At 59.8% G+C, this 115,343-nt stretch carries 100 protein-coding genes, 2 pseudogenes and 1 riboswitch (1 of these 103 running past the window's edge); of the genes and pseudogenes, 51 read left to right on the forward strand and 51 right to left on the reverse strand.

All coding sequences use genetic code 11. The features are described from left to right. From O8B93_RS19550 to O8B93_RS19570, 5 genes and pseudogenes are all read left to right on the forward strand, one after another. A pseudogene (locus tag O8B93_RS19550) lies at nt 1–248 on the forward strand (UxaA family hydrolase); the annotation flags it as partial. 129 nt (nt 249–377) lie between these two features. Further along, nucleotides 378–1,877, forward strand: a complete 1,500-nt coding sequence (locus O8B93_RS19555) for a sugar ABC transporter ATP-binding protein (protein ID WP_269711564.1) — start codon at nt 378–380, stop codon at nt 1,875–1,877. Then, a complete protein-coding gene (locus O8B93_RS19560; protein ID WP_269711565.1) occupies nt 1,874–2,872 on the forward strand; it encodes an ABC transporter permease in 999 nt (332 codons plus the stop codon). Before O8B93_RS19555 ends, O8B93_RS19560 begins: the two co-directional genes overlap by 4 nt. Continuing rightward, entirely contained in the window at nt 2,869–3,834 is a 966-nt protein-coding gene (locus O8B93_RS19565; protein ID WP_269711566.1) for an ABC transporter permease, read from the forward strand. The genes O8B93_RS19560 and O8B93_RS19565 overlap by 4 nt, the downstream gene beginning before the upstream one ends. 33 nt (nt 3,835–3,867) lie before the next feature. Next, nucleotides 3,868–4,797, forward strand: coding sequence for a sugar ABC transporter substrate-binding protein (locus O8B93_RS19570; RefSeq protein ID WP_269711567.1), 930 nt, complete (start codon nt 3,868–3,870; stop codon nt 4,795–4,797). Nucleotides 4,798–4,914: 117 nt separating this feature from the next. Here the strand turns inward: O8B93_RS19570 and O8B93_RS19575 are convergent, their stop codons facing one another. The 3 genes from O8B93_RS19575 to O8B93_RS19585 all read right to left on the reverse strand — a co-directional run bounded on the left by O8B93_RS19575 (nt 4,915) and on the right by O8B93_RS19585 (nt 7,471). Further along, complete coding sequence (locus O8B93_RS19575) at nt 4,915–5,277, reverse strand: hypothetical protein (RefSeq protein WP_269711688.1); 363 nt, start codon at nt 5,275–5,277, stop codon at nt 4,915–4,917. Between the two features lie 156 nt (nt 5,278–5,433). After that, nucleotides 5,434–6,462, reverse strand: coding sequence for a methionine synthase (locus O8B93_RS19580; protein WP_269711568.1), 1,029 nt, complete (start codon nt 6,460–6,462; stop codon nt 5,434–5,436). Nucleotides 6,463–6,487: 25 nt separating this feature from the next. Continuing rightward, nucleotides 6,488–7,471 carry a DUF1852 domain-containing protein gene (locus O8B93_RS19585; protein ID WP_269711569.1) on the reverse strand — a complete coding sequence of 328 codons (984 nt, stop codon included), beginning with the start codon at nt 7,469–7,471 and terminating at the stop codon, nt 6,488–6,490. A 295-nt stretch (nt 7,472–7,766) separates the two neighbouring features. Continuing rightward, nucleotides 7,767–7,975: riboswitch (cobalamin riboswitch) on the forward strand. Nucleotides 7,976–8,073: 98 nt separating this feature from the next. Between O8B93_RS19585 and O8B93_RS19590 the strand changes: the two genes are divergently transcribed. From O8B93_RS19590 to O8B93_RS19600, 3 genes are read left to right on the forward strand one after another with little or no spacing between them, the layout of a single operon-like run. Then, nucleotides 8,074–8,904 (forward strand): acyl-CoA thioesterase, encoded by an 831-nt coding sequence (locus tag O8B93_RS19590; RefSeq protein ID WP_269711570.1) that lies wholly within the window; start codon nt 8,074–8,076, stop codon nt 8,902–8,904. Nucleotides 8,905–8,906: 2 nt separating this feature from the next. After that, complete coding sequence (locus O8B93_RS19595) at nt 8,907–9,794, forward strand: LysR family transcriptional regulator (RefSeq protein WP_269711571.1); 888 nt, start codon at nt 8,907–8,909, stop codon at nt 9,792–9,794. A gap of 48 nt (nt 9,795–9,842) precedes the next feature. Continuing rightward, the gene (locus tag O8B93_RS19600) at nt 9,843–10,421 is read left to right on the forward strand and encodes a GNAT family N-acetyltransferase (protein ID WP_269711572.1); all 579 of its coding nucleotides are present in this window, start codon (nt 9,843–9,845) and stop codon (nt 10,419–10,421) included. Between the two features lie 65 nt (nt 10,422–10,486). On the opposite strand, the gene O8B93_RS19605 is transcribed toward O8B93_RS19600, so the two are convergent. Next, the gene (locus O8B93_RS19605; protein ID WP_269711573.1) at nt 10,487–11,329 is read right to left on the reverse strand and encodes a LysR family transcriptional regulator; all 843 of its coding nucleotides are present in this window, start codon (nt 11,327–11,329) and stop codon (nt 10,487–10,489) included. A 97-nt stretch (nt 11,330–11,426) separates the two neighbouring features. Between O8B93_RS19605 and O8B93_RS19610 the strand changes: the two genes are divergently transcribed. Continuing rightward, complete coding sequence (locus O8B93_RS19610) at nt 11,427–12,683, forward strand: MFS transporter (protein ID WP_269711574.1); 1,257 nt, start codon at nt 11,427–11,429, stop codon at nt 12,681–12,683. Nucleotides 12,684–12,849: 166 nt separating this feature from the next. On the opposite strand, the gene O8B93_RS19615 is transcribed toward O8B93_RS19610, so the two are convergent. Then, nucleotides 12,850–13,692: a LysR family transcriptional regulator gene (locus O8B93_RS19615; RefSeq protein ID WP_269711575.1), complete on the reverse strand. Its 843-nt coding sequence runs from the start codon at nt 13,690–13,692 to the stop codon at nt 12,850–12,852. 91 nt (nt 13,693–13,783) lie between these two features. On the opposite strand from O8B93_RS19615, the gene O8B93_RS19620 reads away from it, so the two are divergent. Then, on the forward strand, nt 13,784–14,185 hold the full coding sequence (locus tag O8B93_RS19620) for a tautomerase family protein (protein ID WP_269711576.1): 402 nt from the start codon (nt 13,784–13,786) through the stop codon (nt 14,183–14,185). A 43-nt stretch (nt 14,186–14,228) separates the two neighbouring features. Further along, entirely contained in the window at nt 14,229–15,122 is an 894-nt protein-coding gene (locus O8B93_RS19625) for a DMT family transporter (RefSeq protein WP_269711577.1), read from the forward strand. A gap of 36 nt (nt 15,123–15,158) precedes the next feature. Here O8B93_RS19625 and O8B93_RS19630 read toward each other — a convergent pair whose 3' ends face one another. From O8B93_RS19630 to bioB, 5 genes are read right to left on the reverse strand one after another with little or no spacing between them, the layout of a single operon-like run. Further along, nucleotides 15,159–16,145 (reverse strand): beta-ketoacyl-ACP synthase III, encoded by a 987-nt coding sequence (locus O8B93_RS19630; protein ID WP_269711578.1) that lies wholly within the window; start codon nt 16,143–16,145, stop codon nt 15,159–15,161. Between the two features lie 37 nt (nt 16,146–16,182). After that, nucleotides 16,183–17,475, reverse strand: a complete 1,293-nt coding sequence (locus O8B93_RS19635; protein WP_269711579.1) for an adenosylmethionine--8-amino-7-oxononanoate transaminase — start codon at nt 17,473–17,475, stop codon at nt 16,183–16,185. Next, nucleotides 17,472–18,110: a dethiobiotin synthase gene (gene bioD / locus O8B93_RS19640; RefSeq protein WP_269711580.1), complete on the reverse strand. Its 639-nt coding sequence runs from the start codon at nt 18,108–18,110 to the stop codon at nt 17,472–17,474. Before bioD ends, O8B93_RS19635 begins: the two co-directional genes overlap by 4 nt. Continuing rightward, a complete protein-coding gene (locus O8B93_RS19645) occupies nt 18,107–19,252 on the reverse strand; it encodes an 8-amino-7-oxononanoate synthase (RefSeq protein ID WP_269711581.1) in 1,146 nt (381 codons plus the stop codon). The genes bioD and O8B93_RS19645 overlap by 4 nt, the downstream gene beginning before the upstream one ends. Next, entirely contained in the window at nt 19,249–20,268 is a 1,020-nt protein-coding gene (gene bioB, locus O8B93_RS19650) for a biotin synthase BioB (protein WP_269711582.1), read from the reverse strand. Before bioB ends, O8B93_RS19645 begins: the two co-directional genes overlap by 4 nt. 234 nt (nt 20,269–20,502) lie before the next feature. Here bioB and O8B93_RS19655 point away from each other — a divergent pair, with 234 nt between their 5' ends. From O8B93_RS19655 to O8B93_RS19695, 9 genes are all read left to right on the forward strand, one after another. Then, a complete protein-coding gene (locus O8B93_RS19655; RefSeq protein WP_269711583.1) occupies nt 20,503–20,949 on the forward strand; it encodes an acetyltransferase in 447 nt (148 codons plus the stop codon). A 99-nt stretch (nt 20,950–21,048) separates the two neighbouring features. Further along, a complete protein-coding gene (locus O8B93_RS19660) occupies nt 21,049–21,948 on the forward strand; it encodes a helix-turn-helix transcriptional regulator (protein WP_269711584.1) in 900 nt (299 codons plus the stop codon). Between the two features lie 84 nt (nt 21,949–22,032). Continuing rightward, nucleotides 22,033–22,962, forward strand: a complete 930-nt coding sequence (locus O8B93_RS19665) for a hypothetical protein (RefSeq protein WP_269711585.1) — start codon at nt 22,033–22,035, stop codon at nt 22,960–22,962. A gap of 96 nt (nt 22,963–23,058) precedes the next feature. Further along, nucleotides 23,059–23,469 (forward strand): hypothetical protein, encoded by a 411-nt coding sequence (locus O8B93_RS19670; protein ID WP_269711586.1) that lies wholly within the window; start codon nt 23,059–23,061, stop codon nt 23,467–23,469. Nucleotides 23,470–23,556: 87 nt separating this feature from the next. Further along, nucleotides 23,557–23,787 (forward strand): hypothetical protein, encoded by a 231-nt coding sequence (locus O8B93_RS19675; RefSeq protein ID WP_269711587.1) that lies wholly within the window; start codon nt 23,557–23,559, stop codon nt 23,785–23,787. Next, a complete protein-coding gene (locus O8B93_RS19680) occupies nt 23,784–25,262 on the forward strand; it encodes a TolC family protein (RefSeq protein ID WP_269711588.1) in 1,479 nt (492 codons plus the stop codon). The genes O8B93_RS19675 and O8B93_RS19680 overlap by 4 nt, the downstream gene beginning before the upstream one ends. A gap of 14 nt (nt 25,263–25,276) precedes the next feature. Beyond that, entirely contained in the window at nt 25,277–26,626 is a 1,350-nt protein-coding gene (locus tag O8B93_RS19685; protein ID WP_269711589.1) for a multicopper oxidase family protein, read from the forward strand. 54 nt (nt 26,627–26,680) lie between these two features. Continuing rightward, nucleotides 26,681–27,157: a cupredoxin domain-containing protein gene (locus tag O8B93_RS19690; protein ID WP_269711590.1), complete on the forward strand. Its 477-nt coding sequence runs from the start codon at nt 26,681–26,683 to the stop codon at nt 27,155–27,157. Nucleotides 27,158–27,180: 23 nt separating this feature from the next. Beyond that, the gene (locus tag O8B93_RS19695) at nt 27,181–27,465 is read left to right on the forward strand and encodes a copper-binding protein (protein WP_269711591.1); all 285 of its coding nucleotides are present in this window, start codon (nt 27,181–27,183) and stop codon (nt 27,463–27,465) included. 137 nt (nt 27,466–27,602) lie between these two features. On the opposite strand, the gene O8B93_RS19700 is transcribed toward O8B93_RS19695, so the two are convergent. After that, entirely contained in the window at nt 27,603–29,123 is a 1,521-nt protein-coding gene (locus O8B93_RS19700; RefSeq protein WP_269711592.1) for an MFS transporter, read from the reverse strand. 132 nt (nt 29,124–29,255) lie between these two features. On the opposite strand from O8B93_RS19700, the gene O8B93_RS19705 reads away from it, so the two are divergent. Further along, complete coding sequence (locus O8B93_RS19705) at nt 29,256–30,128, forward strand: LysR family transcriptional regulator (protein WP_269711593.1); 873 nt, start codon at nt 29,256–29,258, stop codon at nt 30,126–30,128. Here O8B93_RS19705 and O8B93_RS19710 read toward each other — a convergent pair. Beyond that, nucleotides 30,125–30,742 (reverse strand): 3'-5' exonuclease, encoded by a 618-nt coding sequence (locus O8B93_RS19710; protein ID WP_269711594.1) that lies wholly within the window; start codon nt 30,740–30,742, stop codon nt 30,125–30,127. The two genes, O8B93_RS19705 and O8B93_RS19710, sit on opposite strands and share 4 nt — an antisense overlap. A 218-nt stretch (nt 30,743–30,960) precedes the next feature. Between O8B93_RS19710 and O8B93_RS19715 the strand changes: the two genes are divergently transcribed. Further along, a complete protein-coding gene (locus O8B93_RS19715; RefSeq protein WP_269711595.1) occupies nt 30,961–31,743 on the forward strand; it encodes a pyrroline-5-carboxylate reductase in 783 nt (260 codons plus the stop codon). A 55-nt stretch (nt 31,744–31,798) separates the two neighbouring features. Here the strand turns inward: O8B93_RS19715 and O8B93_RS19720 are convergent, their stop codons facing one another. The 6 genes from O8B93_RS19720 to O8B93_RS19745 all read right to left on the reverse strand — a co-directional run bounded on the left by O8B93_RS19720 (nt 31,799) and on the right by O8B93_RS19745 (nt 38,131). Beyond that, on the reverse strand, nt 31,799–33,397 hold the full coding sequence (locus tag O8B93_RS19720; protein ID WP_269711596.1) for an MFS transporter: 1,599 nt from the start codon (nt 33,395–33,397) through the stop codon (nt 31,799–31,801). Further along, the gene (locus O8B93_RS19725) at nt 33,394–33,834 is read right to left on the reverse strand and encodes a DoxX family protein (protein ID WP_269711597.1); all 441 of its coding nucleotides are present in this window, start codon (nt 33,832–33,834) and stop codon (nt 33,394–33,396) included. The genes O8B93_RS19720 and O8B93_RS19725 overlap by 4 nt, the downstream gene beginning before the upstream one ends. 190 nt (nt 33,835–34,024) lie before the next feature. Beyond that, nucleotides 34,025–36,007 carry an amidohydrolase gene (locus tag O8B93_RS19730; RefSeq protein WP_269711598.1) on the reverse strand — a complete coding sequence of 661 codons (1,983 nt, stop codon included), beginning with the start codon at nt 36,005–36,007 and terminating at the stop codon, nt 34,025–34,027. Continuing rightward, on the reverse strand, nt 36,007–36,297 hold the full coding sequence (locus O8B93_RS19735) for a XapX domain-containing protein (protein ID WP_269711599.1): 291 nt from the start codon (nt 36,295–36,297) through the stop codon (nt 36,007–36,009). The genes O8B93_RS19730 and O8B93_RS19735 overlap by 1 nt, the downstream gene beginning before the upstream one ends. A gap of 73 nt (nt 36,298–36,370) precedes the next feature. Beyond that, the gene (locus tag O8B93_RS19740) at nt 36,371–37,060 is read right to left on the reverse strand and encodes a hydrolase (RefSeq protein ID WP_269711600.1); all 690 of its coding nucleotides are present in this window, start codon (nt 37,058–37,060) and stop codon (nt 36,371–36,373) included. A 138-nt stretch (nt 37,061–37,198) separates the two neighbouring features. Continuing rightward, on the reverse strand, nt 37,199–38,131 hold the full coding sequence (locus tag O8B93_RS19745) for a VOC family protein (protein ID WP_269711689.1): 933 nt from the start codon (nt 38,129–38,131) through the stop codon (nt 37,199–37,201). A 118-nt stretch (nt 38,132–38,249) separates the two neighbouring features. Here O8B93_RS19745 and O8B93_RS19750 point away from each other — a divergent pair, with 118 nt between their 5' ends. The 5 genes from O8B93_RS19750 to O8B93_RS19770 all read left to right on the forward strand — a co-directional run bounded on the left by O8B93_RS19750 (nt 38,250) and on the right by O8B93_RS19770 (nt 52,073). Beyond that, entirely contained in the window at nt 38,250–39,149 is a 900-nt protein-coding gene (locus O8B93_RS19750; protein WP_269711601.1) for a LysR family transcriptional regulator, read from the forward strand. Nucleotides 39,150–39,905: 756 nt separating this feature from the next. Beyond that, a complete protein-coding gene (locus tag O8B93_RS19755; RefSeq protein WP_269711602.1) occupies nt 39,906–42,875 on the forward strand; it encodes an ice nucleation-like protein in 2,970 nt (989 codons plus the stop codon). 534 nt (nt 42,876–43,409) lie between these two features. Then, nucleotides 43,410–45,455, forward strand: a complete 2,046-nt coding sequence (locus tag O8B93_RS19760) for an O-linked N-acetylglucosamine transferase, SPINDLY family protein (protein WP_269711603.1) — start codon at nt 43,410–43,412, stop codon at nt 45,453–45,455. Nucleotides 45,456–45,556: 101 nt separating this feature from the next. Continuing rightward, on the forward strand, nt 45,557–46,714 hold the full coding sequence (glf, locus tag O8B93_RS19765; RefSeq protein WP_269711604.1) for a UDP-galactopyranose mutase: 1,158 nt from the start codon (nt 45,557–45,559) through the stop codon (nt 46,712–46,714). A gap of 166 nt (nt 46,715–46,880) precedes the next feature. Then, a complete protein-coding gene (locus O8B93_RS19770) occupies nt 46,881–52,073 on the forward strand; it encodes a beta strand repeat-containing protein (protein ID WP_269711605.1) in 5,193 nt (1,730 codons plus the stop codon). A 111-nt stretch (nt 52,074–52,184) separates the two neighbouring features. Here the strand turns inward: O8B93_RS19770 and O8B93_RS19775 are convergent, their stop codons facing one another. The 10 genes from O8B93_RS19775 to O8B93_RS19820 are packed head-to-tail and all read right to left on the reverse strand — an operon-like array spanning nt 52,185 to nt 63,085. Then, nucleotides 52,185–52,895 (reverse strand): ribonuclease activity regulator RraA, encoded by a 711-nt coding sequence (locus O8B93_RS19775; RefSeq protein WP_269711606.1) that lies wholly within the window; start codon nt 52,893–52,895, stop codon nt 52,185–52,187. Nucleotides 52,896–52,926: 31 nt separating this feature from the next. Continuing rightward, nucleotides 52,927–53,724, reverse strand: a complete 798-nt coding sequence (locus tag O8B93_RS19780) for an NAD-dependent epimerase/dehydratase family protein (protein WP_269711607.1) — start codon at nt 53,722–53,724, stop codon at nt 52,927–52,929. Nucleotides 53,725–53,733: 9 nt separating this feature from the next. After that, nucleotides 53,734–55,458: an L-arabinonate dehydratase gene (araD, locus tag O8B93_RS19785; protein ID WP_269711608.1), complete on the reverse strand. Its 1,725-nt coding sequence runs from the start codon at nt 55,456–55,458 to the stop codon at nt 53,734–53,736. A 37-nt stretch (nt 55,459–55,495) separates the two neighbouring features. Next, nucleotides 55,496–56,575, reverse strand: coding sequence for an ABC transporter ATP-binding protein (locus O8B93_RS19790; protein ID WP_269711609.1), 1,080 nt, complete (start codon nt 56,573–56,575; stop codon nt 55,496–55,498). 22 nt (nt 56,576–56,597) lie between these two features. Then, nucleotides 56,598–57,641: a carbohydrate ABC transporter permease gene (locus O8B93_RS19795; protein ID WP_174010922.1), complete on the reverse strand. Its 1,044-nt coding sequence runs from the start codon at nt 57,639–57,641 to the stop codon at nt 56,598–56,600. Beyond that, nucleotides 57,634–58,602: a carbohydrate ABC transporter permease gene (locus O8B93_RS19800; protein ID WP_006313660.1), complete on the reverse strand. Its 969-nt coding sequence runs from the start codon at nt 58,600–58,602 to the stop codon at nt 57,634–57,636. Before O8B93_RS19800 ends, O8B93_RS19795 begins: the two co-directional genes overlap by 8 nt. Nucleotides 58,603–58,659: 57 nt before the next feature. Then, the gene (locus tag O8B93_RS19805) at nt 58,660–59,931 is read right to left on the reverse strand and encodes an ABC transporter substrate-binding protein (RefSeq protein WP_269711610.1); all 1,272 of its coding nucleotides are present in this window, start codon (nt 59,929–59,931) and stop codon (nt 58,660–58,662) included. A 22-nt stretch (nt 59,932–59,953) separates the two neighbouring features. Continuing rightward, entirely contained in the window at nt 59,954–61,027 is a 1,074-nt protein-coding gene (locus O8B93_RS19810; protein WP_269711611.1) for a Gfo/Idh/MocA family protein, read from the reverse strand. Further along, nucleotides 61,024–62,040 carry a Gfo/Idh/MocA family protein gene (locus tag O8B93_RS19815; protein WP_269711612.1) on the reverse strand — a complete coding sequence of 339 codons (1,017 nt, stop codon included), beginning with the start codon at nt 62,038–62,040 and terminating at the stop codon, nt 61,024–61,026. The genes O8B93_RS19810 and O8B93_RS19815 overlap by 4 nt, the downstream gene beginning before the upstream one ends. After that, nucleotides 62,033–63,085: a Gfo/Idh/MocA family protein gene (locus tag O8B93_RS19820; protein ID WP_269711613.1), complete on the reverse strand. Its 1,053-nt coding sequence runs from the start codon at nt 63,083–63,085 to the stop codon at nt 62,033–62,035. The genes O8B93_RS19815 and O8B93_RS19820 overlap by 8 nt, the downstream gene beginning before the upstream one ends. A 103-nt stretch (nt 63,086–63,188) precedes the next feature. Here O8B93_RS19820 and O8B93_RS19825 point away from each other — a divergent pair, with 103 nt between their 5' ends. Both O8B93_RS19825 and O8B93_RS19830 read left to right on the forward strand, forming a co-directional pair. Continuing rightward, nucleotides 63,189–63,902: a GntR family transcriptional regulator gene (locus O8B93_RS19825; protein WP_269711614.1), complete on the forward strand. Its 714-nt coding sequence runs from the start codon at nt 63,189–63,191 to the stop codon at nt 63,900–63,902. Between the two features lie 31 nt (nt 63,903–63,933). Beyond that, on the forward strand, nt 63,934–64,854 hold the full coding sequence (locus O8B93_RS19830; RefSeq protein WP_269711615.1) for an SMP-30/gluconolactonase/LRE family protein: 921 nt from the start codon (nt 63,934–63,936) through the stop codon (nt 64,852–64,854). A gap of 37 nt (nt 64,855–64,891) precedes the next feature. Here O8B93_RS19830 and O8B93_RS19835 read toward each other — a convergent pair whose 3' ends face one another. The 11 genes from O8B93_RS19835 to O8B93_RS19885 form a co-directional block, all read right to left on the reverse strand. Next, a complete protein-coding gene (locus O8B93_RS19835) occupies nt 64,892–65,590 on the reverse strand; it encodes an HpcH/HpaI aldolase family protein (protein WP_269711616.1) in 699 nt (232 codons plus the stop codon). Nucleotides 65,591–65,603: 13 nt separating this feature from the next. Then, nucleotides 65,604–66,410, reverse strand: coding sequence for an SDR family oxidoreductase (locus O8B93_RS19840; RefSeq protein ID WP_269711617.1), 807 nt, complete (start codon nt 66,408–66,410; stop codon nt 65,604–65,606). Between the two features lie 8 nt (nt 66,411–66,418). Continuing rightward, the gene (locus O8B93_RS19845) at nt 66,419–68,095 is read right to left on the reverse strand and encodes a hydantoinase B/oxoprolinase family protein (RefSeq protein WP_269711618.1); all 1,677 of its coding nucleotides are present in this window, start codon (nt 68,093–68,095) and stop codon (nt 66,419–66,421) included. A gap of 11 nt (nt 68,096–68,106) precedes the next feature. Beyond that, nucleotides 68,107–70,170 (reverse strand): hydantoinase/oxoprolinase family protein, encoded by a 2,064-nt coding sequence (locus tag O8B93_RS19850; RefSeq protein WP_269711619.1) that lies wholly within the window; start codon nt 70,168–70,170, stop codon nt 68,107–68,109. A gap of 143 nt (nt 70,171–70,313) precedes the next feature. After that, nucleotides 70,314–71,252 carry a nitrogen assimilation transcriptional regulator NAC gene (gene nac, locus O8B93_RS19855; protein WP_269711620.1) on the reverse strand — a complete coding sequence of 313 codons (939 nt, stop codon included), beginning with the start codon at nt 71,250–71,252 and terminating at the stop codon, nt 70,314–70,316. Nucleotides 71,253–71,619: 367 nt separating this feature from the next. Further along, entirely contained in the window at nt 71,620–72,828 is a 1,209-nt protein-coding gene (locus O8B93_RS19860; protein ID WP_269711621.1) for an aspartate transaminase, read from the reverse strand. Nucleotides 72,829–72,865: 37 nt separating this feature from the next. After that, complete coding sequence (locus tag O8B93_RS19865; protein WP_269711622.1) at nt 72,866–73,609, reverse strand: branched-chain amino acid ABC transporter ATP-binding protein; 744 nt, start codon at nt 73,607–73,609, stop codon at nt 72,866–72,868. Then, the gene (locus O8B93_RS19870) at nt 73,599–74,372 is read right to left on the reverse strand and encodes an ABC transporter ATP-binding protein (RefSeq protein WP_269711623.1); all 774 of its coding nucleotides are present in this window, start codon (nt 74,370–74,372) and stop codon (nt 73,599–73,601) included. The genes O8B93_RS19865 and O8B93_RS19870 overlap by 11 nt, the downstream gene beginning before the upstream one ends. Beyond that, nucleotides 74,369–75,355, reverse strand: coding sequence for a branched-chain amino acid ABC transporter permease (locus tag O8B93_RS19875; RefSeq protein WP_269711624.1), 987 nt, complete (start codon nt 75,353–75,355; stop codon nt 74,369–74,371). Before O8B93_RS19875 ends, O8B93_RS19870 begins: the two co-directional genes overlap by 4 nt. A gap of 42 nt (nt 75,356–75,397) precedes the next feature. After that, complete coding sequence (locus tag O8B93_RS19880; RefSeq protein ID WP_269711625.1) at nt 75,398–76,270, reverse strand: branched-chain amino acid ABC transporter permease; 873 nt, start codon at nt 76,268–76,270, stop codon at nt 75,398–75,400. 21 nt (nt 76,271–76,291) lie between these two features. Further along, a complete protein-coding gene (locus O8B93_RS19885; RefSeq protein ID WP_269711626.1) occupies nt 76,292–77,482 on the reverse strand; it encodes an ABC transporter substrate-binding protein in 1,191 nt (396 codons plus the stop codon). 538 nt (nt 77,483–78,020) lie between these two features. Between O8B93_RS19885 and O8B93_RS19890 the strand changes: the two genes are divergently transcribed. The 9 genes from O8B93_RS19890 (at nt 78,021) to O8B93_RS19930 (ending at nt 87,336) form a co-directional block, all read left to right on the forward strand. Then, nucleotides 78,021–78,731, forward strand: a complete 711-nt coding sequence (locus O8B93_RS19890) for a GntR family transcriptional regulator (RefSeq protein WP_269711627.1) — start codon at nt 78,021–78,023, stop codon at nt 78,729–78,731. Continuing rightward, complete coding sequence (locus tag O8B93_RS19895; RefSeq protein WP_269711628.1) at nt 78,728–79,639, forward strand: dihydrodipicolinate synthase family protein; 912 nt, start codon at nt 78,728–78,730, stop codon at nt 79,637–79,639. Before O8B93_RS19890 ends, O8B93_RS19895 begins: the two co-directional genes overlap by 4 nt. Continuing rightward, nucleotides 79,632–81,149, forward strand: coding sequence for an aldehyde dehydrogenase (locus O8B93_RS19900; RefSeq protein WP_269711629.1), 1,518 nt, complete (start codon nt 79,632–79,634; stop codon nt 81,147–81,149). Before O8B93_RS19895 ends, O8B93_RS19900 begins: the two co-directional genes overlap by 8 nt. Next, nucleotides 81,146–82,492, forward strand: coding sequence for an NAD(P)/FAD-dependent oxidoreductase (locus O8B93_RS19905; protein WP_269711630.1), 1,347 nt, complete (start codon nt 81,146–81,148; stop codon nt 82,490–82,492). The genes O8B93_RS19900 and O8B93_RS19905 overlap by 4 nt, the downstream gene beginning before the upstream one ends. Before the next feature lie 78 nt (nt 82,493–82,570). Continuing rightward, a complete protein-coding gene (locus tag O8B93_RS19910; RefSeq protein ID WP_269711631.1) occupies nt 82,571–83,422 on the forward strand; it encodes a glycine betaine ABC transporter substrate-binding protein in 852 nt (283 codons plus the stop codon). A gap of 87 nt (nt 83,423–83,509) precedes the next feature. Then, complete coding sequence (locus O8B93_RS19915) at nt 83,510–84,601, forward strand: quaternary amine ABC transporter ATP-binding protein (RefSeq protein ID WP_269711632.1); 1,092 nt, start codon at nt 83,510–83,512, stop codon at nt 84,599–84,601. A gap of 13 nt (nt 84,602–84,614) precedes the next feature. Then, nucleotides 84,615–85,463 (forward strand): ABC transporter permease, encoded by an 849-nt coding sequence (locus O8B93_RS19920; protein ID WP_269711633.1) that lies wholly within the window; start codon nt 84,615–84,617, stop codon nt 85,461–85,463. Next, nucleotides 85,460–86,323 carry an ABC transporter permease gene (locus tag O8B93_RS19925; protein WP_269711634.1) on the forward strand — a complete coding sequence of 288 codons (864 nt, stop codon included), beginning with the start codon at nt 85,460–85,462 and terminating at the stop codon, nt 86,321–86,323. Before O8B93_RS19920 ends, O8B93_RS19925 begins: the two co-directional genes overlap by 4 nt. Nucleotides 86,324–86,337: 14 nt before the next feature. Continuing rightward, entirely contained in the window at nt 86,338–87,336 is a 999-nt protein-coding gene (locus O8B93_RS19930; protein WP_269711635.1) for a 4-hydroxyproline epimerase, read from the forward strand. Nucleotides 87,337–87,379: 43 nt separating this feature from the next. Here O8B93_RS19930 and O8B93_RS19935 read toward each other — a convergent pair whose 3' ends face one another. The 5 genes from O8B93_RS19935 to O8B93_RS19955 form a co-directional block, all read right to left on the reverse strand. Continuing rightward, complete coding sequence (locus O8B93_RS19935) at nt 87,380–88,138, reverse strand: amino acid ABC transporter ATP-binding protein (RefSeq protein WP_269711636.1); 759 nt, start codon at nt 88,136–88,138, stop codon at nt 87,380–87,382. A 25-nt stretch (nt 88,139–88,163) separates the two neighbouring features. Beyond that, nucleotides 88,164–89,294, reverse strand: a complete 1,131-nt coding sequence (locus tag O8B93_RS19940; protein WP_269711637.1) for an amino acid ABC transporter permease — start codon at nt 89,292–89,294, stop codon at nt 88,164–88,166. Beyond that, a complete protein-coding gene (locus O8B93_RS19945) occupies nt 89,291–90,496 on the reverse strand; it encodes an ABC transporter permease subunit (RefSeq protein WP_269711638.1) in 1,206 nt (401 codons plus the stop codon). The genes O8B93_RS19940 and O8B93_RS19945 overlap by 4 nt, the downstream gene beginning before the upstream one ends. Before the next feature lie 68 nt (nt 90,497–90,564). Then, nucleotides 90,565–91,596, reverse strand: a complete 1,032-nt coding sequence (locus O8B93_RS19950) for a transporter substrate-binding domain-containing protein (protein WP_269711639.1) — start codon at nt 91,594–91,596, stop codon at nt 90,565–90,567. 285 nt (nt 91,597–91,881) lie between these two features. Further along, nucleotides 91,882–92,814 (reverse strand): LysR family transcriptional regulator, encoded by a 933-nt coding sequence (locus O8B93_RS19955; RefSeq protein WP_269711640.1) that lies wholly within the window; start codon nt 92,812–92,814, stop codon nt 91,882–91,884. Nucleotides 92,815–92,941: 127 nt separating this feature from the next. Between O8B93_RS19955 and O8B93_RS19960 the strand changes: the two genes are divergently transcribed. From O8B93_RS19960 to O8B93_RS19975, 4 genes are all read left to right on the forward strand, one after another. Further along, entirely contained in the window at nt 92,942–94,219 is a 1,278-nt protein-coding gene (locus O8B93_RS19960) for a serine hydroxymethyltransferase (protein WP_269711641.1), read from the forward strand. Between the two features lie 89 nt (nt 94,220–94,308). Further along, nucleotides 94,309–95,202 carry a bifunctional methylenetetrahydrofolate dehydrogenase/methenyltetrahydrofolate cyclohydrolase FolD gene (folD, locus tag O8B93_RS19965; RefSeq protein WP_269711642.1) on the forward strand — a complete coding sequence of 298 codons (894 nt, stop codon included), beginning with the start codon at nt 94,309–94,311 and terminating at the stop codon, nt 95,200–95,202. A gap of 20 nt (nt 95,203–95,222) precedes the next feature. Then, on the forward strand, nt 95,223–96,119 hold the full coding sequence (gene purU, locus O8B93_RS19970; protein ID WP_269711643.1) for a formyltetrahydrofolate deformylase: 897 nt from the start codon (nt 95,223–95,225) through the stop codon (nt 96,117–96,119). 71 nt (nt 96,120–96,190) lie between these two features. Next, on the forward strand, nt 96,191–97,513 hold the full coding sequence (locus O8B93_RS19975; protein WP_269711644.1) for a D-serine ammonia-lyase: 1,323 nt from the start codon (nt 96,191–96,193) through the stop codon (nt 97,511–97,513). A 451-nt stretch (nt 97,514–97,964) separates the two neighbouring features. Here O8B93_RS19975 and O8B93_RS19980 read toward each other — a convergent pair whose 3' ends face one another. Genes O8B93_RS19980 through O8B93_RS19995 form a run of 4 tightly spaced genes read right to left on the reverse strand, consistent with a single transcriptional unit; the run spans nt 97,965 to nt 102,569 of the window. Next, nucleotides 97,965–99,095, reverse strand: a complete 1,131-nt coding sequence (locus O8B93_RS19980) for an NAD(P)/FAD-dependent oxidoreductase (RefSeq protein ID WP_269711645.1) — start codon at nt 99,093–99,095, stop codon at nt 97,965–97,967. Nucleotides 99,096–99,139: 44 nt separating this feature from the next. Further along, the gene (locus O8B93_RS19985; RefSeq protein ID WP_269711646.1) at nt 99,140–100,147 is read right to left on the reverse strand and encodes a Gfo/Idh/MocA family protein; all 1,008 of its coding nucleotides are present in this window, start codon (nt 100,145–100,147) and stop codon (nt 99,140–99,142) included. A 19-nt stretch (nt 100,148–100,166) separates the two neighbouring features. Continuing rightward, nucleotides 100,167–101,675, reverse strand: a complete 1,509-nt coding sequence (locus O8B93_RS19990; protein WP_174033827.1) for an amino acid ABC transporter permease/ATP-binding protein — start codon at nt 101,673–101,675, stop codon at nt 100,167–100,169. A 60-nt stretch (nt 101,676–101,735) separates the two neighbouring features. Then, entirely contained in the window at nt 101,736–102,569 is an 834-nt protein-coding gene (locus O8B93_RS19995) for an ABC transporter substrate-binding protein (RefSeq protein WP_269711647.1), read from the reverse strand. 227 nt (nt 102,570–102,796) lie between these two features. Here O8B93_RS19995 and O8B93_RS20000 point away from each other — a divergent pair, with 227 nt between their 5' ends. After that, a complete protein-coding gene (locus tag O8B93_RS20000; RefSeq protein ID WP_269711648.1) occupies nt 102,797–103,864 on the forward strand; it encodes a LacI family DNA-binding transcriptional regulator in 1,068 nt (355 codons plus the stop codon). Between the two features lie 121 nt (nt 103,865–103,985). On the opposite strand, the gene O8B93_RS20005 is transcribed toward O8B93_RS20000, so the two are convergent. Together O8B93_RS20005 and O8B93_RS20010 are read right to left on the reverse strand one after the other, a co-directional pair. Continuing rightward, the gene (locus O8B93_RS20005; protein WP_269711649.1) at nt 103,986–105,371 is read right to left on the reverse strand and encodes an MFS transporter; all 1,386 of its coding nucleotides are present in this window, start codon (nt 105,369–105,371) and stop codon (nt 103,986–103,988) included. Nucleotides 105,372–105,530: 159 nt separating this feature from the next. Beyond that, on the reverse strand, nt 105,531–106,478 hold the full coding sequence (locus O8B93_RS20010) for a dihydrodipicolinate synthase family protein (RefSeq protein ID WP_269711650.1): 948 nt from the start codon (nt 106,476–106,478) through the stop codon (nt 105,531–105,533). 164 nt (nt 106,479–106,642) lie between these two features. Between O8B93_RS20010 and O8B93_RS20015 the strand changes: the two genes are divergently transcribed. Continuing rightward, a complete protein-coding gene (locus O8B93_RS20015; protein WP_269711651.1) occupies nt 106,643–107,668 on the forward strand; it encodes a LacI family DNA-binding transcriptional regulator in 1,026 nt (341 codons plus the stop codon). A 286-nt stretch (nt 107,669–107,954) separates the two neighbouring features. Here O8B93_RS20015 and O8B93_RS20020 read toward each other — a convergent pair whose 3' ends face one another. Beyond that, nucleotides 107,955–108,503 (reverse strand): hypothetical protein, encoded by a 549-nt coding sequence (locus O8B93_RS20020; RefSeq protein ID WP_269711652.1) that lies wholly within the window; start codon nt 108,501–108,503, stop codon nt 107,955–107,957. A gap of 134 nt (nt 108,504–108,637) precedes the next feature. On the opposite strand from O8B93_RS20020, the gene O8B93_RS20025 reads away from it, so the two are divergent. The 7 genes and pseudogenes from O8B93_RS20025 to O8B93_RS20055 all read left to right on the forward strand — a co-directional run. Next, nucleotides 108,638–109,300 (forward strand): response regulator transcription factor, encoded by a 663-nt coding sequence (locus O8B93_RS20025; RefSeq protein WP_269711653.1) that lies wholly within the window; start codon nt 108,638–108,640, stop codon nt 109,298–109,300. 56 nt (nt 109,301–109,356) lie between these two features. After that, on the forward strand, nt 109,357–110,655 hold the full coding sequence (locus O8B93_RS20030) for a sensor histidine kinase (protein WP_269711654.1): 1,299 nt from the start codon (nt 109,357–109,359) through the stop codon (nt 110,653–110,655). Nucleotides 110,656–111,061: 406 nt separating this feature from the next. Then, nucleotides 111,062–111,535: pseudogene (locus tag O8B93_RS20035) on the forward strand (helix-turn-helix domain-containing protein); the annotation flags it as partial. 138 nt (nt 111,536–111,673) lie between these two features. Next, nucleotides 111,674–112,702 carry a LacI family DNA-binding transcriptional regulator gene (locus O8B93_RS20040; RefSeq protein WP_269711655.1) on the forward strand — a complete coding sequence of 343 codons (1,029 nt, stop codon included), beginning with the start codon at nt 111,674–111,676 and terminating at the stop codon, nt 112,700–112,702. A gap of 32 nt (nt 112,703–112,734) precedes the next feature. Further along, a complete protein-coding gene (locus O8B93_RS20045; protein WP_269711656.1) occupies nt 112,735–113,688 on the forward strand; it encodes an ABC transporter substrate-binding protein in 954 nt (317 codons plus the stop codon). Continuing rightward, the gene (locus tag O8B93_RS20050) at nt 113,685–114,488 is read left to right on the forward strand and encodes an ATP-binding cassette domain-containing protein (protein ID WP_269711657.1); all 804 of its coding nucleotides are present in this window, start codon (nt 113,685–113,687) and stop codon (nt 114,486–114,488) included. The genes O8B93_RS20045 and O8B93_RS20050 overlap by 4 nt, the downstream gene beginning before the upstream one ends. Next, nucleotides 114,485–115,343, forward strand: the 5' portion of a protein-coding gene (locus O8B93_RS20055; protein WP_137454894.1) for an ABC transporter permease. 146 nt of this gene lie beyond the right edge of the window; 859 of the gene's 1,005 nt are visible here — the first part of the coding sequence; its start codon is at nt 114,485–114,487; its stop codon lies off the right edge, out of view. Before O8B93_RS20050 ends, O8B93_RS20055 begins: the two co-directional genes overlap by 4 nt.

Raw genomic sequence — 115,343 nt, forward strand, 5'->3', positions numbered from 1 at the left:
CCTCTGCTTTCGGCTGCAAGCCCACCCCTTCGATCAAGCTCGCTTCCAATTCCTACATCTTCGAAAAGATGGGGGAAGATATGGACATCAATTGTGGTGACGTGCTGGACGGTACGACGTTGCAGCAGAAGGGCGAGGAAATCTTCACCAGAATCCTCGCCGTCGCCTCCGGCGAGCGCACCAAATCGGAGCTTCTGGGTTATGGCGACAATGAATTCGTCCCATGGTCCATCGGCGCGACAATGTAAGCGAGCGGCCCGGAGGTTTCAGGAAACGCCTCGCAAGTGCGCGACGACTATGAAAGATGCAAGGGGCATTTGCTTGCCCCAAATTATTATATTAATGTATCAAAATTTAAAATGCTCAGGGAGGAGAACATGGCGGAAACGGCGAATGCGCTGCGGATGCGGGGGATCAGCAAGATTTTTCCCGGCGTAAAAGCGCTGTCCAACGTCAATTTCACGGTCGAATATGGCCGTATTCACGCCGTCGTCGGTGAAAACGGCGCTGGTAAATCGACGCTGATGAAAATCCTGAGCGGCAGCTATGTCCCAACAACCGGCACGACGGAAATCGCCGGCGTGGAGGTGCAGATGCGCCGGCCGGCCGACGCCCAGAAACTCGGCATCCGCATGGTGCATCAGGAGTTGAACCTCGTTCCGGACCTTACCGTTGCGGAGAACATCTATCTCGGCCGCATGCCGCGCCGCCGCTTTCTGGTCGACAGGCAGGCCATGCTGCACAAGGCGACCGCGGTTCTGAAGGAGCTGGAGGCGGCAATCGACCCGAAGGCACGGCTCGGTGATCTGACGATCAGCCAGCAGCAGCTCGTCGAGATCGCCAAATCCTATTCCGCCGATCCGCGTATCATCGTCCTTGACGAGCCGACGTCCAGCCTGAGCGAGCATGAGACCGCGGCGCTGTTTTCCATTCTGCGCAAGATGAAAAGCCAGGGCATCGCCATCATCTATATCAGCCATCGGCTGAAAGAAGTGCTTGATATCGCTGATGACGTGACCATCCTGCGCGATGGCAGCATGATCGACACCCGACCGGCCGCCGGCATCACCGCCGCCGAAATGATCCGCCTCATGGTCGGCCGCGAAGTTGCCAATGTCTTTCCCAAAACGCCATCGAAGATCGGCCCGGTGGCGTTCAAGGTCACAGGACTGCGCGACGGCGAAAAATTCCACGACGTCGGTTTCGATGTGCGGTCAGGCGAAATTCTCGGGCTGACCGGCCTGGTGGGCGCCGGCCGCACCGAAGTCGCCCAGGCGATTTTCGGCCTTGCGCCGCTGGCCACGGGCAGGATCGAGATAAACGGCAAGGCCGTTAGGATTGGTTCATCGGCAGCGGCCGTCAAGGCGGGCATCGCCTATGTTCCCGAAGACCGAAAAGGCGATGGCATCGTACCGTCCATGAGCGTGCGCGAAAACATCAGCCTGCCGGTGCTGCGGCGTCTCAGCCGTTTCGGGCGCATCGGCATGAGTAGGGATCGGGGACTGGCGGCGAAATATACGCGCGATTTTTCCATCGTCCCGCCCGATCCGGAGCGGCGCATCAACCTGCTTTCGGGCGGCAACCAGCAGAAGGCGATTATTTCGCGCTGGCTGGCGGCGGGGCCGAAGGTGCTGATCCTTGACGAACCGACACGCGGCGTCGATGTCGGCGCAAAGGCGGAAATCCACCGCATCATCGGCGAACTCGTGGCCGGCGGCATGGCGGTGGTGATGATCTCGTCGGAACTGCCTGAGGTAATGGGGGTCTGCGACCGGGTGGTGGTGATGCGCGACGGACGCGCCTCCGCCCCGATTGCACGCGGAGACTTGACGGAAGAGCGCATCATGGCGCTTGCAACAGGGGAAGAACCAGCGTGAGCGACATCACCGCGATCACCGAAAAGCAAAATGTCGCCCCGCGTTTTCATCGCGGCGGGCGGCTGGCGGGCCTGTTCACCAAAGGCGGCCTCCTGCTGGCCATTCTTCTCGTGACCCTATATGGCTCGTTTTCAAGCCCGGTCTTCTTCACGACGGGCAATTTCATCAATATCCTGACATCCATGGCCATCGTCGGCATCGTGGTCGTCGGCATGACTTTCGTCCTCGTCTCCGGCGGGCTCGCGGATCTCTCCGTGCCGGCGACCATCGCCTGTGGCGCGATCCTGTCTCTGGCGTTGCAGCCGGAGATCGGCGCCGTTCCGGCCTTCCTGGTGGCCATCGCACTTGCCGGTGCCTGCGGTCTCATCAACGGATTGCTGATCGGTTATATCGGCGTCAATCCCATCATCGCCACCCTCGGCCTCGGCACCATCATTCTCGGCATCGTGCAGGCGGCGGTCGGCGGCGTCATCGTTTATGGAACCGATCCGGCCATCGCCGCCTTCGTCAAAAGCCGCATTCTCGGCATTCCGCTTGTTGTGCTGGTGTTTCTCGCCGTCGCGATAGCAGGCCATTTCGTCCTGTCGAGCACCATCTGGGGCCGGTGGACACTCGCAACCGGCGGCAATTACCGGGCGGCGCGGGCCAGCACCGTGCCGGTCCGGGCGGTCAAGGCCGGGGCTTTCGTCATCACCGGGCTTGCGTCCGGCCTCAGTGGTGGCCTGCTCGGCCTTACCCTGCAAAGTGCGCGTCCGCTGGTCGGAACGGGTTATGAATTCAGCGCCATTACGGCCGTCGTGGTTGGTGGCATCTCGATCATGGGCGGCTTCGGCTCTGTCCCGCGCGCCATAGCCGGCCTCGTCCTCGTCCAGCTCTTGACCAATGTCATGGTGCTGCAGGGGGTTCCGACCCCGATCCAGGGTTTCGTCCTCGGGCTGCTCATCGCCTTTGCGGTGGCCCTCGACGTCGCGCTTCGCCGGAGGGCCGTGGCATGAACGAATTATTGTCTGCACTGTCCCGATATCGGGTAACGATCATATTGGGCGCAACGCTGGTCATTGCCGCGCTCACCGTGCCCGGCTTTGTCAGCCTCACCACGGCAAGCCTCGGTCTCGATCGCGGAGCGTCGATCGGCATCGTCGCCATCGGCCTGACGGTGCTGCTGATCGCCGGCCAGATCGATCTTTCCGTCGGCGCGGTCTTTGCGCTCTCCGGCATCGTGGCGATTTCGCTGCAGGCGGAACTCGGCATATGGCCAGCGGCAGCGCTCGGGGTGCTGACCGGCATCGCCGCGGGTGTCTTCAACGGCATTCTTACCGTCGGTCTGAAGATCAATGCGCTTGTAGCGACGCTCGCAAGCATGCTGATTCTCCGCTCGCTCGCCCATTGGGTCACCGGCAGCCAGCCGGTCTCGGGCACCGATATCGTCTTCGCCGTCACACTGTCGCAGGTCTATGCGGAGTTCTTCACGGCCCGCAGCGCCCTGTTTCTCACCGGCATCGTATTGCTCGATTTCTGGCTGAGGCGCACCGTTTCAGGCCGCAACCTGTTTGCGGTCGGATCGAACCCCGCTGCCGCCGAGGCAAGCGGCATATCATCCGGCAGGACGCTGTTCCTGAGCTTCGTTTTCGCCGGCGCGCTCGCCGGTTTGGCGGGCGTTTTCGAAAGCCTGACGACCAATACGGGCTCGCCGGTCTTCGGTGCGGAAATCACCGTCGTCATCATTGCCGCCGTGGTGGTGGGAGGCACCCGGCTGGAAGGCGGCCGCGGTTCGGCACTCGGCACGCTCGGTGGCGTCCTGACGATTGCGGCACTGACCACGGCGATGGAGTTCCAGTCCGTGCCGGCTTACGTCCAGCAGATCGTCAACGGCCTGATCCTTATCCTGCTGGTCGTGCTCGACCGCACCGTGCGCGCAAGGCCGCGTCCGGCGATGCCGATACTGAAATCCCTTTAACCAGACATGTCACTTAAGGAGGAGTTTGTGATCATGAATAAAAAGACCCTGTTTACCGGTGTGGCGGCGCTTATCGCCTCGGCCGGCTTCGCCGAGGCCAAGACGGTTTGCTACGTCACGGCCGCCGATTCCCACGCCTATGTCACGCCGGCCAACAAGGCCATCGATGCGCGGGCCAAGGAACTCGGCGTTGAGGTTCTCAGCCTCAGCCAGAATTTCGACGTCCAGACCGGCGTGCAGCAGATCAACACCTGCATTGCCCGCAAGGCGGCCGGCATCATCTTATGGCCGCTCGATCCGCAGGCCTATATTCCCGGGCTTGCAAAAGCCAAGGCGGCCGGCATTCCCGTCAATCTCATCAATTCGCCGATGAATGACGCGGCCAAACCCTTCATCACCTCCTTCACCGGCCCGGATGTCTATTCCGAAGGTGAAATGGCGGCCGAGGCGCTTCAAAAGGCATTGGACGGCAAGGGCGCCATCGTCATCATCGCCGGCCAGGCCGGTAACGGTACCACCATCGGCCGCGTCGACGGCTTCAACGCGAAGCTGAAGGCGCTCGGCAGCAAGATCGAGGTTCTCGATACCGTCAATGCGGATTTCGACCAGCAGAAGGCGCTCGTCGCCAGCCGCGACCTGATCACCCGTTTCGGTGACAAGATCGCCGGCGTTTATGCCAATGACGACACCATGGCGCGCGGCTTCATCGACGCGTGGAAAGAAGCAAAATCTGGCAAGGCGACACCGCCGATCGTCGGCATCAACGGCCAGAAAGACGCCTTCGAATCGATCAGGAACGGTGAGATGTACGCCACTATCGTGCAATCTCCGATCGAGGATGGCCTGCTGGCAATCAACGCCATGGCAGATGTCTTGAACGGCAAGACGATCGACGCTCGTCTGCCCATTCCGCTGACGGTTGTGACGAAGGCGAATGTGGACAAGGAAAAGCCCGCCTTCTGAACGATGCAGCATCGGACATAAGCGAGCGTCACACGCCAGCATGTAAAGAAGGCCGCGCAACTATCTCGGTTGCGCGGCTTATTCCATCGTCATCGCCAAGAAACCGCTCCGCGGACTTCAGGCTTCAGCATGTTCGCGAACATCATCCAGAAGAAAGTGCACGATCACATAGGGCGTCGTGTGTTTCTGGCCGCTATCGGAGACGCTCTCCACGCTGCCACCATCGGAGGGGTGCCATTTCTGGTAATGAGGGTTGTTGGCGATCAGTGTAATCGCTTTACCCGTAAGTGTTCCGTTCAACCGATAGCGAACCTCCGCGAGAGGCCAGATTTTCTCAAAATCCTGCTGGCTGATACGGGCTTTCAGGGCCCTTCTGGATATCGCTTTTCCGGGCGAACCATCGTCATGTGCTACCGGTGGAATATGAAGGTCAACCTCTTCCGCATCATCGAGCAGAAAGGCAAATTCGTCTGGCCACATCCGTCTCACGTGTCGCTCCTCCCAAAGCTTACCATCTTACAGCGTGATCATGATAGCGCCTCTGCCGTGAGAGGCAATGGCGGATGTGACCCCGCACTCGCCGGCATTACCCCAGTCCTCCCCCTTAAGGGGTGAACCGGCATGCATCATCCAGCACTAGGCGGAAAGCTCCTTTCGGATGATTTCCGCCCCTGCACCCAGAGCATTCAGCTTGCCTCTTGCGACCTGACGCGAGAGGGGCGCCATGCCGCAATTGGTGCAGGGATAGAGCTTGTCGGCATCTACAAACTGAAGCGCTTTTCGCAGGGTATCCGCGACTTCCTCGGGGGTCTCGATGGTACTGGTTGCAACGTCAATGGCGCCAACCATCACTTTTTTACCGCGAATGAGCTCGATGAGATCCATCGGAACACGGGAGTTGTGGCATTCCAGCGAGATCAGATCGATATTGGACTTCTGCAGTTTGGGGAAAGCTTCCTCATATTGCCGCCACTCCGACCCCAGGGTCTTTTTCCAGTCCGTATTGGCCTTGATGCCGTAACCATAACAAATATGCACGGCGGTTTCGCACTTGAGCCCTTCGATTGCCTTCTCCAGGGTGGCAACGCCCCAGTCATTCACCTCGTCAAAGAATACATTGAATGCGGGCTCGTCGAACTGGATGATGTCGATGCCGGCAGCCTCCAGTTCCCTGGCTTCCTGATTGAGAATCTTGGCAAATTCCCAGGCCAGCTTTTCGCGACTTTTATAGTGACTGTCATAGAGCGTATCGATCATGGTCATGGGACCTGGCAGAGCCCATTTGATGGGCTGCCTCGTCTGCTGACGCAAGAATTTGGCGTCCTCAACAAAAACCGGCTTTTCGCGCGACACGGCACCAACGACCGTCGGCACGCTGGCATCGTAGCGATTACGAATTCTGACGGTCTCACGTTTTTCAAAGTCAACGCCGCTGAGGTGCTCGATAAACGTCGTGACAAAATGTTGACGCGTCTGCTCGCCGTCACTGACGATATCGATGCCGGCCTGTTGTTGGTCGTTCAGGGACAATCGCAGGGCATCTCGTTTGCCCTCAATCAATTCCTCATCCTGCAATTTCCAGGGTGACCAGAGTTTTTCAGGTTGTGCAAGCCAAGAGGGTTTTGGCAAACTGCCGGCGGTTGACGTGGGCAACAGCGTTTTCATGATAGGTTACCTTATGTTTTGTTCGTCAACGGGCGCAATCGGCAGACCATTGCTCGAGAATGGTCCTGTACGGTCTGATGAAATGTTGCTCAGCAAACCTGCCTTGCTCGATAGCTAGCCGGCTACGTTCTTCCCGATCATAGACAATTCGAGTGAGTGAATAATCCTGGTGCTTCAGGTCCGGCTGATAGCGTGCGCCCGCCGCAGAATTGGCGTTATAAATCTCGGGTCGGTAGATCTTCTGAAAGGTCTCCATCGTGCTGACGGTGCCGATGAGCTCGAGATTGGTGTAATCCCCAAGCAGGTCACTGACAAAATAAAAAGCCAATGGCGCAACGCTATTCGGAGGCATGAAGTAACGGACCTGCAACCCCATTTTTTTGAAGTATTGGTCGGTCGAAGAGAACTCATTTTGCCGGTATTCGACACCCAGTACGGGATGCTGATTGTCAGTCCGATGATAGGTTTTGCTGCTTGATGCACTCAAGCATATGACTGGCGGCTTGTTGAAATTCTCTTTGTAAGCAGCCGAGTTCAGGAAACACTTGAACAGGTTTCCGTGCAGATCGCCAAATTTGTCTGGCGCGCTGAATTGGGGACGATCCCTGTTATGCTCCGGCAGCAATACGCTGAAGTCGTAATCCCGGACATAGGAGGAAAAATTATTGCCGACAATGCCATCAATGCGCTCATTGGTTTTTCGATCAATGATGTTCGTTTTCAGGATTTCAATCAGCGGGAAGGCATCATTCCTGCCTTCAGCACCAATATTCATTTCGACGGATATGATTTCGAGTTCTACAGAATAGCGATCGCCTTCAGGGTTATCCCAATGCGCCAGGGTGTTGAAACGATTGTCAATCATCCTCAGGGCGTTGCGCAGGTTCTCCTGACGGTTCTCTCCTCTAGCCAGATTGGCGAAGTTGGTCGTCATACGCGTGTTTTCTGAAGGATGATAATCCTCATCAAAAGAAATTCTCTTGATATCAAAATTAAAATCTTTGCTCATCGCAATCCGACATCCTATCTCCCGATATAAACATGAAATTTTTGAATTATATTTCAGTGTATACGGAACATTATTTTCGAATATCTCCAGTTTACAACATTGCTGCTGACCATACTTGAGACTGTGGGTGATATATGCCTGAGACGTTGATCGAGTAAAAATGGTTTTATCTCATTGAAGCATGAGCCATGTTCATGATTTGGCGTAGCGCCGGACTGAAGATCACCTGCTTCGAACCCCCGGCGCTTCCATTACATTCCAGTGACAGATGCCTTGACCACTTCAACGACATGCGACATTGGTTGGTCATCGTGGTTCTGCGGACGAAGGTCCGGAGCTAAGAGGGAATTCGGTGAGGGCCTTAATCACAGCCTGAATCCGAAGCTGCCCCCGCAACTGTAAGCGACGAGCGAAAGTCCATCATGTCACTGAGGCCTGCCTCGGGAAGACGGACCAAAGCAATGACCCGCAAGCCAGGAGACCTGCCGCGATAGATAACGTCCACGGGCGGGGTGTCCCGGAGTGCCGCTTTCGCGACAGGCATTTCCGTGCCTTTGCCTCTGCGTCATGTCCCGCCCTGTCGCAACCTGATGGCAGCGCCGATGACAGAGACCGCAACGATAGAAAAGCCTGCCCAGCGCGGCGCGATAACCCGTCTCATCGATATCGTCTTTCCCGGAGATACCAACCATCACGGCACTCTCTTCGGGGGGACCGGTCTTGCCCTTATGGATCGCGTCGCCTTCATTGCGGCGACCCGCTTCGGACGGACGCCCTTCGTGACTGCCTCCTGCGAACGTATCGATTTCAGACAACCCGCACGCATCGGGCACATCGTCGAATTCACGGCGAGACCAGTGAAGGCCGGACGCCGTTCCCTCACGGTCGAGGTCGAAATGGTGGCGGAAACCATTATCGGTCGCCAGCGGCATACCTGTACGCGGGGCATCTTCCATATGGTGGCCATGCCGGAAGGCGAGGACGCCGCGCGCCGTGCCTTGCCAGAACTCCTTCCTGAAGAGACGCCGGATCCGAGCGATGCCGTTGCCATGGTCGAGATCGTCTTTCCGGATCAGGCAAACAGCGCCGGCCGGATGTTCGGGGGCGAAGCAATCGCCTATATGACCAAAGCCGCTTTCGTTGCAGCCTCGCGCTACTGCGGCAAGCTAGTGGTGCTGGCGTCATCCGAGCGCATCGATTTTGCACGAGCAATCGAGATCGGCGAAATTGTCGAGGCGGCGGCACATGTCGAACGCGTGGGCCGCAGTTCCATGTCGATCCAGACAAAACTCTGGTCCGAAAATCTTCTGACGGGCAAGAGACACATCACGGCCACCGGACACTTCACCATGGTGGCGGTCGACAAGGACCACCGGCCAGCTCCCATTCGCGACCCGGCCGAAGTCGTTTCCCTTGATAAGGGAAGGGAATAGCCATGCTGGACAGGCAACATCTTTCGATCCTGCGTGAAATCGACCGCATGGGCAGCCTCACGGCCGCGGCCGAGCGGCTGAATGTCTCCCAGTCTGCTCTCAGCCACACAATCCGCAAGCTGGAAGATCGATACGGCGTGGCGATGTGGGAAAAGGATGGCCGCAACCTTCGTCTCACCGACGCCGGCCGCTACATCCTGACGCTGGCGCAGCGCGTTCTGCCCCAGATCGAGAGGGCTGAGAATGTTCTGTCGGATTATCGACACGGACAGCGGGGCTCGCTCAAGATCGGCATGGAATGCCATCCATGTCACCAGTGGCTGATGAGTGTCACAAAACCGTACCTCATGGAATGGCCGGATGTGGGCCTGGAACTGACGACCTCGTTTGCTTTCGGCGGCGTGGCAGCGCTGGCTGGATATGAAATCGATATCCTGATCACACCCGATCCGATCGAGATGCCCGGAATTCACTATTTGCCGGTGTTCGACTACGAGCTGGTGCTGGCGGTGCCAGTCGATCATCCGCTGGCGCTGAAACGCCATGCCGAACCTGCGGATCTGCTGGATGAGACGTTGTTCACCTATCCGGTGCCGCCGGAGCGGCTGGATGTGTTCACGCAATTTCTGGTGCCTGCCAATTGCCGCCCGCGCCATCACCGCAATATCGAAACAACGGAAATGATGCTCCAGCTCGTGGCGGCAGGCCGCGGGGTCAGCGCCATTCCCGATTGGCTGGTGCGACGGGAGGCGGCCGCACTCGGTGTCCGCGCCGTCCGCATCGGTCAGAGCGGTATCCAGAAAAGCATCCATCTCGGTTTAAGAAATGGTGACGATACTGTCGTTTTCATCGCCGGGTTTCTCGAGACGTCGCGTCAAACATTAGCCTGACGTGCCGATTTCGATCGGTTCGCAGCCCCAGCAAGAGGAAGCACCTGCATGCATGTTGAGAACTCATTGTCGGCATGGCTGACAGATGACGCCGCGAGTGAGGTAAAAGCAGAGGCGCGAACATTCTGTCTACGGATGATCAATGAATTCTACGGGATCGGTTACACGCCAGCCTGGCACTCCGATCTGGATTCACTGTTGAAAGCCCCGCCCGAAAACTGGTTTTCGAATGGGGAGCGCGGAGGTTTTCTTCTCGTCCGGGACGACGGAGGACGCATCATCGCCTCCGGAGGCCTCTACGGTCTGGAAAAAAAGCCATCCACGAGAGAGCGCTTGCGCGATCGCTACCGCGACGCGGACACGGTGTGTCAGATCGCCCGGGTTTATCTGGAACCGGGTGCTCGGCGGAAAGGACTGGGGTCGTCGGTCGTGGCAGTTCTGGAGAACAAGGCACGCGAACTGGGCTACATCACGTCCTATCTTCATGCAGATGCAGAAACACCTGACACACTTTGCTTCTGGAGGAGCCAAGGGTACAGCGAGTTCGGCCTGTTCTCCTATCCGTCAACGAGAGGAACGGATAGCAGTGTCGACTTCGAGAAGTCTCTGCATGAGGATGTTCAATAAGCACAAAGATGACTTTGTGTTTTATTCGAAGCCGCTTCACCTCGGGCGGCAAAACGCCCATCGATTCAGGAGGGACGAAATGCCACTGTGATCCGTCGAAGCACCGCATTCGCGTGGTCGCCGGTGACGGTGGAAATCATCACGACATCCAGTTTCGGAAGTTCCGGGAGCGAGCGGCTCCTGACTTGCCGCACACCGGCGGGAGCAGCACTTTGTGCCAGAAGCCCGATACCAATTCCGGCTTCGACAGCCGCTCCCACCGCCGTTGCCCCGGTCCCGACGAATACCTCGCGCCACGCAATATCCGCGCTCTCCAGCGTCCGAAGAGCCATGGCTCGCAAATTGCAAGGTTCCGGCTGAAGCACCAATGGCACGGGGACGTCTGAACGCAGATCAAAATCCGCACTGCAGTACCAGCCAAAGCTTTCCTGAAACAGCGGTTCTCCATCCCGACGGATATCATCGTGTCGCAACACGACGATCGCATCGAGTTCTCCGGCATCATAGAGTTCAAGCAGGGTTCTGGTGCCGGCGGTGCGAAGATGAAGCGTAACGCTCGTCACGCGCTCGCTGACCACCCGAAGTATCCGCGGCAGGTCTGCCCCGATCAGATGATGCGTGACACCGATCGCCAGCCGCGTCGGCTCCTGACCAAAGACATCAAGCGCGCGACGACCGGCAGAGACATAGGCGCGCGCGGGTTCCAGAAAGCGTTCGCCTGCGGCCGTCAACCGCATGCGGCGCGGCGTCCGTTCGACCAGACGATGTCCCAGCATGTCTTCGAGCCGGCGTAGACGCAGTGATATTGCCGCCTGCGAGGTATTCATCACGCCAGCAACCTGCGTGAAAGACTGTAGTTCGGCAACGAGGAGAAAAGCCTCGACGGCCTCAGGATCCAATGAGCGCATGCATTCATAACAAACTGTTATCGCTGAAACTTGCAAGCCCCTAATTCTATCGACCCTTCAGGACGGCTATTGCACGACATCTTGATAGGAGTTTTTCGTGTCGTCACAGATTTCTTCGTCCTCGTCTGCCCCTGCCCCTGCCGCCGATCCCCGTATATGGGCAGTGCTTGCCGTGGCGGTCGGAACGCAAACCGCGGGCTCGTTCGTATCGCAGGGAATTTACATTCTCGTGCCCTTCTGGCGGGAAGCATTTGGCGTTTCGCTCGCATCCGCGTCACTCGCCGTCACCGTCATGAACGGTGTCCAGATCGCGACGATGTTCACGCTCGGCCGTGCCATAGACATTCACGGCGAGCGTCGTATCGTCGGCATCGCCATGCTAGGCATGGCGATCGCCATGGCCTGCGCGGCAACATTCGCAAACAGTCTGCCCGCGCTGCTGGTTTGCATCGCATTTCTGGGCGGCACCTATGCTGCTGTCCAACCGGGCGGCACGCGGGCGATCATGCGCTGGTTCCCGCCCGCCAAGCGCGGAATAGCTACAGGGTTTCGGCAGGCCGCGGTTCCCTTCGGAACGATGATCGCAGCGGCCCTCCTGCCATTCATGGCAGTTCGTTACGGGTGGCATGCCGCGGCATGGCTGTGCGCGGGAGTTTCCATCGTCGGCGCTGTGCTTTTCTGGGGGCTGTATCGCGAGGGAGGAGATATTGCGGCCAAAACAGAGCGTCCGCTCCCCCTGGCAAAACTCGCCCGCATCGTCGGGCAGGATCGCAGTTTCTGGCCTGTATTACGGCTTGGTATTGCGATGTCGGCGTTTCAATTCACCCTGACCGCACACGTCATCGGCTTCATGGCGGACGGACTGGGACTTGGTCTCTTTGTCGCCTCCTCAATGTTTGCCGCAACACAGCTTGCGGGCATTCCCGGCCGCATTCTCCTGCCCTGGCTCAGCGATCGTTTCCGGCCCGGTCTTCGCGGCCAATCGTTTGGACTGGTATCAGTCATTGCTGCGGGTGCCGCAGCGCTCCTCGCGCTTCTTCCCGTCGGCACGCCGCCGCCTGTGATCCTCCTGGTGCTTGTCCTATTGGGGGTATTCGGGATCGGCTGGTTTCCGCTTTACCTTCTGCAGATCGCTGAGAGCGCACCAAAAGGCTCGATAGCCTCGACAATCGCCTTCGCATCCACGATCTGTCTGGCTGTCATGGCAATTGGCCCCTACCTGTTCGGGCTCCTGGTCGACAGTTTTGGCTATGGGGTGGCATGGTCAGCGCTAATCGTGCCGGTAGTCGTGACCGCATTGCCTCTGGCCATCTCGTCACCACGCCTGCCGAAAGCTCAAACCGGTTCGCCGTGAGATAGGATTTTGAGGTTTATAGCCACGCACGGAAGAAAGCGGCCGTATGCCGCGCCTGGCGCTGCTGCAATGCCGGTGACCGCCGCCTTCGGAGGTTCCCCAGCCAGCCCCCTCTAAAAATACTGTTAAATCCTCGATTTCCCCTCTTGCCGGATATCATTCTGCATTACTCGCCCACGCCCGATACCGCAGCGACAAGAGCCCTGATGGCCGATGCGTGAGAGGGTGTCCGTGCACGGGACAGAAGAACGATGTCCGAGGGTGGCAACGGTGGCAGGCCGAGTTCGACGCCGCGGTCAGGCAGGCCTCGGGCACTGATGTCGCCGAGGGCGGCGACGCCTGCACCGGCAAGCACGCCTTCAAGCAGCGCCGAGCAGCTTCCGGCGGTGAATGCGTCACGCCAGGCCACACCGGCCTTTCCAAGCTCGGATATTGCAATATCCCGGACGCCACATCCCGGCCCAAGAGACACAAGCGGAACGGCGCCGTTGGCGCGCGGTCGCCAGTCCGGGGCCACACGCCATCCCAGCCTGTCGGTGCGCAGCACTTCGCCGTCGGACCCGCCGCCATTGCGACGGATGATGGCGGCATCCGCCAGTCCGGATGCGAAGCTTTCCTTCACCTGGCGGGAAAAACCCATGGTCACGTCGATGACAGCATTGGCCGGCAGCGATGCGCGCATGGCTCTTATCGCTGCCGAAAGGCGGCCCCCGATCGCGTGATCACTGGCCGCCAGCGCAAAATGCAGCGGCGGCTCGTCACTGAAGTTCAGCGCGTCCTCATGTTTGGCCAGCAGCTCGCGCGCCTTGGGCAGGAACACCTGCCCGTCCTCCGTCAGCCGAAGGTGGCGCGGCGAGCGGTCTATCAAGCGTCTGCCGAGGCGCTGCTCCAGCATCTTCAGCTTCTGGCTGACGACGGGCTGCACGGTTCCCGCAGCCTCGGCCGCCCTCGTCAGGCTACCCAGTTCGACGGAGAGAATGAAGAGGCGGACACTTTCAAGGTCAATCATATAAAATCACTATGAATGAGATAATAATCATTATCTTCTCATTATGATGAAATCTGCGCAAGGTGGTTTTCGGCAACAAGGAGACAACACCATGCCCATGATCAAAGCCCGCTACACCAGACCGCAGAACGCAGCCGATCCGAAACTGGACATCGCAGCGCTGTTGTCCCGGTTGACTGCTGAAATTCTGCACAAGGACCCGGCGGTTACCGCCGTTCTCGTCGAAAGTGCCGATCCCGCTAACTGGATCATTGCCGGATCGAGCGTCGCCGAACAGAAGGTCGCAACATTTTATGTCGAGGTCTCGATTACCGATCATACCAACATAAAGGACGAGACGACCGAATGGGTGCGCCGCGTTTATGAAGAGATGAACAGGCTGCTTGGCCCGGTGCACGAAGCAAGCTATGTGCTGGTCCACGCCGTGGATGGCGACGCCTATGGTTATGGCGGGCAAACGCAGAACCAGCGATGGGCGCGCAAGCACGCATGATGGGGCGAGGCGATGAGGCAGACCCGCGGAGCAGTGGAACGAGATGGTAATCTATGAACTGGCCGCCGTGGGCGCAGCAACCTGCTGGGCGATGACGGGACTTATTTCCGCCCGCCCGGCGGGACATCTCGGCGCGCTCGCCTTCAACAGGACAAGGCAGCTTTCTGTCGCCTCGGTACTGGGTCTTTACGTCCTCGCATCGGGAACCTGGCGGGATTTGCAGCCGGATGCGCTGTGGGCGCTGCTGCTGTCCGGCTTCATCGGCATCTTCGTTGGCGATACGCTGCTTTTCACCTGCCTGAACCGGCTGGGGCCGCGCCGCTCGGGAATCCTGTTTGCGCTCAATGCCCCCATCGCCGCCGTGCTTGGCTGGGCTATTCTCGGCGAACAACTTTCCGCAACGGCCGTGACCGGCATCGGACTCACCCTTGCGGGCGTTCTGCTCGCCATCCTCTTTGGCAAGCGCAAGTCGCAGCTGCACGCGTGGGAAAGCGTGAAGGGGCCGCTCTGGCTAGGCGTGCTCTTCGGCCTTCTCGCAGCGCTCAGCCAGGCGGTCGGTTCCCTGATTGCAAGACCGGTCATGGCCTCGGGGGTCGATCCCATTGCCGCATCCATGCTGCGCGTCGGCGTCGCCGCCATCTGCCTTACCGCCTTGACGATGCTCCCCATCAAGGCCGTCAAACCCAACGGGTCGTTGACGGTCAGCATTTTTCTGCGGACGGTGCTGACCGGCAGCATCGGGCTTGGTTTCGGCATGACACTGCTGCTTTTTGCGCTGTCCGGCGGCAAGGTCGGCATTGTCTCGACGCTCTCGGCCACGACACCCGTCATCATCCTGCCATTGCTCTGGCTGCGAACGGGCGAACGGCCGGCATCCGGCGCATGGGTGGGAGCCGCGCTCGTCGTTATCGGCATGGCACTGGTGTTCTGGCGCTGAAACGCGCCGCATCACCTCATTGCAGCGGCCACAAGGCTAGACGCGATAAACCACCGCCCCGCCCGTCATGCCTGCACCGGCCGCCGTCAGAAGCAGGGTTTCGCCGCTCGCAAAGGGCCGCTCGGCATTGGTGATGGACAGCGACAGCGGAATGGTTGCGGCGGAAGAATTGCCGAAGCTTTCTATGGTGCGGACCGTCTTTTCCCGCTCGATACCGAGATTGCCACAGACGGCATCGAACATCCGGGCATTGGCCTGATGCGGCACGAAACGGCCGATATCGGCCGCAGTCAGCTCCGCCTCATGCAGCACGCGCTGAGAAGTCTCTGTCATCAGCGCTACGGCGCGGGAGAAAACCTCCCGGCCGTCGCGCATCGTCATCAGGGCATCTTCGGCAGGCATACCGGCGGAAAAGGGATGGCTGCTGCCGCCTGCCGCGATCTGGATGAGATCGTAACCGCTGCCATCGGCAACGAGATCGGCCGACAACAGCCCTCGTTTCACCTCCGGGCAAGGGGTCAGCACCACGGCGCCGGCGGCATCGGCAAACAGGACGGCACTCGCCCTTTCCGCCGGGTTGATGCGGCGGCTCAAAATATTGGCTGCGACGACAAGGACGGCGCGGCCGTGGGTGCGGACAAAACTATCCGCGAGGGTGAGCGCATAAAGAAACCCGGAACAGGCCCCGGCAAGATCGATCGCACCTGAACGTGTCAAACCCAGCCTATGCGCCAGCAGTGGCGCGGAAGGCGGCAGAAGATGATCAGGCGTAGAGGTGGCAAGCAGCGTCAGCGCGATGTCATCGCCATTGATCTTCGCATCCTCCAGCGCCATCCGGCCAGCCCTTTCGGCAAGGCCGCTCAACGTGTCGTCCGCCTCCGCCCAATAACGGGAGCGAATGCCGGTCCGCCGTTCGATCCAGCCGGCTTCCAGCCCCAGACTGGCCTCTATGTCGACATTGCCGACACAACGGGCCGGAACGGCATGGCCAAAACCGGCCATGCGGGAAGAGCGTGTCTGCATTGTCAGGACTTTCGCAAAGGTCTGAACATCGCCATTTTCATTTGCCGACGCCGTAAGATTTTGCCGATGCCACGTCGGTAACGATCCCGGCAACCTCATCGATAACGTCGAAAGCGCGCGTCAGATCGTCAGCCGTCGAGCAATAGGGCGGCATCAGGTAAAGCACGTTGCCAAGCGGGCGGATGAGAAAGCCGCGCTCGCGGAACAGCTGCCGCATGCGTGGGCCTGCCTCGGAAAGATAACCACCGGCCGGCACCACGAGATCGAGCGCAGCGATGGTGCCCGCCTGCCGGATGTTGGCGAAACGGCCATCATCGGCAAAGCGCCTGATATGATCGCCGAGCGTCTGTTGTATTTGCCCGATGCGCTGGAGGACTGGTTCATCCCGCCAGACCTGAAGATTGGCGACGGCGGCGGCGCAGGCGATCGGATTGGCTGTGTAAGAACTTGAGTGAAAAAAGGTCTTGCGGCGGTCGGTCGAAAAATGCGCATCGAAAATCTGCGCACTGCACAACGTTGCCGCCAGCGGCAGCGAACCGCCGGTCAGCCCCTTGGAGGTGCAGAGAATATCCGGTGAAATTGCCGTCTGCTCGCAAGCAAAGACCGTCCCGATCCTGCCCCAGCCGGTCATCACCTCATCGGCGATGACGAGACAGCCATGGCGTTCTGCAATCTGTTTCAGCCCGGCCAGAACATTAGCGGCGTAGACTTTCATACCGCCGGCCCCAAGCACCAGTGGCTCGATCAGCAGGGCGGCGACACGGCCCGAACGGCAGAAGGCCTCGAACATGTCCAATGTGCGCTGTGCGCTGCCCGCTTCCGGAAAGGCCAACCGGTCGACACCGAACAGCAGCGGTTCATAGGCGGCGTTGAACACGCCGCGCTCGCCTGTCGACATGGTGCCGATCGTATCGCCGTGATAGCCATGTTCCATCACCACGATGCGATCGCGCTTTTCACCGCAATTGTGGAAATAACCGAGCGCCATTTTGAGCGCCACCTCTACCGCCGTCGAGCCGCTATCGGAATAAAACACATGGCTTAATCCACTAGGAGCAAGCTCGATCAGCCCACGGGCGAGCGTCTCTGCCGGTTCATGGGAAAATTCGGCGAAAATGACCTGATCCAGGGTCTCGGTCGCGGCGTGGATGGCCGCCATGATTGCCGGATGCCGGTGCCCATGGGTAATGACCCACCAGGATGAAATGGCGTCGAACAGCCGATTGCCATCCTCATCCATCAGAAACGCCCCTTCCGCTGAAACCACACGTTTCATCGGCGGTTCCAGCCCATGCTGGGTAAAAGGATGCCAGACGGGGGAACGGCTCATGCCGGCACCTCCAGAAAATCAGCGAGATTGAAGTGTTGGGCGAAGGCCTGATGCAGCGCGCCTCCGGTCAGATCAGGCAGGCGCGGCAAACGGCCGAGCCGGCGAACAGCGCCGATATCGGTTATGACGCGCTCGTTTTCCCCGTCTTCATCGCCGATGAAAACCACGCCATGCACCGGAATGGCCCGATTTCGCAGCGCCTCGAGCGACAGCAGCGTGTGGTTGATGGTGCCAAGCGCGGTTCTGGCGCACAGGATGAGCGGAATTTGCCAGCGGGCGAAGATATCGGCGAAGAGCACCCTGTCCGTCAGCGGCACCAGAAGCCCACCCGCCCCTTCGATGACAAGCGGTCCGTCCAGTTGCGGCGGCTGTAAAAGCGCGGGATCAATCGTGACATTGTCGAGACGCGCCGAAAGATGCGGCGAGGCAGGCGTCTTTAGCCGATAGGCTTCCGGCAGGATGCGCGAGTGCGGCACGCCGGCGAGCCTTGCCACCGTCTCGCTGTCGGTTTCTTCCTCAAGTCCTGACTGCACCGGCTTCCAGTAATGGGCCTGAAGGGCGTGGGTGAGCGCCGCCGCAAAAACCGTCTTGCCGATGCCGGTATCCGCGCCGGAAATCACGAAACGCAGGCTCATGCCGCTTCCTCCCGCATCGAAACGGCGAGCAGCCCGACCATGGCGGCAATCTGGCTTTCATCCACATTGAGCGTGATGGCGATGCGCAGCCGCGCCGTACCTTCCGGCACCGTTGGCGGGCGGATCGCCCGAACATCGAAACCGCCTTGCCGCAGACGTGCAGCAATCTTCAGTGAGCGGGCATTGTCGCCAATCATCACCGGCAGGATCTGCGAACCGCTGGGTGTCACACCCAGCCGGCGGTGCAATTCTTCGCCGGCAAAGCTTACCAACTCGGCCAGTCGCGACCGCCGTGAGGGTTCGTCCGCGACGATGCGCAAGGCCTCCCGCACCGCCGCCGCCATCAGCGGCGAAGGTGCGGTGGAATAGATGAAACCGCGGGCGCGGTTGACGAGATAATTGGCAAGAACCGCAGGCAGGCTCAAAAGTGCGCCGGAGGCACCAAGCGCCTTGCCGCAGGTGTGAAGCGCCACCACATTGCCCTGGCCTTCCAGTTGCGCGGCAAGACCACGCCCACCGGGGCCGAAGACGCCGGTGGCATGGGCTTCATCGACGACGAGAAGACCGCCATGCCGTTCGGCAAGATCGGCCAGGGCAGAAAGCGGCGCACAATCGCCATCCATGGAATAAAGGCTCTCAACCGCAATCCAGGGCCGACCGCTACCGCCCGCCTGCCGCCAGCGGATTATTTCCCGCTCGAAAACCTCGACCTCATTATGCGGCACGGCCAACGCCTTCGCCTTGCCCGCCGCAATGCCGCCATGCACGCTGGCATGGATCAGGGCATCATGGAGCACAAGATCGTCCCGCAACGGCAGGGTGGAAAAAAGCGCGACATTGGCGGCAAAACCGCTGTCGAAATATATCGCTTTTTCGGCCCCGAAAAACGCCGCCGCTTCCGCTTCCAGCGCTTCGTGCTCGGGGTGGTTGCCGCGCAACAGCCGTGAGCCGCCGGAACCCACCGGCACGCCTTTGCCAAGTGCGTCAGCGATCGCCGCCTTCAGGCGCGGCGCCTCGGCAAGCCCGAGATAATCATTGGAGGTGAAGTCGATCCCCTCCCGGGGCGCAAGCGCACGCAGGCGCGATTTGCGGCTAAGGCCGGCAAGCTTCGCCTCATAGGGAGAGAGCGCCGCAACAGTCACCGGCACCCTCCCACCTCAACAGGCTGCAACTCCATCGGTTTCAGCCCGAGCCGCCGGAAGAGCGCCGTATCATGGTCTTCACCCGGATTATCCGCAGTCAGCAACGTTTCGCCAATGAAGATGGAATTGGCACCGGCCAGGAAACAGAGCGCCTGCGTCTCGTCGCTCATCTCCGTGCGTCCGGCCGAAAGCCGCACATGCGAACGCGGCATCAGAATGCGGGCGAGCGCGATGGTGCGGACAAAATCGATCGGATCGACGGGGTCGGCATTGGCAAGTTTCGAGCCCGGGATCGGGATCAGCATGTTGATCGGCACGCTTTCCGGCGGAACCGGCAGGTTGGCGAGCGTCACCAGCATCGAAATCCGGTCTTCGACCGTTTCCCCCATGCCAAGAATGCCGCCGGCACAGACCTTGATGCCGGCATCGCGGACATTGGCGAGCGTCTCAAGTCGGTCCTCGAAGGTGCGGGTGGTGATGATCTCGGAATAGAACCGCTCTGATGTGTCGACGTTGTGATTGTAATAATCCAGCCCGGCATCGGCCAGCCGTTCCGATTGTTCGGGCGTCAGCATGCCGAGCGTCATGCAGGTTTCCATGCCGAGCGCCTTTACGCCCTCGACCATGGCGACCACGGCCTCCATGTCGCGCTCCTTTGGATTACGCCAGGCCGCACCCATGCAATAACGCGTCGCCCCGCCCTCCTTCGCCTTGCGCGCCTCGGCCAGCACCCGCTCCACTTCCATGAGCTTGGAGGCCTTCAGACCGGTGGGATTGCGGGCGGACTGGCTGCAATAGCTGCAATCTTCAGGGCAGCCGCCTGTCTTGATCGATAAAAGCCGGCTCATCTGGATGGCATTGGGATCGAAATGACAGCGATGCACCTGTTGGGCACGGAACAGGAGATCGTTAAATGGTAAATTATAGATAATTTTCGCCTCCTCAAGGGAAGAGTTCGTTTCAATTGCCGGAATCAGGGCCGGTTTTCCGTCAATCTGCGTCGCAAGCTGGTCCATATCTCGACCTCTTTCCCAAAATAAATAGATAGAAGTTATTTTTATCTATTTTTTTCGGATGGCATTTTGCAAGCACTTTTTTCGAGAGAGTCTTCCGTCACCAAAGACAGACAGGATCAAGCGCGGTCGGACACACCACGTTTTTCCGTAGAAATTCATTGAGTACGCACATGCTCACGAAAAGATCGCGCCGGCCCATGGCGCGAAAAGATCGCAATTGCTAAGGGTTGGAGCATGATGACACTTCGTGCCTCCACCAGCCGCGACGCGACCCGTATCCTCGACATATGGAGCAGGGCTGTCGATGCGACCCATAGCTTCCTGCTTCCGGCAGATCGCGCCGCAATTGGTGAAGAAGTCAGGGCTTTCCTACCGCAGGCGCCGCTGATGCTCGCCGTCGATGATTCGAACCATGCCCTCGGCTTCATGTTTCTGCATGAAGGGCATATGGAGGCGCTTTTCATCGATCCGGACCACCACGGCAAAGGCATCGGCAAGGCTCTGGTGCAGAGCGCGCTCGCGCTTCATCCCGCGCTGACCACCGATGTCAACGAGCAGAACGGCGAAGCGCTGGGCTTTTATCGCCGGCTGGGTTTCGAGCCGACGGGACGCTCCGACCTCGACGGACAGGGGCGACCCTATCCGCTCGTACATCTTCGATTTCGCGCAACGGAAAAATAGACCGCCGGCATCGTCGGGGAGGACAAGGCCACGAACACCATCATCCGTTTCGCAACCGATGATTTTCTGCCCGAGCACCGCTTCGACCAATGGCGGGAGGTGCGCGGCAAAAGCCTGTTCGGCGTGACCATCGAACTGGCACGGGATCTCCGCCACAGCTTCAAGGGTTCGTTTCAGGCGCGGGCGCTGGCCGGCGCGGTCGTAACCGAAATGCATGCCTCCTCTTACCGGGTGAACCGCACGGAAGCCGATATTGCCCGCATTGCCGGCGACAGCCTCTGCATCGGCCTGCAGGTGAGGGGTTCGGGGCTTTTACATGCCGGCCGGGACCGGGTTCACAACGTTAGCGGCGGCGATATCACCATCAACTATTCCGACCTGCCCTACGACGCGATACCGGGCGACGAGGCGGATTTTCACTACAAGATGCTGAAGATTCCCGTGGACTACGAGGTCATGCTCGGCCAGCCGGCCGACGACCTGTTTGCCACACGTTATGCGGAAAATACCGCCGTTTCCCGCCCCTTCCGGGCGCTTTTTGATGCGTTGAACGCCGATCATGGCAGGCTCATCGATCCCGCCCGCGACGTGGCGCATATCGCCCGGCTGGCCATGGCGGTGCGGGGGCGGCTATCGCCCGCCATGCCGGAGGTGCGCGCAGCACTCAGGACAGGGCTTTGTTATGCGGCCCAGGAAATCATGATGCGGAAAAAGGCGCGGCAGGAGCTTTCGCCAGCTGCGGTGGCGAGGGAACTCGGCATTTCGCTGCGGCAATTGCATGTCGTCTTCGAAGGCGCGGAACTGTCTTTTTCCCGCACACTTTCTTCAATGCGGGTCGAGGAGGCGAAGCGATTGCTGCTGGAATTTCCCGCCTTGCCGGTCACGCAGATCGCCTATGGTTGCGGCTTCGACAGCCTCGCCACCTTTTACCGGGTCTTCGCCAGCACCTACGGCATGACACCGCGTGAAGCCCGCCTCTGGAATATATCGCCGGCTTAAAATTTTACCTCTGCGCGCAATGAGAAGACGCGCCATTTCAGCTCCTGTAAGGCCCGTAGACCATCCCATTCCGGAGCGCAGCCCATGACCAATTTTTTCGACTTTGCGATTTCCCAGTTGCCGGTCGCGACAGCCGATCGCCGTGGGCCAGCACCCTGCGAGATAGAGGCGATGCTGCAGAAGGAACCATTCGCAGCCGCATTGCGCCTGCTGGCGGGAAGTTTCATCACCCTCTACGAAGGCTCGCCCGCAATGACCGCGCTTTTTGCGACGCGCCAGAACCGGCTTCTTTGCCACGCGCTTCTGGCGCTCTATTTTCAGAAATGCGGCGCCTGTGAAACCAGAGAGGGAGAGGCCGCCCTGACACGTGAAGATTTCGGCCATCTGGCGCTCCGGCATGGGCTCGCCAGTCATGGTGTGGCTTATGCCTTCTTCAAAGAGGCGCTGAAACGCGGGCTGACACAGCCGGCAGATGCCACCGAAGAGCAAACCGCAGGCGTCGTTCCTTCACCGCCGGCCCTCGCCATGCTCGCCCAATGGTACGACGTGCATTTTCAGGCGCTGGACCTGCTCGATGAGGGCTTCAGGGCATCACGTTTCATCAAGCGGTCGCAGGCCATGCTTCCACATATCCACCCCCGCGTATCACAGGCGTTTCTATCCCATCCGGAAGTACGCTGCCCCGGCCCGCTTTCCATCATCTTCAACTGGTTCGATGCGGGCGGACTGCTGATGGACCGCCTTATCGCCGGCATCGACTGGGAGAGGCCGCCCGAACAGGGCAGACGTCTGACCGACGTGGAAACCGTGACCCAACTGGCCACATCCCTCTCCCTGTCCCGTATCCATGTCGGTCGCAAGCTTGCGGCAGCCGAACTGATCGGCGGCATTGGCTGGACCGGACGGCGTGGCCGCTCCGCATTGTGGATTTCGCAGAGTTTTTACGAGGAATATGCCCGCACACAGGCCCGCAAGCTGCTCATCCTCGATGAAGCCTTCATCGATTTCGTATGAGACAGAAGCGATATTCGGCCTCACAACAAGATTTTCATCAATGGTTATGAAGTATATCCATTGACAAATCACGGGACAGCGGTTTTTCTAAAGATCATGCGTGAAACGTTGCGAGCATCGAAATTGCTGGCCCTGTTGTTTAGACTGGTGATGATCCTATCACTGGCCGGCTACAGCGTTTCCACCGTCAACGCCGCAATGCATGGTTCCGACGCCGGGGGAATGCAGCACGATCAATCCGCCATGATGGATCACGGCAAGATGATGGATCATGGCGGTTCCGCCATGACATCAGACAATCACCATAACCACGACATGGCCGACAATGACAGCGGCGCCAAAAAGCCCGCGAAGCCGCAATGTTGCGGCGATTTCTGTCTCGGCATGGCGGTTCTGATCGGCCACGACACCGCTGGTATGCCCGTTGTCAGCAGCATCCGTTCCTTCCCCGACGACAGCAAGGCACCGGGCCAGAGCCCGCTGCTGCACCGTCCGCCTAATATCTGAACAGGCAAAGCCCGCCTTTGGGCAATGACCGTGCGTGAGCGGCTTTAGCGCCGCCGCGCCGCTGCATCTCCTGTTTGGAAAACACCCATGAACCCGATCCATATTGTGGTCGCGGCACCCCTGCTTCTGGGAGGCTGCACAGCCACATCCATGATGAATGACGCCGCATCCTATAACGACGCGGCAAACCCGACGCTTGGCGTCGCCCCTCCCCGCTACCAGACCCCGGTTTCGGGTTATACCGCCCGCATGCCGGTCGATCCAAAACCCTGGCGTAACCAGAACGATGCGCAGGCTCCGAAAGGAGACGCATCATGACACGACAGGCATTCAAACTCGGAGCAAAACTCGCAGCCGTTCTATCCGTGCCGGTTTTTCTCAGCGGCTGTGTCACAGCCGCGCAATATGCCTCCCGCGATGCCGGTTTCAGCAATGTCTCGGCAAAGACATCAGAGGCGACCGGAAAGCAGACAGTCTGGGTACAGAACCGGGCCGAAGCGCAGGCAACACAGGCCCGTGTCAAGTCGCTGATGGCGGCCAGCAAGACCCTTGATGCCGAGACGGCGGTGCAGGTGGCGCTGCTGAACAACAAGGGCCTGCAGGCGGCCTATGCCGATCTCGGTGAATCGGCCGCAACCGCATGGCAATCGACCATGCTGGTCAACCCAACGGTCGGCATAGGGCTGACGGGGATCGGCACGCCGGGTCTCAGGGCCTACAAGGCGATAGAAGGTGTCATTGCCACCAATATTCTGGCGCTCGCCACCCTCAAAAAGAATGTCGAAATTGCCGATACCGGTTTCCGCAAGGCACAGCTTGGTGCTGCGCTCAACACCCTGCAACTGGCTGCGGATACCCGTCGCGCATGGATCAATGCTGTTGCCGCCTTCGAGAATGTCGGCCAGCTGGCACAGGCACAGACCGCGGCGGATGCAGCCTCGGAACTCGCCAGGAAGCTTGGCGAGTCAGGTGCGCTGAACAAGGAAGGCCAGGCCCGTGAGCAGGTCTTTTATGCCGAGTTGACCGGACAAATCGCCAAGGCGCGTCTGGAAGCCCGTCTTGCCAAGGAGGAACTGACCCGGCTGATGGGACTTTGGGGAGCGGATATAGAATACAGCATCCCCAATCGCCTGCCGCCGCTTCCCAAGGCACTGGCCCAACGCGACATGATCGAGGCCGAAGCCCTGCAACGCCGCGTCGATCTGCAGATGGCCAAGCTCGATCTGGAGGCGACGGCACGGTCATTCAAGCTCACCGAAGCGACCCGATACGTCACCGATCTCGGCCTCCGTTCCGGTTTCGAGACCGAGCGCGAAAGGGATGAAGACGGCATCGAAAAACAGACCACCGGCCGCGCCGAACTGGAATTCGTCATTCCGATCTTCGATTCCGGTCAGGCCCGCATGCGGGAATCCGAACTCGCTTATATGCGCGCCGCCAATCTGCTGGCCGAAAAAGCGGTCAATATCCGCTCGGAAGCTCGCTCCGCCTATCAGGCCTATCGCTCGAACTACGATATCGCCCGGCATTACCGCAACAGCGTTGTGCCGCTGCGCACGAAGATCGAGGAAGAGTCGCTGCTGACCTATAACGGCATGCTCACCAACACTTTCGAGCTGCTGGCCGACAGCCGCGAGAAGGTTAATTCGAACCTGCTCGCCATCGATGCCAAACGCGACTTCTGGCTCGCCGAAGCCGGCCTCGCCCCCGCCATTTATGGCGGTGGCGCAGGCGCGGCTGGCGGAGAGACCGAGGTTGCCGCCGCTTCCGGTGGCGGCGGTGGCGGACATTGAGAAAGGAAAAGACCATGTTCAATAGAAGACAACTTCTGGGCGTCAGCGCCGCGATGGTCTCCTCGGCGGCCTGGGCGAAAACCTCCAACAGCAGCCTGCCCGAAGCGGCGGTGATGGAAACGGCGGCGACGCAGGCGCCGGTGAAGCCCACCACCGGCCCCGATTACAATCCCGTCGTCACCCTCAACGGCTGGACCCTGCCCTTCCAGATGAACAACGGCGTTAAGGAATTCCACCTTGTCGCCGAGCCGGTGGAGCGCGAAATGGCCGAGGGCATGACCGCTCGTCTCTGGGGTTATAACGGCCAGTCTCCCGGCCCGACCATCGAGGCCGTCGAAGGCGACCGGGTGCGTATTTTCGTGACCAACAAGCTGCCGGAACATACGACCATCCACTGGCACGGCATGATCCTGCCTTCAGGCATGGACGGCGTGGGCGGTCTGTCGCAGCCGCATATCCCCGTCGGCAAGACCTTCGTTTACGAGTTCGACCTCGTGAAATCAGGCACCTTCATGTACCATCCGCATTCGGACGAGATGGTGCAGATGGCGATGGGCATGATGGGCTTTTTCGTCATCCATCCGAAGGACCCGGCCTTCATGCCCGTGGACCGCGATTTCGTGTTCCTGCTCAACGCCTTCGATATCAATCCCGGTGCCTCCGTCCCCAAAATCATGACGATGACGGATTTTAATCTGTGGGCATGGAACAGCCGGGTGTTTCCAGGCATCGATCCGCTGGTGGTTTCCAAGGATGACCGGGTGCGCGTGCGGGTTGGCAATCTGACCATGACCAACCACCCGATCCATATGCACGGTTACGATTTCGAAGTGACCTGCACGGATGGCGGCTGGGTGCGGCCGGAAGCGCGCTGGCCGGAGGTCAGCATCGATATCCCCGTCGGTGCCATGCGAGCCTATGAATTCGACGCCAAATATGTCGGCGACTGGGCGATCCATTGCCACAAGTCGCACCATACCATGAATGCCATGGGACATGATGTCCCCACCTTCATCGGCGTCGACAAAAAAACCGTCACCGAAAAGATCCGCAAGGTCCGGCCGGAATATATGCCGATGGGCACCGCCGGCATGGCCGACATGGGCGCGATGGAAATGGAAATCCCTGAAAACACCGTCCCCATGATGACGGGCTGGGGGCCACACGGCCCAATCGAAATGGGCGGCATGTTCTCCGTGGTGAAGGTTCGCGAAGGCATCTCCGCGGGAGATTACACCGATCCCGGCTGGTACGAAAACCCACCCGGCACCCAGGCGTGGGAATGGACCGGCGAGCTGCCGGATACGCAGAAAAACACCGACCCCAAAACGCAGATCACGCCGCAACCGATGAAACACGGCTGAATACGACCCAACGACACCAGAACCCCAACTCCATTAGAACCAAGGAACAATGACATGATCAGACTGAAACTTGCACTGCTTATCGCTGCCCTCGCCACGCCAGCCTTCGCATCAGGCACCCACGGCGGCGGCCATGAAGCAATGGCGATCGGCCAACCCGGCGACAAGGCCAAGGTGACCCAGACCATTCAGGTGACGATGAAAGAAACGCCCGATGGCAAGATGATCTTCACCCCCGGCAAGTTCGAATTCAAGAAGGGCAAAACCGTGCGTTTTGCCGTGAAGAACATCGGCGAGCTGGACCATGAATTCATCCTCGACGAACAGAAGGCCAATCTGGAGCACAAAGCCGCCATGGCGAAGGCTCCGGAGATGGAACATGACAATCCGAACGCCATCAGCCTCGCGCCGGGCGAAAGCGGCGAAATCATCTGGAAATTCACCAATGACGGCATGTTCGAATTCGCCTGCCTGAAACCCGGGCATTACGAAGCCGGCATGCGCGGCGATCTCAAAGTTTCGGCAAAGTAACCCATTCAACAAGGATCACGACCATGAAAACCATCGTTAACATCACCCTCGCCGCAGCACTCCTGCTCACCGCTCCCTTCAGCGCCTTCGCCCAGGAATTCACCAAGGGTACGGTGAAGAAGGTGGATGCTGAGGCCAAGAAGGTTACCATCATCCATGAAGCGCTGAAGAACCTCGACATGCCGGCCATGACGATGGTGTTCCGCATCAAGGACGATGCCCTGCTCGCCAAGCTCAAGGAAGGCGCAAATATCGAGTTCGTCGCCGAACGTGCAGACGGTAAGCTGGTTGTTGCGCAGGTGAAATAGGACCGCGACAATTGTGTCTCGAAGAAACCAGCAAGGGCAGCGGTCTTTCGCTGCCCTTGCTATATTTGGCGTGTTGACCTCGGAAATGTCATTGCTCGGCGAGGCAACTCGCCCCTTCCCTTTTGCGGGTTCCGATTTTAATCCCGCGCCGATTTTCGCGCCGGGCCAAAGACCACGAAACTGAGCCAGGCAAGCAGCCAGACACCGACGCCCGCATAAAGCATGACCAGACCAAAACCATCTGCAAGCGCCTGATGAACGAGCGTTTCCGAAACGCCCCGCGCCGATGCTCGGGCGGTTCCCGCCGCAATCTTTTTCGCAAGCGATTGCAAGGCATTCATATCCGTGCCGTCAGGCAGATTTGCCTGCAGCGAAGCCCGGACGCCCTCCACCAGAATGAAGCCCATGATGGGGATGTTGATGGCAAGCGAGACCATGCGGGCGCTCATGTCGATGCCGGACGCCATGCCGGAGCGGGCGGGGGGAACCGCGCCCGTGGTGGTGTTGGTGACCGGCGTATTGGTCAAGCCAAGCCCGATGCCGGCAAGGATGCAGCCGGGCAGCATGGTGAGCCAGCTGGCATTTTCGATGCCGCTTCCGATCTTCATCAGCATGAAACCCAGGCCGATGGTGAACAATCCGACCGGAATGACGAGGCGCGGCTGATAACGCAACGACAGGCGCTCCGCGAGCGGCGGCACTACCAGCGCCGGCAGCGTATAGGCAAGAAGGCCGAGGCCGGCGGTGACGCTGTCATAACCGAGGCCGGCCTGAAACCAGATCGGCAGATAGATCATGAACGGCCAGAAGCTGATATTCATCGCCGCCGAACCGATGATCGCCCCGGAAAAAGGCCGGATGCGGAACACGGAGAAATCGAACATCGGTCTCGGCGTTAGCTTTTCAGCGATGAAGAAGGCAATGAAGCTCGCAACCGATACCCCGAGGATAAGAAGCGCCATCGGGCTCGCGAAACCGAGCTCGGGTCCCTGCGTGATGAAAAAGGCAAGGCAAAAGACGGCGGCCGAAAGCGTTGCCATGCCGGCAAGATCAAGACGTGCCGCCTCCGGATCACGCGATTCTCCCACGCCGCCCGTGGCGAGTAGCCACGTCACGATGCCGAGCACCACATGAACGAGGAACACCCATTCCCAGCTCCACAGCGCGACGATGGCACCGCCGATGATCGGGCCGAAACCCAGCCCCACGCCGGAGACGATGCCCCACCAGCCGAACGCCATGCCACGCTCCCGGGCCGTGCGGAACTGGTGCGACAGGATGGCGATCTGGCACACCAGCATCGCCCCGCCGCTCAAGCCCTGAAGGAAACGGGCACCGATCAGCACGGAAACATTCTGCGTCATTCCGCAGGCGAGGGAAGAAAGAGCAAAAGCAGCAATACTGGCAATAAAGACGCGTTTGCGGCCGAAGCGGTCGGCCAGCGCCCCCGTCGCCATCAACACCATGGTCACGCCGATCGTATAGGCGTTCATGATCCACTGAAGCTGGCGGAAATCCGCCTGCAACACCTCCTCAAGTGTGGGCAGGATTGCCGGAACACTGGAAATTTCCAGTCCGAACATCAGGGCGGAGAGACAAACGGCAGCGAGCGCCATGGCGCTTCTGCTGCCCGCTTGTTCGGTAACAGCAAGGGTCATTCTTCAGCCTTTCGTGGGTGGAGGCGCACGGGCGACATCCGCTCAATAAACCGAAGGCAAACTAGTCAAGACTTGACCATAACGGAATTGGATGATTGACTATTTCAGAGACAACAAATTGGAATGACCGAGATGAGCACGCTGGATGTGGAAGCCGTCGAGGCCTTCGTCACCATCGCCGATCTGCAGAGCTTCACCCGCGCCGCGGAAACGCTGGGCACCACACAGGGCGCCATCAGCGTCAAGCTCAAACGGCTGGAAGACAGGCTTGGCCAGCGGCTGCTCGAAAGAACACCACGTTCGGTGCGCCTGTCCGCCCAAGGGGCGGTGTTTCTTGCACCCGCACGCGAATTTCTCGCGGCGCATGACCGGGCACTGGCAGGCCTTTCCTCGCCGCGCCGCCGTTTCGGCCTCGGCATTGCCGCACATGTGGCGGGGCCAGAGGTGCCGACGCTTCTCGCGCGGCTCAACGACCACGACCCCGGCCTTACGATTGAGGTGCGGATGGACCATTCCCGCTCCCTGCTCGATGCTTTTGACCGTGGTGAAATCGATGCGGCCATCATCCGGCGCGAGGACGACCGGCGCGATGGTGAGGTGCTCGGACCGGAACATTTTGGCTGGTACGCAACCCCGCAATTCGAACATCGTCAGGGCGAACCGCTCAGGCTGGCGGCACTTTCACCCGCCTGTGGCGTACGCAACATCGCCACCCATGCCCTGGACGCGGCGGCGATGGCCTGGACGGAGGTGTTTCTCGGTGGCACATCGTCGATGGTGACCGCAGCCGTCTCGGCCGGGCTTGCGATTTCCGTCTTTTCCTGCCGTCTTGCGCCGCCCGGTACGGTCGAGGTCAGCCAGCGCTTTGGCCTGCCGCCTCTGCCCTCCAGCGAAATCATCATGTTTTCGACCCTGACCGACAGCAGATCCCGCGAAGCGTTGCGTACACTTGCCGCCGCCTTTCGCGAGCACCGGCCGGGGGTAATTCCGCCTGATATCGGCTAAGCGACGAGCGCGAATTCGTCCGGCTTCAACTTTCCGCTCCGCAGGAGATGTTGCAGGGCATAAGAAACTGAAAGTGCATCATCAAGCGCATCGTGGCCCTGCAAAGGCGGATGCTCTACGCCGTAATAGTCGGCAAGATTGTTGCTGGGCGTTTTCGCCAGATCCTCGACCGGCATCCCCGCCGCAAGCAGGAGCCTGACGGCATTGTCGAAGCGACGGGCAGGCATGGGCGGCTGGATACCCGCGACATAAGTGCTGATCGCCATCATGTTCAACTCGTCCTTGCCCCATGACCAGCATTGGGCACCTTCGGAGAAGCTGTCGAAGCTTGAGAGGGCATCCTGCAGAGGAACGCCTTCCGCCTTGATGATCTCCTCGGTGATACCCGTCAGCCTGGTGAAGAACGGATCGATCGCATATCGCCTGCCATGACGGTCGACCGGAGAGACAAGGACCTTATAGGTCTCCAGAAGCGGAAATCCACCCTCCAGCCCGAGCTTGACGGCACCGATCTGCGCGATGACGGGATCGGGATCATGGGCCGCACACCAGAATCTGCGTTGCGACCCCTCCAGGCAGAGGAACTCGCAGTCGAATATGATTGCCTTTTTCATCGATGGCTCTCCCGCCAAAAAATAGGTCAGCCGGAACCGGAAGTGGCGACCCCATGTCAAATTCAATAGCAGTCCCACATCATCGAGTGTGGCGGGCTTCGTTTCAATTGCAAATTAACGCCCTCTTCTTGTCGACAATTCCCGGCGGAAAATTTAGCATTGGACAAAAATGACACGGCCGATGCCTCTGTCGGCCCATTCGCCGCAGTGGAGTATTCATGTCCCTTCCCCAGAAAATCGGTTTCATCGAAACGGGTGCCATCACCGATGCGATGGTGCGCGGCCTGCTTGCCAAGCCCGCCGCCTTACCGCATGTCATGGTGTCCCAGCGCAGTGTGGATATCTCGGCCAGACTTGCCGCCGATTTTCCGCAGGTGATCATCTCCGGTGACAATCAGATGATCGTCGATGGCTGCGATACCGTCATGCTGGCAATCCGCCCGCAGATCGCCGAAGAGGTCATCCGGCCTCTGCGGTTCCGGGACGGGCAGAAGGTCATCAGCGTCGTGGCTGCAACCAGCCGAGACGCGCTTCTGGACTGGATCGGCGCGGATGTGCGGCTCACCCAAGCGATCCCGCTGCCCTTCGTCGCCCGGCGCAAGGGCGTTACCGCCATTTATCCCGCTGATGCGGATACCGCCGCGATCTTCAACGTGCTCGGTAATGCGGTGGAATGCACAACGAAAGCGGAATACGACCTTCTGGCCGCCGCCAGCGCGCTGATGGCCACCTATTTTGGTCTCATGCAAACGACGACGGAGTGGCTGGCGGAGAACGGCCTGCCGGAAGAAAAGGCGCGGGCCTATGTCACGCCCCTCTTTGCTGGTCTCTCCGACGTGGCCGTGCTGTCAGGCGGAAAGGCTGATTTCACCGAGATGAGCCGCGAATTCGCCACCAAGGGCGGCCTCAACGAGCAGGTCATGCAGGACTTCGACAGAAATGGCGGTTCCAATGCGCTGAAAGAGGCATTGAGCCGGGTGATGGAGCGGATCGCGCAATAACCGGCGGGCTTAAAAAAACGAGAACGAAAAAGGGGCCTTTCGGCCCCTTTCTGTTTTATGCTTTTCCTGGACGATTGATCGTGAGGAAGTGGCGCACGACAGGCTTTTCCAGCCCGGAATGGTAAGCAAGCACCTTGCCCTGCAAATCCGCATCGACATGGGAAACCCGCTTGTGCTGGCGCAGATGCTCAGCCCAGGATTCCACCATGAACCATTCCACGATCTTCTGCGGATCGGCGGAGTCTTCGGTGACGCCCCAGCCATAGGCTCCATCGCGGCGGCGTTCCTGGGAGAGTTCGTCCAAGGCATGCAGGAAGGCCGAACGGTGATGCTTCTCGACAGTATATTCGATCAGGATCAGAACCGGGCCGCGATCATGGGCTACAGGCTCGGCGACGAGTGGCTCGGGCCAATGGTTGGACGGCACCATATCCGCATCACCCGCAGGCAGTTTCAGCCGATGCATGACGAGGCCGGCAATGAAGAGACCGGCTGCACCGATCAGCAGCGTGCCCGGCACACCGGCGGCTTCACCCACGGCACCCCAACCAATGCTGCCCGCCGTCATCGCCCCATTGAAGACAGTGAGATAGACCGCCAGACCACGACCCCGGACCCAGTTCGGCAGGATTGCCTGGGCTGCGCCATTGAGCGTTGTCAGTGCCGTGATCCAGGCGCCGCCGAGGAACAACAGGATGATGATGGCAAGCCATTTCGGCGGTGCGAATGACAGCCCGGCCATGACGAGCGCGGTGATGATGGCGGCACCCAGAAGCAGGCCATCGGCATCGAAACGGGCGCGCAGTTTCGGCATGACCAGCGCACCGCCGATCGCACCGGCCCCGACGGCGCCGAGCAGGATACCGTAGAAACTCGCATCACCACCTAGCAATTGCCGGGCGACCAGAGGCAACAGCGCCCAGACGGCACTGGCGAAAGCAAAGAAGATCGCAGCCCGCAGCAGGACGACATGCAGCGGCCGGCTGGCGCGGGTGTAACGAAGACCTGCCCGGAATGCGCCAAAAAAGTTCTCCTGCAGCGCATCATTGGCGTTCTTGGCTCGCGGCCACCACAGAAGAGCGGCGATGACAACGAAATAGCTGGCGACATCGGCACCGTAGGTGAAGGCCGCACCGAAGGCCGCAAGCAGGATGCCGCCGACAGCGGGGCCGATGGAACGGGCGATGTTGATGCCGAGCGAGTTCAGCGCCACGGCGCTTTTGACATCCTCGCGTTTTACCAGCTCCGGAACGATCGCCTGCCAGGTCGGCCCCATCAGTGCCGCACCGATGCCGCCGAGGAAAGTGAGGCCGATCAGGGCGCTAACGGACAACATGCCGGTATGGGCGAGAACCATGAGGGTGACGCTGACCGAGGCCAACAGCAGCTGGACCGCAATCAGGAATTTGCGGCGATCGAGAATATCGGTCAGCACGCCGGCCGGGATCGCCAGAAGAAAAATCGGCAAGGTTCCGGCCGCCTGGACCAAGGCGACCGCCGCCGGTGATGCCGAAAGATCGGTCATCAACCATGAACTGGCGACATCACGCATGAAGCTGCCGGTATTACCGAGCACCGTCGCGGCCCAGAGGACGGCGAAAACCGGTTGCGCAAGAGGAGCAAAGCTGCTCGCGGAGGATTTTGCGGCACTCATTTGCCTGTTCCTTTCGTGAGATCGATTGCAGCGACGATAACAAAGGCGCCGGCCAGGCCGAGATGTTCGAAGAAGGCGTTGGTGGCCATCATGCGGTCCATGCCGGGCGCCATTTCCCAGAACCGGAGGGCGATGAAGGTCGCAAGAAGCGTGAAGCCCGAAAGCGCCAGAGCACCCGCCCAGCGCAGGACACCCGATACCACCATGGCGGAGGCGGTGAGTTCAAAAATAATGACAAAGACGGCAAATGCCGCCGCTGGCCGCAGGCCAAAATGGTTCATCTCGGCAATCGCGCCGGGGAAATCGAAAATCTTGGTGAGCGGCCCCTCAATATAGGCCGAACAAAGCGCCAGAAGAGCCACGGTGCGTGTAACGGGCGCGGCGACGATTTGAGCAAGAAGCCCGCGAAGGCGAAGGGTCGAAGATGGGTCGGTCATTTTAAGGCTCCTGCGATCTGGCCGTCGATGTGTCCGGCGCTGCGTTCATCTGATGGAGCGATATTGGCGCAAAGGATTGACGCCAACAATTGCATCAATAGTTTCGATATAATTGCATAATCTGCAACATTCTTTTCCAGGCAACGGGCGACGACATGCGTCGCCCGTTGGATTTCCTTGTCGACCAGGCTCAGACCGCCCAGCAGGAGCAGCCCAATGCGCCGAAGAAGCCCTTCAGATCGGCAATCGGCAGTTTCGATGTCCAGGCACCGGCATGGTCGTGACCATGAACACCACAATCACTGGCGCAACCGCAGGAGCTGATGGCGGCGCGTCTCAGCGAGTTCTTTCCGGCACCCTGCGGCTCGCCCCAGGCGGCATAACCGCCGAAGGTGCGGACCGGCGACCAGTCGGGCATGGCAGGCGGAATATTGCTCTCGTCGAGCACCCTGAAGTCGCCTGCACCGTAAACGATCTTGCCACCCACTATGGTCAGTTCCGAGGTGAGGAAGGAGATTTCATCTTCCGCGCAGGAGAAATAATCCTTGTCCGGCACGACGAGATCGGCGAACTGCCCTTTTTCGATGCGGCCCTTCTTGCCTTCTTCGTTCGAGAACCAGGTGACTTTTTCGGTCCACATGCGCAGCGCCGTTTCACGGTCGAGGCAATTGGCGCGCGGATAAAGCTGCATGCCGCCAACGGTCTTGCCGGTCACCATCCAGAACAGCGACACCCACGGATTATAGGAGGCAACGCGCGTTGCATCCGTGCCCGCCGAAACGTTCACGCCCTTTTCCAGCATCCGCGCGATTGGTGGCGTCGCCTCTGCGACGCCCTGGCCATAACGTTCGACGAAATATTCGCCCTGATAGGCCATGCGGTGCTGGGTGGCGATGCCGCCGCCAAGGGCGGCGATGCGGTCGATCGAGCGATCGGAGATGGTTTCGGCATGGTCGAAGAACCAGTTCAAGCCTTCGAGCGGGATATCCCGGTTGACCTTTTCGAAAACATCCAGTGCCCGGGAGATGGTCTCGTCATAGGTGGCGTGCAGACGCCAGGGCCAGCGGTTTTCCGCCAGAATCCGGACGACATCTTCGAGTTCGCCTTCCATCTCCGGTGGCATATCCGGCCGCGGCTGACGGAAGTCCTCGAAATCGGCAGCGGAAAAAACAAGCATTTCACCCGCACCATTGTGCCGGAAATAATCGTTGCCCTGCTTGTATTTGACCGATGACGTCCAGTTGAGGAAATCCTCTTTCTCCTGCTTCGGCTTCTGCGTGAAGAGGTTGTAGGCCAACCGAACCGTCATCTGGTTCTCATCCGACAGTTTCTGGATCACCTCGTAATCGTCAGGATAATTCTGGAAACCGCCACCGGCGTCGATCACGCCGGTCACACCCAGCCGGTTCAGCTCGCGCATGAAGTGGCGGGTGGAATTGACCTGATAGTCGAGCGGCAGTTTCGGTCCCTTGGCGAGCGTCGAATAGAGAATGCCCGCATTCGGCTTGGCGAGCAGCAGGCCGGTGGGATTGCCGTTGGCATCGCGGGTGATCTCGCCGCCGGGCGGGTTCGGCGTATCCTTGGTATAGCCAACGGCGCGCAGGGCTGCACCGTTCAGCAGCGCCCGGTCATAAAGATGCAGAAGGAAGACCGGCGTATCCGGCGCCACCGCATTGATTTCCTCGATGGTCGGCAGACGCTTTTCAACGAATTGATGCTCGGTGAAACCACCGACAACGCGCACCCATTGCGGGGCCGGCGTGATTGCCACCTGGCGCTTCAGCATGTCCATGGCATCGGCAAGCGAGCGAACGCCGTCCCAGCGTAGTTCCATGTTGAAGTTCAGGCCGCCACGAATGACGTGGGTGTGGTTGTCGATCAGGCCGGGCAGCACGCGCTTGCCCTTGAGGTCGATGATCTTCGTTTCCGGCCCGGCAAGGGCCATGACCTCGGCATCGCTTCCCACCTCAAGAAACAGACCATCCTTGATGGCGACTGCCGTTGCATTCGGATTGCCGCGATCAAGTGTCGTGACGCGGCCATTATGAAGGATGGTATCTGGATGCATGGACGAAGCTCCGCTCTTGATGGGATCAGCGGCCTTAGCCGGTGAAAACAGATTCGGAAAGGCGAGGCTGGATGCCGCGCCGAGGAAAGTGCGTCGCGTCGGCATCAGCTTTTCTCCCGGTTGGTCGGCTGCTGTGTCTGCGCGAGATCAGTGGTTTCAGCACCACCCTTGGGCATGTGGCCGAACATGTGCGGCTTGATCTGGTTGAACCACGAAACGGCGGCCGGTTCCCTGTCGATGATCGTCCTTGCGAGGGGGATGATCTGTTCTCCGACCAATATGCCCAGCAGACCGACAAGCGCAATGACGGGCGGCGCAGGCGAACGCACGTTAAGCAGGCTGTAGACGATGCCGACCAGCAGGCCGGCGCCAAGGGACAGAAGATAGACTTTCATGGAAACCTCCTTTGGATGGATAAAGCCGCGCCGGCCGGGATATTAATCCCGCCGGCGTGGCATGGTTGAAAGCTTATTTCGCGGGGTTCGGGCCAATACGCTTGCCGTGTTTGACGCGCTCTGTACCGCCATGGACATGGGTGACGGCATAATCGATGCCCATGCCGTAGGCGCCGGAATGTTCCTTCACCAGCGAGGTGACTGCGTCATAGGTTTCCTTGCGGGCCCAGTCGCGCTGCCATTCCAGCAGCACCTGCTGCCAGGTGACGGGAATGATGCCCGCCTGCACCATGCGATCCATGGCATATTTATGCGCATCGAGAGAGGTGCCGCCAGACGCATCGGCCACCATGTAGATCTCGTAATCAGCGACATCATGCAACGCCGAGAGTGCGAAGGTGGTGTTGCACACTTCAGTCCAGAGACCGGAGACGACGATCTTCTTGCGACCGTTAGCGGCATTTTTCGCCAGAGCGTCGCGGACATTCTGGTCATCCCAGGAATTCATCGAGGTCCGTTCGAGAATATCGTTTTCCGGGAAGACCGCGAGCAGTTCCGGGAAGGTATTGCCGGAGAAGCTTTCCGTTTCGACCGTGGTGATGGTCGTCGGGATGTTGAAGATCTTTGCCGCCTTGGCGAGGCCGACGACATTGTTCTTCAGGGTCTGGCGGTCGATCGACTGTACACCGAAAGCCATCTGTGGCTGCTGGTCGATGAAGATCAACTGGCTGTTGGCGGGGGTAAGGACTTCAAGCTTCGACATGGTGGTTCTCCGTTCAGGTGGTGATTGCCGGTCTACGGCGGTGAAATTGACAAGGCTTCGCCGGCCGGCTGCCCGTCAGGGGCAGCCGTCTTAAGAAGGCGGAATGGTATGGTCAGTCGATACGGATCAGCGATCCGCCTATGCGGCGAGCGACACCAGGTTCGCTTCGATCTGGTTGCGGAAAGGCTCGTAGCGGCTGGGCAGCTTCAGCGCTTCGCCAAGATGAGCCGTATCCTCGTCGCGGTCGAAACCGGGTTCGTTGGTTGCGATCTCGAACAGGATCCCGCCCGGGGTCCGGAAATAGATCGCCCAGAAATAATCGCGATCGATGACGGGGGTGACCTGATAGCCAGTATCCATCAGGGCCTTGCGCACTTCCAGCTGCTTTTCGCGGTTTTCGACCGCAAAGGCGATATGGTGGACCGAACCTGCTCCCTGGCGGGCAAAGGGCGTATTCGGCAGGGTCGCAAGATCGATCGTATCGGCCCCATTGCCGCCGGGAATGATGTAACGCGTCACATGACCCTCGGCATCGGCCCGCTCATATCCCATGAAGCGAAGAAGTTCTTCAGTCGCAGCCGTGTCATTGAGATTGAAGCGTGCACCGGAGAAACCGCGGATGGCGTTCTCTTCGGAAATGCCCTCGGCCTGCCAGGCGGCGCGTGCGTCATCTGCCGTCTCGATCAGCGCCAGCCCATCGCCATCGGGGCCGACGAAGCGCAGGCGATTGGCACCGAAGACCGTATCGGCCTGAACGCCGGCGACACCCTTTGCAATCAGCCGGTCTTTCCAGAAACCCATGGCACCCTTCGGAATGGAGAACTGGGTCTCGCCCACCTCGCCCACACCGGGGCGGCCCGCCATCATGTGGTCGAAAGGAAAATAGGTCATGACCGTGCCGGGCGTTCCCGTTTCGTCACCATAATACAGATGATAAACACTGGGTTCGTCGAAGTTGACGGTCTTCTTCACCCGGCGCAGGCCGAGCGTATCGGTGAAAAAGCTGTTGTTCTGCCGCGCATCCGACGCCATCGAGGTAACGTGGTGCAGGCCCTTGATATCCTTGATCATCATCGGCGCCTTTCGTGGTCGCTATGTTTGTTTCGATGGACAAAGATGTATCCCGCTTGATCACATCGTGGAATTGCAATATTCCTCTCGAATGAATTGCGATTTTTGAAATAATGCGATGAACGATCACAAAGCTCTCAAAATCTTCCTGATGGCGGCCGAGAAGCGTAATTTCGCGCAGGTCGCCCGCGAACTCGGCATGACGGCCGCCGGCGTCACGCGCGCCATTGCCGCGCTCGAATGTGACCTCGGTGTGCAATTATTCGTCCGCACCACACGGCAGGTATCCCTGACCACTGATGGCGCCGTCTTCGCCGCGCAGATACAGCCCGCAGTCGAGGCGCTGGAGAATGCCCGGCGCGATGTCCGCAACGCCCACAAGGCCGATGAGGGGCGGCTCAGGATCAGCGCGCCGACATGGCTCGGCAAGACGGTACTGCCGCCGATCCTGTCGGGTTTCCGGGAATTGTATCCGAAAATGTGCTTCGAGATTTCCCTGTCGGACGGCATGGTCAATATTGTCGATGACGACTACGATCTGGCGATCCGCATTTCGGCGGCCCCGTCAGACAAATTCACCATCTGGCGCAAGATCAGGGCCGTGCCGAGAATCCTGGTGGCGGCACCGGGCAGCCGGTTCACGCAGATGAAACATCCAAGCGACCTTACCCCTGACGATTGCCTTGCCTATAGCGGTGAAAGCCGGCGGGAAAACTGGATCCTCTCGGATGGCGGATCGAGCATCACCATAACTGCCGGTCGCGCCTTCAGTGCCAATAGTGGCGAGGTTCTGGCCGATATGGCAGCCGATGGCGCAGGCGTAGCCATGCTGCCCGGATTCAATATAGCCGAACATATCCGCAGTGGCCGACTTGTCCATGTTCTGCCGGGCTGGGCCCCACCGGAACTCTGGCTGACGCTCTATTATCCGCCCTATCAGACCCTGCCGCCCCGCATCGCCACCTTCTCGAAATTCTTCGAGGAACAGCTGGCGTCCCATATGGTGACGCTGGACTAAAGCCGGCACATTACACCATGACGAAGCGCGGAAGAGCGACGGTTACAAAAGCGATCCGGCTCCAATAGCCGGAAGGCTCTTTCTACGCCCGTTTGCAGAATGACGTCATCAGAGCATGGCTGAATCAGCCCATTGTTCGCATCTGCCGGGCTAAAGCATTGTCATGGCCCGAAAACAGCTTCCGATTTTAAAAATCCAGATATACAGCGCAGAGAATGAAGAAAAAAACGAATTTTCAACCGCAACTGGCAAGCGTTACATAAGCTCATCGCCGCCTATAAAGCATCATCTTTCAATTTATAGCGAGACCGGCAGTCAGAACCCGATACCCCCGCCCTCCTGAAGTCATGCTACTTATACGATAGCGAACGCATCTGGCGTCAGGCAGTGGAAAATGGCCAAACCGACATTTGTCCGCTCTATTTTATACTTCACTAGAATCTAAAATATGCATATCCCAAGAATAGATGGCGCCACCTCAAATATTAACTCGGCTTTAAATGTTCGCCTGATATGACACGCACGTCGCGAGCTTCGTAAGCGGCAAGAAATTATTAGCGGCATTCGCACAAGCTAGCGTGGAAAATCCGGGTCCGATCTCCGGCTCGAATTGCATGAAGCGTTTCCAGCGCAGGTTCACATGAGCCATGTTCTCCACAATTTCGCTTTATTTGCGGATGCCGGATCGCTGTCATCATGGGCAGTGTCTGGCGGCAGATAGGCGTGACCATTCACCATTCGGTAAAGGACACGTTCATGACTTCGATCCTCTCCTCATTGTCTGCGGTGCAGATTTCCAAACTTTCCACGTCCACGATCGCCAGCCTGACGTCGGAAGACGTGAACGCTCTTGATAGCACCAAGATCAAGGCTCTCTCTTCCTCCCAGATCGCCTCTTTGAGCACGGATAACCTTGCTCTTTTCAGCTCCGAAGACCTCCGCGCCATTTCGGTAACCGCTGTCAAGGGCCTGACACTCACCCAGATGGCAAAACTGAGCTCCGCCCAAGTCAGCAGCCTTTCTTCGTCTCAGGTCACGGCACTTTATGCCAGCCAGCTTGACGCCATGTCGACCGACCAGATCAAGGCGCTCAGCGCGTCTCAGGTCGCAGGCCTCAGCTCCGCTCAGGTTGCGACGCTCAGCAGCGACGAACTGGCTCTCTTCTCCACAGACGAGATCAAGTCGATCAGCGCCAATGCCATCGCGGGTCTTTCCACGGCAGCTATCGCTGCTCTCAGCACCGACAACGCAGCCGCGCTGACAAAGACACAGATTTCCGCCTTGTCTTCCACGCAGTTCAATGCGCTGACCTCCGGCAGCCTTGCAACCTTCTCGGCAGACGAAGTCAAGGCGATCAGCACCAAGATCCTCGCTGGTCTCGATGTCACCAAGCTCAGCACCGGCAATGTCGCCGCGCTCAGCAAGGCACAGGTTTCGGCGCTTTCGACGGCGCAGTTTGCAGCCCTGTCGACCGATCAGATCAAGGCACTCACCTCCGAGCAGGTTTCAGGCCTCAGCTCCGCTCAGGTCGCAACGTTGAGCAGCGATGAACTGGCCCTGTTCTCCACAGACGAGGTCAAGGCCATCGCCGCGAACGCCGTCGCCGGCCTTTCCTCCGCCGCCCTGGCTGCCCTCACCACCGACAATGCTGCGGCACTGACGAAGACCCAAATTGCTGGTCTGTCTTCCACACAGCTGAATGCTTTGACATCCGCCAACCTTGCCACCTTCACGGCAGACGAAGTCAAGGCCATCAGCACCAAGGCGCTGGCCGGCCTCGATGTCACCAAGCTCAGCACCGGAAACATCGCCGCTCTCAGCAGAACCCAGGCCGCATCGCTGTCTTCGGCACAGTTTGCAGCCATGTCGACCGATCAGATCAAGGCTCTGACCTCTGATCAGGTAGCAGGTCTCAGCTCCGCTCAGGTTGCAACACTCAGCAGCGACGAACTGGCTCTCTTCTCCACCGACGAGATCGGCGCCTTCAGCGCCAATGCTGTCGCTGGCCTTTCTACAGCCGCTCTGGCAGCACTTACCACCGCCAATGCAACCGCGCTGACGAAGACGCAGATTGCGGGCCTGTCGTCAACGCAGCTCAACGCCTTCAACTCCGCTAACCTCGCCACCTTCACGGCAGACGAAGTCAAGGCCATCAGCACCAAGGCGCTGGCCGGCCTCGATGTCACCAAGCTCAGCACCGGCAACATCGCCGCCCTCAGCAAGGCACAGGTTTCGGCGCTCTCCACGGCTCAGTTTACGGCCCTGTCGACCGATCAGATCAAGGCCCTCACCTCCGAGCAGGTTTCCGGCCTCAACTCTGCCCAGGTTGCGACGCTCAGCAGCGACGAGCTGGCCCTGTTCTCCACCGATGAGATCAAGGCCATTGGTGCGAACGCCGTTGCCGGACTTTCGTCCGCCGCCCTGGCTGCCCTCACCACCGACAATGCATCCGCTCTGACAAAGACCCAGATTGCCGGTCTGTCTTCGACACAGCTGAATGCCTTCAACTCCGCGAACCTCGCTACCTTCACGGCAGACGAGATCAAGGCGATCACCACCAAGGCTCTCGCTGGCCTCGATGTCACCAAGCTCAGCACCGGCAACATTGCCGCGCTGACCAAAGCACAGGTTACATCGCTTTCCTCGACGCAGTTTGCAGCCCTGTCGACTGACCAGATCAAGGCCCTCACCTCCGAGCAGGTTTCCGGCCTCAACTCTGCTCAGGTTGCAACATTGAGCAGCGACGAACTGGCTCTCTTCTCCACCGACGAGATCAAGTCCATCGCCGCCAATGCCGTTGCCGGTCTGTCTACTGCGGCTCTGGCTGCCCTGACCACGGACAATGCATCCGCACTGACGAAGACCCAGATTGCCGGCCTCTCTTCGACACAGCTGAATGCCTTCAACTCCGCGAACCTCGCTACCTTCACGGCAGACGAGATCAAGGCCATCAGCACCAAGGCGCTGGCCGGCCTCGACGTCACCAAGCTCAGCACCGGCAACATTGCCGCCCTCAGCAGAGCCCAGGCGGCATCGCTCTCGACGGCACAGTTTGCAGCCATGTCGACCGACCAGATCAAGGCTTTGACCTCCGATCACGTCGCCGGCCTCACCTCCGCCCAGGTTGCGACGCTCAGCAGCGATGAACTGGCTCTCTTCTCCACGGATGAGATCAAGGCCATCGGCGCCAATGCCGTCTCAGGTCTGTCTACTGCGGCTCTTGCGGCGCTTACCACCGACAACGCAGCAGCACTGACGAAGACCCAGATTGCCGGCCTGTCGTCGACGCAGCTCAACGCCTTCAACTCCGCAAACCTCGCCACCTTCACGGCGGAAGAGGTCAAGGCAATCACCGCCAAGGCTCTCGGCGGTCTCGATGCCACCAAGCTCAGCACCGGCAACATCGCCGCGCTCAGCAAGGCACAGGCCGCAGCGCTGTCCACGACGCAGTTCGCAGCACTCTCGACCGACCAGATCAAGGCCCTCACATCCGAGCAGGTCGCAGGTCTGAACTCTGCGCAGGTCGGAACGCTCGACAGCACCGAACTGGCCCTGTTCTCGACCGATGAGATCAAGGCCATTGGCGCCAACGCCATTGCCGGTCTTTCCACGGCGGCCATTGGCGGTCTCAGCAGCGCGCAGGCTGGAGCACTTTCGGCTCAGCAGCTGAAGGTCATGAACGACGCCCAGGTCGAAGCGGTCATCAAAGCCTACAAGACCGTATAAGACTTAAGAGACAAGACAATCCACGACGCGGCCCAAAGCCGCGTCGTGGTCATTTTGGGCTCTTCATTGCGAATGGTTCGGAAGGCTCTTCAGTATCTGTCCGAGCAAATGTCCATCGCCACCAGGCCGTCAGCATGGCCAATCTTTTCGGCGGGACACACAACAGTATTCTCACGACGAACCCGTGATGTATATCCTCGGCATGGGCGATAAATATATCGCGCATTCTTTCCGGTACTTGGCAGAAAAATACATCGGCAGTGTTTGTCGGATCAATCCTTTCGTCACCGGGACGAACGACAGGATGAAACACTCTCATCCGCAGAACATGTGAGCAATATGTCGCTCGGCATGACTGTACCAGTGCCTCCAGGACAGCCGTTTAACTTCACCTCTCCGGACCAGCTACCGATCCGGGCAAGCAATCCGGCCTTCAACACATCCAGCCACAGGCAAGTTATCTGCGATAGCTAAAGATGGCCCATCAACAGGCTGTTTTATCTTCGACCCTTTGTCGCCTTGCCGCAGGATGTCATGACCGCCAACCACGCCTCTCCTTCAAACGACGCCGCCGCTCCCAGCGCCCTCGATCTCGCGCGGAACCAACGGTTGAGCCTCATGGATCTGTTGAGCGTATCAGAGGCGCTTAATGCCGCCGGCCAGCAGGCCGCTGCTGCGGAGCTTTACAAGACCTGGGTCGCATTCAACGACAATAACCCGACGATCCATCTCGCCTATTTCAACTATGCCGTCATGCTGAACCAACTGGGCGACCGCGCAGGCGCCGTACAGGCGTTCCGCGCCTGCCTGAAGGCCAATCCGGAATTTGCCCCCGGCCACATCAATCTCGGGCGCGCGCTTGAAGATGCCGGGCTGATCGGCCACGCGGTGGAGCAATGGTCGCATTATGCCGAGGCGACGAAAAATGTCGACGCCGAGACGATCGGCCATCGGCATATGACCCTGCAGAACATGGGCCGTGTTCTCGAAGGGGCAGGCAAGCTTGAGGAGGCCGAGACCGCTTTGCTGCAGGCATTCGAACTGCGACCGGAACTGCCGGAAGCCGGCCAGCACTGGGCATCCCTGCGGCAGCGCCAGTGCAAATGGCCCGTCCTCGCTCCTTCGAGCCACATTCCCGCGCGCAAGATGCTCGACGCGATGTCGTCGCTGACGCTCAGCTGTTACGCCGACGACCCGATATTCCAGCTGGCCAAGGCTTACCGCCTCAGCAAAACGCTGATCGGCGCGCGTCCGGACCTCAGCCGTTTTCCGCGCAGGTCGCCGAAACGGAAATCCGGCACCGGGCAGCGTCTGCGCGTCGGCTACCTCTCATCGGATCTTCGCGATCATGCCGTCGGCTTCGCCCTCTGCGAAGTTCTGGAACTGCATGACAAGGACAGCCTTGAGGTCTTCGCCTATTATTGCGGCAATGTCCGCGGCACTGACAGCACGCAGGCGCGCATCAAGGCCGCGGTCCATTGCTGGCGGGATATTCACGGTGTGGATGATGCCACCGCCGCCGCACAGATCATCGCCGACGAGATCGACATATTGATCGACGTGAATGGCTACACCAAGGACGCCCGCGCGAAAATCTTCGCCCATCGTCCTGCACCTGTCATCGTCAGCTTCTGCGGTTACCCCGGATCGATGGGCAGCCCGTTCCATCAATATCTGATCTCTGACGGCTACATGATCCCGCCGGAGAACGAAATCTATTATTCCGAGAAGGTGCTGCGCATCGCCTGCGACCAGCCGCTGGACCGCAAGCGGCCCATCGCCGCCCGGCCAAGCCGGGCCGAAGTCGGACTGCCGGAGGATGCCTTCGTTTATGCCAGTTTCAACGGCATGCAGAAGATCACCGAAAACTGCTTCGCGCGATGGATGACGATCCTGTCGGAGACGCCCGGCAGCCTGCTATGGCTGCTGACGGGGGATGACGACGTCAATCAACGCCTGCGAGACCTTGCGGAAAAGAGCGGCGTTGCGTCCGAGCGGCTCGTCTTCGCGCCGAAGGCCCAGAACCCGCAGCATATCGCCCGCATCGGTCTTGCCGATCTGTTTCTCGACACATTCCCCTATGGCGCACATTCCACGGCATCGGATGCGATAACCTCAGGCCTGCCCGTCCTTACCATGTCCGGCAAAACCTTTGCCGCACGCTTCTGCGGCAGCATCGTCACCGCGGCGGGCGTGCCGGAAATGATCTGCTCTTCACCGGACGATTATGTCGCCCGCGCCATCGGTTTCGAACGAGACCGCCAAAGCCTTCTCGAGGTCAGGGAATCGATCGCCCGGCAGCGCGAGACAAGCGTCCTGCGGGATATCCCTGCGCTCGCACGGCGTCTGGAAGAACTCTTCTGGCAAATGCAGGGCGAATGCGAGCGCGGCGAGACACCGGTGCCCGATCTCAGCAATCTCGATATTTATTATGAAGCGGGCGCGGAAGCGCTGCTGGAAAACATCGAGTTCGAGGACGAACAGAGCTACCGCGAGCGCTACCTGAAGAAGCTACGGCAATGGCACGATTATGCGCCGATCCCCTATGACCGCCGCCTCTGGCAGAAACCGGACAATTGAGCGCGGGATCGAACGGCACGGGCCAGGACAAGCGCCATGCGGCGCATCCCGGCAAATCTTGACCGCCAGCGAGGCGATGGACGAACAGGACTGACTTACCAATGATCGCGGACGAAAGAATTGTCATTGTGGGTGCCGGGCTTTCCGGCGCGGTCATTGGCCGGGAGCTTGCGCTGGCGGGCCATCTGGTCGACATCATCGATGCCCGCGATCACATTGCCGGCAATTGCCACACCGAACGCGACGGCGAAACCGGCGTCATGGTGCATGTTTACGGTCCGCATATTTTCCATACCGACGACCGGGAAGTCTGGGACTACGTCAACAGCTTTCAGACCTTCATGCCCTACAAGAACCGCGTCAAAACGACGAGCAGCGACCAAGTCTACTCCCTTCCCGTCAATCTGCACACGATCAACCAGTTCTTCGGCAAGAATTTCCGACCCGATGAAGCGCGGAGCTTCATCGAGGAGAAAGCCGACAAGTCGATTACCGATCCGCAGACCTTCGAGGAACAGGCGCTGCGCTTCGTCGGCCGCGATCTCTATGAAGCTTTCTTCAAGGGATATACCGAGAAGCAATGGGGCTGCTCGCCGACGGAACTGCCAGCCTCCATCCTGAAACGCCTGCCCGTGCGCTTTAATTACGACGACAATTACTTCTTCCACAAATATCAAGGCATGCCGGAAAGCGGTTATACTGACATGATCGAGCGCATCCTCGATCACCCCAATATTACGGTAAAACTCGGCACGCGCTTTGACCGCGCGGAAGCGCCGGCCTCCGGACACGTCTTTTACTCCGGTCCGCTTGACGGCTATTTCGATTTCGAATTCGGCCGCCTGGCCTACCGGACGCTCGACTTCGAACGGTTCACCTATGACGGCGACTACCAGGGTTGCGCGGTGATGAATTACGGCGACGTGTCGGTGCCCTTTACCCGCATCACCGAACACAAGCATTTTTCGCCGTGGGAAGACCATGCCGGCTCCGTCTGCTACCGGGAGTTCTCCCGCGAATCCGGCCCGCAGGACATCCCCTATTATCCCATCCGGCTGGTTGAGGACAAAGAACAGCTCGCCGATTATGTGGCGCGGGCCGAACGGGAAGCGTCGGTCACCTTTGTCGGACGGCTCGGGACCTACCGTTATCTCGACATGGATGCGACCATCCGCGAAGCGCTCGACACCGCCCGGCTCTATCTCGCCAGACGATCAGAGGGCGGCTCCATGCCGGCATTTCTGCATTCACCCGTCTGAGACGAATATGGCAAAGAGCGGCCGGTGAAAGCGCAACTTAAGGTTCAGGCAAGCCCGATTGCGTACTCAACATCTGAAAAATGATGGACCTGAGTAACCGATGCTCTTCCGGGGGCTGGGGCAGGAAATCCATCTGTCGAGGCTTGGGCTTTAGGATTTTCCAGACATGACGTCGATCATTGCTTCCCTGAATGTCAATCAGATCAGATATCTCTCGACAGAGGCGGTCGCCGCCTGGACGACCGAGGACGTGGCGTCGCTCTCCACAACGCAGATCAAGGCGCTCTCATCGGATCAAATCGCGGCATTGGATGTGGAGGATGTGAAAGTCCTCAACTCTCAACAGCTAAGCGCCATTTCCCAGGGTGCCATTGTTGGTTTGACGCTCGATCAGCTCAATATTCTCGATCAATACGCCATCAAAAGTCTGAGTGCGAGCCAGGTTTCCGCGCTGACGACCACCCAGTTTCACGCTTTGACGACGGATCAGGCGGAAGCCCTGACCTCCTCCCAGGTGCGCGTTCTCAGCTCAGCGCAACTTGCGGCGCTGAGCGCGGAGGATATCGCAACATTCTCCACCGCTGACATGGCCGCGATTACGGCCAAAGCCATGCCGGGCCTCGGCACGGAGGTGATAGCAGGGCTAACCCCGGATCAGATCGCGGCGCTGAACATTAGCGCCATCGCAAGCCTGACCACCGAACAGATCGCGATCCTGAGCCCGCAGCAGGCCGAAGCCCTGACCCCGACACAGGTGAGGGTGTTGAGCTCGCTTCAGCTCTCTGCCCTCGGAACAGACGATATCGCCACCTTCTCCGCGGCCGACATCGCCGCTATTACCGGCAAGGCCATAGCGGGCCTGAGCACCGAGGCAATCGCGGAACTGACGGCGGATCGCATAGCCGCCCTGAATGCAAGCGCGATTGCCGGCCTGACGACGGAGCAGATCGAGGCCTTGAGCACCGATCAGATCGCCGCCTTGACGACGGCGCAGATTGCCGCACTTAAAACGACCCATATAGCGGCCTTGAGCACGAGCCAGGTCGAAGCCCTGTCACCGTTACAGGTGCGGTCGCTCAATGCCTCGCAACTCGCGGTCCTCAGCGCGGAAGATATCGCGACATTCTCCACCGCCGATATTGCCGCGATCACGGGCGCAGCCATGTCCCGCCTGAACACGGAGGCGATCAGCACTCTGACGCTGGATCAGATCGCCGCGCTGACGACGGCCCAGCTGAACACCCTCAGTTCGGCACAGTTCCAGGCCCTGAGCGCTGGTCAGGTCGAGGCCCTGTCCGCCACTCACATTGCCGCCCTCAGTACCGCCGTGATTGCAAGCCTGACAGCCGATCAGATCGAAGCTTTCAGTACCCGGCAGGTCGAGGCCCTCTCCGCGGCACAGGTGAAGCTGCTGAACTCGACACAAATTGCGGCCCTGAGCCCGGATGACATAGCGACATTTTCAACTGCCGATATCGCGGCGATTGCCGGCAAGGCAATATCGGGCCTGAGCACGGGCGCAATCGCCGCGCTGACCACGGCCCAGATCGCCGCCCTGACAACCGGTGCGATCGCCAGCCTGACAGACGACCAGATCGAAGCCCTGAGCACCAATCAGGTCGCGGCCCTCTCCCCGACTCAGGTGAAATCGCTGAGTTCAACGCAACTCGCTGCCCTGAGCGTGGAGGATCTCGCGACCTTCTCGAGCGCCGATCTCGCCGCGATTGCCGGCAAGGCCATGTCGGGCTTGAGCACGGATGTCATCGCAGCACTGACCGCCACTCAGATCGCCGCCTTCGGCGCCAGCGCGATTGCGGGCCTGACGTCCGATCAGGTCGAAGCCTTGAGCGGCAGCCAGGTCAGCCTTTTGTCCGCCACGCAGATCAAGGCATTGAGTTCGGCGCAGGTCGCAGCCCTGGGTAACGATGTCGCTGCCCTGTCCACCAGCCAGACCGCCGTACTGAGTGCAGCGGGCATCAAGGGCCTGAGCCCGGAACAGATTGCAATCCTGCGCGCCGATCAGGTCTCGGCCTTGACCACGGCCCAGATCGCGGCTCTCAGCTCGGGACAGATAACGGCGATGGGCGCCGGCAACATCGCATCGCTTTCCGTGGCCCAGATTGCGGCCATAAACACGTCAAGCATAACTGGACTTTCAACCGGCCAGATCGCAGCGCTCAGCACCGAGCAGATTTCCAGGCTATCGGGCAGGCAAATGGCAATGTTGAGTGCGGCACAAATTACGGCGCTCAGCACCGAGGCCGTATCGGCTCTTTCAACGGCACAGATTTCCAGCCTGAGCGCCGCGGGTATTTCCGGGTTAAGCAAGCAGCAAGTGGCGACATTCAGCACCGCCCAGGTTGAAGCCCTGACAAGTGCGCAGATCCTCAATTTCAGCTCCATGCATATTGCCGAACTGGGGACGGAAGATCTCGCGAAATTCACCACCAAGGATATCGCTGCGATCAGTTCGAGTGCGATTGCGGGACTGTCGGCGGAGGCCATCGCCTCCCTGACGACTGCCCAGATTGCCGCTCTGAACACGCAAAGCGTCAATGCGCTGAGCACCGCGCAGATTGCGGCCTTGACGACCGCTCAGGTCGAGGCCTTGACCTCCACGCAGGTCAGCGCGCTCACCTCGAAGCAGATCGCCGCCTTGAGCACGGATGATATTGCCACGTTCTCGACCAAGGATATTGCCGCGATCAATTCGGATGCGATTGCAGGCCTCTCCGCGGAGACCATAGCGTCGCTGACGACAGGCCAGATCGCCGCACTGAATGTGAAAAGCATCGCGGCGCTCAGCACCGTGCAGATCGTGGCCCTGACGACGGCTCAGGTCGAGGCGTTGACCACCGTTCAGGTCGGCGCTCTCAGCTCGACACAGGTCGGCGTTCTGAGCGCGGACGATATCGCAACCTTTTCGACGAGGGACATGGCCGCGCTCGGTGCGAGTGCGATCACCGGCCTTTCAAAGGACACCATAGCGTCGCTGGCGGCATCCCAGATCGCCGCGCTGAGCATGGCCGGTATCAGCGGACTGAGCACCGGGCAGATCGCGGCCTTGACGAGCGATCAGCTCAACGTCCTCACTAATACCCAGATCGCCGCGCTCACCTCAAAGCAGGTTGCGGCACTTGATGTGAGCGACATCGCGGCACTTTCGACAGGCCAGATCGCCGCCTTCAGCGCTGCGGGCGCAGCGGGTCTCACCACCGATCAGATCGCCGCCCTGAGTACCGATCAGGTCGGGGCGATGACCAGCGGCCAGATCGCGGCTCTCAGCGCAAAGCAGATCGCGGCTCTGGGCACGGACGACATAGCGACTTTCTCGACCGGGGATATTGCCGCGCTCAGTTCGAATGCGGTTGCGGGCCTATCAAGGGACACGGTGGCATCGCTGACGACAGCACAGATCGCGGCCTTGAGTTCGGCCGGTATCAGCGGGCTGGGCACCGGACAGATCGCCGCGCTGACAAGCGAACAGGTCAACGTCCTCACCAATGCCCAGATCAGCGCCCTCACCTCCAAACAGGTTGCGGCACTTGAGGTCAGCGATATCGCCTCGCTTTCAGCGGCACAGATAGCCTCCATCGGCGCCGCAGGGGTGGCGGGCCTCACGACGGATCAGATCGCCGCCTTGAGCACCAGCCAGGTCGAGGCCTTGACCAGTGCCCAGATCGCAGCCCTGAATTCGAAACAGATTGCGGCTCTCAGCGCCGGTGATCTCGCTATCTTCACCACCGCGGAAATGGCCGCTATCGGTTCTGGCGCGATCTCCGGCCTGCCGGCATCGACCATCGCATCCCTGACGACGGCGCAGATCGCGGCGCTCGGCACAGCGGCGGTGGCGGGCCTGACAACCGACCAGATTGCCGCCCTCGGCACCGGTCAGGTGGATGCCCTCACCAATGCGCAGATCGCCGCCCTCACCTCAAAACAGGTGACGGCACTCAGCGTTTCCGGCATCGGCTCGCTTTCATCAGCCCAGATGGCCGCTCTCAGCGCAGCGGGCGTGGCGGGGCTTACCACGGATCAGATCGCGGCCCTGAGCCCCGGTCAGGTCGAAGCCCTGACAAGTGTCCAGATCGCGGCCCTTAGTTCGAAACAGATTGCGGCCCTCAGTGCCGATGATCTTGATATCTTCACCACCGCCGAAATAGCCTCGATCGGTTCAAGTGCGGTCGCAGGCTTGTCGGCGTCGACCATCGCCTCCCTGACGACCGCGCAGATCGCGGCCCTTGGCACGGCGGCCGTATCGGGTCTTACCACCGAGCAGATTGCCGCCCTCGGCGCCGGCCAGTTGAACGGCCTTACCAACGCGCAGATCGGCGCCCTCACCTCCAGACAGGTTGCGGCGCTCAGCGCGGCCGGCATTGCCGCACTGACGACAAGCCAGATCGCCGCTCTTGACGCCAAGGCTGTCGCGGGCTTGGGCAGCGCCCAAGCCAGTGCCCTGAGCGTCGAGCAGGTCCAAGCCTTATCCACCCGTCAGATAGCGGCGTTGAATTCGGATGCCCTTCACGGACTGTCTACGGACATGCTGGAGACCTTCTCACCGGAGGAACTCGCAGCCATTGGCGCTGGCGCGATAAAGGGGCTCTCCACCAACTTTATCGCCACGCTTTCCACGGCAGAGGTTGCGGCCCTGAGTACGGCGGGCATTTCCGGCTTGACCAGCGAGCAGGTCGATGCTCTTGGCAAGGGCGGGATCGAAGCGCTTTCCACCAGCCAGATCGCCGCACTGAGCTCATCCGGACTGGCCGGGCTGACGATGGAGGACATGGAAACATTCTCCACCGGCGAACTTGCTGCGATCAGCTCAACAGCCATCAGGGGATTGTCCAACACCGTCGTCGCGGCCCTGTCTTCAGAGTCGATAGCCGCTCTGACGACAGGTCAGGTGGCTTCACTGAGCTACGGCCAGATCGCGGCAATGGATGCTGCACAAATCGGCGCATTATCGACATCCCAGGTCAGCGCTCTCAGCGCAAGGCAGGCCGCTGCGCTTGGCGCAGACGACCTCACGACATTTTCCGCCGAACAGATCATCAGCCTGAGTTCAAGCGCGATACCGGGATTGAGCACCAGCACACTCGCTGGCCTCACGGCTTCCCAGGCCGCGGCCTTCACGCCCGGCCAGATCGCCGCCATGACATCGGCGCAGGTGACGGCGTTGAACGGCAGCAAGCCGACAAACAGCTCCGTGCAGGAGATCGCTTCCTTCCTCTCAACCACCGACGCGACGCCTTCGGCGCAAGACAATACGGGCAATACCAACGGATCGGTCGAGACGTCGACCACAGCGCAGGACGCGTCCAACGTCGCCTCAGCCATCCTGTCTTATCTTGATGTCTGAGCGGTCCTTCCCCTGACACAGCGGACAGGATTGTTCGCGAAACGCTAAAAAAGGAAACGGGCGCCTCCGCAAGGGACGCCCGTCAATGAATTCGACTAGCCTTGAGAACGATCAGCGTCCGTGCTGCTTGCGCCATGCGGCAAAGGCGACCTGATGCTCGTCTTTGGTGCAGGGGTAAAGGCCGATGATCGTCTGGCCTGCCTTGACCTGTTCCACCACGAAATCTTCGTAAGCCGTCATTTCCACTGCTTCCGTCGCCACTTCATCGGCGATACCGGCGGGGATGACGATGACGCAATCCGCATCGCCGACGATGATGTCGCCGGGAAAAACCGGCGCGTCGCCGCAGCCGATCGGGCCGTTGATCTCGATCGCTTCGTGTTTGGTGAGGTTGGTCGGGCTGGAGGGCCGGGTGTGGTAGGCCGGAATATCCAGCTCGGCAATGGTGGCCGCATCCCGGAAACCGCCATCGGAAACGATGCCCGCACCACCGCGAACCATCAGGCGCGTGACCAGAATATCGCCCGCCGAGGCGGCGGAGGGATCCTTGCGGCTGTCCATGACAAGCACATGGCCGGGCGGGCAGGTTTCGATGGCGACGCGCTGCGGATGGGCGGGATTGCGGAATTCCACCAGCTGGTTGCGATCCTCGCGGGCCGGCATGTAACGCAGGGTAAAGGCCGGGCCGACCATATTCTTGCCCTTGTAACCCAGCGGGCGCACGCCCTGGATGACCTGGTTGCGCAGGCCGCGCTTGTAAAGCGCCGTCGCCAGCGTGGCGACGGAAATCGTCAACAGTTTTTCGCGCGTTTCATTGTTCATATCTGTCTCCCAATGGCCGGATAGATGCGTTTCAAGTTCTGTGAATGGGCTCATCGATAAAAATGCCGCCCTGATATTTCGCGATCGCAGCCTCCGGGTCGGGGCGCGGCACATCACGTTCGATTTCCGCCCGGTAGCGTGCGGCATTGTCGCGCCGCTGCCAGCCGAGAAAATCGACATGGGAATTGTCCCACCAGCTGTCGTCATTGGCCGAAACACCCCAGATGACCGGGCATCCGAGCTTCGGCACGCGGAATGTGGCCTCGATCAGCGAGACGAAGTCGCCATAGCTGAGCCAGGTGGACAACATCCGCCAGTTGGAGGGTTTTTCTTCGCAGGAGCCGATGCGGACAATCGCCGTCTCCTGGCCGAATTTGGAATGGTAGAGGCTCGCCATCGCCTCGCCGAAAATCTTCGAGACGCCATAAAGACCGTCCGGCAGAAAGGGCGTCTCAGGGGCAAGCTGCTCACCCTGCGGATAATAACCGATCGTGTGGTTGCTGGAGGCGAAAAGAATGCGCGGCATGCCGTTCAGCCGTGCCACCTCATAGAGATTGTATACCCCACGCAGATTGGCCGCCTCTATCGGGTCAAACGCCCTCTCGACGGATACACCGCCGAGATGGACGATGCCGTCGCAACCCTTGACGAGATCGTGCACCGCCTGCTCGTCTTCAAGCGCGCAGGAAACGAGTTCCTCGTGAGGTGCGGCCGAACCGAGGTCAACGACATCGGAAAGGCGGATGGTCTCGGCGACATGGCCAAGCCGTCTGCGCAGCATGCTGCCCAGCTTGCCGCCGGCACCGGTGATGAGCAATCGCTTCAACATTTCGCGTCCTTAGAAAATATCGGGCTCGCCGGCGGTGCGGCCGAAATCCGTCTGCAGGAAGTCGAAGTCGCAACCCTGATCGGCTTGGGTGACGTGCTTGGAGAAGAGATAACCGTAACCGCGTTCATAACGTGGTGCAGGCGCCTGCCAAGCGGCACGCCTGCTGGCGATTTCTTCTTCGCTGACCAGCATGTCGAGGCGACGCTGCGGCAGGTCGAGGCGTACGATATCGCCGGTTTTCAGGAGCGCCAGCGGGCCGCCGACGAAGCTTTCCGGCGCAACGTGCAGCACGCAGGCGCCATAGGACGTGCCGGACATGCGGGCATCGGAAATACGAAGCATATCGCGATGACCCTTTTTGATCAGCGCCTTTGGGATAGGCAACATGCCCCATTCCGGAAAGCCCGGACCGCCGAGCGGACCGGCATTACGCAGCACCAGCACATGGTCGGGCGTTACATCAAGATTCTCATCGTCAATGGCGGCTTTCATCTCGGGGTAGCTGTCAAACACCAGCGCCGGGCCCTCATGCACATGCAGTTTTGGATCGCAGGCCGCTGGTTTGATGACGGCGCCGTCAGGGCAGAGATTGCCACGCAGCACCGCAAGCGAGCCTTCCGCATAGACCGGATTATCGAGCGAGCGGATGACGTCGTCATTATAGACCTTCGCACCTTCGAGATTTTCGCCCATGCTGCGGCCAGTCACGGTCAGTACGGAACAGTCGAGACGAGTTTCCAGCTGCTTCATCAGCGCCCTCAGGCCGCCGGCATAAAAGAAATCCTGCATCAGATAGTCCTTGCCGGAGGGGCGGACATTGGCGATGAGCGGCGTAACGCGGCCAAGCTCGTCCAGCTCGTCCAGCGTCATCGGCACACCAGCGCGACGCGCCATGGCGATCAGGTGCACCACGGCATTGGTGGAACAACCCGTCGCCATCGCGACGATGGCGGCGTTGCGGAAAGCTGCCGCCGTCAGGATATGGTCCGGTGTCAGGTCTTCCGAAACCATCTCGACAATGCGGCGGCCACAGGCTGCGGACATGCGCTGATGTTCGGAATCGACCGCCGGAATTGAAGAGGCGCCGGGCAGCGTGATGCCAAGTGCGTCGGCAATGGCCGTCATGGTCGAGGCCGTGCCCATTGTCATGCAGACACCGGCAGAGCGGGCGATGCCGCCCTGCACGCCACGCCATTCCTCGTCCGTGACATTGCCTGCGCGGCGCTCATCCCAATATTTCCAGGCGTCCGAACCGGAGCCCAGAACCTTGCCGGCATAATTTCCGCTCAGCATCGGGCCGGCGGGCAGATAGATCATCGGCACACCGGCGGAGATCGCACCCATGACGAGGCCCGGCGTCGTCTTGTCGCAACCACCCATCAGCACCACGCCGTCGAGCGGATGGGAGCGGATCATCTCCTCCGTCTCCATTGCCAGCATGTTGCGGTAAAGCATCGATGTCGGCTTGGTGAAGCTCTCGTCCACAGAGAGCGACGGCATTTCGACCGGGAAACCGCCAGCCTGCAACACGCCGCGTTTCACATCCTTCACCCGTTCAGGGAAATGCGAATGACAGGTATTGAGCTCAGACCAGGTGTTGAGGATACCGATGACGGGCTTGCCGACAAAATCCTCCTCCGCATAACCAAGCTGCATCATGCGCGAGCGGTGGCCGAAGCTGCGCAGGTCGTCAGGCGCGAACCAGCGGTCGGAACGGAGTTTTTTATCGGTCATGTCAATGGTCCTGCGTTACGGGTTGCGCCTAGGGCTGTCAGTCCTGCCGGAGCGTCAGCCCGCTCGTCGTGTCGAAAAGATGGATGTGTTCCAGCGGCACCGACAGGCGGATGACTTCGTCCGCCGATGTCGAGGTCTGGCCGGAAAGATGCAGCGTCACCCGGGTGCCATCCCCGAGGGTGCCGTAAAGATAGGACTCGCCGCCCAGTTGTTCGGCGGTGCGCACAGACATGGTCAGTGCGCCTTCGCCACCGGCCTGCACATGGTTTGGACGGATACCGAGTGTCACTTTCTGGCCGGGCTTGTAGGCAAAACCGGTCCGCGGCAGGGGGATGAGTTCGCCGGTGGCGATCTTCAGGGACGGCGTTGCGTCCGACGTTACTTCGCCGGCAAAGAAGTTCATCTTCGGGGAACCGATGAAGCCCGCCACGAAGAGATTGGCCGGGCGGTTATAAAGATCGAGCGGCACGCCGAACTGTTCGAGCTTGCCGGCGCGCAGAACGGCGATCTTGTCGGCCATGGTCATGGCCTCCACCTGATCGTGCGTGACATAGATCATGGTATTGCCGAGCCGCCGGTGCAGGCTGGAAATCTCGCCGCGCATATCGACGCGCAGCTCCGCATCGAGGTTGGAAAGCGGCTCGTCGAAAAGGAACACACGCGGCTCGCGCACCACGGCGCGGCCGATGGCGACGCGCTGACGCTGACCACCCGACAGGTCCTTCGGGCGACGCTCCAGCAGCTGGTCGATCTGCAGCATCTTGGCGACCTGGCTGATCTTCTCGGCGATGTCCTTCTTGGGGGTGCCGATATTCTCAAGTCCGAAGGAGAGGTTTTCGCGCACGGTCATATGCGGGTAGAGAGCATAGGACTGAAAGACCATTGCAAGGCCACGATCCGCGGCCGGCACGGTATTGACCACGTCGCCGCCGATGACGATATCGCCGCCGCTCAGTTCCTCGAGACCCGAGATCATCCGCAGCAGGGTGGACTTGCCACAGCCGGAAGGGCCGACGAAAACGCAGAATTCGCCGTGCTTGATATCGAGATCGACACCCTTGATAACATCGAGGGCACCATATGTCTTTTTGACCTGACGAAGCTGAATACTTGCCATTGTCGTGTTTCCTCCCTGAGGATTATTTGCCGCCCGTCGACGCAATGCCGGTGGCGATGTATTTTTGCAGGAACATGAAGACCAGCGCGATCGGGGCGAGTGTCAGCACCGTCATGGCCAGAAGGTTGCTCCATTCCGTCGTCATCTCCCCCTGGAAGGAGTTGAGCGCCAGCTGCAGGGTGAAGTTGTCGTTGCGGGTCAGCACGATCAGCGGCCAGAGGAAGTCGTTCCAGCGCCACATGATAGCAAGGATCGCCAGAACGGCGAGCGCCGGGGCCGACAGCGGCAGGATGATGCGCCAGTAGATCTTCCATTCGCTGGCCTTGTCCATGCGCGCCGCATCGAGGATTTCGTCCGGGATCGTCAGCATATATTGCCGGAGCAGGAAGACGCCGGTGGGCGTCGCGGCGCCCGGAATGATGACGCCCCAGAGACTGTTGATCATGCCGAGCTGGCTGGTGATGAGAAACAGCGGCACGAGCACGACGGTCTGCGGGATCATCAATGTGCCGACGACCAGCGCCAGCACCACACCCCTGCCCTTGAACTCGTATTTCGAGAGCGCGAAGGCCGCCATGGAATTGACGATCAGCATGATGAGGGTGGAGGTCACCGTGATGAAGGTCGAGTTCCAGAAATAGAGAGGGAAATTGAAACGCTGGAAAAGCTCGGTGTAGTTTTCCGTCGCAAGCGCCACTTTTTCGGCCGGCTTCAGCTCGTTGAACTGCATTTTCAGCACTTCCGCTGGCTTGGCGGGATCGACCACCTGGGCCACGAGGCCGATGCGTCTGATCATGCCGAACGTGCGACCGTCCTTGTCGACATAGGCCGGCAGCGGCGCCGCCTGCCCATCCACAACAACGGTCTCCTGGCTATAGGGCAAAAGGCGCGGCGGGAAGCGCTGGAGGTCGGCTTCCGTCTTGAACGATGAGAGCACCAGCCAGACGACGGGACCGAACATCATCAGCACGGCCACGCCAAGATAGGCGTAGGACAGCCAGTCGGTCCAGTGCAGCTTGCCGTTGCGGCCGCGGGTACGGGTCAGAAATGCGCCAATCCTAGCCATCGACCTTGCTCCTGTTTGCCCGGAATTGCAGGGCGGTCAGCACCACGAGAACCACGGCGAGCAGCAGCGAAGCGGCAGCCGCGAGGCCGAAATTGCGGGGCGTCCCGGCAAAGCCGGTCTGATAGATGAACTGAATGATGAAGGTGGTCGCCGAACCCGGGCCGCCACCCGTGAAGGCAAAGACTTCATCGAAGGTCTGCACGCCCTTGATGAGCGACAGGACGAGAACGACGAGCATGGTGGGAGCAAGCAGCGGCAGGGTGATGCGCCGGAAGATGCGCCACGGGCTGGCCTTGTCGAGCTGCGCCGCCTCGTAGACATCACGCGGGATCGCTTGAAGGCCGGCAAGAAGAATGAGCGTATAGAAGCCCATATGCGCCCAAACCGACAGGAAGACGGACCAGCCGAAGGCAAGATTGGCTTCAAGCAGCCAGTCCACCGAGCCGAGGCCGAGCCCCTCCATCGCCGCATTGAGAACGCCGAAACGCTGGAGAATCCACTTCCAGATCAGCGCGACCACGACGGGCGACAGCAGAACCGGGAAGAAGAACACCGCGCGGAAAAAGCCGCGCGCCCGGATATCGCGGTTGAGCACGACGGCCGTGATCAGTGAAAAGCCGACCATGAAACCCACCTGCAGCACGACGAAGAACAGCGTGTTCCAGACGGAGCGCCAGAACAGGTCGCGCTGACAGGAATTGGGATCGAGGTAATTCTGACAGGAGAGAAGGACCGAAAAGTTTTCGCCGCCCACGGAAGGGCGCTCCGAAAGCAAGATATGTTCGCTGCCGGTCACGGAATAGGCCATGTTCAGCGCGATCGGCAGAAAGGCGAAGACCGCGAACAGGATCAGGTTGGGCGTCAGAAACACCCAGGCGATCCGCCGGTGGCCAAGAACCTTCTGCAGGAAGGCAAAGGGCAATTCGACGATGCCCATGACGGGCGCAAGAAATTTATACATGAGGGTCCTCCTTCGATCCGGCGCGGCGCGGCATGCGCCACGCCGGAAGGCGATGGATCACTTCGCCTGTTTCAACGCTTCCTCAAGGTCCGTCTTCGCACGGGCCATGGCTTCATCAACGGTGCTTTCACCGACGATGGCCTGCGTGATGCGTTGGACGGAAATGTTGAACATGGCGCGGTTGTTCTTGTAGCCCTGATAGGCATAGGCAATCGGGCTGAGGCCGGGGATCTGATCGAGCCAGGCATTCATGGCCTTCTGCGTCGCAGGCGTTGCACCGGTATAGGTCACGCCCTTGTCAGCCACGGACTTGTTGGCCGGAACGTTGCGGGTGCGAACTGTGAAGTCGAGATAATTCTCATCCTGAGCAAGGAAGTTCAGGATATCGGCAACGATCTTCGGGTTCTTGGTCTGCTTGAAGCCGACGACGCCGGTTCCACCGGGCATGCCGGTGCAGGCAGCACCGCCGCAGGGCTGCGGCACGACTTCCCAGTCGAAGGCATCACCCACCTGGCTGTCGAAACGCGCGGTCTGCCAGCTGCCCGAGTAATAATAGACGAGCTGGCCGTTGATGAATTCCTGTGCGGCGTCCCGATAGGTATTGCCGCCCTGCCCGGCCCAGACGTCACGCGCCATGGTGCCGTCCTTGTTCCATTCGACGAATTTCTTCACGAAGGTCGTGAAGCCTTCATCGACGAGAATGGGCTTACCATCGGCGTCGAAAATCTTCGCGCCGTAGGAAATGGCCGGGCCGGCAATACGGTGGCCGGAACGGTCGATTGCCATCGGATAGGGCGTGCCGGTTGCCTTGGCGACGGCATTAGCTGCCTTTGCCCAATCGTCCAGCGTCGCATCCTTGCCGGGGACGGCCACATTGGCCTGATCGAACAGGGTGCGATTGATGAAGGCGCCGGTGATGGTGAGCTGGGTATGCATGCCGTAGATGCCCTTGTCGTCAGGGCCGCTGCGGTACCATTTCAGCACGTTGGAGAAGTTGTCTTCCCAATATTTCGCGTCCACATAGGGCGTGAGATCGAGATAATAGCGGTTGAGACCGCCGAGGTCGGTCACCGTCGCGAAATCAGGGCCGCTGCCGCCGGCGAGCTGAACGGGCAGGCCTTCCAGCAGCGCCTTATAGGGCACGACGTCGGTGACGATCTTGACGTCCGGATGCTGCTTTTCGTAACGCGAGAGAATGTCCTTGAGGATTTCGCAGCCGTTTCCGTCATAAGCGCAGGTGAAGCGCACTTCCTGGGCCGCCTGCGCGGCACCGGCAAAGGACGCCGCGCCAATGGCGAGCGCCAGTGCCATGCTGTATTTTCTGGTCATCTGGTTTCCTCCCTTTAGATGATTATGCGTTGGCGGATGCGCGCGGAGCCCAGCCCTTGATCCACTCGCCTTCGGCGGCGTCGGACAGGCGAACCGGCTTTCCTTCCCGGACCGAGCGATAGATGGCGGTGACAAGTTCGATGGACTGCAAGCCGTCATTAACGGTCACTTCCTTGCCGCCGCGTCCTTCCATCGCGTCGGCAATGGCTTCGACAAAACCGGCAAAGCCGTTTTCGCCATCGGCCACCGTTGCCAGAACGGCGTCGATCTGGTCCTGCGTCGTCGGTGCACGGGCGATGAAACGCCATGTATCTTCAGCCGGGCGATAGGGCAGCGTGCCGCTTTCGGCGGTGAAACCTTCAAAGCAGAAGCGCAGGCGCGACGTGTCTTCGGCGGCACCGAGTGTAACAGAACTCGTCGCCAGGGCACCGCTTTTCATGCGGAAGCTGAGGGCTGCGCAGTCTTCGGTTTCGATCGTGTTGACGCGCGTATCGGCCATCGCGAAAACTTCTTCGATCGGGCCGAGAACGTGGCAGAGAAGATCATGCGCGTGGATGGCGTGGCCAAGGATCGCGCCGCCGCACTCGCCCTTCCACGTACCGCGCCACGGAATGTCGTAATAGCTGGCGCCACGGTTCCAGTGGACTTCCGAGCTCGCGACGAAGGCCTTGCCGGCAAGACCGGCGTCGATCAGCGCGCGCAGCTGCCGCATGGCCTGTCCAAAACGGTACTGGAAGACCGGAAACACGCCGCGGCCGGTCTTCTTGACGGATTCGATCAGCGCATTTGCTTCCTCGAGCGAACGGACGAGCGGCTTTTCGCAGACCACGTCCTTGCCCGCCGCATGCGCCTTCAGCGTCACGGGGAAATGCAGGTGCGGCGGCAGGCAGACGTCGATGAGCTGGATGCTCTCATCTGCCAGAACCTCGTCGAGATCGGTGGTGAGGCGGATGGAGGTATCGTCACCAGCAACAGAGCGGGCGCGCTCCAGGTCGAGATCGCAGATCGCCTTGACGACGAAGCGCTTCGGCAGGGCCCGATAACCGCTCAGATGCTGGGCGCCGATACCGGCGCCAATGATGGCAACACCGATCATTTCGATGCCCCCTCAGCCTTGGCCTGTGCCTGCAGCGACAGGTCGCAGACCTTGAAGACGTGCTCCTGCGTCATCGCCGTTTCGGTGCGGTTGCGGATATCGTCGCAGATACGGGCGAAATAGGGCAGACCGGCATCGGAAGCGTCGATGTACTCGCAGCGGTCGCCGTTCACGAGAACGAGGCGGTCCGTGCCTTCGGTGTTGCCGACATCCACATATTTGCGCAGTTCGATGTAACCCTCGGTGCCGAGGATGGTCAGGCGGCCGTCACCCCAGGTCGGCAGCGCATCCGGCGTATACCAGTCGACGCGGATATAGCCGTGGCCCTTGTCGCCGCGCAACACGACTTCGCCGAAATCCTGCAGGCCCGGATCGCCGGGGTTTGCATAGTTGGCAACGGTGGCGGCCACGATCTCCACTTCAGTCGAGCCGGTGAAGAACATGAACTGATCGATCTGGTGGCTGGCGATATCGGTGATGATACCGCCGTAGGCTTCGCGCTCGAAGAACCACTTCGGACGGATCTGGCGGTTCAGGCGATGCGGGCCGAGACCGACGGTCTGGATGACGCGGCCGATGGCGCCCTGCGCGACGAGTTCAGCCGCCTTGGTCACGCTTGGAACTTCAAACCGCTCGGAGAAATCGACGGTCCAGATGCGCTTGGTCTTTGCCACGGTCTGGCGAAGGCGATCAAGCTGTTCGAAGGTGGTGCAGCCGGGCTTGTCGGACATGACATCCTTGCCGGCTTCCATGGCGGCAATCGCGAGATCGGCACGCTTGGACGGAATATCGGCGATGACGACGAGATCGATGCTGCCATCTGCCAGAAGCGCTTCTTTCGATGCTGCGCGCGGCACATCCGGGAAGCGCTTGACGAAGCCTTCCACGACATCCGGTTCACCTTCGGTCCACCAGCCGGCAAATTCCGCGCCGGCGTCCAGCAGGTTCTGGGCCATGCCGAAAATGTGCCGGTGCTCTATGCCAAGAGCGACGAACTTGATTGCTTTAGTCATCCTGCAGTTCCACTTCCTTGCCGGTATCGGCCGAGTTGATGATCGCGTCGATCAATCTGTGAGACAAAAGAGCCGCTTCACCGGTGACGACCGGCGGGCGTCCTGAAGAGATGGCGTCTGCGAAATCCTCGAAGACGCCCTGATGCCATTCATGCGTGAAAGCCATGGGGTCGGCACCGCCGCCCGTGCCGGCGGCCGCGCCACCAAAAGTCTCCTGCCGGCCATCGCGCCAGTCGACATGCAGCAGGCCGGAGGCGAGCCGCAGGCTGGCATTGTCGAAATGCAGGAGGATCGATTCCGCCGCGCCGGGGAAACTCGCGGTGCTCGCAACGAGCGAACCGACGGCGCCATTCTTGAAGCGCAGACCGGCAGAAACATAATCCTCGGTTTCCATGCGGTGAAAACGCGTCGTGGCCGCCATGGCCTGAACCCGTGCGACCGGCCCCGTGAGGCTCAATGCCAAATCGATTGTGTGGATTGCCTGGGAGATCAGAACACCGCCGCCATCGCGCGCAAGCGTGCCGCGGCCGGGTTCGTCGTAATAGGATTGGGCGCGCCACCATGGCACGGAAATTTCGCAGAGACCAAGCGCCCCGAGCGTACCGCCGTCGACCAGTTCACGGGCTTTTTGCGATGCCGCCCGCATGCGGTGCTGGAAGATGATGCCGAGCGTAACGCCCGCGTCGCGACAGAGGGCGACGAGACCATCGGCTTCCTCAGTGTTACGGGCGACGGGCTTTTCCATCAGAATGTGTTTGCCGGCTTTCGCAAGCTGTCCGACGATATCGATGCGGGCATTTGGCGGCGTCGCGATGATGGCGAAATCGACATCCGCATCGCGCGCTGCATCTTCGATCGAAGAATAAACCGCAACTTCGTATCCGGCGTGCTTCGACGCTTCGGCGGCCAGCGCCTTGGCGCGGCCGGAACTGCCATCAACGATGCCCTTCAGACGAATTTTTTCCGGACTTGCCGCACAGGCGAGCACATGCGTCTTCGCCACCATTCCGGCACCAACGATGACGCAGGTCTTGATATTTTGCATTTCGGGAGCCTCCTTCCCAATGCGCGATCAATTGCATACCGGTATGCCGGTTGTCAACAGACTTGTGTTCCGGTATACCGGTTATGAAAACGCTGGAGGGTATATGCCGAAAATTCCCGTGACAGGCGGCACCGTGCCGACGATGGAGCGACTGGACCTCAACCGTCCGGTCGTCGACCAGATCTATTCCGCGCTGAAATCCGCCATCCTTTCGCGGGAGCTTTTCCCCGGTCAGGCGGTCTCGGAAAACGAGATCGGGCAATCCTTCAGTTCCAGCCGCACCCCGGTGCGTGAGGCGCTCAGCCGGCTGAGAGACGACGGCCTGATCGTAACCTTGCCAAGCCGCGGCACCTATGTTTCGAAATTATCGGAAAAGCACATCCGCAGTGCGCAGTTCATCCGCGAGGCGCTGGAGGTGGCTGCCGTTGGCAGGTTGTGCCAGATCGGCATTACGCCGGAAGCCGAACAGGAGATCGAACACGCCCTGAGCGGCCAGCGCGCGGCCATGCACAGGGGAGACCGAAAGGCCTTCCGGGTGCATGACGACCAGTTCCACAGCGCGCTTGCGGCCGCGACGGGATTGGAAAGACTGGAGACCCTGCTGATCCGCGAAAAGGCCGGACTTGACCGCCTGCGTGCGCTCGCCATCACCGACGAGGCGCATATGGCGCGACTGCTTTCCGAACATGAGGCGGTGTACAGCGCGGTCAAGGCCGGGAACGAAACCCTCGCGGCCGAAGAATTGCGCAAGCACCTGAGGCGCGTCCTCGGCATTCTCTCGCAGGTCTTCGAGAACCACCAGGACTATTTCGAATAGGCTGCGGTATCATTTCAACGGTTTGAGCATCATGAATACGGCAAATCCCGAACAAGCCCTTGCCATGTCGCAGGCAAAACTTCTGTGCGACACGATGAGCACGCTGGCGGAATCCCCTGTTTGGGACGAGCGGCGGCAGGTGCTTTTCTGGTGCGATATCCTCGGCAAGACGGTGCGGTCCGCAGCACTTGAGCCCGGCCGATATCGCGAATGGCCGTTTCCTCACACGGTGTCGAGCCTCGGGCTTTGTGAAAATGGCGATCTCGTCGTCGCCTGTGGCATGGATATCGTCATCCTCGATCCCGATAGCGGCAGGACGCGTCTCCTCCACTCCATTCCGGCGCCGGAGGGCATTCCCTGCCGACTGAATGACGGCCGTACCGGCCCCGACGGCGCTTTCTGGGTAGGAACCATGCACAATGTTCCGCTCTCAGAGATGAAGCCTTACGGCGAACTTTGGCGGATCACCGCAAAGAACGCCAAGCGCATGCAGACGGGACTGACATGTCCGAACGGTCTGGCTTTCTCCCCTGATCGTTCCATCATGTGGCAGAGCGATTCCGTGCAGAAGTGGATACGCAGGCGCAATTTCGACAGAATAAACGGTCTGTTCGACGAGGGTGTTCTGGTAGCAGAGATGACGGAAGAAACGGGACGGCCCGATGGCGGCTGCGTCGACAGCAGCGGCACCTATTACAGCGCAGGCGTTTCCGCCGGCTTATTGAATGTCTTCGCAGAAGATGGCGGCAAACAGACCGCCGCGATGAAGATGCCCGTGCCGCACCCGACAATGCCCTGCTTCGGCGGACCCGATTTCAGCACTCTTTTCGTCACCTCGCACCGCCACAACATGTCGGCGGAACGGCTCGAACAGGCACCGCTCTCGGGCGGCGTGTGGATGATCCCGACACAGGCAAGAGGATTTGCACCCTTCCGCTTTGATGTGGGTTGACGCTGGCCGTCCAACCCCTGCCGGGGAGCGCTCTACATCAGGTGAGAGCCTTCTTCACCGCGGCCAGACCTCGGCGCAGGAATGGATCGGAATGGACGTAGAAGAACTGCACACCACGTTCGCGCCAGTGCGGGATCTCCTCCAGCGTCGCAAGGGTGCCGGCGATCTTTCCTGCAGCGCGTATTTTGTCCACGGCGACAACCACCTTGTCCATCACCACGTCAGGGCGCGGTTCACCGAATGGCGGGGCGGGCGGGTATCCCATATCCTGCGATAGATCGCCGGGGCCTATGAAAAAAACATCGATACCTTCGACCGTCAACATCTCCTCAAGAGCATCGATCGCGTCGACGGTTTCGATCATGGCGATGACCAGCCGCTTCTCATAGTCGGCGGGCAAGGCGTAACGCACCGCATCGACGATTGCCCGAGCCTCATCGGCATTGGCGACCATGGGAACCATGATCCCATCGGCGCCGGCATTGAGATAGCGGATAATGATCGGCCGTTCGTGCGAATGCGGACGCACGATTGCGGCGCCACCCGCCGAGCGCACCACCTGCCCGGTTGCCCGCACATCCTCGAAGCTCCAGGTGCCGTGTTCGCAATCAACGAAAACCGCGTCCGCGCCAAGCTCCACCAGCCGGGCGGAGAGACCCGAATGTGTATGGTGAGGCGTAAACATGCTGATGGCCTCACCCGCCGCAAGGCGGGCGCGCAGCTTTGCTCCATTCATGGAAATCTCTCCCTCAGTTGTTTTTCGGCATATCCGGCGTGTCGTCCGGCGCGCCCACCCAGCGGGCAATCTCGATATCTTCAGAGGTATCGCGCATACGGGTCGGGCAAATGTGCAGTTCGGGAATGACGGCGCTGCAGTTCAGGCTGGCGCAAAGCACGATTGCGCGGGCCACATCATGCGGGTCCATCATCACGGCGCGTTCTTCCTTCAGAGGCGGACGCGCACGGTTGTTCATGATCGGCGTGTCGGTCTCGCCCGGCAGGACTGTCGTCGCGCGGATTCCCTGATTGCGATAGGTATTGTGCAGGAAGGTCATGAAATTCTTCACGCCCGCCTTCGCCGCGCCATAGGCCACGCCTCCCAGAAGGTTGGGATTGAGAGCGGCAAGTGATGAGACGGTGATAATCGTCCCCCCACCTCTTTCAATCATGTCAGGCAGCACCGCTTGCGTCAGGTTGAACACCGCCGTCAGATTGACGTTGATGGTGGCGTTCCATTCCTCCTCGCTGATGAAGCGGGCATTGAGCACCTTGCTGGCGGAACCGGCATTGTTCACGAGGATATCGATGGGACCGACGGCCTCGCCGATCGACTTCACCGTATCGAATATCGCCTCGCGCGAGGCGATATCGAGCGTGCGGGCGATGGCCTTGCCCTTGTTTTTCTCGATCAGTTCCGCGACCTCCCGCAGCGGATCGAGACGGCGGCCTGTCAGAACGACTGTCGCGCCTTCTTTGGCAAGCAGGATGGCGGTTTCACGGCCGATGCCCGAGCCGGCCCCGGTTACCAGTGCAATCTTTCCAGTCAGCAGTCCCATGTCGTCTCCTATTCGGCTGCGGCAGCAATGGTGCCAGAATAGCCGAAGATTTCCTTCGCGGCCTTCGCGGTTACCAGCCCTTCGGAAATATCCTGCTCGATCAGTTCACGCGAGCGTTCGCTGGCCCTGCCCCAGCCGCCGCCGCCCGGTGTGTGTACTTCCAGACGCTCGCCCGTCTGAAGAACGACCTTGCCCTTCGGAAAATGCGGCTTGTCCTGCTTCATGACCTTGCCGGCCGATCCGCTCTGGCCTTCCACGACGCCGAAGCAGGGATGACGTACGCGCTCCGACGCCAGATAGATGTTCATCGCATTGCGGCCGAGATTGCGCAGGATAACGCGCTGGCCAAGACCGCCGCGATGTTTGCCCGCACCGCCGGAATCGGCGATCAGTTCCTTGCGTTCGGTCAGGACGGGAACGGCGACCTCGAACATTTCAACGGCCGTGACCTTGCAGTTGGACGGGAAGCTGAGCGTATCCAGCCCGTCGAATTCGGCGCGGGCGCCCTGCCCGCCGTGGAAATTCTGCACGGAGGCATATTGGCTTCCGTCATTGCGCTGGCCCACACAATTGGCCGCCCAGATCGGCGCGCCGCCGCTGTCGCCCAGCACCTTTTCCGGCACGATGCCTTCCAGCGCCTTGAATATCAGCGAGGGAATGACATGGCCTATCAGGTTGCGCGAATTGCCGGCCGTCCATTCCTGCGGATTGAGGATGCAGCCGAGCGGCGCCTCGTCGGTGATCGGGACGATGCAGCCTTCGTTATTCGGCGTTTCGGCATCGAGCAGGCATTTCAACGCGTAGACCGAATGGGCGTAACGATAGTTCGTGCGGCAGTTGATGGAGTGCAGGACCTGATCCGAAGTTCCGGTGTAATCCACATGGATGGAATCGTCCCGGACAATTACCGAAGCTTTCAGTTTGACGTCGACATCGTAACCATCGAGCAGGACTTCGGCGGAATAGGTGCCGTTCGGCCATTCGCGAATCGCCTTGCGGGTCTGCGCCTCGGAGCGGGTGTGAATGGCATCCGCCAGACCATCGACATCGTCCAGCCCGTATTCATCGAGAAATTTGACCAGTTCGCGGCCCATAACGTTATTGGCGGCGATCATCGATTCCAGATCGCCGCGCACTTCCGTGGGAAGGCGAACGGAGGCTGCGATGATATCGAACACATCCTCGTTCGGAACGCCGGCCTTGAGCAGCTTGACGATGGGGAAACGGATGCCTTCCGCGAAAATGTCGCTGGCTTCCGAATGCAGCGGCGTGCCACCAATATCGGGAAGATGGGCGATAGACCCCGCATAGGCGACGACCTTGCCATTCTTGAAGATCGGCGTGATCATCGTCACGTCAGGCAGATGGCCTGTTCCGATTTCGGGATCGTTGGTGGCCAGCACGTCGCCCTCTTCCATCATCCCGGCCGGAAACTTCGGCAGGAAATATTTCTGCGCCGCCGCCGGCAGGGAGGTGATGAAGACCGGAATAGACCAGGTGCATTGCGCCAGCGCCCTGCCCTTGCTGTCGAGAAGTACGGTGACGTAATCATGGTTCTCACGCACGATCGGCGAAAACGCCGTCTTGCCAAGCACGTTATCGGCCTGATCGGCGATGAAGATCAGACGGTTCCAGATGACCTGAAGGTTGATCGGATCGTTGAAATCGGTTGCGGGTTTCGACATCGGACTGTCCCTTAAAGAATATTGATCACGAGATTGCCGTGGGCATCGACGTGGAAGGCGCCGCTTGGCCCGACGACAGCCGTCGATTCACGCTGTTCAACGATGGCCGGCCCCTTGACCTCATGGCCTACCGGTAGCTTGTAGTGATCGTAGACCGAGGTTTCGACATAGCCGCTCGCCTCCTGGAAATAGACCTGACGGCTGCCCTTCCTGGCTTCGGCGACGACGGTTTCATGTGGCCTGGTGACCTGGTCCTTCTCGCCGCTGGCGCGCAGACGCCAGGTGATGACTTCCAGCGGTGCGGCTACAGTGCGGCCGAACAATTCGCGGTAGAGCTTGAAGAAACTGCTGCGCAATTCTTCGAGGAAAACTTCTTTCGGCAGGGTGCGGTCTGGAAGCACCACGGTGATCTCGTGTCCCTGCCCAACATGGCGCATATCCACGGTATAACGATTGTTGATCGTCTCCTTGGGAACGCCTGCCGCCGAGACGACTTCCGCGCCCTGAGCCGAAAGATCGTCAAGCAGACGGTTCATTGCATCGATGTCCCAGGCGTCTATCGCCATCGGATGGCTAGCAGAGAGATCGACGGCCACCGGGGCGATCAACAGGCCGATGGCGGAACTGACGCCGGCGCCGGTCGGGCAGATGATGCGCGAGATGCCGAGTTTGCGGGCAATGCCATAGGCATGCACCGGGCCGGCGCCACCGAAGGCCACCATCGGCAGCGAGCGCGGATCGACGCCGAGATCGGTCGCATGCATGGCGGCGGCCTTGCTCATGGATTCGTTGACGAGATCGTGGATGCCCCATGCACACCGCTCGACGGAGACATCGAGCGAGGCCGCCAGCTTGGACATCGCCGCATGGGCGGCATCCCAGGACACCTTGAAGGAGCCGCCGACGAAGGATTCCGTTCCCATGTAACCGAGCAGAATATCGGCGTCGGTCACCGTCGGTTCGGTTCCGCCCCGCTGGTAGGCAGCCGGCCCCGGCATGGCGCCTGCGGAATGCGGGCCGACATCGAGAAGCCCGAGCGGGTTCTTCGCCGCGATGGAACCGCCGCCGGCACCGATCTCGATCATCTGGATCGACTGGATTTTCAGCGGAAAACCGGATCCCTTGCGGAAGCGCTGGTAATGCGCGACTTCGAGATCAGTGCCGACATTCGGTTCGCCATTGGGGATGAGGCAGAGCTTGGCGGTGGTGCCGCCCATATCGAAGGAAAGCACGCTCGCTTCACCTGCGGTACGGCCGAATTCGGCAGCGGCGACGGCACCCGCGGCGGGGCCGGACTCGATCAGGCGGACGGGAAGTTCGGCGGCGCGGCGGCTCGGGACAAGACCGCCCGAGGAGGTCATCCAGAGCACCTGACGGTCGATGCCCTTTTCCGCGAATTCCCGTTGCAGATGAGCGACGTGGCCGGACATTTGCGGGCGGGTATAGGCATTGACCACGGTCGTTGAGGCGCGGTCGAATTCGCGCATTTCCGGGCAGACTTCGGAAGACAGCGACACGAAGATGTCAGGGTCTTCCTCGCGCAGGAGGGCGGCAACGCGCTGCTCATGCTGCGGATATTTGTAGGCATGCAGCAGGCAGACCGCCACCGATCGGATACCCTTTTGCTTCAGCCGCCCGGCAATCTCCCGGACGGTGTCTTCCTTCAGTTCCGTCATCACCTTGCCATCGGCAGCGATACGTTCTTCAGCGCCGAAACTGTTGGCGCGGGTGACGAGCGGATCGGGATATTTGATGTTGAGATCGTAGAGATCGTAACGTCCCTCGTTACGGATGCGCAGCATGTCCTGAAAGCCGTCAGTCGTGACGAAGCCGGTTTCGACACCCTTGCGCTCCAGAACGGCATTGGTGACGACGGTGGTTGCGCCGAGCACCTGCAGGTTTTCGATAGCGATCGCATCTGCATGCTTTTCGAGCAATTCAGACACGCCCTGAACGACGGCTTCGGCCGGGTTTTTCGGCGTGCTCAGCACTTTATGGAGGTGAAGTTCGCCGCTGTCGTCCAGAAGCGCGAAATCGGTAAAGGTACCGCCAGTATCGAAAGCCAGTTTTGCCATTGTTCCCTCGAGCGACATGCAGCCTCGCTGGCTGCCTTTGGACCCGCAGATCGGGTCCGTTCACTGAGAGAAAATTGAAGCCTTCAGCCGGCCTTTACCAACACAACCTCGGTCTGCCGCCATAGGGTTTGCTTATAGCGAATTCAGACGTTGCGAATGCCCGGATGATGCCCGCTCTTGAGCTTGCTGACGATTTCCAGAAGCACCGAACGCGCCGCCAATGCCGGCTCGGAAAGCGGCATATGGTCGGACACGCAAAGCGAAACCGTGGCGTCGATGACGGGGGTTGTGAGAGGATGCAGTTGCGCGCCGCTGAAGCTCGGGGTTTCCAGAACCACCGAGGCCGGAAGGATGGTCGAGCCGAGACCGTCCAATACCGCAGCCCCGAGGGCTGGCACGGATTCCAGCTCTGAAATGACCTCCGGCCGCGCCTTCGCCCGTGCGAGCCCTTCATCAATGAGCCGGCGAAGGAAATGCGCCTTGCTTGGCAGCAACATGGCGTGGCCGTCGAGCGCCGAGAGCGGAAGTGGCTGACCGGGTGCGGCCGGCAGCTCCATGTCCGCTGGCGAGACGAGGAACATCTCCTCCCGGAACAGCGGTTCCAGCGTCACGCCCTTGATCGGGTCGGAGGTGTAGATAAGCGCCATGTCCATCTTGCCGGTCATGATCAACTCGCTGAGGATATGGCCGAAACTGTCATTGATATGGACGGTAATGGCCGGAAACCGCGCCCTCATCTCCTTGATGAGCGGCAGGGAAAGCGCGCTGGAAGAGGAATAGGTGGCGAGCCCGATGGAGACCCGGCCGGAGACCGAAAGAGCAGAGCGGTCAATATCGGTCTGCGCCTGCTCGATCTGCTTCAGCATGATCTGCGCATGACGATAAAGGATCAGCCCGGCCTCGGTCGGTGTGATGCCTACATTGCTGCGCAACAGAAGCTGATGCTTGAAGTGTTGTTCCAGCGAGGCAATCTGCTGCGACAGCGCCGGCTGCGCCACGCGCAGAATTCCCGCGGCGCGCGAGACGCTGCCGGTATCGACGATCTTAACGAAGCTTTTGAGTTTTTTGAAATCGACGCTCATCGGTCCCCACTTTTTGGGGGAAATCCTAGCGCATCGATGCGGAAACAGAAATGGCTTTCTGTAAGGAGGATGCGTAATTTCAATGGGATAGAGTGTTTTTATATTTCTGTAGATGGTACACTACTTGGTAGTGAGGTCAGTGCATCGCATTTAGACGCGTGCTTTTGGCGGTGCCCGCGCCTCCCCTCATCCCTGTGCCTGTCACAGGGATCCAGCCAACCCAAGTCTTTGGGCTGAAAGGCCGTCCCTCGCCGCGCAGACGCGTATCGACTGGATTCCTGTGACAAGCACAGGAATGAGGTTGAGGGGATGCTCCGGGATGCGCAAAAAAAGCTGGTAACTCCTTCCACGCGCCCCGATCTGTCTCTTACCGCAACGCCGCCACCGCACGCTCGATGCGGTTGCAGGCATCCTCAAGCACCTCCATGGAGGTGGCGAAGGAAATGCGGAAATAGGGCGACAGCCCATAGGCCGCACCCTGAAGAGCAGCCACGCCGACGCTGTCAAGGAGATAGAGGACAAAGTCGAGATCGTTTTCGATCGGCTTGCCGTCCGCCGTCGTATTGCCGATCACACCGGCGCAACTCGGATAAAGGTAAAACGCCCCATCCGGGACCATGCAGGAGAGGCCGGGAATCGCGTTCAGGCGCGCACAGGCGTAGTCGCGCCGCTTTTTATAGACCGCAACGCTTTCCGTCACGAATGTCTGGTCGCCTGAAAGTGCATAAGCGGCGGCGGCCTGGCTGACGGAGGAAGGGCAGGATGACATCTGCGACTGCAATTTGTTGATGGCGGCGATGATTGCGGCAGGCCCTGCCCCGTAACCGATCCGCCATCCTGTCATGGCATAGGATTTGGAAACGCCATTGGTCAGCAGCACCCGGTCCTTAAGCTCCGGAACGACGGCGACCAGGGTCTTCATCGGTTCATTCCTGAACCAGACCTGATCGTAGATATCGTCGGACAGCACCATGACATGGGGATGGCGGAGCAGCACGGCCCCCAGAGCCTTCAGTTCCGCCTCGCTATAGGCCGCTCCCGTCGGGTTTGAAGGTGCATTGAGGATCAGCCACATCGTCTTCGGCGTGATCGCCGCTTCCAGCGCTTCGGCTGTCAGCTTGAATCCCGTCTCCTCGGGGCAGGCGACGATGACGGGCGTGCCGTCATTGGCGATGACCATATCGGGATAAGACACCCAGTAAGGAGCCGGGATGATCACCTCGGCACCATTCTCCACGCTGGCCATCAACGCCAGGAACAGGATCTGCTTGGCGCCGCCGCCGACGCAGATTTCATTATCGCCGTAGCTTATGCCGAGGCGCTTCTGGAAGTCGCCGATGATCGCCTTGCGAAGCGCAGGCGTGCCGTTGACCGAGGTATATTTGGTCTCGCCGCGATCGATGGCGGCGTGCGCTGCCGCCTTGACCGCCTCTGGCGTGTCGAAGTCCGGCTCGCCCACCGTCAGGTCGGCGATATCACGCCCGGCGGCCTTCAGTTCCCGCGCGCGGGCCGCTGCGGCCGTGCTCGGCGATACCTTTATTCTCGACACGCGTGATGCTGGCACGAAGGTGCTCATGGTCTTTCCTCGTCTGGATCGTAATGCTTTAAGCTTGTCAGTGCGCGGCTTCGAGTTCGCCGCGCATCTTTCCGGTCAGGAACAATTCGCCAAGTTCGTCATGGGTGATCTCTGCCGGCGTGCCATCCCAAATAACCTTGCCGAGACGGAGGATGACGGCGCGTTGCGCCACTTCCATGGCCTTTTTGGTGTTCTGCTCGACCAGCAGGATAGTCATGCCATTCGCATGCAGCCGCAGCAGTTCGTCGAACACGATGCCGATTGCGGCCGGCGACAGGCCGACGGAGGGCTCGTCCACCAGCAGCACCTTCGGCCGCTGCAGAACCGCCATTGCCACTTCGAGCAATTGCTGCTCGCCACCAGACATGTTGCCGGCGAGCGTCGAGCGCCGCGTCTTCAGGATCGGGAAAAGGTCATAGACATAATCGCGGTCCGCCTTCACCTTCGCATCTCGGATGGTATAGGCGGCCATCTGCAGGTTTTCATCGACCGTCATGACGGGGAAATTGCAGCGGCCCTGCGGCACGAAGGATATGCCCTCGCCCAGAATGGCGCGCGATGACAATCCGGCGATGTTCTTGCCGCGCCAGTCGATATCGCCTTCCTTGATGGTGGTCATGCCGTAGAGCGTCTTGAGCAGAGTGGATTTGCCCGCGCCGTTCGGCCCCATGAGGGCCACGAATTGCCCGGCAGGCACATCGAGATCGACACCGTTCAAGATATCGAGATTGCCGTAACCCGCGCGCAGGCCCTTGATGGAAAGATTGCTGTCAGCCGCCAAGATAGGCCTCCCTCACACGCTGGTCCTTGATGATGTCATGCGGCAGCCCCTCGACCAGTTTCGTTCCCTGATCGAGCACGACGACACGCTGGCAGATGCTGGTGACGACATCGATATTGTGTTCGATGACGAGGAAACTCACACCAAGCGATTTATTGGCATATTGGATCGTCTCCACCACCCGCTCGATGATCTTCGGATTGATACCTGCCATCGGTTCATCGAGCAGGATAAGCTTCGGTTCCGGCATCAACATCGAGGCGAACTGAATGAGTTTCTGCTGGCCTCCGGAAAGATTGCCGGCGGGCTGATGGCGAACATCCCATAACCCCGCCATCTTGATCAGCTCGCGCGCCCGCTCCCTCAGCCCCGCCACGCGGCGGCGCGACATGCCGCCGAGACCGAAGGTCGACAGCAGTGAGGGAAAGGTGAACATCTGGCCGGCGATGACGAGGTTCTCCTCGACATCCAGTGCCTTGAAGGTGACCGTCTTCTGGAACGATCGCAGCATGCGGCCCTCGCGGGCGATGCGGTTGAGCGACCAGCCGGTGATGTCCTGCCCGTCGAGGATCACCCTGCCGGTATCCGGCCGGGCAAGCCCGGTGCTGCAATCGAAGAAGGTGGATTTGCCGGAACCGTTAGGGCCGATCAGCCCGGCGATCTCGCCGCGATTGATGTGCATGCTGACATCGTTGACCGCCTTCACCGCGCCATAGGACTTGCTGAGGTTCTTTATCTCGAGGATGGGAAGATGCGCGGTCATTTCGAGCCTCCGATCGCGTTCCAGAAGCGATTGATCAAGGGAGCGAAACCCTTTTTGAACCAGAAGACTAGGACGAGAAGGCAGAAGCCGTAAGCGATCATCCGCACTTCCGGCGCGACGCGCAGCGCCTCTGTCAGTCCGACGAAGAGCAGGCTGCCGAACACGGTTCCCGAAATCATGCCGGCGCCGCCGCCAAGCACGATGATCAGCATCGTGGTTGAATAATACATCTGGAAGGTCAGCGGGCTGACCACCGTCAGATAATGGGCGTAAAGGGCCCCCCCTACTCCGGCGAAAACGGCACTCAGCATGAAAACGATCAGCTTGTATCGCCATGTCGGCACACCGAGGGATTCCGCCAGCGTTTCATTTTCGCGGATGGCGACCATGTTGCGGCCTGCCGGCGAGCGAACGATTGCCCATGCGGCAAGCGTGCCGAGTACACAGATCGCCAGCGCCAGATAATAAAAATTGGTCGTTCCGCTGACGGTGAAGGAAAGCGGGCCCAGTTCGAAATAGGGTTTGGGGATGCCCGACAGGCCCATGTCGCCACGGGTCAGCGAAATCCAGTTCTTGGCGATCGCCTGGCCGATGATGACGAAACCAAGCGTACACATGACGAAGGATGTGGAACGAAGACGCAGCGCCGGAATACCGAGCGGCAGGGCAATCGCGCCGGAGACAAGGCCGGCGGCAATGAGGTTCACGTAAAACGGCGTTTCATAGTGAACCGCCAGCAGCCCTGCCGTATAGGCACCTATGCCGAAGAACGCCGCCTGCGCCAGCGATAACAGACCGGTATAACCGACGAGCAGGTTGAGCCCATGCGCAGGCAGCATGAAGATGAGCGCGATGATGAGCGAATGGGTGACGTAACGCGTGCCTATGAAGGGCGCGGCAAGTGCCAAGACGATCAGGACGGCGGCGAGCGGAATGCGCAGATCGCGGCGGCGTGCCTGGGGAACGGTGTCTGTGAGAGACATGTCTAGTCCTCAAAATTCGAGAAAATTCGGCGGGCGCGGCTTCTAGAAGCGCGCCTGCGTCGAAAACAGGCCATGCGGACGCCACATCAGCATCAGGATCAGCGTCGCGAAACCCACAGTGTCGCGGAACTGCAGCCCGACATAGGTGGCGACGAGGCTTTCGGCGATGCCGAGGATCATGGCCGCAAAAAAGGTGCCGCGCACATTTCCAAGACCGCCCATGATGATGATCGGCAAGGTCTTGAAGGTGATGAGTTCACCCATGCCGCCATAGACGCTGACATTGACCGGGGCGGTGAGAACGCCGGAAAGGGCTGCGAGCGCGGCTCCGAGAATGAATGTCCTCAACACCACCTGCGACACATCGATACCGACCACGCCGCAGCATTCGACATTCTGCGAGACCGCCCGCATCGCCATGCCGAGACGGCTATAGGTGACCATCAGCTCAAGGCCGACGAAGACGATAAGACACACGGCAAGAATGATGATGCGCTGCTGCGCCAGCGTGAAACCGAAGATGGAAATCGGCTCGATATAACCACCGGCGAAGAACTTGTAGCCGCCGCCAAAGACAAAAATCACCGTATTCTGCAGGATCAGCGCGATGCCGAGGGTGGCGAGAACGCCGGACTCCGCCGGCGCCCCCACCATTCTGCGCATCACGAGCTGGCCGACCACATAGGCGACCACCACGGTGGAAAGCACGCCGACGACGATCGAGGCCTCATAGGAAAGGCCGAGATAGTCGATGGCGAACCACGCCCCGAAGGTTCCGAGCATGTAATATTCGCCATGAGCGAAGTTGATGGCTCTCAGCACCCCGAAAATCATGGTCATGCCGACGGCGACGATCGCGTAGACGGAACCGGTAACGATCCCGTTTACGACTTGCTCGAGAATTGTCGAGAACATGGCTGTACCCCTCCCGGTCCATCAGTTCGCAGGGTACTGGATTTCCGCCGTATATGCGCCCTTTATGCTGGGCTTGCCGTTCTCGATCTGGAGAAGGATCATCGGAAGACGGGCCTGATTGTGATCGTCGAAGGTCACTTCGCCGACCGGGCTCTTGTACTTGATCTTCGAGAGTGCCTCGCGCACCGCATTGCGATCGGCGCTTCCGGCTTCCTTGATCGCCTGGGCGAGCAGGTTGACGGTATCCCAGTGCACATAGGCGTGATTGTTCGGCGCTTCCTTGTAGGTGGCGGTGAACTTCTCGACGAAGGCCTTGCTGGCCGGACTATCGAATTGCGGCAGCCATGCGGCGGCCTCGACGGCGCCTTCCATGGCTTTCGGTGCGGCCGTAATCGTCTTTTCGGTGTTGAATTCACCATTGCCGATCAGCACGACCTTGCCGGCCAGTCCGAGTTCCAGCATCTGGCGGGCGACGATCGGCGTGGTATCGGCCAGACCATACATGATGATCGCCTGCGCGCCGTTATCGCGGATCTTGGCCAGCACGCTGCGGAAATCCACCTCGCCTTCCTTGTAATAATCCTCGCTGAGGATCTCGCCCTTGAAGTCGGGCAGATATTTCTTGGTGAAGGTGATGGCGGAGCGGCCGTAGTCGCTATCGACCGACAGGACGGCAAACTTGGTGAACCCCCGCTGTTCAGCGGCGTATTTCGCCACGACCAGCGCGCGGTTCTCATCCGTCGGATAATTGCGGAAGGTCCATTTGAAACCGCCGACACCTGCCTGATAGGTGATCTTCGGGTTGGAGGAAGCGGCGTTCAGAAGAAGGACTTCTGCATCTTCTGCGACAGGCTGCATGGCGAGGGTCACGGAACTGGAAACATCACCGATAACGAAATCCACCTCGTCCTGATCGATCAGACGGCGGGTGGCCGAAACGCCTTCAACCGGCGTGCCCTGGCTATCGGCATTGAAAAGTTCGATCTGCTGACCGTTGATACCGCCGACGGCATTGATATCCTTCACGGCCAGTTCGGCACCATGCATGGAGAAAGCGCCGTAGCGCGCATTCGGGCCGCTCATCGGCGCCACGAGGCCGAGCCTTATCGTATCTGCCGCATAAGCGGAAACGGACATGGCCGGTGACAGGCTGAGGATCGGAGCGACCGCTGCGGAAACCAGTAGAAGTCTGCGAGTAATGCCGTTTTTCATGTTCCCACTCCTTTTCGGATTTTTCGGTTCCGGTTTTAACCGGCGAGCTTTTGCCGCTTTTGCGGTTCTTGTCGATTAACCCAAGGCTAATCGTTCAGGCAGAGTAGGTTCATCCCCGGAGGTTTTGCCAACACAAGTCCTTTCTGCCGCTATAGCGTTTCCTTATGCCGCCAGCCGTTTCTCCGTTCCAGGCACCATTTTTGTTTTGGCAACCGACGAAGAATTCGCCGTCGGCGTGGTGCCTGCCCGGCCCTGAACTTCTCCTGTTACCCGTGCGATCTAGCCTCCCCCATCACTTCCAGCTTCTGGTCAGACCGGTGTTGCGCGTGTCTAAAAAATAATGAGCTTTTCTAAAAAATATAATATTTTCAGTGATTAAGAAAATTTTTCACATGATTTCTTACGCATGAAATTATCTCTTTATAACTAATGTATAACCAGATTATACAATTTTGTTGACTCATCTCTTGAGCCGTGCAAGTTTTCATCGTCGACATGAATGGATTGGGCCCGCGCAGTTTTCGGGCAGGAGGTTTCGATGAAGAGCGGCAAGGACGGCTTATACGACGATATCAAGAACCAGATTCTGACGATGGAACTCGATCCCGATCAGGATCTGGACGAAGTCAGCCTGGGCTTGCGCTACGGCCTCTCCCGCACGCCGGTCAGGGAAATTTTCCGCCGGCTCGAAGGCGAAGGTTATATCGACATTCGGGCAAATCGCGGAGCGCGCGTTATTCCGATGAACCACCAGACGCTTCGGCACTTCTTTCTGGTCGCTCCGATGATCTACGCCGCGATCGGCCGCCTCGCCGTGCAGAACTTCCGGCCGAAACAGCTTGGCGAACTGAAGGACACGCAGGAGCGATTCCGCGCGGCAAGCATGTTGGGCGACGCTCCGTCCATGGTCGTGGAAAATAATCATTTCCATGCCCTGATCGGAGACATGTCCGGAAATGTCTATCTGCAGGCGAGCCTTGGCCGCCTTCTGATCGATCACGCCCGCATCGGTCACACATTCTACCGACCACGCAATGACGACATGCGCCAGCGCCTGAACCTCGCCGTCGAACATCATGACGGCTTCATCGCCGCAATCCAGTCGCACAACGAGGACGCCGTCGTCGATCTGGTTTTCGAACATTGGGAATTGTCGCGCGAGAACATGGAGATGTTCATTGCACCCCAGGGAATGAAGGCGGATGCCCTCGTCGAGGTGCCCGACTCAGCGATGGAGAAATCGTCTTGAAATTCGAAGGTATATACACGCCGGCGATCACACCGCTCGGTCATGACGGAGAGATCGACCGCGACGCCTTCGCAGCTGTCCTCGAGTCGCTGATAGAAGCACGGGTGCACGGCATCATCATCGGTGGGTCGACGGGCGAATATTACGCGCAGACGGCCCAGGAGCGCTTCGATCTGGCAGCCTACGCCAGACAAGTGATCGGTACGCGGCTGCCGCTTATCGTCGGAACCGGTGCCACCCGCACAGAAGATTCCATTGAATATGCCAAGGCGGCCAGGGAAATCGGTGCTGACGCCATTCTCGTTTCCTCTCCGCCCTACGCGCTGCCGACCGAGCGTGAAAATGCCGTCCACGCGCTTGCGGTCGACCGCGCCGCGAACCTTCCGATCATGCTCTACAACTACCCTGCCCGCATGGGTGTGGTGATGGGGGAGGAATATTTCTCCCGCGTCGGCAAATCGAAGAATGTCGTCGCCATCAAGGAAAGCTCCGGCGACATGGGCAATCTGCATCTGCTCGCCCGCAAGTTCCCGCAGATTGCGCTGTCCTGCGGCTGGGATGACCAGGCGTTGGAATTCTTCGCCTGGGGCGCGAAAAGCTGGGTCTGTGCGGGCTCGAATTTCCTGCCGCGCGAGCATGTGGCGCTCTACGAAGCCTGCGTCGTCGAAAAGAACTTCGACAAGGGACGCGCGATCATGACCGCAATGCTGCCGCTGATGGATTTTCTCGAATGCGGAAAATTCGTCCAATCCATCAAGCATGGATGCGAAATCATCGGGCTTCGGGCCGGATCTGTCCGGGCTCCTCTTCGCCCCCTCAATTCCGATGAAAAACGAACTCTCCAGACTGTCGTTACCACGTTGAAGCGAACAGTCGCTCAGATTGCGTCGGGAGCCAATCATGCATGAACCTTTGACCGCCGCCGAATACAAGGCGATTGCCTCAGACCTTCAGTTCCCGGCCAATGCCTTCATTGACGGGGCTTTCCGGCCAGCCGGTTCCGGCAAGACCTTCAGGACGATCAATCCCGCCACCGGCGAAACGCTCGCCGATATTTCGGCCTGCGACGGGAGTGACGTGGACTATGCGGTCGGCAAAGCCAGGGCGGCATTCGACGACGGCCGCTGGCGCCTGTTGCCACCTGGCGAACGCAAGGCCATTTTGCTCACATTCGCAAAACTACTTGAGCAGCATCGCCACGAACTTGCCGTCATGGAAAGCCTGGACAGCGGCAAGCCGGTTTCGGAATGCCAGACCGTCGACATTCCAGACACGATCCACACCATCCGCTGGCATGCGGAACTCATAGACAAGTTGTATGACAATACCGCACCGGTGGGATCGAACGCCCTTGCGCTCGTGGTGCGCGAGCCGGTCGGCGTCATCGGCTGCGTGCTGCCATGGAACTTCCCTTTGCTGATGCTGGCCTGGAAGATCGGCCCGGCGCTCGCCTCGGGATGTTCGGTGATCGTCAAACCCGCCGAGGAGACAACGCTGACGACCCTGCGCGTCGCCGAACTGGCACATGAAGCCGGTATTCCGGCTGGTGTCTTCAACGTCGTTCCGGGCGGCGGCAAGGAGGTCGGCGAGCCGATCGGCATGCATATGGATGTCGATATGGTGGCATTTACCGGATCGACGCCGACGGGACGGCGGTTCCTGCGATATGCGGCCGACTCCAACCTCAAGCGCATCGTCCTTGAATGCGGCGGCAAAAATCCGGCGGTGGTGCTGGATGATGCGGAAGACCTCGACCTCGTCGCCGAGCAGGTGGTCAACGGCGCATTCTGGAACATGGGCGAAAACTGCTCGGCCTCGTCCAGGCTCATCGTCCACGCAAAGATCAAGGAAGACCTGCTGCAGCGGATCGGCGCTTATATGCGGGAATGGAGGATGGGCGATCCTCTCGATCCGCAAAACCGCGTCGGCGCGCTCGTCAGCAAGGCCCATTTCGATAAGGTCCACGCCTTCCTCGAGGACGTGAAGGCCGAAAATCTTGTCATCGTTCACGGTGGCAAGACCGAGAAGGGAATCTTCATCGAACCCACAGTCGTCGATGCGGTGTCCCCTGCAAGCCGTCTTTTCCGGGAAGAGATTTTCGGCCCGATCCTGTCGGTGACGACCTTCAACACGTTGGCCGAGGCGGTAGCGCTCGCCAATGACACGAATTACGGCCTTGCCGCATCCGTCTACACCGGAAGCCTTCGCAAGGCGATCAAGCTGTCGCGCGAAATCCGGGCGGGTGTCGTCACCGTCAATTGCTTCGGCGAAGGCGACGCAACGACGCCGTTTGGCGGCTACAAGGAATCCGGTTTCGGCGGACGCGACAAATCGATCTTCGCGCACGATAATTATTGCGAACTCAAAACGATCTGGATCGACGTCTCCGATCGTTCGGTGGACGAGACGGTCAGATGACGACCCTGTCCGTCAGGCGTTTGCCGGTCGAAAATGGTATCTCGGGCTGGGAAGCGATCAGCAGGCGTTCGAAACCGGTTCGACGCCTCGAGGGCGATGTGACAGCGGACTGGTTGATTATCGGCGCGGGCTTTGCGGGTCTTTCCGCCGCCCGCCGCCTCACCCAGCTTCATCCCGGCGAGACGATTGTCGTTCTTGATGCGAGCGAGGTCGGCAAAGGCACATCGGGGCGCAACTCCGGTTTCATGATCGACGTTCCCCACAACCTCGCCTCCAGTGAATATTCGAGCGGCGCGATCGACGCCACACGACTGGAAATGCAACAGAACCGCTCGGCGATAGCCTTTGCCGCGGCAGCGGCCGAAGACTATGGGATGTCGCGCCAGACGTTCGATCCGGCCGGAAAGATCAATGCCGCGGCAACCCGGCGCGGCATGGCACTGAACCAGAACTTCGCCGCATCTCTCAAGAACGCCGGCGAGCAACACACTCTCCTCGATGCCGCACAGATGCGCGCCCTGACCGGTTCTGACTATTATCTAGGCGGGCTCTATACACCCGGCGCAGTTCTCATTCAGCCGGCGGATTACATCCGCGAATTCGCCGCGGGTCTGTCGCCCAAAGTGGATATATTCGAGAATTCACCCGTCACGGCACTCAGGCGCGAAAACCGTGCCTGGAAAGCCACGACGCCCTCGGGCAGCGTCACCGCCCCGAAAGTCATTCTGGGGGTCAACGGCCATGTTGACGACTTCGGTCATTTTCGCGGGCGGCTGATCCATATCTTCGCTTACGCATCCATGACGGCACCATTTGCCGCAAAAGATTTCGGCAGCAGTGTTTCCGGACAGGACAAGTGGGCGCTGCTTCCCGCCGATGCGATGGGAGCAACCGTCCGGAAGATCACGTCCGGCGACCAGTCGCGTATCGCGATCCGGACAAGATATACATATGAGACGACGCTCGACCTGACGAAGCTCCAACTTTCGAAGATGGTACGGGCGCATCGCCGCTCGCTCGACGACCGCTTTCCCGGTCTTGAGGGCATACCTTTCGAACACAGCTGGTCAGGACGTATTTGCCTGAGCCTCAACCATGTCCCCGCCTTCGGCGAGATCGAGGAGGGGCTTTTTTCCGCCTGCTGCGAGAATGGACTTGGCACGGTAAAAAGCACCCTTGCCGGCATGATGGCGGCAGAGCTGGCGACCGGGACCACCTCCCGGCATCTCGAACAATACATGGATCACCCCGCGCCGTCCCGCCTCCCGCCGGAACCATTGGCATGGCTCGGAATAAATTCGGTGATCCGTTTGCAGGAATTGCGTGCAGGCCGCGAGGGATGAACCCTCCTACGCAATGTGAGGGCTGAGCCAAGCACGAAGCCTTCGAGAAGAATGGGAACAAGAACTAGGAGACTGACAATGAAGACTATATGGAAGGTGCTTTGTGCGGCCGCGATGGTCGGCATGACGGTATTCTCCGCCAAAGCGGAGGAAAAGACGATTACGGTGGGTACGATGTCCTGGGAGGATCTCACGCCCATCACCGGGATCACCAAGAAAGTACTGGAGGATTCCGGTTACGCTGTGAAAGTCGTGTCGTTCTCGGAATGGGGTATTGCCTATGCCGCACTCTCCAAGGGCGACATCCAGCTTCTCGCCTCGCAGACCGATTACGTCGCTCAGGACTACTGGGACAAGAACAAGCGACGTCTGGAAAAGATCTCGCCGGTGTCGCATGGCCTCTACCAGGCGATCGCAGTTCCGAAATACGTGACGATCGACTCGATTGATCAGTTGAACGACAACGCCGACAAGTTCGGCGGAAAGATCATCGGGATCGAGCCAGGTTCGGGCCTGATGCGCGATGCCGGCAATGCCGTCAAGGATTACGGTCTGAAGCTTCAGCTCGTCGAAGGCAGCACGGCCGCGATGACGGCCGCCCTTAAATCGGCAATCGACCGCAAGGAATGGGTCGCCGTGACGGTCTGGGAACCGTCCTGGATGATGCAGCGATACGACGTCAAGTTCCTCAAGGATCCGAAGGGCGTTTTCCCGCCGCCACAGAGCTACTACTGGATCGGCCAGAAAGGTTTCTCCGCACAATACCCGCATGCACGTGAGGTCATCGCCAGCGTTTACGTGCCGCTTGCCGATATCACCGCGATCAATGGTGCGGTCAATGACGGCAAGACAATGGACCAGGCGGTCAAGGAATGGACCGACACCCATGCCGATCTGCTGAAGCGCTGGGAGAATATCAAAGGCGAATAACCCTCAAGCGTGCGGGTCGCCGGAGGTGATCCGCACGTCGCGTCCAGAATTTGAAGGCCAGCCTTGAGCAGGTCCGTGGGGAACACAATGAATACGATATTGAGTGATTCCAACGAAGTGTTGGTCGACTGCCAGAACGTCTGGAAGATTTTTGGCGCGCGCGCTTCGACCGCCGTGAAGGCGGTGGCCAAAGGTGGATTGTCAAAGAAGCAGGTGCTGGAGGATTTCGACTGCGTCGTCGGCGTATGCGACGCCAGCCTTCAGGTTCATCGTGGCGAAATCTTCTGCATCATGGGGCTTTCCGGCAGCGGCAAATCGACCTTGATCCGTCTCCTCAATCGCCTCATCGAGCCGAGCCTCGGAAAAATCACGGTGAAGGGCAAGGACATCGCCAGACTGAATGCTGCCGAATTGCGCGAGCTGCGCGCCCGCAACATCGCCATGGTGTTTCAGAGCGTGGCGCTGCTGCCTTACCGAACGGTGCTTGAAAACGCCGGTTTCAGTCTCGAGGTTCGAGGCGTAGCGAAAGACGAGCGCAACCACATAGCACGCGCGGCGCTTGAAAAGGTGGGCCTTGCCGACTGGACGTCGCGGTATCCCCACGAATTGTCAGGAGGCATGCAACAGCGCGTCGGACTTGCCCGCGCCCTGGCTGCCGACCCGGAAATCATTCTCATGGACGAGCCGTTCAGCGCGCTCGACCCTCTTATTCGTCGGCAGCTCCAGGACGAATTTCGGCAATTGACGAAGTCGCTCGGCAAGTCCGCCGTCTTCATCACCCATGACCTCGAGGAAGCGATCCGCATCGGCGACCGCATCGCCATCATGAAGGACGGCGTTATCGTGCAGGTGGGAACCGCCGAGGAGATCGTCACGAAACCCGCAGACGATTACGTCTCCGATTTCGTAGCGGGTATCTCCAGAATTCATCTGGTGAAGGCGCATACGGTCATGCAGCCGGTTGCCGAATTCGCGGCCTCGCAGCCCAAGTGCGATATCGGCACGCTGCTCAGGGCGTCACCACAGGACGATATCGGCGCGCTGATCGATCTGACGATGCAGTCTGACCACGACGCCGTCGCGGTGGTCGAAAAAGACCTCGTCATCGGCATCGTCACCACCCGCGACCTTCTTCGCGGCGTGGCGGGAACAGCGGAAGAAGAATCCGTGGCGGCATAGTTGGAGCCTCAAGATGGATACCTCAATCATCACGGACCGTTTCGATACCTGGACGGAGGATGCGCTTGGCTGGATCGGCGACAATGGCGAAGGGCTGTTCGATTTCATCAGCCGGCTGCTTGAGGGCAGCTATGGTGGCATCCTGTGGCTGCTCCAGCTTGCCCCGCCCGTCGTCATCGCACTCATCGCAGCCCTGCTCGGCTGGCGGCTGATCAACCTGGCGGCCGGCATTCTCGCCGGCGTCGCGCTGCTTTTCTGCGCGACCATGGGGCTGTGGGCCGAAACCATGAGCACCCTGGCGCTTGTCACGACGGCAACGATCCTCGCTCTGCTGGTCGGCATTCCGCTCGGCATTCTCGCGGGATTTGCCAGATCGCTCGACCGGGTACTCGAACCCGTGCTCGATCTGATCCAGACCATGCCGCCTTACATCTATCTCCTGCCTGCGATCGCCCTCCTGGGCTACGGACCGGCGACGGCGCTCATCGCCACCTTCATCGTCGCCATGCCGCCTGCGATCCGGCTGACCTCGCTCGGTATCCGCATGACGCCGGGGGAATTCATCGAACTGGGTCACGCAAGCGGACTGACGCCCTGGCAGATGTTCATGAAGATCAGGCTGCCGTTCGCTATACCCAGCGTCATGGCTGGCATCAACCAGAGCCTGATGATGGCTTTCGGCATGGTCGTCATCGCGGGTATCGTCGGTTCCGGCGGCCTCGGCGAAACGATCTACGGGGCGGTACGCACGCTGGATATCGCCACCTCCATCAATGCTGCGATCGCAATCGTCATTCTGACCATGGTGCTGGACAGGCTCACACAAAGCGCGGCCAGTCGCGCCAAGGCAGGTGCAAGATGAACTTCGATTTCTTGAGATTTTCTCCGGGCACCTATCTCGCACCCGCCGTGGACTGGCTGAATACCAATTTCCACCCGTTTTTCGCCGCTGTAACCAACCTCATCGAGAGCGTTCTCGGTACGATCGAAGCCGTGCTGCTCTATCCGCCCACTTTTGCCCTGATTGCGATCGCGACGTTGCTCGCCTTTTTCGCCATCAATCTCAAGGCGGCAATCGTAACGATGCTTGCGCTTGCCTTCTGCTTTTTCGCCGGCCTGTGGACACAATCCATGCAAACCCTGGCGCTGGTCACGGTGGCCGTCATCATTTCGGTGTCGATCGCCTTTCCGCTCGGCATCCTGGCGTCCCGCAATAAACGTTTCGAGACAGCCCTCCGCCCCCTGCTCGACATCATGCAGACCGTACCGCCATGGGTCTATCTCATCCCGGCGGTCATGATCTTCAGCCTGGGCCGCGTGCCCGCGATCATCGCCACGATCGTCTACGGCGTGCCACCCATGCTGCGCCTCACCACACTCGCCTTCAATCAGGTACCGAAGGACCTGCTCGAACTTGGACAGGCGAGCGGCGCCTCGCCCCGTGCGATCCTCCTAAAGATCGAAATCCCCTCTGCCACGCCAACACTTCTGGTCGGCCTCAACCAGTGCATCCTGCTGTCGCTGGCCATGGTCGTTCTTGCCGGCCTTGTCGGTGCCGGTGGACTTGGCGCTGAAGTCACGCGCGGATTGACGCGCATGGAAATGGGGCCGGGCCTAAGAGCCGGACTGGCCATCGTCGCCATCGCCATTCTCCTCGACCGGCTTTCCCGAGGCGCGCTGCAAGGTCGCCGGGCATCAGGCGGAGAGGAAGCCCGGCATTAGGGAGAGACGCACACATGCGCCATAGCTTCTTCTGCATCGATGCCCACACCTGCGGAAATCCCGTTCGTCTCGTTGCCGGGGGCGGTCCGCTGTTGCCGCATCTTCCGATATCCGAGCGTCGCGACCTCTTTGTCCGCAACCATGACTGGGTACGGCAGGCATTGATGTTCGAACCCCGTGGACACGACATCATGTCAGGCGCGATCATCTATCCGGCATACCGCGACGACTGTGATTTCGCCGTGATCTTTATCGAGGTCAGCGGATGCCTGCCCATGTGCGGCGCCGGCACGATCGGCCTTGTTACGGCGGCGATCGAGGAGGGTCTGGTGACCCCGAGGATTCCCGAAAGGCTCTCGATCGAAACGCCAGCGGGAAAAGTCGATATTCAGTACGACAAACCCGGCGAGTTCGTCGAATCCGTCCGCATGTTCAACGTCGCCAGTTACCTTCATGCAGCCGATGTGGAGGTGGATGTGCCCGGCCTCGGCAAACTCGTCGTCGATATCGCCTATGGCGGCAACTATTACGCGGTGATCGAGCCGCAAGCCGGCTGGCCCGGTCTCGACGGCATGACAGCCGGGGATATCGTCGATCTCAGCCAGAAACTGCGCGACGCGCTTGGCGCCATTTGCGATCCGGTTCATCCTGACGACGAACGGATACCGGGCGTTCATCACGCCATCTGGTGTGACAGTCCGGTTTCCGCCGAGGCGGATGGACGCGGCGCGGTGTTCTACGGCGACAAGGCCATTGACCGTTCGCCGGGCGGCACGGGCACGTCGGCTCGCATGGCGCAATTGCACGGCAAGGGCCGCCTGAAAGCCGGCGAAACATTCCGTCAGGAAAGCCTGGTCGGCACGATCTTCGAAGGCAAGGTCGAAGAAGAGACAACGATCGGCAGCTTCAGTGGCATCAGGCCCAGCATCGGCGGCTGGGCGCGGATCATCGGACACAACACGATATTCGTTGACGATCGTGACCCGCTAGCCCACGGATTTCAGGTCAGATAGGGAGTGTTCATCAGGTCCCGGCAAGGTCGCTCAGGCTGAGCAGCTAGTGCTTAAGGACACGCGCAAGGAAGGAGCGGGCCCGCTCGTTCTTTGGATCGTCGAAGAATTCGTCAGGCTTTCCGACTTCCAGGATAGCGCCCTGGTCAATATAGACGATCCGGTCTGCCACCTCCCGGGCGAAACCCATTTCATGGGTCACGATCATCATGGTCATGCCGTCGGCGGCAAGCTCGCGCATGACATCCAGAACCTCGCCGATCATTTCCGGATCGAGAGCGGAGGTGGGCTCGTCAAACAGCATCAGGTGGGGTTCCATCGCCAGAGATCGGGCAATCGCCACGCGCTGCTGCTGGCCACCGGAGAGCTGGCCGGGATATTTATGCGCGTGCGCCTTGAGGCCGACACGATCCAGTAACTTCAGCGCCGTCGTCTCGGCCTCATCCTTTGATTTTCCGCGAACGCGCATCGGGGCGATCGTGATGTTCTCGGTGACGGTCTTGTGCGGGAACAGGTTAAACTGCTGGAACACCATGCCGACGCCTTTACGGATCGCGGCAAGTTCCTTCTCTCCGCCGAGACGCCGGTCCTCCTCGACGGGCATTTGAAACCCGTCGACCACGAGGCTGCCGTCCTGATACATTTCCAGCCCGTTGACGCAGCGGATCAACGTGGATTTGCCGGAGCCGCTCGCTCCGATCACGACGACGACCTCGCCGCGGGCGACGGTCAGCTCGATGCCTTTCAGGACATGGTGCGCCCCGTAGAACTTGTTGAGGTTTTTCATTTCAACGATTGAGCTCATGAAAGCTGCTCCTGGATTGCGTCGATCAGCGGCTGCTGCGTGCCAGATGCGCTTCGAGCTTGCGGGCGACGAAGGTGATCATGGAGCCGACGAGGAAGTAGGTGAGGAAAAGGAAGGAATAGACCTCATAGGTCCGGTCGCCATATTCCGGATTGGCGAGGATCATCTGGCCTGCGCGCAGGAAATCGGTAAGGCCGATGATGAAGACAAGCGGTGCGGTGTTGAAGATGTCGAGCACGTTGCCGACCAGCGGCGGCACGACCACGCGGATCGCCTGCGGCAGGACGATCGACCTGTTGATGTCGAACTCGCTCATGCCGAGCGAGCGCGCCGCTTCGGTCTGGCCGCGCGCCACGGCCTGCAGTCCACTGCGCACATATTCGGCGACGTAGGCGGAGTAGAAGATCGTGAAACCGATCATGCCGCGCACCACATCCGCCAGGTTCAGCTGCGGCGTCATCACCGGCATGAGAATCCATATCCAATAGACGACCATGATCAGCGGTACGGAGCGCATCACCTCGATATAAGCCGTGCAGATCCACCGGACGCTGGAGAAGCGACTGCGCCGGCCAAAGGCAAGCAGGATACCGATGGGCAGCGAGAGGATCGCCGTGACGATAGTGAGCAGGATGCTCAAAAGCAGGCCGCCCCAAACGCCGGCGCCGGGCGGCGACATCACCGCGAAGACGGCGATGAGGCCGATAAAGGTCACCGGCACCAGCCCCCTGCGCAAAAGCGGAATCCGGGAGGTCAGCATCCAGGCGCATGCAAAGAGTGCCACCGTCGCCGTGAGGAACGTCAGGTTCGTCACATCGGTAATGCCGGTAGCGACAATCAATACCGCAAGCACGGCGACGAGGAAGCCAGCGTGTCGCGCCTTGAAGGTAAAGACACATCCGAGTGCCGACCCGACAAGGCTCGCGATAATGGCGATGGCAATCCATGTCCTCCAGGCTTGATCGACCGGGAAGATACCTATCATCAGAACGCGAAGGCTTGCCGGGATGATGTCCCATCGCGCCGTCGTCAGTGCCCACGCAACCGCCTCATAGGCAAGCCAGAGCACGCCCGGAATGACGATGATGGACAGCAGTACATCGAACGGCTTTGCGAACAGGTTGTGCCGCGACCATTTCAGGGGTTTGGCGATCATCGCAGGGCTCCGCGCTTGGTCAGGCGCCGATCAGCCCAGCTCACCGCCGCACTGATGACCCAACTGAGGATCAGATAGGATACCATGACGATGACGATGCCCTCCAGGCTGTGGCCCGTCTGGTTCGCGATGGTTCCGTAGATGTTGAACAGATCGGGATAACCGATGGCGATACCCAGCGCCGTGTTCTTCGCAAGGCTGATGTATTGATTGCCGAAGGACGGCAGCACGACGCGGAAAACCTGCGGAAGAATGATGTCGCGAACGGTGTCGCGGTGGCTCAGCCCCACGGCGGCAGCGGCCTCCCACTGCCCTTTCGGCAGGGCATCGATGGCGCCGCGCACGATCTCTGCGATGTAGGATGCGCTGTTAAAAATGATGGCGAGGAGGAGAGCCGCCATTTCGGGGCTCATGCTCGTGCCACCGCGCGCCTGGAATTTCGAGACGACGGGAAAATCGAAGCCCACGAGACCGGTCACGAACATCACGACGCAGAGAACGACGATAACGCCGGCGCAGATCCAGCGGGCAGTCTTGTGGCGATCGAAAATCAGCCCCAGGAGCGCAACACAGAACGCGGTCGCAACGCCGATGCCAAGCATCGAATCCTCTCCCTGCCAGGTAGGCATTGGGAAATAAAGGCCCTGCTGGCTGATCACCACACCATAGAACTTCGCGGCCGAGGCAATCGGCGGAAAATGGAGAACGACGGCGAAATACCAGAAGACGATCTGGATGAGGAGCGGGGTGTTACGGACCAGCTCGACACACCAGAATGACAGATTGCGCACGACCCAGTTGGTCGAGAGCCGACCGACGCCCAGCAACGTTCCGAGCACGGTGCTGAGGAGAATGCCGAGAACGGCAACCTTGATGGTGTTCACGATGCCTGTGACGAAAGCCTGCGCAATCGAAAGGCTGGATGTGAAGCTGCCGAGGCTTGGCCAGGTGTCCCCGCCAAGAAGGAGTGTCTTGCCCTCGCTGATATCGAAGCCGGCCGCATCCCACAGAAATGAAAAGCTGAACCGGATGCCGTGCCGTGCCAACCCCTCCTTGACGGCAAGGGCGAAAAGCACGACCAGAGCGACCGCAACTGCAATGATCGCCAGTTGCGTGGCGTGATACCTCATTCGATTGCGCCGGCGGCGCAAGAGCAGCCGTTCGCCATCGACCGTTGCATTGGTCGTTAGATCACTAGTCATATCGGAGTCCCGGTCGGCTGCGAGAAGCCGGGGCGGAAGAGCTCTGCCCCGGCGTTCAATGGAGTGGATCAGTTCCAGAGCGGAGAGTAGATCGCGCCACCCTGCGTCCAGAGCGCATTGGGTGTGCCCTTGCGGTCGAGGAACATCTTCGTGCTCGGACCAAGATTACGCTCATAGACCTCGCCATAGTTGCCGACGGCCTTGATCGCCTGCATGACGAAATCATCGGAAAGGCCGAAGTCCTTGCCGTAGCCGCCACCGACGCCGAGGAACTTCTGGACGAAGGGATCCTCGCTCTTCAGCTTCTCATCGAGATTGGCCTGGGTGATCTCGGATTCTTCGGCCTGGAACAGACCGTAGGTGACCCAGCGCAGCGCATTGCGCCACTTGGAATCGTTAGCCGCGACAAAACCTCCAAAAGGCGATTTGTCGAGCGTATCGGGGAGGATATGGAAGTCGGAGGGCTTCGGAGAATTGCCGGCCCAGGCGGCGAGCGCGGACTTGTCAGTGCTCATGGCGTTGCAGCGGCCGGAATTGAGGGCGGCAAAGAGTTTTTCGAGGTTTTCGTAGGTGAGAACCTTGGAACCTGTCCAGCCGCGCGCCTTGAAGGCGCTGGTGAGAACAGTTTCGGTTACGGAGCCCTGCGTCGTGCAGAAGGTCGCGCCGTCGAGATCGGCGAATTCGTGCACGCCGGAGTCCGTCTTCACCATGATGCCCGTGCCGTCGTAGAAGTTGACAGGCAGAAAGTCGATGGCGATCGAGGATTCGCGCGCCGGCTTGATGGTGGTGTGCGCGAAGACGACGTCGACCTGATTGGTGAGTACCGCGTCGAAGCGGCTCTTATCCGTAACGGTGACGAACTTGACCTTCGAGGCATCGCCGAGGACGGCAGCCGCGACAGCCCGGCAGAAATCGACGTCGAGACCTTCCATACGGCCCGTCGTGGTGTTGAGGTAACCGAACCCGGGCGCGGTGTTGTCCGTGCCGCAATTCAGCGTCCCGCGCTGTTTGACGGTGTCAAGGACGGAGGCAGATGCATGACCTGCGGTAAGGGCGAGACCGGCAAATACACCGGCCGTGACAAGCTTGTTCAGTTTCATTGCGTTCCCCTGTGAATATCGCGAGCGCCCTGCATGCTGATACAGGGCCCGGTTCTCATGCCGAGAGCTGATTTGGGCGATAGGGCAACAGCGGCTTTTGCCGTTCTGTCACTAATGTTCCCGCCATTGGCCTAAGCTCGCTTCCGATAGCCGTTGCGAACCCATATCAATCGACAGGGAAACGATAGGAACGCGGTATGTTCAGGTCTACTTAATTTTCCTGTAGCTACTATTTAGGAAATCTGTTGAATTGCTCATCTGCCATCAGGTAGTGACGGCTTCCGGTCAACCGTGTTTGCCGCCAGTTACGGTCGGGAAATGGTAGTGAGTTTCGATCCTGGCATTCACCTCTTCGATAAACGCTTGCACTGCCGGGCTGCGCTTCTCCCCCCTGCGGAAAGCCAGTGAAATCTTGCGTCGGATCTCCGGTTCGAGCCTGCAGACCCAAACATCCTCAAGGTCATAACTCGCCCGCAGGCCGGGCAGGATTGAGATTCCGTATCCCTCGCGGATGAGAGCGATTGTCACTTCAAAGCCCTTGCAGCGAGCGACGATATTTGGCGTGAAGCCGGCCTCCTGGCACGCGTCGGTAATCATGCGGTTATAGGTCGAGGAGGCAGTATCGAGTGCCCAGCGCTCATCGCGCAGTTGCTGCAACTTGACGGTCGGCTGTTCAGCCAGCGCGTGAGTTTGTGAGACCATGACGTTGAAGACGTCCTCCATCAGAGGGATCGTCTCGATGTTTGGATCGATGGCACCCGCAGGAACGTTGAGGTCGTCGATGATCGCGATATCCGTCTGCCAACTGCGCAGCGCCGCCAGGCTTTCTGCCGGTTCCATTTCGTCGAACTGGACCGTGAGGTGCGGATGAACCCGGTGTAGTTCGTGGATAGCACCCGCCACGACAGCCGCCGCTATCGACGGAAACGCCGCCACCCGCAGTTCGCCAGCAATGACCTTCTTCAGCTCCGCAATATCGGCCCGCGCCGATTCCAGCTCGATCAGAATCCGTTCTGCACGCTCGACAAGCTGCTTGCCGGCCGGCGTCAACTCCACGCCGCGACCGCGCCTTTCGATAAGACTGATGCCGACCTCTTGTTCGAGAAGCGCGATTTGCTGTGAGACCGCGGACGGCGAGACGTAAAGCGCGTCGGCAACCGCTGCCATGGTCTTGCGGATCGACAGTTCGCGCAGCGCGCGCAGGCGGGCAAGGTCCACTCTTTCCTCCTTGTTCGGGAAAGTGAATGATTAGCAAATCAGAACGTATGTGCAAATATTATTAACTTTTTCTGCATCGATGTCCTGACTAGCCTTTTCTCCAGGCATCATTCCGCGGAGACAGGTCATGACCCAACAACACGATACCCATTTCAATATACCCGTACACCAGCGTGATCCGCTCATCGCCCAGGCGCTCGACAATGAACGTGCCCGCCAGCAGAACCAGATCGAACTGATCGCTTCGGAAAACATCGTCAGCCGCGCGGTTCTCGACGCGCTCGGCCACGAGATGACGAACAAGACACTTGAAGGCTATCCGGGCAACCGTTTCCATGGCGGCGGCCAATTCGTCGACGTCGTCGAGCAGACGGCAATCGACCGGGCCAAAGAACTCTTCGGCTGCGCCTATGCCAATGTCCAGCCGCATTCCGGCACCCAGGCGAACCTCGCCGTCTTCTTCCTCCTGATGAAGCCGGGCGAAAAGGTCCTGTCGCTCGATCTCGCCGCTGGCGGTCATCTGTCGCATGGCATGAAGGGCAACCTCTCGGGCCGCTGGTTCGAGGCGCATAATTACAATGTAAATTCGCAGAACGAAGTCATCGACTATGACGAGATGGAGCGTATCGCGGAAGAGGTTCGCCCGAAGCTCCTGATTACCGGCGGCTCGGCCTATCCACGCGAACTGGACTTCGAGCGCATGGCGAAGATCGCCAGGAAGGTCGGCGCTTATTTCATGGTTGACATGGCGCATATCGCCGGGCTGGTCGCGGGCGGAGCGCACCCCTCGCCCTTCCCGCATGCGGATATCGTCACCTGCACGACCACGAAGACGCTTCGCGGCCCGCGCGGTGGCCTCATCCTCACCAATAATGAGGAATGGTTCAAGAAGCTGCAGGCCGCCGTCTTCCCGGGTGTGCAGGGCTCGCTGCACAGCAACGTGCTCGCGGCCAAAGCGATCTGCCTCGGCGAAGCGTTGCGCGATGATTTCAAGACCTATGCGCATCAGGTGAAGGCGAACGCCCGGGTGCTGGCCGAAACGCTGGCCGATCGCGGCATCCGCATCGTCTCGGGCGGCACCGATACGCATATCGTGCTGCTCGATCTGTCCAGCAAGGGACTTAACGGCAAGCAGGTCGAAGACGTGCTGGCGCGCGCCAACATCACGTCGAACAAGAACCCAATTCCCGGCGACAGCCCCCGCCCCGCCGAATGGGTCGGGATGCGTCTCGGCACATCAGCGGCAACGACACGTGGCCTGAAGGAGGAAGAGTTCAAGGTTCTCGGCAATGCCATTGCCGATCTCATCGAGGCGGAAGCGGCCGGCAAGGCCGACGACATCGTTCCGGCCGCAAAAGCGAAGGTCGCAGAACTAACGGCCTCCTTCCCGGTCTACGCACACTAGCCAGACCTTTCGTGCGGTGGATGAGTGACGCGTGACGCGGCGCTCATTCCGGCCGACGGTTGATCTTGGACGATAGGAAAGGAAACGTCATGGGAATGGACAGGATTGCCGCCGACAGGATCATCGATGGCAAGAAATTCGCTGGCGGCCTGCTGGACGACATCACGGCAAAGGTGGCGAGGCTAAAGGATGCGACCGGCGCTGTACCCGGCCTTGCCGTGGTGCTCGTCGGCGCTGATCCTGCCAGCGCGGTCTATGTCGGCTCGAAACACCGTCAGACGGTGGCGGCCGGGATGAACTCCTTCAAGTACGAACTTGCGGCCGAAACGACGCAAGATGAGCTGATGGCGCTAATCGGCCAGCTCAATGCCGATCCCGTCGTGCACGGCATCCTCGTGCAATTGCCCCTGCCCGCCCATCTTAACGCCAATGCCGTTATCCAGGGCATCAACCCCGACAAGGACGTGGACGGCTTCCACATCTCCAATGCCGGCCTGCTTTCCACGGGCCAGCCGGCGCTGGTGCCGTGCACGCCGCTCGGTTGCCTCATGCTGCTGAAGGACCGCATCGGCGGGGACCTGTCGGGCCTCCACGCCGTCGTCATCGGCAAGTCCAACATCGTCGGCAAGCCGATGGCGCAACTGTTGCTTTCGGAGAACTGCACGGTGACCATCGCCCATTCGCGCACCAGGAACACGCCGGAGCTTTGCCGCACGGCCGATATCCTCATTGTTGCCGCTGGCAGGCCGGGCCTCGTGCGCGGCGACTGGATCAAACCGGGAGCCGTGGTCATAGATGTTGGCATCAACCGTGTGGAAATCGATGGCAAGTCGCGCATCGTGGGCGATGTTGCCTTCGAGGAAGCCCGCCATGCCGGTGCCATCACACCGGTTCCGGGCGGCGTCGGACCCATGACCATCGCCTGCCTGCTTTCCAATACGCTCACGGCCTTCTGCCGCCAGCATTCCATTTCGATCGACTGATCGGCCCGAAAGGATCGCCAATGTCCGCTCTTTCCACCCGCTATGCCCTGCGTGTCGCCTGCCCCTCCATACGCGGCGTGACCGCCGCTATCGCGACCTATCTGTCCGCGAACGGCTGCAACATATCCGATAGCGCCCAGTTCGACGACAAAACCACGGGCCGTTACTTCATGCGTGTCAGCTTCCAGTCCGAGGACGGCCGCACACTGGAAGAATTGCGCGACGGCTTCGCCGAGATCGCCGCGGCCTATCAGGCGGAAGCCGAGTTTTTCGATGAGACGACCAAGCGCAAGGTCATCCTGATGGTCTCGCGTTTCGGCCACTGCCTCAACGACCTGCTCTACCGCTGGCGCATCGGCGCGCTGCCGATCGACATCGTCGGCGTCATCTCCAATCATTTCGATTATCAGAAGGTCGTCGTGAACCACGACATCCCTTTCCACCACATCAAGGTGACCAGGGAGAACAAACAGGACGCCGAAGCCGAGCAGATCCGCATCGTCGAGGAGAAAGGGGCGGAACTCATCGTCCTTGCACGCTATATGCAGGTTCTTTCCGACGACATGTGCCGGACGATGTCAGGGCGGATCATCAACATCCACCACTCCTTCCTGCCGTCGTTCAAGGGTGCGAACCCCTACAAACAGGCCTTTGAACGCGGGGTGAAGCTGATTGGCGCGACCTCGCACTATGTCACCGCCGACCTCGATGAGGGCCCGATCATCGAGCAGGACACCGTTCGCGTCACGCACGCCCAGAGCGCCGACGACTATGTCAGCCTCGGCCGGGACGTGGAGAGCCAGGTGCTTGCCCGCGCCATCCATGCGCATATCCACGGCCGCGTATTCATCAACGGCAACAAGACCATCGTCTTTCCACCGTCGCCGGGTTCGTTCGTATCCGAACGGATGGGTTGAACATCCATGTTGGATCGCGCCAGAATATCGAGCAAGCGATGCGGGGCACCCTCTTTTAGCAGGATCAGAAAATGGTAATCCAACTCCCCGACAATCCCGCCCGCGCAGACGTGCTTGCGGCCCGCCCAACGCTCTGGACGAACCCCCGATACGCGAAGAACGCGATCGAAGATGCATCGCTTCCCGTGCGACCGTCGGATGTGGACGAGGCGCAGGAGAACTGGCGGCGGCTGGCTCCTCTGCTTGAAGTCTGCTTTCCGGAGTTGAATGCCACCGGGGGTAAAATCTGTTCCGATCTTATCCCCCTTGAGGGCATGCGTGGTGCGCTGGGCTATGACGGCGCGGAGTTCGGCAACATCCTGATCAAAGCGGACAGCGCCCTTCCCGTCGCCGGCTCGATCAAGGCGCGCGGCGGTGTCTACGAGGTCTTCATTTTTGCCGAGCAACTGGCAAAGCGCGAAGGCCTGTTGAAAGAGGGACAAGACATTCGCCGTCTTGCGGAAGCAGACGCGAGAGCCTTGTTCTCCCGCCATACCATCGCAGTCGGGAGCACCGGAAATCTCGGGCTAAGCGTCGGCATTGCATCTCGCGCACTCGGTTTCAACGCAACGGTCCACATGTCTTCCGACGCAAAATCGTGGAAGGTGGACCGGCTGACGCGACTTGGTGTCGAGGTCGTGCAGCACGAGGCCGACTACACCACCGCGGTCGAAAACGCCCGCATTGCCGCCGAAAGCGACCCGAGTATCTATTTCGTCGACGACGAACAATCCAGGCATCTCTTCCTCGGCTACAGCGTCGCCGCTCTGGAGCTTGCCGATCAACTCAAGGCCCACGGCATCACCATCGATGCCGAACATCCGTTGTTCCTCTACCTGCCCTGCGGCATAGGCGGTGCGCCCGGTGGCGTTGCCTATGGCGCAAAGAAGGTCTTTGCGGACAACGTGCACTGCTTCTTCGTAGAACCGGTTCAATCTCCCTGCGCGCTGGTCCATCTCATGAGCGAAGCCGAGGACCTCGTTTCCGTCTATGACGTCGGCCTGACGAACAGAACGGAAGCCGACGGCATGGCGGTCGCCCGCATGTCCGGCTTCGTCGCCACCGTCATGCGCCATATGTTGGCCGGCGTGTTTACCACCGACGACCCCTCCCTGTTCCGCTGGCTTCTCAGCGCCCACGAAAATCAGGGGCTCCGCCTCGAGCCATCGGCGGCAGCGGGATTTGGAGGCCCTGACTTTATTCTGAGGCATCCACAGGGAAAGGCGTTCTGCGAGACATGGCAGATCAGCGATCATCTCGAACAGGCAACGCACATCATCTGGACGACCGGCGGCTCGTTTGTTCCTGAGGAGCAATATCAGGCTTTTCTCCGCATGGCTCGATCAATCAAATGAGCCGTAATAAGCTAGCACTATCGCAGCGATGGTGCTCAAACTCAACAAAGCGTTCAGCGTGTTCCCTATTTACCACGACAACCTAGCTGTGTTTTAATCTCGGCACGTCTTTTTAATTGGCAGGCGCTTTACGGCCCCTAGCATTGGCAAAGCGACCGCGCGCTTCGCCTGAAGGACGGAAGTCGCGAGGATCTTATTCTGATGTCGTTGCTACGCGAAGAGTGGAGTGCGCTCCATTGTTGACCGGCGGGTTGAGTATATCAGTGGCCGACTAATAATCTTTCCGTGCATCCCAGTGGGCATTCGCCGATCACCCGGATTCAGCAAGATGGGAGTGCTGCGGATGTGTGATTATGACTGGGATTCACGTCACCACCAAAGCGTGCACGCGGCCAAGCGACCCGCCGCCATACGACGGCAGATCGATTTTTCTGCGTTTGCTCTTGATTGGTCACCTTGAAGAAAACCGCTCAGGACGGAACGTCGCCAACATCGGATGTTCCGCTCCCGTTGCAATCTCATAGGCCAGCAGCTCGCCAGTGATAAGACCAAGCGTTGCGCCACTGTGGCTGAAGGCGACGTAATAGCCGGGAATGGCCCTGATGGCTCCAATCACCGGCTCGCCGTCGCCCGGGATCGGTTTCCCACCAACACCGATCGAAGCGACTTCGAGTTGCGGATTGCCTTCCATCACCTTGGCAGCCTCCACCAGAAGCTCGGCAACAATGCTGTCATCGATCTCATAGGTGCCGTCCGCACGCACTGTCACACCCTCATCAGCCGCCCAGTCGGCATCCACCGAGAAGGAGCCACCCGGCGCGGGGCGAACAGCGACGCGCGGTGTATTGAGGACAGCGCGCAGGGGATGGTCCAGCGGCTTGGTTTGCACGAGAAGCGCGATCGGTGTCCCGTCACCGATGGTCTGTCCGCTTTCCGCAGCCATCTTGGGCACGGCCGGGCCTGTCGCGAGCACGACAGCATCCGCCCGATGGAGGTGACCCTTTGCAGTTTCCGCACCAACAGCACGACCACCCTCAAGCATGACCCGCGCGGCACCCTGGTCCGTTACCAGAACGCCTCCGAGCGCGAAAAACTCCTCAAGAAGCACCCCGATCAGCGTCGGCAGATCGACCCAACCTTCGCCGGGATTGAAGATAGCACCCTGGGGAGTGATTGCGCTCACGTCGAGACCGGGCACGACGCCAGCGACTTCGGCTGCGGAAAGCCGCTGCGCGTCATAGGCAAGCGAAACCTCGTGGCGATAGGCCGCGTCGATCTCGTTGCGCTCGTCATCCGCATCCCAAGTCAGCCCACCATCGAAGCGAAGCCATTCCGCATCGGGGTTCTGCGCCGCGAGCGTACGATACCGGTCGATGCCAGCCATCCGCAACTGATGATAGGGTTCCGAGCGCATACGCGCCGAGTTCAACCAGGAGAGCGAGCGGCCGGAGGCACCGTTGGCGGGCGGGCCGTCATTGAGGATGGTGACCTGGATGCCGCGCCGCGCAAGCTGCACGCCAGTAGAAATGCCGAAGATACCGGCACCGATGATGACGGCCGAAGAGATGGTGTTGTCGGTCATGGGGTTGGCTTTCAATCAATTGTCATACGGATGGTGTGAAGCGGTCAGGGCTCTTCCCAGCGGCCGCTGGCGGCGGAGCGGAAAAGGGCGTCGATCGCCTTCATGTTCGCAATCGCGTCGCCAAGCCCCGTCTCGAGTGGCTTTCCGGAAAGAACCGCCTCGGCGAATGCATCGGCCTGTTCGCGATACTGGTCGACCGGCCCGATCATGATCTCCTCGCGTCCACCACCGGCCAGATCGCGGCCATCGTCGAAGTTGAGGACAGTCGGCTCATCGGCGGGTGCATTGAAAGGAATGGGAATTTCCAGACGCCCGCGCGTTCCAAGCAGCGTCACCTTCTGCGTGAGGGACAGTTGCGTGGAACAGGTGAAGGCAAGCTGCTTTCCCTCCGGAAACGCTAACAGCCCGCTCGTCAGCCGGTCCGTGCCGAAGACGGGATCACGCTCCATGAGCGCGATTGCCCGCAGCGGTTCCGCGTCGAACAGGAAACGCGCCGTGTTGATGGCATAACAACCGACATCGAACAGACCGCCTCCGCCAATATCGGCCTGGTTGCGCACATTCCCGGGGTCGTCGAGATAATAGGAAAAGATCGTCTGGATCGCCCTGACCTCACCAAGGCGCCCCTCGGCGATCAATGCACGTGCTTTCTTCCATTGCGGATGGTGGCGAACCATGAAGGCTTCGGCGACCGGCAGGCCCGCCGCCTTTTGTGCAGCCGCCAGTTCCCTCGCCTGCACGGCATCAAGGGCGATCGGCTTCTCGCAGAGCACGGGTTTGCCCTGCTCCAGCGCCTTGATCGTCATGGGCACATGCAGATGATTGGGCAAAGGATTGTAGATTGCATCTATTTCCGGATCGGCAAGCAGATCCTCGTAGCTGCCATAGAATTTGGCGATGCCGAAGCGGGCCGCCATCTCTTTTGCCTTGGCGGCATCACGCGAGGCAATTGCCGCAACGCGCCCCAGACGACTGGACTGGATGGCGGGAATGACCGCCTTGGCGGCAATGCCAGCGCAACCGAGTACGCCCCATCGTATCGTTCGTGTCATCTTTTTCTCCTCCCGACGCTCAGAGCACTTCCGCAAGGAAGCGCTGGAGGCGCGGGCTTTGCGGGTTGTCGAATATCGCCTCTGGCGTGCCGGCTTCCACCACGCGCCCCTCGTCCATGAAGACGACCTGATCGGCGACCCGGCGGGCAAATCCCATTTCATGCGTCACGACGACCATGGTCATGCCGCGCGTGCCGAGTTCGGCCATCAGGTTGAGCACGCCCTTGACCAATTCCGGATCGAGCGCACTCGTCACTTCATCGAAAAGGATAACTTCCGGCTCCATGGCAAGCGCACGGGCAATGGCGACGCGCTGCTGCTGCCCACCGGAAAGACCGCCCGGACGGTGATGCTGACGGCTCGCAAGACCAACGTCGGCAAGTCTTGCCTTGGCGATGCGCTCGGCCTCGGCTGCCGGCAGGCCCTTGATCTTCGTCAGCGACAGCATGACGTTTTCCAGCGCCGTGTGATCCGGAAAGAGATTGAAATGCTGGAAGACCATACCGACCCGGCGGCGCAGCGTTTCCGGTTTCATGGCCAGAATGCTTTCACCATCGATGAGAATATCACCGCTCTTCGGCTCGACCAGGCGGTTAAGTCCGCGCAACAGGGTGGATTTGCCTGAACCGGACGGGCCGATGATGCAGGTCACACTGCCCGGCTTTACCGAAAGGTCGACACCCTTCAGCACATCGAGATCGCCATACGCCATGCCGAGACGGCGCACATCGAGGCTGCCACCCTTGAAGGCGACACCGGACGCGCGGGCTGCACCGTCGAGTTCACTGACCTCTTCCAACCCACTGGTGATGACGGAGGGACGCTGCTTGCCGATCCGCAGGCGATTGTCGATCGCGTTGACGACATGGGTGAGCGGTACGGTGACGATGAGATAAAATACGCCCGCAAGCAGCAGCGGTGAAAGATTGCCCGTCACCACCGCCTGATCCTGTCCCACGCGGAAAATCTCGCGCTCGGAGGCCAGAAGCCCGAGGAAATAGACGAGGCTCGAATCCTTGACGTTGCCGATGAACTGGTTGACGAGGGCTGGCAGCACGCGGCGCACGCCCTGCGGTACAACGATAAGGCGCATGCCCTGACCGTAGCTCATCGAGAGTGCCCGGCAGGCCTCCATCTGGCCGCGGTCGACACTCTGAATACCGGACCGGAAAATTTCACCGATATAGGCGCCGGCGATCAGACTGAGCGCCAGAATACCGAGCGGATAAGGCGACGGACCGAAGAGCTCGCGGCCGATGCGGGCAAAGCCCTGGCCGATCAGGAGGATTGTGACGATGGCCGGCAGGCCGCGGAAAATATCGGTATAAAGACGCGCGGGAATGCGCAGCCATGGCGAGCGGGAAATACCCATGATGGCGAGCATCATGCCGATGGCGACGCCAAGCACCGTCGAGGTCGCAGCCAGGATCAGCGTATTCTTCAGGCCAACCGTGATCATGGTCGGCAGCACTTCGGCCATGGCGTTCCAGTCTAGGAAGCTGCGGCGCAGGTTTTCAAGCCAGTTCATCAGTATATCCCTTGAAAGAAACGCCGGCCCGACCGGTGAAGGCCGGACCGGAGGGCGGCATCACTGCTTGGGAAGATATGCCGCCGGCATCGGTGTGCCGGGGAACCATTTTTCATGAAGCTTCTTCCAGGTGCCGTCCTGCATGGCCTCTTTCAGGCCCTTGTCGAGTGCCTCGCGCAATGCATCGTTCCCCTTGCGGATGACGAAGCCGGCAGGCGCATCGAAGCTTGGAATGTTGACCGCAATCTTCAGCGCCGGATAGCGGGCGGAGTAGTCCTTTGCCGCCTCGAAATCGAGGAAATGGGCGTCGACCGTGCCGTTGTTGAGCGCAGAAACGGCTGAGTTGTTGTCCGGGAACTTGACGAGATCGCTGCCAGCAAAGTTATTCTCTGCATAGATTTCCTGCAGCGTGCCCTGCACGACGCCGAGACGCTTGCCCTTGAGGCCTGCCGCATCGGTGATGCCAGGCTCCGAAGTCAGCACGCTGAGGAAACCTGCAAGATAACCATCGGAGAAATCAACGGTCTCCTTGCGCTTGGCCGTCGTGCCAATTGCGGCGGCCGCAACATCGAAGCGGCCGTTGGCGACCGACGGCATCAGCGCCGAGAATTCCTGACCGGTGAAGACAACCTGCTCCTTCTTGAAGCCGAGGCGTCCGGCAACGTTGAGGAAAAGCTCGATGTCGAAACCGGTAAAGTTACCGTCGGCAGTGGTAAAGGCATAGGGCTTGGCGTCACCCATCGTTCCGACACTGATGGTGGTGGGATCAATGAGGCCAAGTGGATTGTCGGCAAGCGCCGGGGTCGTTGCGCCTGCGAGGACACCGAGCGTGACCGCGATGGCGGTGGCGCGGATTTTGGTAAAGGGGGAAGTGAAGGCTTCGGTAAATCGCATTGGTTTCGTCTCCTCTGGTGTCGCTGTCTGCGATGTATTCAAGGCGCACAGGTCCCATCCGGAAAGCGACACGACGTCGCCTGCCCGGCCCATGCAGTTCGCATGTCGGAAGTCTTTTTCTGTCATTGAGACCGGTCTCAATAATAAAGAGACCGGTCTCTTTGATTATTGGCAATTGTTATCTTCGCATTTGCCACTCGTCAAGTTCTCTTGTAAGGCTACCGTTTATGGATAAAAGCCTCTCTAAATCTCCTTCCGTCACCGTGGCTGACGTCGCGCGCAGGGCCGGCGTCTCGAAGGCAACGGCTGCACGCGTGCTTGGCGGCTACGGAACTGTCAGCGACAGGGTGCGCGAGGCTGTCACAGCTGCCGCAGGTTCCCTTGATTATCGCCCCAATGAGCTTGCCCGCAGCATGACCACGGGCCGCTCCGGCACAATCGGCGTCGTAGTGGGGGATATCGAAAACCCCTTCTTCAGCCTCGCGGTACGCGGCATCACGGATATCGCCCGGCAGGCGGGCTTTACCGTCATTCTTATCAATTCGGGCGAGGACGCGACGGCGGAGAAGGCCGCGATCCGCACATTGCTTGCCAAACGCGTCGATGGCCTGATTGTTTCCCCTGCCAAGGAGAATGATGTCGATCACCTCAGGGAGGCCATCCGTTCAGGCTTGCCACTCGCATTGCTCGACCGTTGCGGCGAGGCGTTGGACGTAGATACTGTCATCGCCGACGACCAGAACGCTGCGGAGAATATTACCCGCCAGCTGATCACACTTGGCCACCGCCGCATCGCCTATCTTACCGCCTGTGACACCTCAAACCATATTTTTCGCAGTCTGGCGGACATCGATACCGGCTCGGTGCGACGGCGCATCGAAGGTTTTTTCCACGCCGGTCAAGAGGCGGGTTTGCCGGAAATGAGCGATTGGGTGCGCGTTGGCGCGACAACACCAGAGGCTACGCATCGCATCGTAACCGAAATGCTCCAATCGGAGCAGCGTCCAACGGCAATCATCGCGTCGGACAGCGTTATCGGGCTCGAAGTGTTCAAAACGTGCCGGGTGATCGGACTTTCTATTCCGGATGATCTGTCGCTTGTTTCGTTTCACGATGCGGACTGGACCAGCGTGACGTCCCCGCCCGTGACTGTCATTCGCCAGCCAGTGTATCAACTCGGCGAAGCGGCGGCGAAACTGCTTATGGAACGACTGAATGGCAACAGGAAAACAGCCCGCAATGTGGTCTTGCAAACGCAGATTGTTGAACGCGCATCCGTTGCAAGGACACAATAGTTGCTATCCTCCTTTAAGCCTTGGCCTTGAAAAGATGTGAACCCACAACGATTCAAGCAGAAACCGTCCCTGGTGAACCAAGGGACGGTCGTGATCCAACTGATATCGGGCCATTTTTCTCTTACGGAGACAGTTCTTCGAGAACCTTGCCTTTGGTCTCCACCGCAAACAGCATTGTCACTACAGCACCAACGACCAGAATGGCGGCAAACGTCGCGAACACATACTGGATGCCCATAGAGGACATTACGAAGCCTACAAGCATGGGACCGGCGGAGGAGCCGAGACGCAGCCAGGCGCTGCCCGTTCCTGTGCCGATAGCCCGCAAGCGCGTCGGATAGATTTCAGCGGAGTAGAGGTATAGCGAGAAGGTCACCGTCTGGACGATGGCGTAGGCAAGACCAGCCAGGATCAGGACTTGCATCGGTGATGTTGCGCCAAGCCACGCGAGAATGACGAGAGGTACCGGAGCAAGAAGCAGCGCGCCCGTATACCACCGCTTGCGGCCCACTCGATCAATCAGCAATGCGCAGATGACGGCGGCCACAACGCCGGCCGCAGACGTCATGAAACCATACAGAATGCTGGTTTCAAGCGGCAGATTGAAAGTCTGTCGATAGAGCGTCGGCAGCCACGTGATTGTTCCGTTCGCCACCATGTAGGCGCAGAACCACATCGCCCATATTGATAGTGTGCGCTTCAAATAGATCCCCTCGAACAGTTCCTTCCAGTCGGAGCTGCGCTTGACGGGTGTCGCGACGATCCGTGGCTCGGGAAGCTCTTTTCCCGAGGTTCGAGCGCTTTCTTCCATACGTGTCACGATGGCGTTGGCCTCGTCATACCGGCCAGTTGCTGCCAGCCAGCGCGGAGATTCTTTCAGAAACCAGCGCAGCGGGATCATCAGGATCGCTGGCACAAGACCGACGACGAACATTGCTTTCCAGCCGTAGAGCGGAACCATGAAGTAGCCGATCAGACCGGCGCCAACGAGACCGAGCAGGAACATGACTTCATAGAGCAAGAAAAAGCGACCGCGGCCTTTCGAGCCGATCAACTCGTTGATGTAGGCACTGGCGACAGGCACTTCCCCGCCGGTGCCTATTCCCTGCACGAAGCGGAACGCCATCATCGTACCCGCACCCACGGCAAAGAGGCAGGCAACATCCATGCTGACGAACAGGAGAATGGTGAACAACAGGACTTTGAGCCGACCGATCTTTTCCGCGAGCCAGCCAAACAGAATGGCGCCGATGAGTTGCCCGAGATATCCCATCGACAGGATCATGCCCGTTTGAGATGGGGTGAGCCCCCACTCGCGGACGAGAACGGGCATCGCGTAGGCTATGGCGATCACCGTATAACCGTCGAAGAACGTCGCTGCTCCAACGATGTTACGGGCCCAAAAGACTTCTCTTGTGATGGGAAGTCGCTCCAGTCGGGCGCTGATGTCGGCTTGCGGATCGGCGACAGCCGTCGCATCAGCCATCTGTGGTTGCATGATATTCATGATCTCCTCCTCGACCCGTCGCCTTTCTCTCTCCCGGCTACGGATACGCTCCCTGCGTTGTGTTGCTACGATGTTTCGGCGTTCCTGTCAGAGATAAACTTGTTCAGGACGGCCCCTTTGGCTTGCCGCCCCGAGCGCTGGCACGGGGCGGCGAAAAGATCATTCAGCGGCTAGCAACTGCTCGACGCGGCCAATGCCGGCTGCCTCGAAGGCAGCAAAGATTTCCTGCTCCGGCTTTTCGCCGAGGTTCTTCAAAGGCTCGCGAATCGTCGCATGATCGAGAACCCCACGGTGCACGAGGCCGAGTTTCAGCGCGACAGTGCCTTCCATATGCGAGCCACGGTGATAGACCGCACGGGTCACCGGCAGCAATCGTTCGAAAATCTTGCGCGCTTGCGGATAGTCCTGCGCCTTGCCCGCCTTGATCAGGTCGATCAGAAGCTCGGGCGCGATGTTGCCATAGCCGACGAGCAGGCCGTCAACATCGAACATCGTTGGCAGAAGCCATTCGTCGTGGCAGCTGAGGACCTGCAGGTTCGGGTTGGCCTTCTTCAGTTCGGGGATTTCGACATACCAGCGCTTCATATTGCGCACGCCGTTTTTCGTCGCAACGACACCGGGCTGGGTGGCGATTGCCAGTTGCGTGTCGAGGTCATAGGACGCCTTGGTTACATCGGGATACTGGAACAGGATTTCCTGAAGGCCCGATTCTTCCCAGATCGCCTTGTAGCGATCCTGCGGAGCACCCTTCTGGAAACCGAAGCGAAGCCAGCCGTGGTTAGGATAAACGAGCGCGCCGGTGGCACCGGCAGCCTTGCACTTCTTCGCTTCTGCCGCGGCCACCCGCGTACCTTCCCCGGTAATACCGGCGATGATGGGCAGCGAACTGCCAACAGCGTCAACATAAACGCGGATAAGTTCAAGGCGCTCGTCTTCAGTCAGGAACGTGCCCTCGCCGGCATGGCCGAGAATGACGAGGCTCTTTACACCATCCATCGAGGCAAGCCACTTGGCGATTTTTGCATTGGCTGCGTAGTCGACCTCACCATCACGCGTGAAAGCGGTAACGGGTGCCGGGCTGAGGCCGCGAAGATCCATGGGTTGCATCTGATTTCTCCTCCTTGTCAGCTGCTGTCCTTAATCGATCAGCAGACGGGATCGTTAACGGGAACGTTCCCGTTATCGATCTGATTTATTCTGGAGTCAACGGCATTTTTCGTGCAATGTATTTTGCATACGCCCGAAGAAAGAATCGGAATGGAAAAAAGACAATGGAATCAAAAGAGCGTCCGCGACAATCGCGCGTAACTGTGCACAGTGTTGCCGCGGCAGCCGGCGTGTCGAAGTCAACTGTCTCGCGCATCCTCGATGAGCGACTGCCCCGATCCGATAGCGAAACAGCCGAACGTGTGCGCAAGATCGCAGCGGAACTCGGTTATGTGAAGGATGTTTCGGCTGCCAGCTTGCGGCGCGGTAGCACAATGACGATCGGCGTCATCGTTCCGCGGTTAACGGATACCGTCATGGCGATGCTGTATGAGGCAATTGTCAGAGCCTGCGCCCGGACCGGACGGTTTGCCATCGTTGCGACGACCGAGGATAAACCACAGGCGGATCGCCTGGCGGCGGAATCGCTTCTCAATCGAGGTGTCGATGGATTGATATTATCCACTGCGCGTGATGACGATAGTTTCCCCGGCGAACTGAGAGAACGGGGTGTCCCCTATGTGTTGGCGCTGAGAACGGATCATCACAGCCTGTCTGCCGTGGGCGATGATCGGCTCGGTGGCTATCTCGCGACGCGTCATTTGCTGGATCTGGGACATGAGCGGATAGGCTTGATTGCGGGTCCAGGCTATGCATCCAGCGCGACCGGACGCGTCGACGGATACAAGCAGGCCCTTGAAGAGGCGTCAATTGAAATTGATCCTGACCTCATCATCCCGTCGACATTCAGTATCCAGTCCGGAGGAGAAGCAGTCGCGAAGCTCATGGCACTTGGCAATCGACCGAGTGCTATTTTTGCCGTCAACGACAATACGGCGATCGGTGCGCTCTCGGCATTGAACAAGATGGGGTTCTCTGTGCCTGATGATGTCTCCCTCGTCGGCTACAACGATATCCCGATCGTCAGCCATCTCTCGACACCACTCACAACACTACGCGTTCCCTTTGATCAGATCGCGGCCAACGCGCTCGACTTGCTCACGCATACAACTGCCGTCCGCGAAAACCAAATTCTCGTGTCAGCCCCAACTTTGATCCCGCGCAAATCGACAGCAAGGCTTCACATTTAGCTCTGGCAGACACGTTTTGCCTGGAAGGTCGAAAGGTTTGGCGACCGCTGAAGCAGGTCAGGGGAGCTGAGCAATAATGATCGAGACAGAAACCGCTTGGCTTGCTGTGATTTCGACAGGTGCAGAGGCGACATGACGCCACCGCCAGCGCAATATCTTCTGCGCGGCGCAGGTGTCTCATATCCCAGTTGAAGCGCGCAGGCTAAAACCAGACATCCGGCGGCGCGGGCTCGGGGCGGATGCCGCCTTCGAGACCGCGCCGTCTGGCGCAGATCAGTCTTTGGTATCAGGGTTTTGGATGAGGCAGCAGATCGTCCATGGGGCCGTTCCCTTTAGGGCCGCGCATCATATCCTCTTTAGACCCATGACGCGGCGGACCACCTGCCGGTCCAAGAGCCTCGATGCTGCCATCCTGGCGAACGATATAGCTCGCGTGAAGGACACCGTTGTCGAAACGGCCCTGAATGCTGACAGCCTCATCAACGGTCACGACCTTGCCGTCGTCGCCCTCAGGACCAGTATCGATGAGCGCCCGGCCGCTGTCATCCTGAACGATGAACTTATTGCCGAAAATCTCGGCGACCTTGCCTTTCAGGGTTACAAGATTGCCTTCCTTGACGGTCGAAATGGCAACAGGCGTCATAGGCGCCATCTCAGGCGTCGGTCTCGTCAGCCTGACCGCGCCGGCACCTGCCGCAGCCCCCACCACCAGCATGCCGACGGCTGCAAAGGTCAAGGCAGCGGTTTTGCGCCGATGTTTCCTGTGCGGCGGCACGTATGCCTCGGAAGTGGCCTTCGATGCTGCGATATTGTTATTCTCTTCAGAGTGGGACATGGCGATCTCCTGTTTGATTGACAGGAATGTTTTACCCACCGGGCACCACCAGCAGCCTGAACCTTCTGGTTCAGCTTGAGTTAAGCCTTCCGGGCTTACTAGAAACTTGCCCACCCACACGAAACGGCAGAATCATGCGCGTACTTCTCGTCGAAGACGATACGGACCTTTCAAAGCGCATCGCAGCCAGCCTGCGCGCAGAGAGTTTTGTCGTCGATATCGCGCAGAACGGTGAAGACGCAGAACACAACGGGCTGACAGAACTTTACGATGTGGCCATTCTGGATCTCGGATTGCCGAAAATCGATGGCGTGTCAGTTCTCAAATCATGGCGCGCGGCAGAGCGAAACCTTCCCGTGCTCATTTTGACCGCACGTGATGGATGGCCGGACAAGGTGGCGAGTTTCAAAGCGGGAGCAGACGATTTCCTCACCAAGCCCTTCAAGGTCGAGGAACTCGTGCTGCGGCTGCGCGCGTTGGTTCGCCGCGCCACAGGCCATGCCGCCTCCACCGTTGTCTGTGGTTCGCTCGTCTTCGATGCACAGCTTGGAACCTTCGAACAGGACGGCTTGCCTTTGAAGCTGACGGCGCTGGAGTGGCGGGTCCTCTCCTGCCTCATGCTGCGCAAGGAGGTGGTCGTCGACCGCCGCGAACTCATCGAACGCGTCTATGATGGTGATGCGGAAGTGGATTCAAATTCCATTGAAGTGATCATTGCCCGGCTGCGCCGCAAGATCGGTGCGGAGCATATAGAGACCGTTCGTGGACGCGGTTACATGCTAAAGGCAGAGTCATGAAGGGTTTTTCGGCCATTGCGGGTTCCTCAATAGCGCGCCGTCTTACCGTTTTTTCCGTGGTTTTCGTCACCGCAACCGTGATCGTTGCCTCCATCATACTGTATCTCATCGTCGCCGGCGTGGTGCGCGAACAGATCGATCAACGTCTTGATACGCAGGTAGAAGGCGTGCACAGCGCCTTGTCCGATGGCGAAAACGGCAGCGTGACGCTCAATGCCGCACTTGACGGTCCGCCATTCGACAGGCGTGGCTCGGGCTGGTACTGGCAGATCAGCGGCGAGGGTGTGGCGATCGGCTCGCGCTCCCTTGCAGGCCAGACCATAACCAGTCCGCCCTCCCCGTTCGAATGGCGAAAAATGATGGGACCCGGCCCGCGGCCAAGCACGAGTGCCGAGTTTCATGGGGAGGAACTGTATGTTCGATCCATTCAAACAATGGTCGGAGCGCACCTTGTAGAAATCACAGCCACAGCGCCGCAATCCGCCCTTGTCGCGCCCGCCCGTAGAGCGCTTTTGTGGTTGATACCCGCGATGAGCTTGCTCGGCACTAGCCTTGTAGGCGGCATTTTCCTGCAGGTCAGATACGGTCTGCGACCGCTTCGGCAACTCACCGCCGATATTTCCTCGATCTCGGCCGGAACACTGGACACGTTGCCGGAGGCCGATGTGGGGGAACTGCGGCCGGCCTCTTATGAGATCAACCGTCTCGTTGAGCAAAATACCCAGCGGCTTGCAGAGACGCGCCTGCATTTCGCCAATCTCGCCCACGGTCTGAAAACCCCCGTGACAAGCCTTTATCTAGCTCTTAACGAAACCAACGATCCGGACCGCGAGATGCGTACGCTGGTGGACAGGATAGACCAGCGTATCCGCCACCATCTGGCAAGAGCCCGTAAGACAGCCGCAGGCGGCTTAACCGCAGCCATACCTGTCAAACCAGGGGTCGACGATATCGTCGAGATCATGTCCCGTATTTACGCAGGCAGCGGGATTGCTGCAACACTCGATGTGGATCCCGAACTGCGGGTGCAGGTTTCGCCCGAGGACCTGGAGGAAATCATTGGCAACATCATCGAAAATGCATTCAAATGGGCAAAAAGCACGGTGCACATTTCCGCCCGAAAGAGCGCACGCGATGTACTCGTCACTGTCTCGGATGATGGACCAGGCATTGATGATAACCGCATTTCAGAGGCTTTCCAGCCGGGACGGCGAATGGATGAAAACGTTCCAGGCGACGGGTTTGGTCTGACCATAGTCAAGGAGCTTGTGGAACTTCATGGCGGCAGCATCAGATTGGGACGCGGCGACAACGGCGGACTGTTCTGTTCGCTGACCCTGCCGGCCGGCCTTTGAGGAAATCTCACCTTCCCCTTTACTGACGTTGCCGCGCAGCGGCGGTCGCCACAAACTTCGCAGCTCCCTCGCCGGTAAAAAGGTCGGCGCGTTCGTGGTGCGGCAGGCAACCGTTGAGAAAGAGATAGGCGACCCCGGCCGTGGCCGAAGAACGATATCCCGCCATGCTGGACGCACCTGCGTATAACTTAAATCAAACTGCATCCGGTAAAGCGGGCGCGGTTCACTATGTCGTTCCTGTTCCCCTAACGCTCTTAAAAGGAAACGAACTAACGACCCGTGAGCTAGCTGTTGCACAATATAGATCGAACAGTTTTAGATTGTATTCGCAAAATTGAAGCGTCCTGTTTCTGCGAATTTGGAATGTCACGCTCCACAGGTCTGAATGATGCCAGGGAGATTGCAGATGGAACCGATTGCGATGAGCAAGCGTGATCTGCAGCGGATCGAGATTTTATCGAAGATGCTTGCGGGTCACATGACCATGGTGCCGGCGTCGCATGTGCTTGATCTTAGCACCCGGAAAATCCGTCGGTTGTTGAACAGGATGCAAGCTGGCGGTGCGGCATCGATCCGGCATAAGGCGATCGGCCGGCCATCCAACAACCGGATCAGTGACGGCGTTCGCGGTCACGCGGTAGCGTTGGTTTGTGAACGTTATGCGGACCTCGGCCCGACGCTTGCGGCCGAGAAACGCGCCGAGTGTGATGGACCGCATGTGTCTCGCGAGACCATCCGCGGCTGGGCGATGGATGCTGGCTTATGACTGTCGCGCAAGCAGCGCCTGACGTTTCATCAGCCGCTGCTGCGGCGCGAGGCCTATGGCGAGCTGGTGCAGTTCGACGGGTCGGACCATTACTGGTTTGAGGATCGCGGGCCAAATTTTAAACAGACTATAAAACGGTGTTGACTTGTCCGGGTTTTTGGATTTCCTTGTAAACCGGTTTAGTAAATCGCTTTACAAACCACATAGAGGCCGAAAAGGCCCGAACTGAGCGGAACAGAAAGTGGGAATTCAATGGCGCGTAACCATGCGACCAGTCTCAAAGATGTTGCCCAGGCGGCTGGTGTTTCCGTCGCGACCGTATCGCGTCTGTTGAACGGCACGCTGGAACTGCCCTCGGAAACGAAGACGCGGATCGAGACCGCCATTCGTGAGCTCAATTACGTTCCCAATCCCCACGCCAGGCGCTTAAGCCGGGGCCGCTCGGATACGATCGGTCTGGTTGTTCCAGATATTGGCAACCCGTTTTTCGGAATGCTTGTCGCGGCCGTGGAAGAGGAGGCCGACAGGCGCCGCCTGGCCCTGTCACTGTTTGCGACGCTGAACCGTAAGGGTCGCGAATTGTCGTATCTGAGATTGCTCGCCCGCAATCACGTCGATGGTCTCGTCTTCATCACCAACCATCCCAATACCGATGAACTGGCGGAACTGATCAACACCACCGGCAAGGTCGTGGTCGTCGATGAAGACGTCCCCGGTGCGACCGTGCCGAAACTCTTCTGCGACAACGAACAGGGTGGCCGTCTGGCCGGTGAACATCTGGCGGAACACGGGCACAGCCGGGTTCTCTATGTCGGCGGACCGGAAGACATGGTCAGTACCGAACGCCGTTTTCGCGGGCTGACATCAGCACTTTCAGAACGGGTATCTGCGGCAGAGCTTTCCATTTCCCGATATTGCGGCGCCTATACGGTGGAATTCGGCCGGGCGGCGGCGCGCCGGTTTCTTAACGAAGGTCGGCCTGCGACGGCGGTGTTTGCGAGTTCGGATGAAATCGCCATCGGCTTCATCGAAGTGCTACGGTCTGAAGGCATACGCATCCCGCAGGATGTCTCGATGATCGGCTTCGATGATGTCGGACCGCTGCATCTGTTTGCCCCGCCGCTCACCGCCATTCGCCAGCCTGTCAGCGCAATCGGCCAGCGCGCCTTGTCGCTTCTGCTTGAAACAAAATGGGATCAGGACGCTCCGCTGCCATCGGAGGAACTGCTGCCCGTCGAAATCGTCGTGCGTGAATCCGTTGCGCCGCCCGCGATCAAATAAAAAGCAACGAAACCAACAGAGGAAGAACGATAATGCTGAATTTTAAACGTCGATATTTTCCCGCAGCTCTCGCTGCGACCGTTCTTGCCGGCGCGGCCTTGTCTGCCGGTCTTGCCAACGCCGCCGAAAAGACCATCGCCCTGGTTCAGATCAACCAGCAGGCGCTGTTTTTCAACCAGATGAACGAAGGCGCGGAAAAAGCCGCCAAGGAAGCCGGCGTCAAGCTGGTGATCTTCAACGCCAATAATGACCCCACCGCTCAGAACAGCGCGATCGAGACCTATATCCAGCAGAAGGTGGACGGCATTGCCGTTGTCGCCATCGATGTCAACGGCATCATGCCGGCTATAAAGCAGGCGGCGGCCGCCAATATTCCCGTCGTCGCGATTGACGCCATCCTGCCGGAAGGTCCGCAGAAGGCACAGATCGGCGTCGATAACGGCAAAGCCGGCGCCGACATGGGAAAATTCTTCCTCGATTATGTTAAGTCCGACATGGGCGGCAAAGCCAAGATCGGTGTCGTCGGTGCGCTGAACTCCTTCATCCAGAATATTCGCCAGAAGGGTTTTGAAGACACGATCAAGGACAAGACCGGCATTGCGACGGCCGGCGTCGTTGATGGCCAGAACGTTCAGGACACCGCACTATCGGCAGCGGAGAACCTGATCACCGGCAATCCTGATATGACCGCCATTTATGCCACCGGTGAACCGGCTCTTCTTGGAGCGGTCGCCGCCGTTGAAAGCCAGAGCAAGCAGAAAGACATCAAGGTCTTCGGTTGGGACCTGACCAAACAGGCGATCACCGGCATCGATGCGGGTTATGTCGCAGGCGTCATCCAACAGGATCCTTCCGCGATGGGTGCAGCGGCGGTCAAGGCGCTCAAGACCGTCTCCGACGGCGGCACCGTTGAAAAGACCATCGCCGTGCCGGTTACCATCGTCACCAAGGCGAACGTCGAACCCTACCGCGCGGTCTTCAAATGATTGCGGCCGGACAGCACACAGGCGCTGTCGACGGTGCCGGGGGAGATCTTCTCTCCCGGCAGCCCGATCGTGAAGCGCGTATCTCCCTGCGCAATATCCGCAAAACATTCGGCTCGCATCAGGCGCTACGCGGCGTCGATCTCGATATTTTCCCCGGCGAGTGCCTCGGTCTCGTCGGCGACAATGCGGCCGGTAAATCAACCCTCACCAAGGTGATTTCCGGCACCTACATACCCGATGAGGGCACAATCACGATGGAAGGCGAAGCCGTTCGCTTTTCGGGCCCCGCCGATGCCCGTAACCGCAACATCGAAATGGTCTTTCAGGATCTGAGCCTCTGTGACCATATCGACGTCGTCGGCAATCTCTTTCTCGGGCGCGAAATCACCAAAGGTCCGTTTCTCGACCGGCCGACCATGCTTTCAGAAGCCCGCAAGATGCTGGATGCACTGGAAATCCGCATTCCGCGTCTCACCTCCAAGGTGGAGAAACTGTCCGGCGGCCAGCGGCAGGCAATCGCCATCGCGCGGGCGGCCTCCTTCAATCCGAAAGTCCTGATCATGGATGAGCCGACATCGGCGCTTGCCGTTGCTGAAGTGGAGGCCGTGCTCTCGCTCATCAATCGTGTGAAGGCAAAGGGCGTGTCGGTCATCCTCATCACCCACCGCCTTCAGGATCTCTTCCGTGTCTGCGACCGCATCGCCGTCATGTATGAGGGCACCAAGGTGGCGGAGCGCCAGATCAACGACACCAGCCTCGAGGATCTCGTTCGGCTGATCGTGGGAGGGCAACGTCATTGACCGTTTATACTGAACGCGCCAAAGGCTCACCGCTTTCGGATTTCTTCGCCGAGAATGCACAGGTGCTTTCCATCGCGGCTTTTTTTGCCCTCTGCATGGTATTCTTTTCCGTGACCACGGATACGTTTCTGACGGCCGGCAATCTTCTGAATGTTGTTCGGCAGGCCGCACCGATCCTGATCGTCTCCGTCGCCATGACATTCGTCATCATCACCGGCGGTATCGATCTGTCCGTCGGCTCGATGGTCGCCCTGATCAACGCGGTCGGCGCCATCCTGCTTGCGGCCGGTTACCCCTGGCCGCTGGTTGTCGTCGCCATGCTCGTGCTCGGCGGCGGGCTGGGCCTGGTACAGGGCTGGTTCATTGCCTATCAGGGAATTCCCGCCTTCATCGTCACGCTTGCCGGTCTCTCCATCCTGCGCGGCGTTGCCCTCTACATCACACAGGGCTATTCCGTGCCGATACCGGAAGCACCCGGGTTCTTTTACCTCGGGCGGGGTGATTTCCTCGGCATGCCGGTCCCTGCGCTGATCGGTGTTGTCGTTACCGTGATCGCCTATATCGTTCTTTCGAGCACCCGATATGGTCGTCGTGTGGTGGCCGTCGGCTCCAATCCCGAAGCGGCGCGCCGCGTGGGGATGCCAGCCAAATGGATCCTCGCCTCGGTCTATCTGGCCGCAGGCGTGGCGTCAGCCATTGCCGGCCTCATGATTGCGGCGCGGCTGGGGTCGGGATCGTCGAATGCAGCGGTTGGTTTCGAGCTTCAGGTGGTTGCTGCCGTGGTTCTGGGCGGCACATCGCTGATGGGCGGCCGAGGCACCATCCTCGGCACGGTGCTGGGCACCATGACCATCG

The organism is Martinezella rhizogenes (genome assembly GCF_027460065.1).
GTDB lineage: Bacteria > Pseudomonadota > Alphaproteobacteria > Rhizobiales > Rhizobiaceae > Agrobacterium > Agrobacterium rhizogenes_C.

What these genes read in the sequence shown, in the direction of transcription:
- O8B93_RS20010 (WP_269711650.1), bottom strand. Translation starts at nt 106,478, where the DNA reads ATGCAACCCATGGATCTTCGCGGCCTCAGCCCGGCACCCGTTACCGCT.
- O8B93_RS19780 (WP_269711607.1), bottom strand. Translation starts at nt 53,724, where the DNA reads ATGTTGAAGCGATTGCTCATCACCGGTGCCGGCGGCAAGCTGGGCAGC.
- O8B93_RS19905 (WP_269711630.1), top strand. Translation starts at nt 81,146, where the DNA reads ATGACGACCCTGTCCGTCAGGCGTTTGCCGGTCGAAAATGGTATCTCG.
- O8B93_RS20000 (WP_269711648.1), top strand. Translation starts at nt 102,797, where the DNA reads ATGGATAAAAGCCTCTCTAAATCTCCTTCCGTCACCGTGGCTGACGTC.
- O8B93_RS19885 (WP_269711626.1), bottom strand. Translation starts at nt 77,482, where the DNA reads ATGAAAAACGGCATTACTCGCAGACTTCTACTGGTTTCCGCAGCGGTC.
- O8B93_RS19750 (WP_269711601.1), top strand. Translation starts at nt 38,250, where the DNA reads ATGAACGATCACAAAGCTCTCAAAATCTTCCTGATGGCGGCCGAGAAG.
- O8B93_RS19860 (WP_269711621.1), bottom strand. Translation starts at nt 72,828, where the DNA reads ATGAGCACCTTCGTGCCAGCATCACGCGTGTCGAGAATAAAGGTATCG.
- O8B93_RS19795 (WP_174010922.1), bottom strand. Translation starts at nt 57,641, where the DNA reads ATGGCTAGGATTGGCGCATTTCTGACCCGTACCCGCGGCCGCAACGGC.
- O8B93_RS19850 (WP_269711619.1), bottom strand. Translation starts at nt 70,170, where the DNA reads ATGGCAAAACTGGCTTTCGATACTGGCGGTACCTTTACCGATTTCGCG.
- O8B93_RS19570 (WP_269711567.1), top strand. Translation starts at nt 3,868, where the DNA reads ATGAATAAAAAGACCCTGTTTACCGGTGTGGCGGCGCTTATCGCCTCG.
- O8B93_RS19600 (WP_269711572.1), top strand. Translation starts at nt 9,843, where the DNA reads ATGCATGTTGAGAACTCATTGTCGGCATGGCTGACAGATGACGCCGCG.
- O8B93_RS19940 (WP_269711637.1), bottom strand. Translation starts at nt 89,294, where the DNA reads ATGATCGCCAAACCCCTGAAATGGTCGCGGCACAACCTGTTCGCAAAG.
- O8B93_RS19930 (WP_269711635.1), top strand. Translation starts at nt 86,338, where the DNA reads ATGCGCCATAGCTTCTTCTGCATCGATGCCCACACCTGCGGAAATCCC.
- O8B93_RS19595 (WP_269711571.1), top strand. Translation starts at nt 8,907, where the DNA reads ATGCTGGACAGGCAACATCTTTCGATCCTGCGTGAAATCGACCGCATG.
- O8B93_RS19580 (WP_269711568.1), bottom strand. Translation starts at nt 6,462, where the DNA reads ATGAAAACGCTGTTGCCCACGTCAACCGCCGGCAGTTTGCCAAAACCC.
- O8B93_RS19740 (WP_269711600.1), bottom strand. Translation starts at nt 37,060, where the DNA reads ATGTCGAAGCTTGAAGTCCTTACCCCCGCCAACAGCCAGTTGATCTTC.
- O8B93_RS19680 (WP_269711588.1), top strand. Translation starts at nt 23,784, where the DNA reads ATGACACGACAGGCATTCAAACTCGGAGCAAAACTCGCAGCCGTTCTA.
- O8B93_RS19585 (WP_269711569.1), bottom strand. Translation starts at nt 7,471, where the DNA reads ATGAGCAAAGATTTTAATTTTGATATCAAGAGAATTTCTTTTGATGAG.
- O8B93_RS20015 (WP_269711651.1), top strand. Translation starts at nt 106,643, where the DNA reads ATGGAATCAAAAGAGCGTCCGCGACAATCGCGCGTAACTGTGCACAGT.
- nac (WP_269711620.1), bottom strand. Translation starts at nt 71,252, where the DNA reads ATGAGCGTCGATTTCAAAAAACTCAAAAGCTTCGTTAAGATCGTCGAT.
- O8B93_RS19810 (WP_269711611.1), bottom strand. Translation starts at nt 61,027, where the DNA reads ATGATCGGTGTTGCCATCATTGGCGCCGGTATCGGCGCCCAGCATCTG.
- O8B93_RS19890 (WP_269711627.1), top strand. Translation starts at nt 78,021, where the DNA reads ATGAAGAGCGGCAAGGACGGCTTATACGACGATATCAAGAACCAGATT.
- O8B93_RS19625 (WP_269711577.1), top strand. Translation starts at nt 14,229, where the DNA reads ATGGTAATCTATGAACTGGCCGCCGTGGGCGCAGCAACCTGCTGGGCG.
- O8B93_RS19675 (WP_269711587.1), top strand. Translation starts at nt 23,557, where the DNA reads ATGAACCCGATCCATATTGTGGTCGCGGCACCCCTGCTTCTGGGAGGC.
- O8B93_RS19830 (WP_269711615.1), top strand. Translation starts at nt 63,934, where the DNA reads ATGAATACGGCAAATCCCGAACAAGCCCTTGCCATGTCGCAGGCAAAA.
- O8B93_RS20040 (WP_269711655.1), top strand. Translation starts at nt 111,674, where the DNA reads ATGGCGCGTAACCATGCGACCAGTCTCAAAGATGTTGCCCAGGCGGCT.
- O8B93_RS19900 (WP_269711629.1), top strand. Translation starts at nt 79,632, where the DNA reads ATGCATGAACCTTTGACCGCCGCCGAATACAAGGCGATTGCCTCAGAC.
- O8B93_RS19555 (WP_269711564.1), top strand. Translation starts at nt 378, where the DNA reads ATGGCGGAAACGGCGAATGCGCTGCGGATGCGGGGGATCAGCAAGATT.
- O8B93_RS19735 (WP_269711599.1), bottom strand. Translation starts at nt 36,297, where the DNA reads ATGAAAGTCTATCTTCTGTCCCTTGGCGCCGGCCTGCTGGTCGGCATC.
- O8B93_RS19700 (WP_269711592.1), bottom strand. Translation starts at nt 29,123, where the DNA reads ATGACCCTTGCTGTTACCGAACAAGCGGGCAGCAGAAGCGCCATGGCG.
- O8B93_RS19840 (WP_269711617.1), bottom strand. Translation starts at nt 66,410, where the DNA reads ATGGGACTGCTGACTGGAAAGATTGCACTGGTAACCGGGGCCGGCTCG.
- O8B93_RS19935 (WP_269711636.1), bottom strand. Translation starts at nt 88,138, where the DNA reads ATGAGCTCAATCGTTGAAATGAAAAACCTCAACAAGTTCTACGGGGCG.
- O8B93_RS19725 (WP_269711597.1), bottom strand. Translation starts at nt 33,834, where the DNA reads ATGACCGACCCATCTTCGACCCTTCGCCTTCGCGGGCTTCTTGCTCAA.
- O8B93_RS19705 (WP_269711593.1), top strand. Translation starts at nt 29,256, where the DNA reads ATGAGCACGCTGGATGTGGAAGCCGTCGAGGCCTTCGTCACCATCGCC.
- O8B93_RS20020 (WP_269711652.1), bottom strand. Translation starts at nt 108,503, where the DNA reads ATGTCCCACTCTGAAGAGAATAACAATATCGCAGCATCGAAGGCCACT.
- O8B93_RS19875 (WP_269711624.1), bottom strand. Translation starts at nt 75,355, where the DNA reads ATGTCTCTCACAGACACCGTTCCCCAGGCACGCCGCCGCGATCTGCGC.
- O8B93_RS19665 (WP_269711585.1), top strand. Translation starts at nt 22,033, where the DNA reads ATGACCAATTTTTTCGACTTTGCGATTTCCCAGTTGCCGGTCGCGACA.
- O8B93_RS19995 (WP_269711647.1), bottom strand. Translation starts at nt 102,569, where the DNA reads ATGCGATTTACCGAAGCCTTCACTTCCCCCTTTACCAAAATCCGCGCC.
- O8B93_RS19720 (WP_269711596.1), bottom strand. Translation starts at nt 33,397, where the DNA reads ATGAGTGCCGCAAAATCCTCCGCGAGCAGCTTTGCTCCTCTTGCGCAA.
- O8B93_RS19685 (WP_269711589.1), top strand. Translation starts at nt 25,277, where the DNA reads ATGTTCAATAGAAGACAACTTCTGGGCGTCAGCGCCGCGATGGTCTCC.
- O8B93_RS19755 (WP_269711602.1), top strand. Translation starts at nt 39,906, where the DNA reads ATGACTTCGATCCTCTCCTCATTGTCTGCGGTGCAGATTTCCAAACTT.
- O8B93_RS19615 (WP_269711575.1), bottom strand. Translation starts at nt 13,692, where the DNA reads ATGATTGACCTTGAAAGTGTCCGCCTCTTCATTCTCTCCGTCGAACTG.
- O8B93_RS19635 (WP_269711579.1), bottom strand. Translation starts at nt 17,475, where the DNA reads ATGAGCCGTTCCCCCGTCTGGCATCCTTTTACCCAGCATGGGCTGGAA.
- O8B93_RS19945 (WP_269711638.1), bottom strand. Translation starts at nt 90,496, where the DNA reads ATGACTAGTGATCTAACGACCAATGCAACGGTCGATGGCGAACGGCTG.
- folD (WP_269711642.1), top strand. Translation starts at nt 94,309, where the DNA reads ATGGGAATGGACAGGATTGCCGCCGACAGGATCATCGATGGCAAGAAA.
- O8B93_RS19975 (WP_269711644.1), top strand. Translation starts at nt 96,191, where the DNA reads ATGGTAATCCAACTCCCCGACAATCCCGCCCGCGCAGACGTGCTTGCG.
- O8B93_RS19590 (WP_269711570.1), top strand. Translation starts at nt 8,074, where the DNA reads ATGACAGAGACCGCAACGATAGAAAAGCCTGCCCAGCGCGGCGCGATA.
- O8B93_RS19695 (WP_269711591.1), top strand. Translation starts at nt 27,181, where the DNA reads ATGAAAACCATCGTTAACATCACCCTCGCCGCAGCACTCCTGCTCACC.
- O8B93_RS19715 (WP_269711595.1), top strand. Translation starts at nt 30,961, where the DNA reads ATGTCCCTTCCCCAGAAAATCGGTTTCATCGAAACGGGTGCCATCACC.
- O8B93_RS19980 (WP_269711645.1), bottom strand. Translation starts at nt 99,095, where the DNA reads ATGACCGACAACACCATCTCTTCGGCCGTCATCATCGGTGCCGGTATC.
- O8B93_RS19870 (WP_269711623.1), bottom strand. Translation starts at nt 74,372, where the DNA reads ATGACCGCGCATCTTCCCATCCTCGAGATAAAGAACCTCAGCAAGTCC.
- O8B93_RS19820 (WP_269711613.1), bottom strand. Translation starts at nt 63,085, where the DNA reads ATGCAAAATATCAAGACCTGCGTCATCGTTGGTGCCGGAATGGTGGCG.
- O8B93_RS19575 (WP_269711688.1), bottom strand. Translation starts at nt 5,277, where the DNA reads ATGTGGCCAGACGAATTTGCCTTTCTGCTCGATGATGCGGAAGAGGTT.
- O8B93_RS19880 (WP_269711625.1), bottom strand. Translation starts at nt 76,270, where the DNA reads ATGTTCTCGACAATTCTCGAGCAAGTCGTAAACGGGATCGTTACCGGT.
- O8B93_RS19990 (WP_174033827.1), bottom strand. Translation starts at nt 101,675, where the DNA reads ATGAACTGGCTTGAAAACCTGCGCCGCAGCTTCCTAGACTGGAACGCC.
- O8B93_RS19985 (WP_269711646.1), bottom strand. Translation starts at nt 100,147, where the DNA reads ATGACACGAACGATACGATGGGGCGTACTCGGTTGCGCTGGCATTGCC.
- O8B93_RS19920 (WP_269711633.1), top strand. Translation starts at nt 84,615, where the DNA reads ATGGATACCTCAATCATCACGGACCGTTTCGATACCTGGACGGAGGAT.
- O8B93_RS19655 (WP_269711583.1), top strand. Translation starts at nt 20,503, where the DNA reads ATGATGACACTTCGTGCCTCCACCAGCCGCGACGCGACCCGTATCCTC.
- O8B93_RS19770 (WP_269711605.1), top strand. Translation starts at nt 46,881, where the DNA reads ATGACGTCGATCATTGCTTCCCTGAATGTCAATCAGATCAGATATCTC.
- O8B93_RS19805 (WP_269711610.1), bottom strand. Translation starts at nt 59,931, where the DNA reads ATGACCAGAAAATACAGCATGGCACTGGCGCTCGCCATTGGCGCGGCG.
- O8B93_RS19790 (WP_269711609.1), bottom strand. Translation starts at nt 56,575, where the DNA reads ATGGCAAGTATTCAGCTTCGTCAGGTCAAAAAGACATATGGTGCCCTC.
- O8B93_RS19960 (WP_269711641.1), top strand. Translation starts at nt 92,942, where the DNA reads ATGACCCAACAACACGATACCCATTTCAATATACCCGTACACCAGCGT.
- O8B93_RS19825 (WP_269711614.1), top strand. Translation starts at nt 63,189, where the DNA reads ATGCCGAAAATTCCCGTGACAGGCGGCACCGTGCCGACGATGGAGCGA.
- O8B93_RS19565 (WP_269711566.1), top strand. Translation starts at nt 2,869, where the DNA reads ATGAACGAATTATTGTCTGCACTGTCCCGATATCGGGTAACGATCATA.
- O8B93_RS19630 (WP_269711578.1), bottom strand. Translation starts at nt 16,145, where the DNA reads ATGCAGACACGCTCTTCCCGCATGGCCGGTTTTGGCCATGCCGTTCCG.
- O8B93_RS19775 (WP_269711606.1), bottom strand. Translation starts at nt 52,895, where the DNA reads ATGAACAATGAAACGCGCGAAAAACTGTTGACGATTTCCGTCGCCACG.
- O8B93_RS20050 (WP_269711657.1), top strand. Translation starts at nt 113,685, where the DNA reads ATGATTGCGGCCGGACAGCACACAGGCGCTGTCGACGGTGCCGGGGGA.
- O8B93_RS19910 (WP_269711631.1), top strand. Translation starts at nt 82,571, where the DNA reads ATGAAGACTATATGGAAGGTGCTTTGTGCGGCCGCGATGGTCGGCATG.
- O8B93_RS20005 (WP_269711649.1), bottom strand. Translation starts at nt 105,371, where the DNA reads ATGAATATCATGCAACCACAGATGGCTGATGCGACGGCTGTCGCCGAT.
- araD (WP_269711608.1), bottom strand. Translation starts at nt 55,458, where the DNA reads ATGACCGATAAAAAACTCCGTTCCGACCGCTGGTTCGCGCCTGACGAC.
- O8B93_RS19690 (WP_269711590.1), top strand. Translation starts at nt 26,681, where the DNA reads ATGATCAGACTGAAACTTGCACTGCTTATCGCTGCCCTCGCCACGCCA.
- O8B93_RS19710 (WP_269711594.1), bottom strand. Translation starts at nt 30,742, where the DNA reads ATGAAAAAGGCAATCATATTCGACTGCGAGTTCCTCTGCCTGGAGGGG.
- O8B93_RS19605 (WP_269711573.1), bottom strand. Translation starts at nt 11,329, where the DNA reads ATGCGCTCATTGGATCCTGAGGCCGTCGAGGCTTTTCTCCTCGTTGCC.
- bioB (WP_269711582.1), bottom strand. Translation starts at nt 20,268, where the DNA reads ATGGACCAGCTTGCGACGCAGATTGACGGAAAACCGGCCCTGATTCCG.
- O8B93_RS19815 (WP_269711612.1), bottom strand. Translation starts at nt 62,040, where the DNA reads ATGACTAAAGCAATCAAGTTCGTCGCTCTTGGCATAGAGCACCGGCAC.
- O8B93_RS19760 (WP_269711603.1), top strand. Translation starts at nt 43,410, where the DNA reads ATGACCGCCAACCACGCCTCTCCTTCAAACGACGCCGCCGCTCCCAGC.
- purU (WP_269711643.1), top strand. Translation starts at nt 95,223, where the DNA reads ATGTCCGCTCTTTCCACCCGCTATGCCCTGCGTGTCGCCTGCCCCTCC.
- O8B93_RS19925 (WP_269711634.1), top strand. Translation starts at nt 85,460, where the DNA reads ATGAACTTCGATTTCTTGAGATTTTCTCCGGGCACCTATCTCGCACCC.
- O8B93_RS20025 (WP_269711653.1), top strand. Translation starts at nt 108,638, where the DNA reads ATGCGCGTACTTCTCGTCGAAGACGATACGGACCTTTCAAAGCGCATC.
- glf (WP_269711604.1), top strand. Translation starts at nt 45,557, where the DNA reads ATGATCGCGGACGAAAGAATTGTCATTGTGGGTGCCGGGCTTTCCGGC.
- O8B93_RS19745 (WP_269711689.1), bottom strand. Translation starts at nt 38,131, where the DNA reads ATGATCAAGGATATCAAGGGCCTGCACCACGTTACCTCGATGGCGTCG.
- O8B93_RS19620 (WP_269711576.1), top strand. Translation starts at nt 13,784, where the DNA reads ATGCCCATGATCAAAGCCCGCTACACCAGACCGCAGAACGCAGCCGAT.
- O8B93_RS19800 (WP_006313660.1), bottom strand. Translation starts at nt 58,602, where the DNA reads ATGTATAAATTTCTTGCGCCCGTCATGGGCATCGTCGAATTGCCCTTT.
- bioD (WP_269711580.1), bottom strand. Translation starts at nt 18,110, where the DNA reads ATGAGCCTGCGTTTCGTGATTTCCGGCGCGGATACCGGCATCGGCAAG.
- O8B93_RS19670 (WP_269711586.1), top strand. Translation starts at nt 23,059, where the DNA reads ATGCGTGAAACGTTGCGAGCATCGAAATTGCTGGCCCTGTTGTTTAGA.
- O8B93_RS19950 (WP_269711639.1), bottom strand. Translation starts at nt 91,596, where the DNA reads ATGAAACTGAACAAGCTTGTCACGGCCGGTGTATTTGCCGGTCTCGCC.
- O8B93_RS19730 (WP_269711598.1), bottom strand. Translation starts at nt 36,007, where the DNA reads ATGCCGACGCGACGCACTTTCCTCGGCGCGGCATCCAGCCTCGCCTTT.
- O8B93_RS20045 (WP_269711656.1), top strand. Translation starts at nt 112,735, where the DNA reads ATGCTGAATTTTAAACGTCGATATTTTCCCGCAGCTCTCGCTGCGACC.
- O8B93_RS19845 (WP_269711618.1), bottom strand. Translation starts at nt 68,095, where the DNA reads ATGTCGAAACCCGCAACCGATTTCAACGATCCGATCAACCTTCAGGTC.
- O8B93_RS19835 (WP_269711616.1), bottom strand. Translation starts at nt 65,590, where the DNA reads ATGAATGGAGCAAAGCTGCGCGCCCGCCTTGCGGCGGGTGAGGCCATC.
- O8B93_RS19915 (WP_269711632.1), top strand. Translation starts at nt 83,510, where the DNA reads ATGAATACGATATTGAGTGATTCCAACGAAGTGTTGGTCGACTGCCAG.